Origin of the sequence: Herbidospora yilanensis (genome assembly GCF_001570565.1) — a bacterium.
Lineage (GTDB): Bacteria > Actinomycetota > Actinomycetes > Streptosporangiales > Streptosporangiaceae > Herbidospora > Herbidospora yilanensis.
Window position 1 is genome coordinate 1 of sequence record NZ_BBXE01000044.1, and the last position, 81,173, is coordinate 81,173.

Genomic DNA, 81,173 nt, shown 5'->3' on the forward strand with positions numbered 1-81,173 from the left:
ACCTCCTCGATGACGTGCGCGAGGGCGTCGGCCAGACGCCAGCAGTCGTGGTAGGTGCAGTAGAGGGGCACCGGCGCGGCCCGGACGATGTCGGGCTCCCGGGCGTCGGTGATGACGCCGAACTCGAAACGCAGCCGTTTGGCCAGCTCGTGGGCGCTGCCGCCGCTGATCCGCAGGGAGAGCTGGCTGCCCCTCCGCTCGGGGTCGCGCGGGGTGACCACGGTGACCGGGAGCTCGTCGAGCAGCGTCTCCAGGTAGCCGGTGAGGCGACGGCTCCGGGCGCGCAGGTCGGCCATGCCGACGCGGTCGAAGATCTCCAGCGAGGTGCGGACCGGGCCCATGGCGTAGATCGGCGGGTTGGAGATCTGCCACGCGTCGGCCGTGGCCGGGGGACGGGAGACCGGGGTCATCTCGAAGCGGGTGGCCGGTTCGGTGCTCCACCAGCCCTCGAACCGCCGCACGGCCGGGTCGCCGAGGTGCCGCTCGTGCACGAACACGCCGCCGAGCGCGCCCGGTCCGGCGTTCAGGTACTTGTAGGAGCACCAGGCCGCGAAGTCGGGGCCCCATTCGTGCAGCTCCAGTGGGACGTTCCCGGCGGCGTGCGCCAGATCCCAGCCGACGATCGCCCCGCACTCGTGACCCGCCCGCGTGACGGCGGGGATGTCCATGAGCTCGCCGGTGAGGTAGTTGACCCCGCCGAGCAGCACCAGCGCGACCTCGTGGCCCTCACGGGCGAGGTAGCCGAGTACGTCGGCGGGGTCGAGCCTGACCACCGTCGCGTCGGGGTCGAGGCCGTGGAAGCGGGCCTGGCTGCGGACCGCGTAGCTGTCGGAGGGGAAGGCGGTGTCCTCGATGACGATCTTCGTCCGGGTGCCGGCAGGCCGGTAGAAGGACACCATCAGCAGGTGCAGGTTGACCGTCAGCGAGTTCATCACCACGGTCTCCCGAGGCAGCGCGCCGACCAGCCGGGCCGCGGTGCCGGTCAGGAACTCGTGGTAGGGCAACCACGGGCGGGCCGCGTCGAGATGGCCCTCGACGCCGAGGCGCGCCCAGGCGTCCAGGTCGTCGAGCAGGTCGCCTCTGGTCGCCCTGGGCTGCAGCCCCAGCGAGTTGCCGGCCAGGTAGGCGGTCTCGGCGTACCTGCCGCCCTCCGCCGGGGGGACGTGGAAGAGGTCGCGGTGACCGGGGTCGGCCAGGTCGCGTTCGAGGGCGTCGGCCTCGGTGAACATCGTCGTCGTGCTCCGCTCAGACGAGGGTCCTGGCGGACCAGATTTCGGGGAAGACCACGCGGGCCATGCTGCGGCGCAGCCAGTTCGCCCCGGCCGAGCCGCCGCTGCCGGACTTCTCGCCCATGGTGCGCTGCACCGCCTTGAGGTGCTGCCAGCGCCAGTCGCCGAAGCCGTCGGCGAGTTCGGTGAGCGCCTCGCCGAGCGCCCAGAGGTGGTTGCCGGGGGTGTTCTCCCGGTAGATCTCCACCCAGGCGGCCTCGACGGCGGGGTGGCCCTCGTGCTCCACGGTCACGTCGCGGTCGAGCAGGTCGCGGGGGATGTCGAAGCCCTGCCGGGCGAGCGTCGCGACGACGTCGTCCCACAGGCTGGGCGCGCGCATGGTCTCCTGGAGGGCGGCGTACACGTCGGGCTGGCGGTGGAAGGGGCGCAGCAGGCTCGCGCTGCGCAGGCCCAGCAGGAACTCCAGTTGCCGGTACATGGCGGACTGGAAGCCCGACGCCTCGCCCAGCAGGTCGCGGAAGCGGTTGAAGTCGGCCGGGGTCATCCAGTCGAGCCCGCGCCAGGCCGCGTTGAGGCCCTGGATGTCCAGGGCGGCGCGCTTCAGCGGGGCGAGCGTGCCCCAGACGTCGTCGTCGCGCAGCAGCCGCTGGGCCTGGCGCAGTTCGAAGCAGGTCAGGCCGAAGTACAACTCCATGATCTGGCTGACCATGAGGAAGGACATCTCGCCGGGGTCTTTGCTGATGGTCTGCTGCAGCGAGTGCAGGGTCTCGGCGTGCACGTAGACCTCGTACGGCAGGCCGTCGGCGAACTCAAGAGTGGGGTTCCCGCCGTTGGCGGCGGCCCTGGCCGCGCGCGTGCTGTTCGTGCTCTCCACAAGACCTCATGCTCCACCAAACGGTCATATACCGAGAAGGAGCACTTAAAGGTACGATGCGCCCCTGGCCTGTTGTTTCACGGCCAAATCGCTCAACCGCTTAATGAATCGAAGGTCCCCATGGACGATATGGATTGGGCGCTCCTGCGCGAGTTGCAGGTCGACGCGCGGTTGTCCTTCAGCGAGTTGTCCCGCCGGGTGCACCTGTCGCCGCCCGCCGTGGCCGAGCGGGTGCGGCGGCTGGAGGAGACCGGCGTCATCTCCGGCTACCACGCCCGGGTCGACCTGACCCGGACCGGCTGGCCGGTGATGGCGATCATCCGGATGTCCTGCTACGGCCCCCGCTGCATGTTGCGCGACCCGTCGGTGGCCGAGTGGCCCGAGGTGCTGGAGATCCACCGCATCACCGGCGACGCCTGCTGCATCCTCAAGGTCGCCGCCGAGACGATGGACGCCTTCGAGCACGTCATCGACCGGCTCGCGCCCTACGGCCAGCCGTCGAGCACGATGGTGTTGTCGACCCCGCTCCCGTGGAACTCCGTCACCCCGCCGCGGATCCGGCCCGCCTAGGACCGGCGCAGCGACGGCAGCACCGCCGAGCCCAGGAGCTCCACGCCGCGCCGGTCGCTCAGCCCGTGGGGGGTGCCGAACTCGACCCGGCGCACCCCCGCGTCGATGAGCGCCTGCGCCTGGGCGGCGACCTGGTCGGGGGTGCCCGCGAACGCGAACAGGTCGAGCAGGTCGCCGGGGATGAGCCGGCCGGCCTCCTCGTGCCGGTCGGCGTCGACCAGTTCCTTCACCCGGGCGACCAGGTCGGCCGGGATCTCCAGGGTGGGGTCGAGCTCGGCCACGACCGCGAGGTACATGGCCACCTCGGCCCGCGCCCGCGCCCGCGCCGCCCTGCCGTCGGTGTCGACGACGGTGACCGCGCCGAGCACGATCCCGACGTCCTCGGCGTCGCGTCCGGCGGCCTCCGCGCCCGGCCGCAGCCGCTCGCGGATCACCTTCACCATCGCCGGGTTGGCGCTGCCGCCCACCTTGATCTCGTCGGCGATGCGCCCGGCCAGCGCCGCGCCCTTGGCGCCCCACGCGCCGAGCAGCAGCGGCGGATCGGGGCGGTGCACCGGGTAACGCAGCGTGGTGCCCGGGGCCAGCCGGAACACCCGGCCCTCGTAGCCGCCGGCGTCGCCGCGCAGCAGCCGGTAGACGACCTGCGCCGACTCCTCCAGGGTGGTCAGCGGGCGCGGCTGGTCGATGCCGACCGCGCCCAGCCAGGTGCCTCTGGCCAGGCCCAGGTAGGCCCGGCCGCGCGAGGCCAGGTCGAGCGCGGCGATCTGCCCCGCGATCTCGTAGGGGGCCAGGGAGTAGGGGTTGAGGCAGGCCACGCCCAGGCGCACCCGCTCGGTGGCGGCGGCCATCTCCAGCAGCGGGAAGACGGGCGGCTGGTACATGAGGTCGCCGAAGACGGTCAGCACGTCGAAGCCGTGCGCCTCGGCGCTGCGGGCCAGGGCCGCGTAGTCGCCCGCGCCCTTGTCGCTCTGGAGGCCGAGGCCGATCTCCACGGTCGTCACGTCAGGTCCGCCGAGTTCATCCGCCGCCGGCAGGTGCGGGAGACCTGCATGATCAGGCGTTCCTCCGGGTCGGGGCAGGCGAACTGGGTGTCCTGCGCCAGCCAGTCGCCCGCCGCCAGGTCGCGCTGCTTGGCCGCCAGGAAGGGCAACACGGAGGCGAGGGCGTACACGCAGAAGTGCTGACCGTCGGGCAGCTTCAGGTGGGCGCTGTTCGTCAGGTCGAAGTGGTCGCCGACGTTCATACCGCAGACCGACCGGCCTTCGATGCGTTCGACGGTGACCCGGAGGTCGTAGATCTCCATATCTGTTTCGTCCATCGGGCCGGTCTCCTTCAGGGGGACGGGGGGTTTATGGCCAGAACGATCTCCGTCTCGGTGTCGGAGGTGTTCAGGTAGCGGTGCGGGCGGTTGGAGTCGAGGGTCAGGCTCTCGCCCGCGGCGACGGTGTAGGACGACCGCTCGACCTGGACGGTCAGCGTGCCGGACACGACGTACACGCACTCCATCGACGGGTGGCTCCACAACTCGTCGCTGGAGACCTCGCCGGGTGCGAGCACCGCGTGCAGCACCTCGAGCTGCCCGTTGCCGGGGGTCAGCCGCTCGTAGCGGATCTGGCCGTTGGGCGCACCGAGGGTGGTGCGCTCACCGGGCCGGCTGATCCACACCGCGGGCGCGGCGGGGTCTTCGAACAACGAGGCGATGGACGCGCCGAACACCCCGGCCAGGCGGCGCAGGGTCGACAGGCTGGGCTCGGTGACGCCCCGCTCGATCTGGCTGAGCAACGTCGGGGAGACGCCGGCCTGCTCGGCGAGGGCGCGCAGGCTCATCCCCCGTTCGGTGCGCAGTTCGTGCAAGCGATCTCCGATCACCCGCGCCGTCCTTCCTACCATCGCACTGTCACGTGCAGGTTAACTACACGCGTGGGCAGCACCGTAGGGGTGCGGGCCTTGGCCGTCAACAGACAGTCGTGAGCAGGTGATCAGCGGTGACCCCTCTTGACGGGGTCCATGCCGACGGCCTAGCGTGCGCGGTCAACGTGCAGTAAGGCTGCACGTCGGGTCGCGGCCTCGTGCCGCTGCCGCACAGGAGAGTCATGACATCGCCCCATATGTCTGAGCGGGCCCCCGTAGCCCGGCCTTGGAGTCCCTCATGAAGATCCGCCGGTCTGCCGGTGCGCTCACCGCCGCTGTGGCGCTGAGCCTGCTCACCGCCTGCGGCGGTGGCAACGCCGCCGCTCCGTCCTCGCCCGGCGGGCAGGGCGGGAAGACCCTCGTCATCGACACCGCGTTCCAGCTCAAGACCACCGACCCGGCCCGCATGTTCGAGCCGACCGGTCTGCTGATCGACCAGGCGGTCTACGACACGCTGCTCACCTTCAAGGGTGGCGACGTGACCAAGCCGATCCCGGCGCTCGCCGAGTCGTTCACCGCCTCCGACGACGCCAAGACCTTCACGTTCAAGCTGCGCCCCGACGCGAAGTTCTCCGACGGCACTCCGGTCACCTCGGCCGACGTCGTCTTCTCGCTCAACCGCGTGAAGAACGTCAAGGGCAACCCGTCGTTCCTGATGGCGGGCCTGACGGTCACCGCGCCCGACCAGTCGACCGTCGTGGTCGCCAGCGAGGAGCCGAACACCGCCATCCCGTTCATCCTGCCCAACCCCGCCCTGGGCATCGTCAACTCGGCCGTGGCCAAGAAGAACGGGGCCAGCGACGCCGAGGACGCCGACAAGACCGACACCGCCGAGGCGTTCCTCAACAAGGAGTCGCAGGGCAGCGGCCCGTACGTCCTGGAGAGCTACAGCACCACCTCGCAGGTCGTGCTGAAGGTGAACGAGAAGTACTGGGGCGCCAAGCCCGCCTACTCCAGGGTCGTCGTGCGCAACACGCAGGCCAACGTGCAGCGGCTCAACGTCCAGAAGGGCGAGACGCAGATCGCGGTGGACCTGTCGCCCGAGCAGGCCAGGGGCATGGGCTCCCTCCAGGTCGTCAACGGCGCCTCGCCGAACGTGTTCTTCCTGTTCACCAACAACAACCCGGAGATCTCCAAGATCTCTTCCAACCCGAAGTTCCAGGAGGCGGTGCGCTACGGCATCGACTACCAGGGACTGGCCGACCTGGCCGGCGAGGGAGCCGTGCAGGCCCCCGGCATCGTGCCGTCGGTCTTCCTCGGCGCGCTCCCGGCCGCCGACGGCATCAAGCGCGACGTCGCCAAGGCGAAGGCCGCGCTGGCCGAGTCGGGCCTGCGGAACCCGACCGTCAAGCTGAACTACCCGAGCGACGTGCAGGTCAACGGGCTCAACTTCGGCGACCTCGCCGCCCGCGTGCAGGCCAACCTCAAGGAGGTCGGCATCAACGTCGAACTGGCCCCCGCGTCGGTGCAGACCGCGCTGGAGTCCTACCGGGGCGGCACCGAGGAACTGGGCCTGTGGCAGTGGGGCCCCGACTTCCCCGACCCCAGCAACTACCTCAACTTCCTGCCGGGCCAGCTCGTCGGCCTGCGCGCCGGATGGGCCGAGGGCGCCGCCCCCGACCTGGAGGAACTGGGCGCCAAGGCCCGCACCACCGTCGACGACGCCGCCCGCTCGGCGCTGTACGTCGACATCCAGCACAAGATGAACGAGGGCGGCCCGATCATGCCGCTGATCCAGCCGGCGCAGATCCTGGTCGCCGCCAAGTCGGTGACCAACCTGCAGTCGAACGCCCTCTGGCTGGTCAACGTCCGTGAGCTCGGCTAAGCCGAAAAGCGGTACCCCCGGGACGGGTCGCACGTCGGCCCGTCCCGGCGGGGTGCTGCTGCGGTTCCTGGCCCGGCGGCTGGCGGCCGCCCTGCTGCTGTGCGTCGGCATCACCCTCGTGGCCTTCACCCTGACCCAATTGGTCCCGGGCGATCCCGCCGCCGCCAACCTGGGGCAGCAGGCGATCGGCGACCCGGCCGCGGTGGCCGCGTTCCGCGCCAAGTACGGGCTCGACCAGCCCCTCCCGGTGCAGTACCTGACGTACATCGGCAACGTGTTCCAGGGGAACCTGGGCATGTCGCAGCAGAGCCACCGGCCGGTGGCCGAGGACCTGGCCGAGTTCGTGCCCGCCACGATCGAGCTGGCGCTGTTCGCGATCGTGTTGTCGCTGCTGGTCGGCGTCGCCCTCGGCGTCGTGGCGGCGGTCAACCGCGACCGCTGGCCCGACCAGGTGCTGCGGGTGGTGAGCCTGGGCGGGGTGTCCATGCCCACCTTCTGGGTCGCGCTCGTCGCCTTCTACCTGCTGTCGTTCAAGTTCGACCTGCTGCCGGGCACCGGGCGTCTCGATCCGGTGATGAGCCCGCCGCCGTACACGACGGGCTTCTACTCGGTGGACGCGGCGCTGGCCGGGCAGTGGGACGTGATGTGGTCGGCGCTCGGGCACCTGGTGCTGCCGTCGCTCGTGCTGGCCGTCTACACGGTCGGCATGCTGATGCGCTTCAGCCGGGCCTCGGTGCTGGAGATCCTCGGCAACGACTACGTGCGCGCGGCGAGGGCCAAGGGCCTGCCCGAGCGGGTGGTCATCGTGCGGCACGTGCTGCGCCCCGCGATGGTCGCGATCATCACCGTGGCCGGCGTCGCCTTCGGCAGCCTGCTGTCGGGCGCCGTGCTGGTGGAGAAGATCTTCTCCTGGCCCGGCGTCGGCCAGTACGCCTACCGCAGCGCGGTCAACCTCGACCTGCCCGGCATCATGGGCGTCAGCATCGTCGTCGCCGCCGTGTACATCCTCATCAACCTGCTCGTGGACCTGCTGTACGGGGTCATCGACCCGAGGATCAGGCTGACATGACGACTGGATCCCGCACCCCGTGGCGGCAGCCCCTCGCCCTGGTCGGCGCCGCCTTCGTCGTCCTGTGGGTGCTGGTGGCGGTGCTCGCGCCCGTGCTGGCCCCCTACGGCCCGCTCGACCAGATCGCCGACAAGCTGCTCGAACCCTCGGCCCAGCACCTGTTCGGCACCGACCAGCTCGGCCGCGACGTGCTCAGCCGCGTCATCTACGGCGCGCAGGTCTCGCTGCCGCTGGCGTTCCTGCTCGTCGCCCTCTCGGCCGTGATCGGGTCGGTCGTCGGCGCGGTGGCCGGGTTCTTCGGCGGCTGGGTCGACGGCACGCTCATGCGGCTGGCCGACCTGGTGTTCGCCTTCCCCGGCATCATCCTGGCCATGGCGGTCGCCGCCGCGCTCGGCCCCGAGCTGCGCAACGCCGTGCTGGCGGTCGTCGTGGTGTCGTGGCCGTCGTACGCGCGATTGGTGCGCGGCCTGGTCATGTCGGCCCGGAACTCCGAATACGTCGCGGCCGGGCGGCTGCTCGGCTCCTCGTCCGTCCGCACGATGATCGTGGACCTGCGGCCGAACGTCGCCGGGCCGGTGCTGGTCATGGCGGCGCTCGACGTGGGCAACGCCGTGCTGCTGCTGTCGGGCCTGTCGTTCCTCGGGCTGGGCGCGCAGCCGCCCATGGCCGAATGGGGCTCCATGGTGGTGTCCGGCATGGACTACTTCGACCTGTGGTGGTTGTGGCTGTATCCGGGCCTGTCCATCCTGACCGTCGTGCTCGCCTTCAACTTCGTCGGAGACACGCTGCGGGACGCGCTCGATCCGCGCACCGCGCGTGCGATCAGGGGATGACCGTGGGAACGCTACTGGAGGTCGAGGACCTCACCGTGTGGCTCGCCACCAGGAACGGCCCGCGCAAGGCCGTCGACGGCCTGTCGTTCCGGGTCGACGCCGGCGAGGTCTTCGGCATCGCGGGGGAGAGCGGCAGCGGCAAGACGATGACCGCGATGGCGCTGCTGGGCCTGCTCCCGCACGCCGCCCGCACCGGCGGCCGGGCCGTCTTCGAGGGCCGCGACCTGCTGGCCATGCGGCCCCGCGAGCTGCGCGACGTGCGCGGGCGCAGCATCGCGATGGTGTCGCAGGACCCGTCGACGAGCCTGCACCCGATGCTCAGCATCGAGACCCAGGTGACCGAGCACATGCGTCACCACCTGGGGATCGGCAGGTCGGAGGCGCGCGGCCGGGCGGTCGAGCTGCTGTCGACCGTGCGCATCCCCGATCCGGAGCGGGCGCTGAAGGCACATCCGGCGCAGTTCTCCGGCGGCATGCGCCAGCGCATCGCCATCGCCGTCGCGCTGGCCTGCGAGCCCCGGCTGCTGCTGGCCGACGAGCCGACGACCGCACTCGACGTCACCGTGCAGGCGGGCATCCTGCGGCTGCTGGACCGGCTGCGGCGGGAGCGCGACCTGGCCGTCGTGGTGATCACCCACGACCTGGGCGTGATGTCGGCCGTGGCCGACCGCATCTGCGTCATGTACGGCGGCCGCACCGCCGAGATCGGCCCGCGCGAGACCGTGCTGACCCACCCCCGCCACCCCTACACCCGGGGCCTGCTCGACGCGCTGCCGCACCCGGAGGGCGGGGCGGCGACGCTGCGGCCGATCCCGGGCAGCCCGCCCTCGCTCGGCGGGGTGCCCGAAGGATGCCCGTTCCATCCGCGGTGCGCGTTCGCCGTCGACTCCTGCCGGGCGGAGCGCCCCGACCCGGCGCCCGTCGGATCCGGTCACCGGGTGGCCTGCCCGCCCGACCCGCTGGGAGGAACCGCGTGAGCGTGTTGCTGGAGGCGACCGGGGTCGCCGTCGAATACCACCGGCAGGGCGCGGCGCCGCTGCGCGCCGTCGACCACGCCGACCTGACCCTGGCCCGGGGCGAGATCCTCGGGCTGGTCGGCGAGTCCGGGTGCGGCAAGTCGACGCTGGGCCGCGCCGTCGTCGGGCTCCAGCGCACCGCCGCCGGGGAGATCCGCTTCGACGGCCGCCCGGTCGCGCCGCTGGGGCTGCGCCGCCGCCCGGCCGGCATGCGCGGGCTGCAGATGGTCTTCCAGGATCCGTACGCCTCCCTCAACCCCCGCCGCCTGGTCGGCGACCAGGTCGGCGACGGGTACCTGCTCGGCGGCACGACCAAGGCGGAGGCCCGCCGCCGGGCCGGGGAGCTGCTCGAACGCGTCGGCCTCCCGGCGGACGCGGTCAGGCGTTACCCGCACGAGTTCAGCGGCGGCCAGCGCCAGCGCATCGCGATCGCCCGGACCCTCGCCGCCGAGCCGAGCTGCATCATCGCCGACGAGCCGATCAGCGCGCTCGACGCCTCGGCGCAGGCGTCGGTCGCCAACCTGCTGGTGGAACTGGTCCGCGAGCTCGACATGGGCATGGTGTTCATCTCGCACGACCTGTCGGTGGTGCGGCAGATCGCCGACCGCACGGCGGTCATGTACCTGGGGCGCGTCGTCGAGGTCGGCCCGACCCGGCAGGTGTGGTCGGAGCCCGCCCACCCGTACACGAAGGCGCTGATCTCGGCGGTGCCCCGGGCCGACGGCGGCGGCGTGTTGCCGGTCGAGCTGCCGGGAGACGTGCCCGACCCCTCGCGGCCCCCCGGCGGGTGCCGGTTCCATCCGCGCTGCCCGGTGGCCCTGCCGTCGTGCGCGGAGAACGACCCGCCGCTCACGATCCTGCGGGACGGCCGGTCGGCCGCCTGCGTCCTGGCGAAGTGACCAATGGAAGGACATCCCGTGCTCGCGGAGCTGACCGAGCGGTTCTGGGCCTGGCGGCTGGCCACCACCCCGCGTAGCCGCGACGACATCCCCCGGGTGGTCCGGCCCTCGGGGTGGCGTCCGGAGTGGGACGCCCTCACGGTCGAGGAGGACCGGCGGTTCCTGGCCGCGATCGAGAGCGACCTGGCGGCCGTCGCGCCGTCGGCCGATCCGGCGGTCGAGGTGCCGCGCCGGCTGCTCGGCTCGGCGACCGCGCGGGTGCGCTGGGAGCTCGACGTCGTCCAGAGCTGGCGGCGCGACCCCTGGTTCTACCTCGACCAGACGGTCGGCCACGTCTACGACGCGCTGCTCCCGCCGGGCCCCTTCGACGCGGCGCGCAGCGCCGACGTGGTCGAACGGCTGCGCTGGATCCCCGGCACCCTCGACACCGCCAGGGAGAACCTCGACGGCGCCGCGACCCGCGAGTTCGCCGAACTCGCCCTGGCCGACAGCGCCGACGTGCCCGACCAGCTCCGGACCGCGGTCGGCCTGCTGCTGCCGCACCTCGACCCGGCCGCGCGCGAGGCCGCCGTCGCGGCGGCGGCGGAGGCGGCGGACGCGCTGGCCGGCTGGCGGGCCTGGCTGACCGAGCGGCTGCCGGATCTCGCCCCGCACCGGCCGGTCGGCGCGGAGGCGTTCGGCTTCTTCCTGCACCGGGTCGCCCTGCTGCCCTGGTCGACCGCCGAGATCCTCGCCCTGGCCGCCCAGGAACGCGACCGGGCCGAGGCGTTCGAGCTGTTCGAGCGGGCCAGATCGGGCCCGCCCGAGTGGCCGCCGCCCCCGGCGAGCGCGGCGGAGCAGAGCGCCGCCGAACGGGCCGCCGAGCTGGAGGTGCGCGCCTTCTACGAGACGCGCGGCCTGCTGTCGCAGCCGCCGGAGCTGCGGCACTACCGGAACCTGCCCCGGCCCGACTACCTGGAGCCGCTGCGCTGGCTGGGCGTCAGCGACGACCTCACCGACGAGCACCGGCTCGACCAGGACGGCGTCAGCTACGTCCCGGCGCCGGGCCCGGACCTGCCCTACTTCTACCGGGCCAACGCCGCCGACCCCCGGGCCGGGATCATCCACGAGGGCGTGCACTACCAGCAGCTCGCGCTGACCTGGCGGCACCCCGATCCGGCCCACCGGCGCTTCTACGACTCCGTGCCCAACGAGGGCATCGCCTTCTACAACGAGGAGATGATGCTCCAGACCGGCCTCTTCGCGGACGCGCCGCTCTCCCGGGCCATCGTCTACAACTTCATGCGGCTGCGCGCGATCCGGGTCGAGGTGGACGTCCGCCTGGCGCTCGGTGAGATCGACATCGACGGCGCGGCCCGCATGCTGCACGAACTCGTGCCGGTCGACCTCCAAACCGCCCGGGAGGAGGCCGCCTTCTTCGCCGCGACCCCGGGGCAGGGCCTGTCGTACCAGGTCGGGAAGGTCCAGGTGACCCGCCTGCTGGCCGACGCCGCCCGGCGCGACCGCGACGGCTTCGACCTGCGCGCCTTCCACGACGCCCTCTGGTCCGACGGCAACATCCCGCTGGCGGTGCAGCGCCTGCAACTGCTGGGCGACGCGAGCGAACTGGAGCAGGCCGACGCCCTGGCGGGTGACGTGCGCGCCTTCGCGGCCGAGCTCCTCGACGCCATCACCTCCGGCGACGTCGCCCGGCTCGACCGCCTGTACGCCGACGACATCCGCGTCTGGCACAACTACGACGGCGTCGACCGGGACAAGGCCGAGAGCCTCGACGCGATCCGCCTCATCGACGCGGGCATCGAGGGCTTCCACGCCACCGACGTGCGCGTCGACCCGGTGCCGGGCGGCTACGTGCAGCGCTGCGTCTACCGGGGCCGCGACCGCGACGAGGGCGCCGAGATGGCGGTCGACGCGATGATGCGCGTCGAGGTGCGGAACGGCCGGGTGACCCGGATCGAGGAGTACACCGACCCGGCCCAGGGCTCGGTGCCCTCGGTCACCCGGTTCAAGGACGGCTCGGGCTGGGAGGAGCAGGCGGGCTACTCCCGCGCCGCCCGCGAGGGCGACCTCATCGCCGTGAGCGGCACGACGGCCGACGGCCCGGACGCCTACGTCCAGACCCTTGAGGCCCTGCGCCGCGGCGTGGCGGCGGTGGAGGCCCTGGGCGGTTCGCGCACCACCGTGTTCCGCACCCGCCTGCTGCTCACCCCCGCCGCCGACTGGGCGGAGGCGGCCCGCGCCCACGCCGAGGTGTTCGGCGACGTGGCCCCCGCCAACAGCACGTATGTGGTCGCCGGCCTCATCGGCGACGGTTTCCTGGTCGAAGTCGAGATCGACGCGAAGGCGGTCGGCACGTGACGTACTCCCTGCGGGTCAACAACGACCTCGACATCCCGACCCTGGTCGACCTGGCGCGACGGGCCGAGAAGCACGGCTTCGACCAGCTCTGGGTGTCCAACGACCTGTTCCTGCGCTCGGCCCCGGTGCTGCTCGGCGTGCTGGCCGCCAAGACCGAGCGCATCAAGCTCGGCGTCGGCATCATGAACCCCTACTCCGTGCACGTGTCGGAGATCGCGATGATGGCCGCCACCATGCGGGAGGCGACCGGCGGCCGGTTCCTGCTCGGGGTCGCCGCCGGGTCGGCCGAGTTCCTCGGCTGGGCCGGGATCGAACGTCCACGACCGCTGTCGAAGACCGCCGAGGCGGTCACGGTGCTGCGGGCCCTGCTCGGCGCGGAGGAGGTCGGGGGCGAGCTGCCCGCGTGGTTCGGCCCGCTGTCGGAGCTGCGCCTGCCGCCGGGCGATCCGGTGCCGGTGTACGTCGGCGCGATGAGCCCCAAGATGCTCCAGATGGCCGGGCGGCTGGCCGACGGCGTGTTGCCGCTGCTCTACCCGCCGGAACACTTCACCACCGCGCGGGCCGAGGTGGCGAAGGGGGCCGAGGAGGCCGGCCGGTCGGTCGGCGAGCTCGACATCCCGGCCTGCTTCTGGGTGTCGACCGGGGACGACGAGGAACGGGCCCGGCTCGCCATGGCCGCCAAGATCGCCTATTACGGGCCGTCGTTCGCGCCGTACCTGCTCGGCCGGGCCGGGCTCGTGGTCGAGGACTTCGCCCCGATCACGGCCGTGCTGGAGCGGGACGGGCTGGACGCCGCCGCGCGGCTGGTCGACGACCGCATGTTGTCGCTCGGCATCACCGGCGGCACGGCCGACGTGGTCGAGCGCTGCCGGTCGTTGCGGGCGGCGGGGGCCACCCATCTGTCGTTCGGGCCCCCGCTGGGCCCGGACCTGCGGGAGGCCGTGGAGAAGCTCGGCAGCGAGGTTCTGCCCGCAATTTCGCGTTAACTGAACAGCGGTGAACGCACTTCCGCAGGTCAGCGCTGACATGTTTACCCAGATGAAACAGCTTCCCCTCTTGTTCACCGAAGTTTCGCCTTGGTAGAACGGTGCTAGTGCGGGCGATCCCCAGCCCGCACACACCTGTTCGTGGAAGGCGAGCTATGGCTGGTTCACCCGCTTTCTCTCGTCGGTCGGTGCTCCAGCTCGGCGGCGGCGTCGCCCTGCTGCTGGCCACCGGCTGCGCCGCCGGCTCCAAGCCCCAGGGTGCGAACGCCCCTTCCGGCACCGCCCCCGCCGCCGCGTCGTCCCTGCGGATCGCCGTCTCCAGCTACCTCAGCAGCTGGGACCAGGACTTCGTCGGTTTCGACCTCACCGCGCTCATGCTCTACAAGAACGTCTATCCCTACCTGATCGACTACGGCGTGACCGACGTGGACGGGGCGCAGATCCTCGACACCACGAACATCACGCCCACCTTCGCCGAGTCCTTCACCCCGAGCGCCGACCAGAAGGTCTGGACGCTCAAGCTGCGCAAGGGCGTGAAGTTCGCCAGCGGCAACGAGATGAAGGCCGCCGACGTCAAGTGGTCGAAGGACCGCGCCTTCGCCGCCCAGGCCAACGTCGCCGGCGTCTACCGCGTCATCGGCCTCACCGAGCCCGACCAGGTCAAGGTCGTCGACGACTACACCGTCGAGTTCACCCAGGCCTTCCCGAGCGCGCTCACCCCGCAGATCCAGGCCATCTCCCTGTACGTCTTCGACTCCGTCGAGGCCAGGAAGCACGCCACCGACGCCGACCCGTGGGCCAAGGAGTGGTTCGCCAAGAACCCGCCCACCGGCGGCTACTTCAACGTCGAGAAGGCCACCCAGGGCCAGGAGATCGTGCTGGCCGCCAACACCGGCTACCCCGGCCCCGACCCGGCCAAGACCCCGACCATCCGGATCTCGGTCGTGCCCGCCGCCTCCAACCAGCGGCTCCAGCTCCAGAACGGCGACATCGACATCGCCCTCGGCGTGAGCAAGCGGGACATCGCCGACCTGAAGAAGGCCCCCGGCGTCAAGGTCATCTCCGCGCCGAGCAACCAGCAGGTCACCCTTCAGATGTCGGTGACCACCGCCCCGTTCGACGACGTAAACGTCCGCAAGGCGCTGGCGTACGCGGTGCCGTACGAGCAGATCATCGCCAACATCTACGGCGGCGACGCGCGCCCCGCCAAGAGCCCCGTGCCGCTCGACATGCCCGGCTACGACGAGCGCGGCTACCCCTACACCTACGACCTGGAGAAGGCCAAGGCGGCGCTGGCCGCCGCCGGCAAGACGTCGGTCACCTCCGAGCTGGTCTTCGAGGCCGACAACGAGGAACAGCAGCAACTCGCCGTGCTCGTGCAGAGCGAGGCCCGCAAGGCCGGCATCGAGCTCACGCTCGCCCCGCTCGACCCGGCCACGCTCGCCGAACGCCGCCAGAAGCGCAGCGTGCCGCTCCAGATCACCTCGGGCCAGCTCTGGGTCAACGACGTCGAGTACATGCTCGCCACCAGCCTGGTGAAGGGCGCGAACCTCAACTACTCCAACTACTCCAACCCGGAGATCGAGAAGATCTACGAGGAGTCGCACACCACGGTCGACGCCGCCGCGCGCGGCGAGTTGTGGGCGAAGGTGCAGGAGATCCTCGCCGCCGACGTGCCGTGGGTGGTCGTCTGCCAGCCCAACTTCAACCTGCCCGTGCGGGAGAACGTGGCCGGGTGGGTGCAGCCCATGGACGGCCTGGCCCGGCTCCGTCACCTCATGCCCTCGGCGTGACATGAGGATCGTCCGTTTCGTCGTCAGGCGGCTGCTCCAGCTCATCCCGGTGCTGCTCGGAGTGGTCGTCCTGACCTTCCTGCTGGTCCGGGTGCTGCCCGGTGACCCGATCCGGACCATCCTCGGCCCGAACGCCACCCCCGAGGACGCCGCCGCGGCGCGGGCCCGCTACGGCCTCGACCAGCCCATCGTGAAGCAGTTCCTCGACTACCTCGGCGGGTTGGTCACCGGCGACCTCGGCACCTCCATCCAGAGCGGCACCTCGGTCGGCGCGGAGATCGGGCTGCGCATCGGCCCCACCTTCGAACTGGTCGTGCTGGCGCTCGCGGTGGCGCTGGTGGTCGCCGTGCTGCTCGGCGTCTGGTCGGCGCGGCACGCCGACCGGGCCGGCGACCACGGGGTGCGGCTGACGGCCCTGGTCGGCAACTCGATGCCGGAGTTCTGGCTCGGGCTGGTGCTGATCCTCGTCGGCTACAGCGTGCTCGGCTGGTTCCCCGCGCCCAGCGGCCGGGTCGACCCGGACACGAACCTGACCCCGCTCACCGGGGCCGACCTGCTCGACGCCGCGCTGACGCTCAACGGCCCGGCGTTCGGGTCGGCGCTGGCGCACCTGATCCTGCCGGTGGCGACGTTGTCGATCGTGGTCGTCGCGCCGTTGCTGCGCAGCGTGCGGGCATCGGCGCTGGAGGTGCTGCACTCCGAGCCCTACGTCGCGGCCACCGCCCACGGCCTGCGCGGGCGCACGCTGCTGCGCGGCTACCTGCTGCGGGCCACGCTGGCCCGGCTGCCGTCCCTGGCCGCGCTGGTCTTCGGCACCTCGATCGGCTCGACCGTGCTGGTCGAGTACGTGTTCTCGTGGCAGGGCTTCGGCCAGTGGGCGCTGCGCGGGCTGCTCTACCGGGACTACCCGGTCGTCCAGGCGTCGGTGCTGGTGATCGCGTTCTGCTACGTCGTGGTGTTCCTCATCGCCGACGTGGCGCAGGCCGTCCTCGACCCGCGCGTGCAGATCTAGGAGCCGCGTCATGTCAGAAACCGTCGTCGTCGGCGCGGCCCGCGTGGGCCGGTTCGCCACCGTCCTCATCGTCACCGGCTCGGCGATCCTGGCCGTCGTCGCGCTGGCCGCGATCTTCGCCCCGCTGTTCACCGGCTGGGGACCGACCGAGATCGACCCTCTCGGCACGCTGGTGCCGCCCGGCCCCGGCCACCCGCTCGGCACCGACGCCAACGGCATGGACGTCTGGAGCAGGCTCCTGTACGCCGGCCGCCTCGACCTCGGCATCGCGGTCGCCGGGGTGGCCGTGGCCGTCGTCGCCGGCACCGCGCTCGGCCTGGTGGCCGGCTATCTCGGCGGCTGGGTCGACGACGTGCTGATGCGCGTGGTCGACATCTTCCAGGCGTTCCCCACCTTCATCCTGGCCCTGGCGGTGGCCGCGCTGGTCGGCAACGGCACCGGCAACCTGATCGCGGTGATCGCGGCGGTGAACGCGCCCGCGTACGCCCGGCTGGTCCGCGCCGAGGTGCGCACCGTGCGCGAGTCGGCGTTCGTGGCCGCGTCGGTCACCTCGGGCGCGTCCACGTCCGGGGTGTTGTGGCGGCACGTGCTGCCCAACAGCCTGACCCCCGTCCGGGTGATCGCGCCCCTGAACGCCGGGTGGGCGATGCTCACCCTGGCCGGGCTCTCGTTCCTCGGGCTGGGCGTGACCGTCCCGGCGGCCGAGTGGGGCGCGATGATCAGCCTCGGCAGCCCCGACGTGGTGGCCGGACGCTGGTGGACCTCGGTCCCGCCCGGCCTTGTCCTGCTCATTTGCGTGCTCGGCTTCAGCCTGCTCGGCGAGGGCCTCCAGGAGCGCGCCGAAGCGAAGCGGCGGTGAGCCCCGTGGACCCTGACCTGCTCTCGATCGAGCACCTGTCGGTCGTCATCCGGCGTCCCGGCCGCGAGGTGGCCGCGCTCAGCGACGTCTCGCTGCGGGTCGGCCGGGGCGAGGTGGTCGGCCTGGTGGGGGAGAGCGGCGGCGGCAAGAGCATGGTCGCCCGCTCGATCGTCGGGCTGCTCCCGGGCGGGTCGCACGCCACCGGCGCGGTCCGCTTCGAGGGGGACGACGTGCTGCGCATGGACGACGACGCGCTGCGCCGCCATCGGGGGCACGGCGCGGCCATCTGCTTCCAGAACCCGCGCGGCGCGCTGAGCCCGACCAGGACCGTGGGCCGCCAGCTCACCGACCGGCTGACCACCCACCAGCGGCTCACCGAGGCCGAGGCCAGGCGGGCCGCCGAGGAGCAGTTCGCGGCGGTCGGCATCCGCTCGCCGCGGCGGCGGCTGGGGGCCTACCCGCACGAGTTGTCGGGCGGCATGGCCCAGCGGGTGATGATCTCGCTGGCCACCGGCTGCGCCCCCGGCCTGCTCATCGCCGACGAGCCGACCACCGGCCTCGACGTGACCCTGACCAGGGAGATCCTGCGCCGCTTCCGGCACGCCGCCGACACCGACGGCCGGGGCGTGCTGCTCATCTCGCACGACCTCGCCTCCATCGCCGACGTGTGCGACCGCGTCGTGGTGCTCTACGCGGGCACCGTGGTGGAGAGCGGCCCGGCCGCACGGGTGCTGGGGCGGCCCGCCCACCCGTACACGCGGGCGTTGTTGCGGTCGGTCCCCGACGTCGACGGGCGCGCGGTCGTCGCCACGCCCGGCGCGATGCCCCTGCTGAAGGCGGCCCCGCACGACTGCCCGTTCGCGCCGCGCTGCGCGCACGCCACCGCCGAGTGCACGGCGGAGCGGCCACCGGTCTCCCGGGTGCCGGGCGCCGCCGACGACTGGACGCTGGCCTGTTTCCACCCCCGTACCGACGAGCTGGCCTTCGCCGAACCCGCCGAGACCCCCGGGCGTGCGACGGCGGCGGAGCGGGCCGTGCTGGAGGTCGACGACGCCCACGTGGTCTACCGCAGCCGGTTCGGCAAGGGCGGCCACGCCGCGCTGCGCGGGGTCAGCCTGCGGGTGGCGGCGGGCGAGACGCTCGGCGTGGTGGGGGAGAGCGGCTGCGGCAAGAGCACCCTCGCCAAGCTGCTGCTCGGACTGGTGTCTCCGGCGCGAGGCGACGTGCGGGTGGCCGGTTCGCGCATGTCGGACCTGCGTGGAGGTGAGCTGCGCCGGTTGCGCACCCGCGTCCAGATGGTGTTCCAGGATCCGATCGGGTCGCTCAGCCCGCGCCGCACCGTCGCCGACGCCATCGCCGAACCGCTCCGGGCGCTCGGCCTGCCGGCCGCGCGGCGGGCCGAGCGGGTCGAGGCCGTGGCCGACCGGCTGAAGATCGACCGCTCGATGCTGGCCCGCCGCCCCCACGAACTGTCCGGCGGGCAGGCGCAGCGGGTCTGCGTCGCCCGCGCGCTCGCCGGCGAACCCGACGTGCTCGTCTTCGACGAACCCACCTCGGCGCTCGACGTCACGGTGCAGGCGCAGATCCTCGAAGTGATCGCCGACGTGGTGCGCGACCCGGCCCGGGGCTCGGTCTTCATCTCCCACGACCTGGCCACCGTGCGCGGCTTCGCCGACCGGGTGATCGTGCTCTACCTCGGCCGGATCGTCGAGGAGGGCCCGGTCGACGAGGTCTTCGGCAACCCCCGCCACCCCTACACCCGGGCGTTGTTGTCGAGCGCGCCCAGCCTCGGCGACGGCTTCTCCGGCCCGAAGGTGACGCTCACCGAGGACCTGGACGACACCGACGCCGCCGCGCCGGGCTGCCCGCTGGCCGCGCGCTGCCCGTTCGCGGACGACCGCTGCCGCACCGAGGAGCAGGAGCTCCGGCCCTACGGGAACACCCGGGCGGCCTGCCGGCGGGTGCCCGAGATCCCCGATCTGCTGAAAGGTAGTGACATCCGTGTCTGAACGCACCATCCGGCTGGCCGTCGACATCGGGGGCACCTTCGTCGACGCGATGGAGCTGGACTCGCGCACCAACCGGGTCAGGTTCCGCAAGGCCTCCACGACGCCGGCCCGGCCGTGGGAGGGCGTGCTCAACGCGATCGAGGCCCTGGGCACCGACCTGTCCCGGGTGGAGCTGTTCATCCACGGCACCACCCTCGGCCTGAACGCCGTGCTGGAGCGCCGGGGCGGCCCGACCGGCATCATCACCAACGAGGGCTTCCGGGACGTCTTCCTCATCGGCCGCGGCAACGTGCCGCCCGACCACATGTACGACTTCCAGTACGAACGCCCCGAGAGCCTGGTCCGCCGCCGCCACACGGCGGGCGTGAAGGGGCGGCTCGACTACCGGGGCCGCGTGGTGGAGGACCTCGACCCCGACAGCGTGCGCGCGGCGGCCCGCACCCTCGTCGAGGAGCACGGCGTGCACGGCATCGCCGTCTGCTTCCTGCACTCCTACCTCGACCCGGCCCACGAGCGGGCCGCGGCGGCCATCATCCGCGAGGCGTACCCGCAGGTCAGCCTGTCGCTCTCCACCGACATCGTGCGCGAGTACCGCGAGTACGAACGCACCAGCACGACGGTGCTGGAGGCCTACATCCGGCCCATCTTCGAGAGCTACGTCGACGAACTGGAGGCCGGGCTGGCCGCGCGGGGCTTCGGCGGCCGGTTCCTCATCATGCGCTCGGGCGGCGGCTCGATGACCTCCTCGGTGGCCAAGACCTCGCCCACCCACACGGTGTTGTCCGGCCCGGCCGGCGGCATCGTCGGCGCCGCCTACCTGGCCGACGCGCTCAAGCGCGACTACCTGCTCACCTTCGACATCGGCGGCACCTCCCTGGACGCCTGCGTCATCGAGCGCGGCTCGGCGGTGGCCGCCTACGAGGCCCAGCTCGAACACTTCCCGCTGCTCATCCCGACGTACGACATCCGCACCATCGGCGCGGGCGGCGGCTCCATCGCCTGGCTCGACCGGGGCCTGCTCAAGGTCGGCCCGGAGAGCGCCGGAGCCGATCCGGGCCCGGTCTCCTACGGCCGGGGCGGCACCCGCCCCACGGTCACCGACGCCGCCGTCGTCCTCGGCTACGTCGACCCCGACCGGTTCCTCGGCGGCGAGATGGGCCTGCACGCCGGGGCCGCCCGCACCGCGCTGGAGGAGCAGATCGCCGGGCCGCTCGGGCTGCCCGTGGAGTCGGCCGCCGCCGGGGTGTTCGACGTGCTGCTGGCCAAGACGGTCGGCGCGGTCCGGCAGATCACGGTGGAGCGCGGCCACGACCCCCGGGTCTTCTCGCTGCTCGCCTTCGGCGGGGCCGGGCCGCTGCTGGCCCCGCTGCTGGCCAGGGAGATGGGCATCCGCGAGGTGGTCGTGCCGTTCGCGCCCTCGGGCTTCTCGGCCTGGGGCATGTTGTCGGCCGACATCGTCGGCGACTTCTCCCGGACCGTCATGGCCACCCTCGACGACATCGACCTCGCCGAACTCGACGAACGCTTCGGCGAGGTGGAGGCCGAGGCGGTGGCCTCGCTGAAGGAGCAGGGCGTGCCCGCCGACCTGGCGATCCTGGAGCGGCAGCTCGAACTGCGCTACCTGGGGCAGGAGCACACATTGACCGTCCCGGTCGGCCGTGAGCTCGACGCGGAGACCGTCCGGGTCACCTTCGAGGAGCTGCACCGCGCCCGCTACGGCCACGCCATGGACAACCGGCTCCAGATCCTCAACCTGCGGGTCCGCGGCATCGGCCGGGCCGACCGGCCGGAACTGGTGCGCCCGCCCCGCCGTGAGGGGGAGCTCGCGCCGAGACGCCGCCAGGCCTACGACTTCGGCGTCCGCGCGCTGACCTCCTTCGCGGTCTACGACCGGGCCGACCTCGCCCCCGGCGACGCCTTCGCCGGCCCCGCGCTGGTCGACGAGGGCACCTCCACCACCGTGGTGCCCAGCGGCCAGCGGGTCGAGGTCGACGAATTCGGCCACCTGCTGGTGACCCTCGACGAGGAGGCGTGATGACGGAGCTCGACGGCGCGACCGTGGAGGTCGTGCGCAGCTACCTGCTGTCGGCGGCCGAGGAGATGCGCGCCACGCTGGTGCGCACCTCGTTCAACCCGGTCATCTACGAGGTGCACGACTTCGGGATGTCGATGTACGACGCCGACCTGCGCCTGATCGCCGAGGCCACCGGCCTGACCTTCTTCCTCGGGGCCAACGACTTCGCCCTGCGCAAGGGGGTGGAGTACGTCGGGCGCGAGAACCTGCACCCGGGCGACGTGGTGCTGATGAACTATCCGTACTGGAACTCCGCCCACGCCTACGACGCGACCCTGTTCGCGCCGGTCTTCGAGGGCGCCGACCTGGTGGGCTTCCTGTGCGTGCGGGCCCACTGGATGGACCTGGGGGCCAAGGACCCGGGCTACGTGCTCGACTCGACCGACATGCACCAGGAAGGCCTCATCTTCCCCGGCACGAAGGTCGTCTCCCGGGGCGAACCCGTCAGGGAGATCCACGAGCTGATCCGCTTCAACTCGCGCATGCCGGGCGAGGTGCTCGGCGACCTGCACGCCCAGATCGCCGCCCTGCGCACGGGGGAACGCCGGTTCCTGGAGATCCTCGCCAAGTTCGGCCGCCCCACCGTCGAGGCCGCCGTCGAGCGCATCATCGCCGACGGCGAGGCGCGCACCCGCGCGGCCCTGGCCGCCCTGCCACAGGGCTCGTGGACGGCGGTCGACTGGGTCGACGACGACGGCATCACCGACGACCCGGTGAAGATGCAGGTCACGGTCACGATCGACGACGGCGGATTCACCGTCGACTTCGCCGGTTCGGCCCCGGCGACGGCCGGGCCGATCAACATGCCCTACGGCGCGACCGAGGCGATCTGCAAGGTCGTGCTCAAGTCGCTCACCTCGGCCGACCAGCCCTCCAACGAGGGCATCGTCGCGCCGCTGATGGTGAAGGCCGAGCCGGGCACGTTGTTCCACGCCGTCTACCCGCAACCGACCTTCACCCTGTGGACCGGCATCGTCGCGGTGGAGCTGATCCTCAAGGCCCTGGCCCAGGGCATGCCCGACCGGCTGGCGGCCTCGTCCGGCGGTGACGTGCCCGGCTTCATGATGGTCGGCGTCCACCCCGACACCGGGAAGTTGTTCGCGGTCAGCAACAACGACCCGGTCGGCTGGGGCGCGACCCCCCACCACGACGGCATGCACGCCGCCACGCACGTCTCCGGCAGCACCGGCCGCACCACCCCGATCGAGGTCCTGGAGGCCAAGACGGGCATGTTCTTCGAGCGGGTCGAGATCCGCACCGACTCGGGCGGCGCGGGGAGGCACCGGGGCGGCGCGGGCCTGCGGCGGGACATCCGGTTCGTCACCGAGGGCGAGTTCCTGTCGGTGATCAAGAAGACCCGGTCCCGCCCCTGGGCCCTCGACGGCGGCCACGAGCCCGAGGCCAACCAGGTCATCGTGTTCCCCGGCACCGACCGGGAGGAACGGGTCAGCACCCGTCGCACCGCCGTCACGCCGGGCGACCGCGTCACCCTGCTCACCGCGGGCGGCGGCGGCCACGGCGACCCCCGCGACCGCGACCCGGCGGCCGTCCGCGACGACGTCGCCGAGGGCTACGTCTCCCCGCAGGCGGCCCGCGACCAGTACGGAGTGGACGTCGATGACTGACGGCACCACCGTCGAGGTCGTGCGCAGCCACCTGGTCTCGGTGGCCGAGGAGATGCGGGCCACGCTGGTGCGCACCTCCTTCAACCCGGTCGTCTACGAGGTGCACGACTTCGGCATCTCGGTCTACGACCCCCGGCTGCGCCTGGTCGCCGAGTCGACCGGCCTGAGCCGGTTCCTGGGCGCCAACGACTACTCCATCCGCAAGGGCGTGGAGTACGTCGGCGTCGAGAACCTGCACCCCGGCGACGTGGTCCTGCTGAACTATCCGTACTGGAACGCCGCCCACTCCTACGACGCGACCCTGTTCGCCCCGGTCTTCGACGACGAGCTGATCGGCTTCGTCTGCGTGCGCGCCCACTGGATGGACCTGGGCGCGAAGGACCCGGGCTACGTGCTCGACTCGACCGACATGCACCAGGAAGGCGTCATCTTCCCCGGCACGAAGGTCGTCTCCCGGGGCGAGCCGGTGCACGAGATCCACGAGCTGATCCGCTTCAACTCGCGCATGCCCGATGAAGTGCTCGGCGACCTGCACGCCCAGATCGCCGCCCTGCGCACCGGGGAGCGCCGCCTGGTCGAACTGAGCAGGCGGTACGGCCGCGACACCGTCGCCGAGGTGATCGACACCGTGATCGCGGTGGCCGAGGCGTCCACCGCCGACGCGCTCGCGGCGTTGCCGCAGGGGTCGTGGACGGCCGAGGACTGGCTCGACGACGACGGGATCACCGACGACCCCGTGAAGATGCGGGTCACCGTCACCATCGCCGACGGGACCTGCGTCGTCGACTTCGCCGGTTCCTCGCCCGCCGTGGCCGGCCCGGTGAACCTGCCCCTCGGGGCGACCATCGCGACCGCGCGGGTCGCGTTCAAGGCGATCACCACGCCCGGCGAGGCGACCAACGCCGGGCACTTCACCGCCCTGACCGTCCGGGCCGAGCCCGGCACGCTCTTCCACGCCGTCTACCCGGCGGCGACCTTCACCCAGTGGACCGGCACGGTGGCGCTCGAACTCGTCTACAAGGCCCTCGCGCAGGGCATGCCGGATCGGCTGCCCGCCTCGTCCGGCGGTGACGTGCCGGGCTTCATGATGGTCGGCGTCCACCCCGACACCGGGAAGTTGTTCGCGGTCAGCAACAACGAGCCGGTCGGCTGGGGCGCGACCCCGCACCACGACGGCATCGGCCCGGCCAACCACCTGGCCCAGACCCAGGCCCGCATCACCCCGATCGAGGTCCTGGAGGCCAGGACCGGGATGTTCTTCGAGCGGCTGGAGATCCGCACCGACTCCGGCGGCGCGGGAAGGCACCGGGGCGGCCCCGGCCTCCGGCGGGACATCCGGTTCGTCTCCGGGGGCGAGTTCCTGTCGGTGATCAAGAAGACCCGGTCCCGCCCCTGGGCCCTCGACGGCGGCTGCGAACCCGAACCCAACCAGGTGATCGTCTTCCCCGGCACCGACCGCGAACACCGGGTCAGCACCCGTCGCACCGCCGTCGCGCCGGGCGACCGCGTCACTCTGCTCACGGCCGGCGGCGGCGGCCACGGCGACCCCCGCGACCGCGACCCGGCGGCCGTCCGCGACGACGTCGCCGAGGGCTACGTCTCCGCCGAGGCGGCCCGCTCCCGGTACGAAAGGAAGAACCCTTCATGAACTCGACCGTGCTGACCGGCTGCACGGTGGTCGACGCCCGCGTCCTCGACGGCGTCGGCCCCCTGCGCGACGCGGCGGTGTGGGTGCGCGGCGACCGCATCGCCGCCGTCGGCCCCGCCGACGAGGTCCTGGCCGAGGCCGGGCGAGACCACCGGCGCGTCGACCTGGGCGGCGCGTTCCTGACGCCCGGCCTGGCCAACATGCACACCCACCTGTCCCTGTCGCTGCCCGGCCAGGGCGGCGACACGGTCAAGGGCCTGAGCCCGCACGACCTGGCCTTCTACATGGCCGACGGCGCCCGCCGCACCCTGCTCTGCGGGGTCACCACCGTGCGCTGCGTCGCCGAGAAGGACCACGCCGACTTCGCGCTGCGCCGCGCCATCGCCTCCGGCCGCGCGACCGGCCCGCGCGTCTTCACGGCGGGCCGCGCCCTGGTCTCCACCGGCGGCCACGGACACGAGGGCACCGACACCCTGGAGTGCGACGGCGCCGACGGTTTCCGCCAGGGGGTGCGCAGCCAGGTCAAGGCCGGCGCCGACCTGATCAAGGTGATGATCTCCGGCGGCATCGCCGGCGAGCACGAGGACATCGACACCCGCCAGCTCTTCACCGACGAGCTGACCGCCGTCATCGAGACCGCGCACGCCTGGGGCCGCAAGGTCACCGCCCACGCGGGCCCCGCCCCGGTCATCGCCGAGGCGGTCGAACTCGGCCTCGACTGCGTCGAGCACGGCTACCAGCTCACCCCCGAGGTGGTCGGCGCGATGGCCGCCCGGGGCACCGCGCTGGTGCCGACCCTGCTGGTCACCCGCTGCAAGGCCTTCTTCGACGAACTCGGCGTCCCCGAGTGGATGCAGCAACGCTCACTGGGCGCGGGCCCCCGCCACCTGGAGAGCTACGCCCTGGCCCTGGAGGCGGGCGTGGAGGTGCTGCTCGGCAGCGACATGCCCCCGTTCTGGGACTTCGAGGGCACCAACGCCACCGTCCGCGAGCTGGAGCACATGTCGGAGGCCGGCCTCGGCCCCGCCCGCGCCCTCTACGCCGGCACCCTCGGCCCGATCCGCTGGCTCGGCGCGGACGCCGACCTCGGCACCGTCGAGACCGGCAAGTACGCCGACCTCGTCGCCATGGACGCCGACCCGCTGGAGTCGGCGTCGGCGTTCCGGGGCGTGCGCTGGGTGATGTCCGGCGGCCGGGTCGTCCGCGACGACCGGAACGGCCGGGCCGCCCTGTGACCGCCTTCGACCTCACCCGCGGCACCTCCGCCGCCGACGTGGCGGCCGCCATCGACGACATGTACGACGCCTTCCTGGCCGGCGACCGCACCCGCTTCGACAGCCACCTCCACCCCGAGGTGACCACCTGGGAGACCCACCTGCCCGGCCCGCTGCGCACCCGGGCCGAGCTCGACGCCTACCGCGCCCAGCGGGACGCCGCCGGGGCGCGGCCGTCGCTCGCCTCGCTGAGCGCCGCCGAGATGCGCGTCGACGTGTGGGGCGACACCGCCGTGGCCCGTTACGTGCTGGTCGCGGTCGCGCCGGGCGGGCAACCGGAGCACACCCGGGTCACCGACGTGCTGCGCCGTTCGGCGACGGGGGGCTGGGCGATCGTGCACCATCACGCGGAACTCGTCCGCGATGTTACGTGGGAGTGAACAGAGCCCTCGTCAGAACAGCCGGGGAGTGACCACGGACACCACCGTGGTCACTTCGTCGGTGTCGTTGTAGAGCCGGTGCGGCACGCTCGACCGCAGGTGCACACTGTCACCCGGCAGCAGCCGGTGTTCGACCCCGTCGACCTCGTAGAGCAACTCGCCGTGCACGACGTAGGCGAACTCCTCCCCCCGGTGGCCGTAGGACTCCTCCCGCCGGCCGCCCGGCGCGATGTGCACCAGCATCGGCTCCAGCACCAGGTCAGGCCCCCGGTCGGAGAGCATGCGGTAGGTGGTCTGCCCCGAGACGTACTGGGTCGCGCCGTCGTCGCGGCGGGTCAGCGTGAAGTGGAGGGGCGCGGCGGCGGGCTCGGAGCGCGGCTCGGGCTCGTCGGCGCTGAAGAACTCGGGCACCGGCCGGTCGAGCGCCTTGGCGAGGCTGTTGAGCGCGGTCAGCCCGATGGAGGAGACACCCCGCTCGACCTGGGAGAGGAACCCGATCGACAACCCCGACTGGGCGGACAGCCCGCGCAGGGTCAGACCCCGCTCGGTGCGGAACTGCCGCACCCGGGCGCCGACCAGCACCTGCTGGCCGTCGCCGTCGTCGGCACGCCGGTCACTCCTGGCCACCTGATCTCCCCATGACTCACGACGGATCTGTTCGATGGTATCGAACATCGGCGCGCACAACAGCAAGGAGGGGCATGTGATCAGGCCGTGACCTGGCATGGTGAGACTTTCCCAGGTGAAAAGAGTGATGGCCGTGACGATGGTGATCGCGAGCGCCCTGGTGGTGCCCGCGCAGCCGGCGGCGGCGGCGAAAGTCGATCCGATCAGGGCGCTGAAGGCGCAGTTCGTCGCCGGGACGGGCGTCAAGCTCAAGACGGTCCAGCAGGTGCGGGTGAAGGGCGGCAAGGGGAGCGTCACCCAGGAGATGGGAACGATCCAGTTCGGCCCGAAGGGGGCGACCGCCTCCGACCTCAACGAGAAGACGCGCTACGACAAGGGCTACTTCGCCGACGCGGACAAGGACGAACGCGACGTGCGCAAGAGCTTCGAGGCCCCCGGCCGGGTGATCTCCCTGCCGAAGGCGACGTACGTGCAGGGACCCCGCGCCGGGCAGGGGCTGCCGGAGGGCAAGTACTGGGTGCGCAAGCGCCCCCTTCCCCCGGTGCCCGGCGGGATCATCATCAACGTGTTCGAACCGAACACGGTCGAGACCCTGATCGCCAAGGCCGAGTCGGTCCGCGGCGGCGTGGTGAAGGGCTCGACCACCAGCGCGAAGATGGCGGCGCTCTCACCGGTGTTCCGCAAGCGGTTCGGCGCCGGCGGCAAGAGCGGGAGCGGGCAGATCTCCACGATCAAGTACACGTTCTCCCTCAACTCCGAAGGGCTGATCACCCGCCTCAGCGTCAAGATGCGCATGCCCGTCGGCGGCGGGAAGGTCGTCGACTACACCTCCGACACCCGTCTCTACAACTGGGGTGCCAAGGTCTCCGTCGTACCGCCCCGCGCCGAAGCGGTGATCGACGAGAAGGACCTCAAGTCCGGCGGAAGGTGACGATCGACTCGGAGTCCCCGTTGGCCACGTTGACCACCAGCCACAACTGACGGGTGCCGGGGATGCGCTCGATCTTCGCGGAGAGGCCCGCTCCCGCGTTCGGGGGCGACTCGCGGGTCCAGGTCCGGCCGTCCCAGTGCAGGACGGAGATCTCGCCCGGCCGGCTGGGATCGCGGCCCGAGAACCAGACGTCGTCGGGGCCGAACGCGGTCACGCCGGTCACCTCGCCGCTCGCCTGCGGGACGGCCGGTTGCCGCCACGACCGGCCGTCCCAGTGCAGCAGCAGCGGCCTCTCGCCGGTGCCGCCGACCGCCCAGACGTCGTCGGGGGCGATCTGGAGGATCCCGTTGAGGTGGCCCTTCGGCAGTGCGGGGGTCGCCTCGTATCGGCCGTCGTGTCCGTGCCAGACGACGGGCTGGTCCGGTTCCCGGGAGCCGGCGACCCAGGTGTGGCCGCCGCCGGTGTCCACCCGCGTGAGCCGGGTCCGCCCGCCGCCGAGCTTGGCTTCCGTGACGAAGGCGGCGCCGTTCCAGGTCAGCACCGCGTCGTCGATGACCACGGCCACCCGGCGGCCGTCCACCGCCACGTCCCGACCGAAGGTGGGGAGCGGGTGCCGCCGCCACGTCCTTCCGTCCCAGCGCTGGGCGAACGACTCGTCCTCGTGGAAGCCGCCGCCGAGCATCCAGGCGTTGCGCGGCCCGTCGGAGTCGACGCTCGCCAGGCCGCCCGTGGCGTCCTTCAGCGGCACCGCCCGCCACCGCGACCCGTTCCAGGTGCGCAGCGACGTGGCCACGCTGTCCTCCCAGCCGGTGTATCCGACCGCCCACGCGAGGCCGGGGCCGGCCGCGCTCACGTCGTCCAGGCCCCGCTCCCAGCCGTCGTCGGTGGGCAGGCCGGGAACACGCACCCACATCTGGGGGGCGGACGGGGCCGGCGTGGGCTTGGCGATAGGCTGCGCGGCGGGTTGCGCGGGGGACTGGTGGGTGCAGCCCGACACGATCAGGCAGGCGGCCAGCGCCGTCGTCCACGACCTCATGGCGATCACTCCGCGTAGGTGAACATGGCGTCGGAGAAGCCGTCGGCCGAGGTCCAGACGAGCTTCGCCCTGACATGGGTGGCGTTGCGGACGAAGGTGACCTTCCGCCCGTCGTCGGTGACGGTGGCCCGTGCCCAGCCGTCGAACTTTCTCGTGAGGTGGTGGTCCCACGCGTCGAGGGTCCCCGTGGCCACCGCCGCGATGGACTCGGTGGGCGGCTCGCCGTCCGCGCAGTAGCGGCCGAAGTTCGCGATGGCCGTGACCGTGCCGCTCCCGGCCTGAAGCTTGATGCTCTGGCAGGGGTCGGCCTTGGTGCCGTAGACGAGGCGCGGGTGCGACCACTCTCCGGCCTCCGGGTCGTAGTGGCGCTCGAAGAGTCCCCGGCCGCTCTCGTACCGCATCGCCACCCGGCGGCCGTCGGCGAGTGTCACTTCCTCCTGGAACGCGGTCGCTTCTTCGGTGCTCCGCGCCGACGGGGTCGCGGTGACGGGTGGCGGAGCGACCGCCTGCTCCGGGCCGCAGGCCGTCGTGGCCGCGAGCAGCGCCAGACAGGTCAGGGTGCTCGCTGCTCGCATCGCGTCTCCCGGTGTCCCGCCGAGCGGTATGTCCGGCCAGGCTAGCAATCCGCGGGCGACCGTGAATCTTTCAGCCGTGCCGCCGGACCGGTCCAGGTCATCGTGGACGCGAGATCGGCACGCTGGCCGGACGCCCGCCCGGGTGCGACTCTCGCGCCATGCGCAAACTGATGGTCTCCGCACTGCTCGCATTCGGCTTCGTGCTGTCCGTGGGCGCCGCGCCCGCGCAGGCGGCCACTCTCCGCAACGTCTACTACTACAACTGGGACTGCAACCGGGTGGGCAACCTCGGCATCACCGAGGGCTGGTGGACGTCCTACCAGTGCGTGCCCGAGCACGGCTTCTGGTTCCTCTACGCGTAGCCCGGAGGGGCGAGCCGGGCCGCGCACCCGCAGGTGCGTGGCCCCGGCCACACCGGCACGGTATTTTGTGGATCTTCGTCCCCTCCGAAGGTGCACATGTACCCCTCAACGCAACTCTGGCCGGTCCGCGGCCTGGCCAAGGCGACCGTCGGCTTCCTCGTCGCCAACCTGCTGGCCGAGACCCTGGCGGCCGTCGCGCACTACCAGCGCGTCACGCTGATCGACGCCGCGTTCGACATCGCCCTCGACGACCTGTCCGACCTGGAGGACATCGACTTCGAGGCGATCGCCGACAACGAGCTCCTGGTCCTGCTCGCCGACCTCGGCGTGAACGCGACGTTCGTGCTGGCGGGCGTCATGTTCGTGGTCTGGCTCTACCGGGTGCGGGACAACGCCGAGCAGATGTCCACCCTGCCGCAGCGGCGGGCGACGCCGTGGTTGTTCTTCGGCTGGTTCGTGCCGATCGTGTCGTTCTGGTTCCCCAAGCAGATCCTGGACGACATCTGGCGGGCCTCCTCTCCCGAGGGCCGCAGGCCCGGCGTGCTGATGATGATCTGGTGGATCCTCTGGCTCGTGACGGTCTTCCTCGGCAACACCGCCGCACGGATCGCGTCCTCCGACGAGGAGGACGCGATGGCGGTCCGCACCGGGTCGCTGCTGGACGTGGCGACGTATCCGCTGGTGGTGGTGTGCGGCGTGCTGGCGATCGTGATCGTGCGCCGGATCAGCGCACTCCAGGAGGCGGGCAAGGCCCTGCCGGTCGACCAGCCCGCCGACGTGTGAGAACCCCTGGCCCTCACCGCCGTCCGGCCAGGGCGGCTTCGAGACGTTCGAACGGGCCCGGGCCGTCATGGTGCTTCGGCGGGGCGCCGAGGTGCCGGACACGGAGCTCGTCCATGAGCTCCTCGACGAACGCCGGCCCCTCGTCGCGCATGAACCGCTGCCGGGCCCGCAACTCCTCGCTGCCCGGGAGCCAGTCGAGGCCCCAGTTGCCGAGGGCGTACATGACCGGAAGCGTCTGGATGCCCGCTTCGGTCAGGCTGTAGCGGGCACGCTGCCCCCGTGCGGCGGTGCCGCGGGTGAGCACGCCCGCCTCGACGAGCCGCACCAGGCGGTCGGCGAGGATGTTCGAGGCGATGCCCTCGATCGATCCGGTGAGCAGCGCCCGGAAGTGGCGGCGGTCGCCGAAGATGACGTCGCGCAGCACGAGCAGCGACCACCGGTCTCCGAGCACCTCGACGGCGGCGTTGATCGGACACCCTGACCGTGGTTCCACGATTCCCTCCTTGACAGGCATTTCGCTCTGCCGATAGTAGTTGCAAAATACAACCACTTGGAAGGAGGGGGCTGATGGGCCGCTTCGTCTACGCGATGCAGGTGTCCCTCGACCTGCGGATCGAGCAAGTTCCCGGAGACAACGGCGCCGGCGAGTGGCTGCGCCTCCACGAGAAGCTGCACCGCGAGTGCAACGAGCTGACCAGGGCACTCGACCTCCTGGTCCACGGCCGCGTCTACTACGAGGTCATGGAGGAATTCTGGCCGCACGCGTCCGGAGACCCGTCACTGCCCGACTACCTGCGTGAATACGGCGAGATCTGGACGTCCAAGCCCAAGGTCCTCGTCTCCCGCACCCGGAGCGACGCCGGCCACAACACCCGGATCATCGGCGGGGACGACACGATCGAGCGACTCGCCGGCCTGCGCGCCGAAACCGGCGGCGGCATCGGGGTGGGCGGGGCGGCGCTCGCGACCCAGCTCCTCCGGGCCGGGCTCCTCGACGAGCTGGTGCTCTTCACCCATCCCTCGATCCTCGGCTTCGGCCGGCCGCTGTTCGACGACTACGACCGGCCGATCGACCTCGACCTGATCGAGCGGCGATCGTTCGAGCAGGGTGTCACCATGCATCACTACGCCGTGCTCGGCGCGAAGGAGGCGGGCCCGTGCTGAGGCAGGTGGCCGACGGCGTGCTGGTCCACGAGAGCACGTTCGTGCAGAGCAACGCCGTCGTGGTGGAGGGCCGGGCCGGGGTGCTGCTCATCGACCCCGGGGTGACCGCCTCCGAGCTCGACTGCCTCGTGAACGACCTGGCGGACCTGGGGCGGACCGTGGTGGCGGGCTTCTCGACGCACCCGCACTGGGATCACGTGCTCTGGCACGCCGGGTTCGGCGAAGTTCCCCGCTACGGCACGGCACGCTGCGCGGCGGCCATCCGCGACGAGCTCTCCGACCCGCACGCGAAGACCCGCATCGCCGACCACCTGATCGAGACGGAGATCGCCGGACAGGTGCCGCTCGACCTCCTCGGTCTCATCACCGGCCTGCCCGCCGGCACCACGCGGGTTCCCTGGGACGGCCCCAAGGTCCGGATCATCGAGCACCAGGCACACGCCCCCGGCCACGCGGCGCTGCTGATCGAGGAACGCGGCGTGCTCGTCGCCGGGGACATGCTCTCCGACGTCCTGATCCCGATGCTCGAACACGACACCGCCGACCCGGTCGGCGACTACCTCGGCGCGCTGCGGCTGCTCGAAGACGTGGCGGGCGACGCCGGCGTCGTCGTCCCGGGCCACGGTTCGGTCGGCGGACCCGGCCGGGCGCGGGCCCGGATCGAGCTGGACCGGGCGTACCTGGACGCGGTGCGGAACGGCCGCGTGCCCGCCGACCCGCGGATCGGCCCCTCGGCCAAGCCCGGCTGGGAGTGGGTGAGCGACGTGCACGAAGGGCAGTTCCAGCAACTCGCCCGATGAGGCGCGGGTCAGTCGAGCACCTGCCCGTGCCGCGCCGGCACGTCTGACAGGGCGGTCTCGTCTTCGGTCTGGTGGACGCCGGCCGCGACCACCAGAGTGGCCGCCATCATGGCCACCGCCGCGACGAGGGCCGTCCGCAGGCGGCGTCGCGGCGGGGCGGGCACCGGTTCCGGTTCCCGCTCCGGCTCGGGTGGCAGGTTCAGGTCCAATCGGGTGCGGGCGGTGTTCCACGCCGTGGCCGCCTGTTCGTCCAGGCCGCAACCGAGGACGAACGCGGTGACCGCCTCCCGCCGGGGCAGCGTGCCGCGTTTGAGCATCCCGGCCGCGGTCGAGTAGGGCAGATGGTGGCCGGCCCGCTGCGCGTGGAGCTGGATGTCGCGGTAACTGCGTCCAGACCAGGCTTTGAGCCGCCGCAGCATGGCCACGAACTCGGCGTCGGAGCGGGCGTCGGCGGGGTCGGGACGGGCCGGCAGGCCTTCCGGGCTGATGCTCATAACCTGGCAGTACAACGGAGCCGCACGGATCCGCACAAGCCGGAACGGCACATTCCTTGCTCACGGGCCGGGGGAGCGGCCAGCGTCGATCACATGATCTCCACCTGGTTCCACGCCGCTCTGGCCGGCGTGCTGTTGTCCTCCGCCCCGGTCCATCCACGGATCGAGTCCTTCCTCGACCGGACGGTGCCGCCGGGGCCCGGCGGCACCGTGGCGGTGGCCCGCCACGGCGAGCTCGTCCACTGCGCCGGGTTCGGCCTGGCCGATCGGGAGAACGGGACCCCGGCCGGATGCGACACCGCCTACGACGTCATGTCGATCACCAAGCAGTTCACCGCGGCCGCGATCATGAAGCTGCAGATGACGGGCAGGCTGCGGACGACCGACCGGATCTCCGTCCACCTCGGACCGGTGCCGGCCGACAAACGCCGGATCACGGTACGCCACCTGCTGACGCACACCTCCGGGCTGGGCGACCTCGGCGACGACTACGAGCCGGTCTCCCGCGACACCATGACGCGGCGCGCGCTGGCGTCGCGGCTGCGGTCGGCGCCGGGGGCCGAGTTCCACTACTCCAACGTGGGCTACAGCCTGCTGGCCGCCGTCGTCGAGCGGGCGTCGGGCCGTTCGTACGAACGTTTCCTGGCCGAGCACCTGTTCGCCCCCGCCGGCATGACGAGCACCGGATACGTGCTGCCCCGCTGGGCGGCCGGCCAGATCGCGATCGAGTACGACCGGCGGGGCAACAGACGGGGACGGCCGACCGAGCACCCCTGGGCGGCGGACGGCCCCCACTGGTACCTGAGGGGGAACGGCGGCATGCTCTCCACCGCCCGCGACATGTACCGCTGGCACCGGGCGCTGGAGGGGAACCGGATCCTGTCCCGCCGGGCCAAGGCGGAGATGTTCGCCCCGCGTGTGCTCGTCGACCGGAAGGCGAAGCTCCACTACGGCTATGGCTGGGGCGTGTTCCCGCGCACCGAGTACGGCCGGGTCGTCGAACACGACGGCGGCAACGACTGGTCGTACGGCGACTTCGCCCGGTTCCTCGACAAGGGCGTGATGGTGTTCTGGATCACCAACCAGGCGTACCTGGAAGGGAAGTGGAACCTGGAGGACCTCAACGGCACGATCACGCCCGGACTCCTCCGCGCCCTGTGACGCCAGTGTGACGATCAGCCGACACCGATCATCTGGTGTTCTGGCTCGATCACGGCCACGACACGTTCCTGCTCCCGGCCGTAGGGCCGGCCGGTGTACTTCTCGGCCAGCCGATCGATGATCTCCCAGCCCGCGTCGCCGTCGATCCACTCGACGACCCGCCCCCGGATGACGACCGGCTCGAAGGGGTTGTCGGCGGGCGCGATCGACAACGCGACCCGGGGATCGCGGCGCAGGTTGCGCGCCTTGCGCGAGTGGGGGCCGGTGAAGAAGACGACGCGGTCGCCGTGGGCGCCGACGAAGAGGGGCACGTTGTGCGGCGCGCCGTCCGGCAGGACGGTGGCGAGGTGCGCGATCGAGGCGCCGTCGAGGACGCGGCGCACGCCGGGGTCGAGGGCGGTCATCGGGTCACCTCGTAACGCAGGTGGGTCACGCCGGGCGCCGGAACGGCTTCCAGCAGGTTCAGCCGTACGTGTTCCGGGAGTTCCCGGAAGAACCGGCGGCCGCCGCCGAGCAGGATCGGCACCTGGTGCAGGACCACCTCGTCGACCAGCCCCGCCTTCAGCGCCTCGGTCGCCGCGCCGCCGCCCATGACGAAGACGTCCTTTCCCGCGGCGGCCCGGCGGGCGGCGGCGACCGCGTCGTGGACGCCGGTGGTGACGAGGGTCTGCCGGTCGGTGATCTCCGGCGCGGCCCGGTGGCTCAGCAGGACCAGCGCGGCCGTCGGGTGGGGGCTGCCGCCGCCGAAGTGCTCGGAGTCCTCGTAGGTGTTGCGGCCCACCACGGCCGCGCCCACCCGCCCGGCGAGGGCGTCGAAGACGCGGGCGCTGGGCCCGCTGAGCTTGAAGCCGCCGAACACCCGGCTGGGCGTGTCGCCGTCGAAGTACCAGTCGAACAGCGACGTGCCGTCGCCCAGCCCGCGCCCGGCGCCCGGGTCGCGTCCGGTGATGTATCCGTCGACCGACACGGCGTGGGCCGTGATGACCTTGCTCATCTGGGGGGATCCTTTCGGGGTTCCTTGAGGAGACTCCATTACCGTAACACCTGAAGTTCCTTGAGGGAACCCCGAAGGCTAGAATGAGCCCATGCAACGCACCCAGTTCGGGGAGATGGCCTGCTCCATCGCGCGCACCCTCGACGTCATCGGAGAGCCCTGGTCGCCGCTGATCCTGCGCGACGTCTGGGTCGGCCTGAACCGCTTCGACCAGCTCCAGGCCGACCTCGGGATCTCCCGCAAAGTGCTGACAGAACGGCTCGGCCACCTCGTCGAACAGGGCGTGCTCGAACGCCACCCCTACGACAACCGGCCGCGCTACGAATACCGCCTCACGGCCAAGGGCGCCGAGCTGGTCGACCTGCTCATGGTCATGACCGCGTGGGGCGACAAGTGGCTGGCCGGCGAGGCGGGCCCGCCGGTGCTCTACCGCCATCACGCGTGCGGCGAGATCAGCGGCGTCGACCTGCGCTGCGCCCACTGCGGCGAGCCGATGCACGCCGGCGACGTCGACCTGCTGCCGGGGCCCGGCTCGGCCGCGTGAGCGGCCGTCACCGGCCCGGCGGCGCGGTGAACCGGCCGGCGGCCTCTCCTTCGAGGTGACCCGGGGGCAGGCGACGCCCGCAGACCACCAGCAGCAGGTCCTGGGCGCGGCCGGTGACCGGCGATCCGCTGCCGAGCGTCCAGTCGAGGTCGTCGGCCCGCAACCGGACGCCGGTGAGATCCGCGCCGAAGAAGGCGATGTTCCTCGGCGCCATCCCGGCGAAGACCATCGCGATCCGATCCGGCGGCACCACCCTGCCCAGCCCGAGGGCGACCGTGACGTCCAGGCCGTGGATGACGTCGTGCGACAACGCGCCGACCGCCCCGCCGCCGGGTGGCCGCCACGGATGCGCGACGTTGGCGCGCAGCACCGCCAGGAGCTCCGCGCCGCTCATCCGGCCCGCGTCGCGGCGGGCGAGCCGGTCGGCCATCCGGTTGACGTTCCCACCGGCTCTGACCAGTTCCACGACCGTCCGCCCGGCCGACCGCCGGAACGGCGCCGTCGTGTGGGCCACGACCTCCCGGACCCGCCACCCGTCGCAGAGCGTCGGCGCGTCCCACTGCTCGGGTGTGAGCCCGGCGAGCAGGTCGGCCAGCTCGCCGCGCTCCGCCCGCACCGCCGCCCGCGCGGCCTCGTCGGTCACTTCTCCGTACGTCACGTCGCCTCCGTATGTTGGGGTCTCCCACGACATACGGACCGGAGGCCGAGAACTCATCGGCCGGCCGTAAGGTCGAGGTCGTGGATCGTCTGGAACGGCACCGGACCGAGCTCACCGGCTACTGCTACCGGATGCTGGGTTCCGGCTTCGAGGCCGAGGACGCGGTGCAGGAGACGCTCGTCCGGGCCTGGCGGGCCTACGAGAGTTACGACGAACGGCGCGGAACGTTGCGCGTCTGGCTCTACCGCATCGCCACCAACGTCTGCGTCGACATGCTCCGCAGCGCCCAGCGCCGCGCCCTCGCCATCGACCTCGGCCCCGCCTCGCAGGCCGGCGCCGCTCTGGGCCCGCCGGTCGCCGACGAACGGTGGATCCACCCGATCGCCGACGCCCGCGCCCTGCCCGAAGACCTGGCCGTGCGGCGCGAGACGATCCGCCTGGCGTTCGTCGCCGCCCTCCAGCACCTCCCGGCCCGGCAGCGCGCGGCGCTGATCCTCCGCGACGTCCTGTGCTGGACGGCCAGGGAGACCGCCGACCTGCTCGACACCACCGTGGCCTCGGTCAACAGCGCGCTGCAGCGGGCCAGGGCGACGCTCAGGGCCAACGCCCCCGCCCTCGACGCGGGCCACCGGCCCGACGATGCCGCCCGGCGCGACCTGCTCGACCGCTACTGCGCGGCGTTCGAACGCCACGACATCGACACCCTGGTCTCCCTCCTGCACGAGGACGTCACGATGTCGATGCCGCCGTTCGCCTGGTGGCTGCGCGGCCGCGAGCAGATCCGCCTGGCCATGAGCGACCCGGCGGCGTCGTGCGCGGGGGCGCGGTTGTGGCCGGTCGCGGCGAACGGATCACCGGCCTTCTGGCAGACCCGCCCCGCCCACGACGGCGGCCACCACCCGTTCGCGCTGATCGTGCTCGACGTGGCCGACGGCGGGATCGCCGACATCGTCACCTTTCTGGGCGCGGAGCGGCTGGCCGGCCTCTTTCCGCCGATGACTTTCGACGTCCACGGAAAGAGCGCCTGATCGAGGCCCAGGTTCGGCGGTGTCGACGGTGAGGGTGAGGCCGGGTTCAGCAGGTGGGCAGGTTCGGCGTCGTCCAGCCGGAGGGCGCGGGCGAGGGCTCCATGACGGCGGGGGAGACGCCGGGGAGGTTTCCACGTTCGAGTTCGGCGTAGTACTCCACGCTCATGTCGCCCAAGGCGGCGACCTCCCTGCGGCGCAGTCCCGGCACCCGGCGCCGCGAAACTCCCCGGGGGTGATCTTCGTGCGCCGCGAGGTCGGGAACTCGACGCCACGTGCTCCGGTACACCCTTCGCCCGTGCCTGGTTACGTGCGCTGACCAGCGGTTACGTAGATGACGTGGCGGTCCGCCCCTTATCGAGTAAAGGAATCTCCTCATGCGCGGAGCAGTGATCCACGCCCCCGGCGACATCCGTTTCGAGACCCTGGACGATCCCAGGATCCTTCATCCCACCGACGCGATCATCCGCACCGCGGTGACCTGCGTGTGCGGCTCGGACCTGTGGCCCTACCGCGGCGCCGAGCCGACCGACGCGCCGCATCCGATGGGCCACGAGTACGTCGGCTTCGTGGAGGAGGTCGGATCGCAGGTGACCGCGGTGAAGCCGGGGCAGTTCGTCATCGGGTCGTTCGCCACCTCGGACAACACCTGCGCCAACTGCCGCAACGGCTTCCCGTCCAACTGCCTGAACCGCGAGTTCATGAGCACCTGCCAGGCCGATTACGTCCGCATCCCCAACGCCCAGGGCACGCTGGTGGCCACCGACGGCGTACCCGGTGAGGAGTTCTGGCCGGGGCTGCTGGCCGTCTCGGACGTGATGGGCACCGGCTGGTGGGCCGCCGACGCCGCCGAGGTCAAGCCCGGCTCCACCGCCGTGGTCGTCGGTGACGGCGCGGTCGGCCTGTGCGCGGTGATCGCGGCCAAGCAGATGGGCGCCGAGCGGATCATCGCCATGTCCCGGCACGAGCCGCGGCAGGCACTGGCCCGCGAGTTCGGCGCGACCGACATCGTCACCGAGCGCGGCGAGCAGGGCGCGGCCCAGATCAAGGAGCTGACCGCCGGGATCGGCGCCGACAGTGTGCTGGAGTGCGTCGGCACCCCCGAGGCGATGCGGCAGGCCCTGCGCTCGGCGCGGCCGGGCGGCAACGTCGGCTTCGTCGGCGTCCCGCACGACGTCGCTATCGACGGGCAGGAGCTGTTCTTCTCCCACGTCGGCCTGCGCGGCGGCCCCGCCCCCGTGCGCCGTTACCTTCCCGACCTGATCGAGCGGGTGCTGACCGGCGCCATCGACCCGGGCAAGGTCTTCGACCTCACCCTTCCCCTGGACCAGGTCGCCGAAGGCTACAAGGCCATGGACGAACGCCGCGCCATCAAGACCCTCCTGAAGCCCTGACCCGCGCACCCGACCGAAGGGATCGGCCTGTGCCAGCGCCGGGGCGGGCCGGTCGAGGTCATCCGGCCCGGAGACCGCGTCCTGTCCGAGGCCGACGAGGAGCACTGGCGCGGCGCCGCCCCCAACCGGCTGATGGTCCCCCTGGCCATCGACGAGAGCGACGCCGACCACGACGTCGTGCACTTGCCGAACGCCGACCACCTCGGTGGCGGGCCGCTGATCACAGCCAGATCGTCGCGAGCCAGATCTCGGCCGCCGCCAGCACGATCAACGTGATGTTCAGACCGGTCTCCCTGACCTCACCCCGCGACAGATGCAGCCCGGTGGCCAGCACCTGGAGCACCGCGAACCCCACCGCGGCGGCCAGCGCCAGGCCCGGCAGGATCCCGGTGACCGGGGGAAGGACGAGCCCGGCGGCCCCCAGCACCTCCAGGACGCCGATCATCCGGACCATCGGCATCGGCACGGTGTCCACCCAGCCCATCATGGGCTGGAGCCGCTCCTTACTCTGGACGATCTTCTTGCCGCCGGCATAGAGGTAGAACAGGCCCAGCAGTCCGGCGATGATCCAGTAGGCGACGGTCATGGCGTTCCTCTCAATGGTTGCGCCCGCCCATGATGGGGGACCGCCGGATGCCGTACAAAAGGAACATCAGTGTGCGTGGGTAACAGGAGTGGCCGTGTCGCAGAACGAGAAGACGTGTCTGATCAGGGGAGACGCCGGCAGGACGATCCGCGCGATTCTCGACCGCATCGGCAACAAGTGGACCCTGCTGATCGTCGCGACCCTCCACGGGAGCCGGATGCGCTTCACCGAGTTGCAGCAGCACATCCCCGGCATATCGCAACGCATGTTGTCGCTGAGCCTGCGCCACCTGGAACGCGACGGGCTCATCTCCCGCACCGCCCACGCCGAGGTGCCACCCCGGGTGGAGTACGAACTCACGCCGATGGGCCGGACCCTCATCGTCCCGGCGATCACCCTCGCCGAGTGGGCGGTGGAGCACAACCCGGACATCGAACGCAGCCAGACGGCGTACGACACCCGTGAAGACCGGAAATAGGGCAACCGGCCCATTCGTTTCGGCCACGGACCGGCGGGCAGCCGTGGCAGATGCCCATTCGACGGTTTCCCATCCTTGACGACACCCTGGCCATGCTGGCCGGGGGCTACGCCTGGTTGCCGGCCATGCTCCGCCGCGCGAGCGGCGCCCCGGCGCACACCCGGGTGATGGGGCGGCCCGCCGTCGCCCTCCGCGGCCCGGAGGCCGCGCGGTTCTTCTACGACGAACGCCACGTCAAGCGCGCCGGAGCCCTCCCGGAGCCGATCCGGGCCACGCTGACCGGCAAGGGCACCGTGCACAGCCTCGACGGCCCCGCCCATCGTGCCCGCAAGGCGATGTTCCTGTCGCTGCTGGCCGACCCCGGCCACGTCGCCGACCTGGTGCGGCAGGCGGCCGAGAGCTGGGACGAACGAGCCGCCGGCTGGCCGGCCCGACCACGTGTCGTGCTGTTCGACGAGGCGAGCCGCGCCCTCACGGCGGGTGTGTGCGCCTGGGCGGGGCTCCCCGTCAAGGAGGTCGACGACCTCGCCGCCGACATGGTGGCGCTGGTCGACGGGTTCGGCTCGGCCGGCGCCCGCCACTGGAAGGCCCGGCGGGTCCGTCTCCGTCGTGAGGCGTGGCTGGCCGATCTCCTGGCCCACGACGACGGCGCGTCGGCGGGTCTGCTCGCCCGCCACGTCACCGGCCATCGCGACGCCGACGGCGAGCCCTTGAACCCGAGGGCCGCCGCCGTCGAGATGCTCAACGTCATCCGCCCGACCGTCGCGGTCGCCTGGTACGTGACCTTCGCCGCGCACGCGCTGCACCGCTGGCCGGAGAACCGGGCCCGGCTGCGCGACGGCGACCCCGCGTTCGCCGAGGCGTTCGCGCAGGAGGTGCGGCGTTTCTACCCGTTCGCGCCCTACGTCGGCGGCCGGGCCGTGGGGGATCTGACCTGGCGCGGCGAGCCCATCCCGGAGGGCGCGATGATCCTCCTGGACGTCTACGGCCAGCATCACGACGAGGCCCGGTGGGAGCGCCCCTACTCCTTCCGCCCCGGCCGTTTCCTCGACGCGGGCGTCGGCCGCGACGACCTGATCCCCCAGGGAGGCGGCGACCCCCACACCGGCCACCGCTGCCCCGGGGAGGCGGTCACGGTCGGGCTGCTGCGCGAGTTGTCCGTCCGGCTGGCGCGGCTGCGCTACTCGGTGCCCCCGCAGGACCTCCGCATCCCCCTGCGCCGTATCCCGACCCTCCCGCGCAGCGGCTTCGTCATCACCGGCGTGCGCCCATCCGCCGTGGAGACTCCGGATGAAAGCGCCGCCCGGGTCGCGAACGGCAACCCAGGCATCGCCCTTGGCCACCTCGGATCTGCCGACGCCCAGCGGCACTAACGAACCCGAGAAGTGACCTCTGTGCGCCGTTTCCCGCCTCACTGAGGGAGAGGGAAAAAGAAACTTTTGCCGGGGAGTGGTCCTCGGGACAATAGTTTCAACGACTACCGGAACTCCCATTTTGGTCATGGTTTGAGGCGACTTTAGGGGCGCATGGTTGCCATCGTCCGCCGGGCGGTCGATACGTTTGAGCTAAGGTAGCGCTTTTTCCGTCGTGTATCTCATCACTTCGGAGCCATTCGCCAATCGCAGTCAACCGACCTGCGGGAGGATATTGTGACCGCGAACGCGACCATTCGGCAGATCTGGTGTCTGCGTCATGCCACCGGTACGGACTTCGGCGTCGTCGAGAGCCTGACCGGCCTGGTGCCGGAGAAGCTGCTGAGCGATCTGAACGGCGAAACGCTGGCGGGCTTCATCAAGGGCCTTCCAAATGTGGTGGCGGCCATCGACGGCGCCCGATCAGATCCCGACAACCTCTTCGTCACCACCTCCACTTCGGGTGATCTGAACGACTCCATCTGGCCGCCCGGAAATGAGACCGTGGACATGCAGGCCGATCAGACCCAGGCACCTGGAATCGTGGTGCCGGTGGACTTCTCGCAAAACATCTCGCTCTGGGATCACGACTTCTCCGACAACGACCTGCTGGGGTCGATCACCATCTTCGAATCAGAGCAGGGCACGGGAGACATCGCCAAACTCGCCAAGTCGGAAGTCGAAAGCTCCTATTACTACGTCACCTACTCGGTCGAATAATTCGACCGAGGGGAAAGGGGTGGTTCGATGGGCCTGCTTAACATCACCGTTCCAAACATTCGCGCTTACGATTTCGGCGTCGGGGTGGACCGGCTGTCGGGAGCACCGATGACCCGGGCAGTGACCGCGACGCAGACGCCGCCCGAAGCCTCGGCCGGCCGCACGATGTCTTTTGAGGTCACCCGGATCGAGTCGAGCGAGGAACTGGAAAGGAAGCTCGGGATCGATATCGAGGCGTCGGCCGGATGCGCTTCCTTCGGCGCGGGAGCGTCGGCACGCTTCAGTTTCATGAAGGACAGCAAGGTTCATTCATCCTGTCTTTTCATGACCATCACCAGCGTCGTCCGCTTGGCCGATCTGAGCATCGACCAGCCGACCCTCACCTCTGAGGCTGCCGCGGCGACAGCCCGCCCGGACGTGTTCCGCGCCCGATACGGCGATATGTTCTGCCGGGCCTGCGCCCGGGGCGGCATCTTCGTCGGGGTGTTGCGAATCGACACGCGGGACAGCTCCGAGGCGACAACGCTCTCAGCCGAGTTGTCAGGTTCGTACGGGCTGTTCTCCTCCGAAGCCAAGGTCAGCTTCAACGAGACCCTTGCCAAGCATCAGGCGCAGTCGTTCTACAGGCTCTACACCGAGGGAGGACCACAACTGAACATCCGCAATCCGTTCGACCCGGCCGAACTGCTGGAGTTGGCGAATCTCTGGCAGAAGGGCATGCAGGACGATCCGAACTGCAGTGTTCCCTATGAGTGGACGCTATCGGCGCTCACCATCGCGGAGGGCCCGATGCCCCTGAACGCGGCGCAACTCCAGCAGGCGCAAGATGTGCTGCAGTTCTGCGCGCGCGAGCGAACCGATCTGCTCGACAGGCTCAACGCGTGCGAGTGGGTGAACGATCACGCCGACCGGTACGACTGGACGGGCGGAATCACCCAGGACCAGTTGCGTCAAGTCTCTCAGGCCGCTCAGGTCGATCTCGACCTGGTGGCGCAGTGCGCAAGTGCGGCGATCGACGATCCCGGCGGGGCCACCATGCCGGCCGAGTTCGCCGCGAGCCGCTCGAAGGTCTATCCGTCGGCGGCAGTGGTGGCGCTGCCGCAGCCGAAGCCTGGGACTCCCCGGGAACGGCAGATCGAACTCCCCGACATGGTCGGTAAGTCGTTCGCCACGGCGCGCGCACTGCTCGCGCAAAGAGGGCTGCAGTCCCAATACTCGGCGCCGACCGAGATCACACAGAACGGTCAGGTTCTCGTCGGCAGCATCGTCGGCATGGATCCGCCGGCCAAGTCCATGGTCGCCGCGAGCACGGTGGTGACCCTCGAAATCGGCGACTACAGGGAGAAGACGCTCGTGAAGAGACTCGGCAAGTCCCCGTCCGGATGAATCAGATTCGACACGGTCCCGTCTCACGTCATCGTCAGGAGGCACAGTGCATACCAACGAATTGACCGGCGAACCTGCGCTGTGGGCCTCGCTCATCAGCAGCGGCCTGCAGCTCCTGGCCGCCTTCTGGTTGCCATTGACGGAGGCACAGGTGGCTGTCATCAACGCGGCTGTCCTTGCCGGTGCGGGCGTGTACGTGGCGTTGGCGACGAGGTCGACGGACAACGGAGGCTCCATTAAGGGAGCCATCCTCGGACTCACGCAGGCGGCGATCTCGCTGGCAGTGACGTTCGGCTGGCAGGTCGATCCCACCCAGACAGCGGCGCTGATGGCGTTCGTCGGCCTTGCGGTAGCCGTGCTGATCCGGCAGACGTCGGTGCCCAAGAGCGCTGCTGCGGCCACATACAGCGCGCCGACCTCCGCTCTGCCGGAGCCCACTCCACCAGGAGGTTGATGGATCCTCATCCACCCCATGAGCGAGGTGGATCTCGACGGGAACCGAACGGCCGATGGATCGAGAACATCGGCCGTTCTTTCAGCCGTGCCTCAGCCGTACAGTGATCGCGGTTTCTGGCGAACTCTTCGAATCCTTCTGCCTGTGCCGTTCAGCCGAGCAGAAAGGGGGGCGGTTGCTAGACGGTCGGGACATGCGTCTTCATCTGCGCCGGCCGGGGGACGTCTTGTGCTTCACCCGCGTGGCGGCCTGCTGCGTGACCTGCTTCATCGGCCGGTATTCACTGGGGCTGTGCCGGCGGTGGAAAGATCTACCGGATGATCGTCAGCTCTTCCCGATGGCCGCAGGGGCGCTCCGCAGTGGACATCTGGGCCGTCTGGGATCTCACGGACCCGAGCGGAGCTTGAAGACGACGGTGCGGGTCACGGGGCTACAGGCATACCCCCGCCCGAGGTCACCGCAAGCCGCCTGTCCGTGCCCGGGAAACCGGCTGGAGCAGACGATCCGCCCCAGCCGGCACCTTCTCAGGCTTCGCAGCCGCTTTCTGTCTCGGCGCTGCAGGTGTCGAACCCGCCCACCCCGTTGGCGACGTCCACCCCGCCGTTACCGATCAGGGTGTCGTTTCCGGTGCCGCCGTTGAGCCCGTCCCGGCCTGACCCCCCGTTCAGGGTGTCTCTCCCGGCGCCGCCCAGAACGGACGACTGCAACGATGTCTTGTTGGTGACCGTGTCATTGCCCCCGAGCATGGTCGCGTCGATGAACTGGACGTTCGTCGAGCACGAGGCCACGGTCGCCCCCTGGGGGATGCACCCGGCGCCCGGGGTGATCCCCGAGTCGGAGTCGACCGTGAGCAGCCCGAACTGGAACTCGATCCTGACGGTCTCTCCGGCGGACGTCCCGACGATGAACAGCGTTCTGCCGCTGACATGGACGGATGCGGCCGAAGCGGCGTTCGCCGGGGCCGCGGTCGCGAGCCCGGCGACGATGATCGCCAGCGCGGTGAGAAGACGTTGTACTACTGGCAGGCCGACCATGTCGGTGAACCCTTTCATAGGACATTGTGTACGGTTAAATAGCCTGGAGGTTGGCCGGACATGCTGTCAAGTCAATACGGAAGGCCGCCCCGCCGGCCGCGCTGAACCACGGGGCGTCCGCCGACGTCGGAGGCAAGGGTAAGGACCCCGATCGTGAACCCCGGCCCGGCTGTGTGCCATGCAGGGGATGCGGCACTTGTTCGCCGCCCCGGACTCGGGCAAGGACAAGATGAATGGGCACATCAGGAAGCGCAAGCGACGCGGCGAGTTAGTGCAGCCTGATCCGCCGCTACATCACCTGGCGCAACCGCGACACCGGCGACCCCCGCCTGCGAAAGATCGTCAACAGGGCAAACGTGGCCTGACGCGGCACTAGCTATCGCCCAAATTCGCTTGACAGTGCGTCTGGTGAAACTTGTACTCTTTTCACAGTACACAGTGTCTTTCGAAAAGGGGTCACCGACATGGCTCACCGCACCACCCGGTCGCACGACCACGACGTCGTGGTCGTTGGCGCCGGACCGGCCGGCCTGGTGGCCGCCGCGCAACTGGCCCGCTACGGCCTGGACGTGCTCGTACTGGACAAGCGGGCCGGGGTGTCCGCGCTGCCCCGGGCTGTGGGGGTGACCGTCCGGCAGATGGAGATCTTCCGCGGCTGGGGGTTGGAGGAGGAGTTGCGGGCCGGGACCGACGAGGTCGACTTCGCCCTGCTGCAGACCCGCACCGTCGCCGAGGCCGGGGACGGCACCCGGGTGCCGATCAACGTGCCCGACCTGGCGCAGAGCTCCGTGGTCAGCCCGACGGCCTCTGCCCGGGTGCCGCAGGACCACCTTGAGCAGGTGCTCGCCGACTACTTGGCCCGGGTGAGCGGACGTCCGGTCCGCCGGGGCGCTGAGGTCGTCGGGATCGGCCAGGACGAGGGGGGCGTGCGGCTCTCGGTCCGGGGCGCCGGCAGCCGCGGCAGCGAGGTGGTCGAAGAGCTCAGCGCGGCGTACGTCGTCGCGGCGGACGGCGCCCACAGCCCGACCCGCGAGCGTCTGGGCATCGAGTCCGTGGGGGCGGATGGGCTGATGCGCGGAATCAGCGCCGAGTTCCGTGCCCCGCTGTGGCCCGTCCTCGGCCCGCACCGCTACGCGCTCTACTCGATCAGCCTTCCGGAGGGCGCCGGCGTGCTCATCCCTTCCGGCGGCGGTACCCGGTGGCAGTTCGGCGTGGTCCTCGGGCCGGACGACGACGTGGAAGCGCTCGCGCAGCCCGAGGCCCTCGCGGGTCGGATCCGGCTCGCTTCGGGTGTGCCCGATCTGGCCGTCGAGATCGTGCGGCAAAGCGCCTTCACGGCCGACGCCAAGCTGTCGACGGCCTTCTCCTCCGGCCGCGTGTTCCTGGCCGGCGACGCCGCACACCGGGTCACGCCGCGGGGCGGCAACGGCCTGGCCATGGCGGTGCGCGACGGGATCGCGATCGGATGGCGCCTGGCGTGGGTTCTCCGAGGCTGGGCGCCGGCCCACTTCCTCGACACCTACGAGGCGGAGATGCGGCCGCTGGCGGCCCGCGACGTCGCCCGCGCCGCCGACCCGCAGGGACGCTGCCACGCCGTCCTCACCGAGCTCCTCCACGACCTCGGCGGGCGCCTCCAGCACGCCTGGGTCGCGCCGGGTGCGCCCGGCCGGTCACCGGTCTCGACGCTGGACCTGGTCGGCGACGGGCTGACCCTCTTCGCCGGCGACGACGACTCCGCCTGGCCGGCAGCCGCCGCCCGCCTCGAGCGCGGCGTGCCGGTCGACGTCGCGACGCTGCCCCCGGCCACCGCTCACGCGCTCGGCCTCCACGCCGGCGGCGCTCTGCTGGTGCGGCCGGACGCCGTCCCGATCGCCAGGTGGTACCGCGTGACCGACGTGCCTCGGGCGGTGGCCGAGCTCGAGCGCGCGATCGACGACGTCCTCGACGTCCTCGACCAGCGGGCCGCGACGGTGGCGGGTGCGGCATGACGACCCGTCCCGGCTCGCTCGACTCGCCGCGGTTCCCGCGCTCCTCGTGCTACCACCCCGACTGGATACGGTCGAACGTCAGCGGCGGAGCCCACTCGCTCTGGCTCACCGAGTGGCTGTCCGAGGTCGTCGACCTGCGGCCGGGCCTGCGGGTGCTCGACCTCGGCTGCGGGCGCGGCGCGTCTTCGGTGTTCCTCCGCCGCGAGTTCGGCGTCCAGGTGTGGTCGACCGACCTGTGGTTCAGCGTCGACGACCGCGCCCAGCGGATCCGGGACGCCGGCGTCGAGGACGGCGTCTTCCCGATCTACGCCGACGCGCGCGCCCTGCCGTTCGCCCGCGACTTCTTCGACGTCGTCGTCAGCGTCGACTCCTACGTCTACTACGGCACCGACGACCTCTACCTCGGCTACCTGGCCCGCCTGGTGAAGCCCGGCGGGCAGATCGGGATCGTCGGCGCCGGCGTGGTGCAGGAGACCCCGGTCGACCCGCCCCCGCACCTGCGGCGCTGGTGGGAGCCGAGCCTCGCCTGCCTGCACTCACCCCAGTGGTGGCACCACCACTGGTCGCGCAGCGGCATCGTCGACGTCGAGCGGGCCGACGCCATGGACGAGGGCTGGCGGCTCTGGCTGCAGTGGCAACACGCCGTGGCCCCCGGCAACGAGCCGGAGATCCAGGCGCTCGAGGCCGACCGGGGGCGCTACCTCGGCTACGTCCGCGTCATCGCGCGGCGACGCCACGACGTCGAGCTCGATGACCCCATCACCTCCGTCCCGGTCGTCTACCAGCGGCAGCCGTTGCTGGCCGGCGACTCGCCGACGGCGCGACGTCCCGTCACGCCCGTACCGGCTCCCGAGGAGAGAGCATGAGCAGCACCCCGTCGCCCACCACGGCCCTGGCAGGCGTCGCGATGCCGGCCCGGTAGCGGGTCGTGGACGCCTCGCGGAGCTCCCGGTGCGAGCTCTCCTCACCACCGGGCCGGTCATCGGCCCAGGCACGAACGGCGCCGCCGAACGTCGCGCTCGTGAAGTCGTTCGTCGCCGGCGGGGCTGAGCCGACAACCACTGAGAAAGGAACTGCGGTGAAACCACTGTTACGTCGCGTGGCTGCCGGCTGCGCGGCACTGCTCGGCCTGCTCGCTGCGGGCGCGCCCGCCGTGGCGGCGGGTCCCGAGCCGCCGGTTCCGGTGCTGCGCTGGATCGACTGCGGCGACGGTTTTCAATGCGCGGACGCTCGCGTGCCGCTGGACTACGACGACCCGCGCGGAGCGACGATCACCATCGCCCTGATCCGCAAGCCGGCCGCCGATCCCGCGCAGCGCGTCGGCTCGCTGTTCGAACTGCCCGGTGGTCCCGCACAGTCCGGTGTACGGGTGCTGCGCGACTCGCCGCCGCAACTGTTGGCGTTGTTGTCGCGCTTCGACGTGATCGGCTTCGACCAGCGGGGCACCGGCGCGAGCCGGCCCGCCGTCGACTGCGGTGCGACACCGCCGTCGTTCTTCGCCCGCCCTGACGCGGTCGACGCCGACGCGTATGCCGCCGCGGCCCGCGCCTACGGGCAGTCCTGCCTGCGCCACAACCCGGAAATTCTGCCGCACATGAGCACCGCGAACGTCGCCCGTGACGTCGATCTGCTGCGGCAGGCTGTCGGCGACCGCAAGCTCACCGCCATCGGCGCCTCGTACGGCACGGCCATCGGCGCCACATACGCCAGCATGTTTCCCGGCCGCGTCCGGGCGATGGTGCTCGCCAGCGCCGTCGACGTGCGAACCGGTCGCGACCATCCGGTCGACGACGGCGAGGAGCAGTCGGCGGCGTTCGAGGACGAACTCGACCGCTTCTTCGCCCGCTGCGCCGCCGCCGGAACCCGCTGCGGCTTCGGCGGCACCGATCCAGAGGACGCCTTCGACGAACTGCTGGCGCGGTTGGACCGCCGGCCGCTGCCCACCGGCGACCCGGCACACCCGCGGCTCACCGGGGACGACGTCCGCGAGGCGGCGCTGACCGCCATGTACAGCCCGCGGCGGTGGCGCGGCTTCGCCGCCGCACTCACCGCCACCACGGCCGGACAGCCGGCGACCATGCTCGACCTGCTGGCCGGCGGGGATGACTTCGGCTCCGACGACCAGCGGTTCGCGGTGCTCGCGGCCGACCAGCGATTCGCCCGCGGACCCGTGGCCGGCCACGTCCACGACAGCGTCCACGCGTACCGGATGTTCCCGCACTTCTGGTGGGTGAACGGGCTGGTCAACCTCAACCTCGCGCTATGGCCGGTCGAGGACGACGACACGTTCCGCGGCCGTTTCCACTATCCCGGCCAGGCCGCGCCGATCCTCGTCATCAGCAACACCCACGACCCGGCGACGCCGTACGCCGGCGCGCGGCAGCTCGTCGCCGACCTCGGCAACGCCCGGCTGCTCACCTACCAGGCCGACGGCCACGCGAGCCTCACGTCCGGCAACCCGTGCCTGGTCATCCCCGCCCTGGCCTACCTGACCGACGGCACGACCCTGCCACCCGTGGGCGCTACCTGCCGCGACGACACCGACCCGTTCGCGCCGTGACCGCACACGTCCAGCCCCGACCACCTGCCCACCCGCATACCGGCCGGCTACACCGGCCGCCGCAACAGAATCCGGAGATCCCGCTGTGATCGTCAAATGGATGGCGGCCTCGCCGGCCGCCGCCATACTCGCCCTTGCGCCCGCCGTACCGCCGCAGGCGTGGCCGTGGCAGTCCTCGGCCGCACCCCGCCGGGCTGCGGCCCGACCGGCGCCGTCAGTGGCCGCCGCTTCGACCATCCCGTTCATGCCGACCCTGATCCGAGCGATGCTCGGCCGCGGCGCTACCACCCAGCGCGATGCCGTGGCGCACCGGACCCTCGATGCGCATCCGCTCGACTGAGGGCCACAGACGCCTGGTTCATCGGGCGGGGACCACGGACGGCGACAGCACACCTGCCCCGCTGCCGTTCAGCCTTGTGGTGCTCTGCGGACCCCGGCCGACTGGATGTCAGGCGTCCGGCACACGGCGTGCTCGGCCATGTCCACCAGGATGTCGATCGCCTCGTCGACTGTGTGGCTGCGGCCGGTCACCAGCAGGTCGAGGCTCTCGAAGCTCGTCAGCACCCACAGTGCGTCGACCGCCTTGTCGACGGTGAGCCCTTCGCGCAGCTCACCCTCCCGTTCGAGGTGCTCGGCGAGGCTCTGCATGCCGGCCCGCCGGTCGGTCTCCATGTGGCGTACGGCGCCGCCGGCGGACTCGGGGTCCAGCCGGTCCATGGCGTGGAGCACGCGGTAGACCACCAGCTCCTGGCCCTTCATCCGGCTGGCCGCCCGGATGCCCTCACGCAGGTGGTCGCGCGCGTCGGCGGCGCTCACCGCCCCGCTGAGCTCGCCCAGACCGGTGCGCTCCCAGAGATCGACCACGAACGCGTCGAACAGGCCCGACCGTGAGCCGAAGTCGGTATAGATCGTCGACCTCGACACCTTGGCCAGTTCGGCCACCCGCCCCAGGCTGGGCTGCTCCGTCGGCGTCTCGCGCAGGCACTGGCCGACCGCGTCCAGGATCCGGCGCCTCGTCTCCTCCGCGGCCTCGGCGCGGAGGACCTGCTCGTACTTGCGGGGTGCCATTCCCCCATCATGTCATATTCATCCGACAAGCAGTCTACTCAACTCGCGTCTGGCGGGTCCGGGCGGTCGATACCCCCCAAGACCCGTCGGCATGGAGAGGAGGGATGGTGCGGGTTCACCGTCGACGCGGTCAGGTAGCGGCGGTCGTCGCGCGAGCTGTGGGCCTTGTCGGCCGGCACCCGGTCAGGCCGGCTACGGGGGCGGCCCCGCCCAGGTGTGGCACCCGGATGCCTTCCAAGACCGCCGCCGTGAACTGCGGGCTGTCACCCCGCTGCCCGGCCGTCAGCACGATCGACAGTGCTCTGCGGCTTGGTGCTCAGGCCGCCGCGGGAGCGCTCCAGTTCGTGATCGGCCGGCTCTTCCTGCGCACCGCCCGGCGACTCGATCTGCAGATCCCCCTTTTCCGCGCCCCGGGCGCGGGCGGCGTGCTGATGGGCCCGGCAGACGGTGGAGTCGACACGCACATCCCAGCCGATCAGCCCGTCCGCGTCCGCCCGAGCCCGCAGGGCGGTCAGGATCCGCTGCCGGATGCCGGCACGCCGCCAGCGCCGGAACACTTCTGAGACATGCCCTGACGCCCGTCATCGACGCCACTACCTGCTGTCACGGAGCCGTTACGCGCGAGATCAAGGCGGCGAGCGCGGCCGGCGCGGTGAGCGGCATCAGGTGGTCGGCGTTCTCGACGGTCTCGATGGTTGCCTGTGGCAGCAGCCCGGCGAGGTGCGCGACCAGCCGGTGCACCGGAGGCGGACTGTCCGCGCCCTGGACCAGCACGACCGGCTGGGCGACCGCGGGGTCGAACGTCCACGCGGCGAGCGCGGGAACCTCTCTGGTGAAGACCGGTCCGCTGCGGCTCGCCGCGTCGGCGACGACGTCCGCGCCCAGGACGTCCTCCATGATTTCGCGGTAGCGGGGCCCGCACACCAGGGGCATGAAGGCGTCGAACGCCGCCGCGTGGTCCCCGCGTGCGGTCGCGGCCATCGCCGCACCGATCGCGGGACCGAAGGCCGCGCGGAGATCGTCCACGTCAGACGGATCTGCCAGCGCGTCCACCAGCGGCGGTTCCAGCAGGCAGAGGGTACGCACGCAGGAAGGGGCGTCCACCGCGAGCTGGAGCGCGATCGCCGCGGCGGATGAGTGCGCCACCACGTGCGCGGGCGCACCGCCCAGCCGGTGCAGCAGTGTCGCCGCGTGCCGGGCGTGATCGGCGATGGTGAGGTCGTCCGGGACGGGGCCGCCGGTGTAGCCCGCGCGGACCAACCGCACTACGCGGTGGCCGCGCAGCTCGGAGGCCAGCGGTGTCATCCAGTCCGCGAGGAGGGCGCCGTGCATCAGCAGGAGCGGCTCACCGTCTCCGCCGGTGTCGGTGTATACGATCTCGGCGCCCTCGATCAGCGTCTTGGTCAGGGCGCTGCGAATGTCGGTCATGACGATTCCTTACGTTGCGGGGACTCTTGGAGCGTCGGCGAGCCGTCGCGGCGAAGCAGGCGGGCCCCGACCGCGGCGAAGCCGAGGCCCTGTGCAGCGGCGCCGGCGACCTCGAACCACTCGACACCGGAGGCGAGGCCGACGATGTGCGTCGGCGGCCAGATCATGATCGCGGCGGCGGCCCAGCGGGCGATCGACCGGGACCGCCATAGGGCGAGGCCGATCAGGAACGTTCCGACGAGGTTGCCGAGAACGAACAGCAGGAAAACCCAGATCCCGGCCGCATCCTCCTGGCGGGCGTCGATCACGCCGGCGAAGTCGGCCATCGGCCCGCCGACCCGCACCATCGCGATGGTGGTGAGATCGGTGAGCAGGACGGCGAGGTAGCAGGCGTATCCGGCGGCCCCCAGCGTGCCGCCGATGAACGACAGCTTCGCCGCACCCCGGCCGGCTACCCGGGCGGCGCCGAGCGTGGCGGGGATCATCAACAGCGCGCCGAGCATGCCGAACAAGACCACGTTGTGCAGCAGGGCGGGGTGCGCCGCGGCTGCGGCCAGCGCGTCGGCGCCGGTCTGGTCGCCGGCGCCGGCCGCCTGCGCCAGCGCCCATCCAGTGTTGCAGGCGACGATGAACCACGGAGCGAGGAATGCCGCCGCAGCGAGTCCGAACCGTCGCAGGCGGGTGTCATACCGGTCGTGCGGCGGGTACGTGGGCGGCGCGGGCAGAGATGTCCGGCCGACTGGCCGGGAGTCGCCGACGACGGCTTGCCCGTGCCCGCCCTCGCCGGGGGATGAGGCAGGAGTCATGATGAGTGTCCTATTTTCAGCGAACAGTCTGTCTGGTCAATTTATTCTGCATTTAGGACGACAGGGTGTCAATCGAAAATGTGATCAGGACGGGGCGCGTTGCTTGATCGACGCATGCTGTTCGCCGTGTCGCGGCAGGGCTTGTCACTCCCTCCTGGCCGGTGTCGTCGTCGGCGGCGTTCGTGCGGGGCCCGCCGCCTTGCGCCGGCCGCAGGACCATCACCACGCCGCCGGCGTGAAGGCGCCGCGCGTCCGCAGTGGGCACACCCGGCCCGCTCGCCGCCAGAGGAGACGGTCAGTCGTCGCCCAGGAGCGTGTGCATGCCGTCAAGCATGTCCTGAACCGGGATTGATGGAGATGTCGAAACCGGGGAGGAACACCAGCAATGCCCGCACCGAAGAAGTACGACGATGAGCCGCGTGAGCGTGCGACCCGGCCGGCCCCCCTATCCCGACCCTCTCGCGCAGCCGGACCGAGCCGGACGGGGCTCCGGCGTTCCCCGCCTGTAGCGCACTACAGGTCAAAGCTCGACAGGGGTCAGGAACAGACCGAGGAGGTGGGTGGGGGCCGAGGTGCTCACCGGCAGCCGCGACAGCACCTCCAGCAACTCCCGCTGCAGCACCTTCGCCTGCTGCGCGTCCAGCGCCAGGGGCGCCCAGTTGAACAGGACGGCCGGGGCGGCCTCGTTCAGCAACGTCGTCGGGTTCCAGTCGCCGTCGGCCGGCGTCATGTCGAGCCGCACCTGGTCACCCTCGCGGCGGCAGCGCACCACCCAGTCGAGCAGCCCGGCCCGCCCGGCCTGGCGGGCCAGCGCGGCCAGGAAGGCGGTCCGGGCGCCCTCGTCGACCAGGTCGAACAGGTGGTGGAGGTCGGCCTGGGGGAGCAGGCCCAGCGGGGCCCGGATCTCGGCCGCCGCGCGGTAGACGACGATCGCCCTGCCCTTGCGGGGCTGCCGGCCCACCGCCTCCAGCAGGCCCTTCGCCGACAGGGCGCGTACACGATAGGCCATCTGCTCCACCGTGACGCCCAGTTCGCGGGCCGCTTCGGCGGTGCCGCGCTCGCGGCCCATGAAGGGCTCCAGGAAGCGGCGTTCGTCGGGGCGCAGCAGGATGTGGGCGGCCGCGGCGGTGGTCAGGGTCTGCCGGGAGCTACTCGACGGCCCAGGTTCCATTTCGAGGAGGTTAGCAGCGAAGGTCCGCCCATGACCCGATTCCGCCTCCCCATGGCGATCTTCCTGCACCTGTTCCCCGGTGCTCTGCTCTTCGCCTTCGCCGCTCTGGCCGGTCCGCTGCTCGACCGTCCCGTGCGGGCGCTGCCGGCCGGTGTCCTGCTGATCGTGGTGCCCGTCGAGCTCGGTCTGGTTCTGTACGCCTTCCGCCGCGGCCTCCCCCGGATCCGCGCACCGCGCCAGGCCGGCCGGATCTTCGCGATCTCCCTCGCGGCCTCGCTCGTCGGGGGCGCGGCGGTGTCGTGGCTGGAGCCGCTCCTGCGCGAGACCGGCTTCGCATGGTCGCTCGCGGCGGCCCCCGGCCACCTCGACGCCGTCACCGTGGCGTTGTGGGTCGCGGGGCCGGTGCTGGCCGGGCCGATCGCGGAGGAGATCTACTTCCGCGGCTGGTTGCAGCCCCGCACGCCGGGCGGGCCGGTCGTCTCGTGCGCGCTGTTCGCGGTGTACCACCTCTGGCAGCCGTACGCGTGGCTGACCGTGTTCGTGGTGGCCCTGCCGCTCGCCTGGGCCCGGACCAGGGGCGGGGTCGTGGTGCCGATCCTGGTCCATTGCACGATGAACGCCCTCACCTTCGCCGCGCTCGCCTGGGGCGCCCTCCAGAGGTGATGATTCATAGCCGAATGTCCGTTTTCTGGCCCGTCAATCGGTAAGGACCGATAAGGGGAGGTGTCTGGTCACGGGGGTGATCAGCATGGGCTGGTGGCATCGCCGCTCGATCCGCATCCGCCTGGCCGCGGTGGCGGGTGCCGTCATGGCGCTGCTGTGCACCGCCATGGCCGCCTTCATCGTGGTCATGGTCCGGCAGACGGCGATCGACCACCGGACCGAACAGCTCTTCGCCAGCGCCGTGAACATCGGCGCCCAACTGCGCCGGCAGGTGCCCGACCTGAGCGAGAGGAACCCCGGGCAGCCGGTCCAGGTGTTCGACCCGCACGGAACCATGGTCGCGGCCACCCCCACGGTCGCGGACAACCCGCCGATGACGAGGCTGCACCCCGATCCCGACGCCTACGCCACCACCACCACCTGCGACACCAGGGTGTTCCCCGGCGGGTGCATGATCGTGCTCGCCTACCCCGTCCACCGGGAAGACGGCGTCTGGCAGCTCAACGTGGCCGCCCCCGCCCTCCCCTGGTACGTCGGCCCGCAGTTGATCATCCCGATCGCCGTCACCTGGATCCTGCTGCCCGCGGCCGCCGCCGTCGGCAGCTACCGGATCGTGGGCAAGACCCTGCAGCCGGTGAGCGCCATCACCGCCACCCTCGCCAAGATCACCTCAAGCGACCTGCGGCACCGGGTGCCCGTGCCGAAGTACCACGACGAACTGCGGGACCTGGCCGAGACCGCCAACCGCACCCTCGACCGCACCCAATCGGCGGTCGAGAAGCAACTCCGCTTCGCCTCCGACGCCTCCCACGACCTGCGCAGCCCCCTGACCGCCATCCAGACCCGGCTCGAAGAGGCCATGATGGACCCGCAGGAGGCCGACTGGGCCCAGACCGGCGAGGCGCTGCTCGACAGCGTCGACCGCATGCAGGCCCTGATCGGCGACCTCCTGCAGGTCGCCCGCCTGGACGCCGGCGTCTGCCGCCGCCGTGAGCCGATCGACCTGGCCGACCTGGTGACCGGCGAACTGAACCACCGCCAGGCCAAGACCGAGGTGTGCGCGTGCCTCGCGCCGGGCGTGACGGTGGAGGGCTCGCGGATCGAACTGGCCAGACTGCTCAACAACCTCCTGGACAACGCCGAACGCCACGCCACCTCCACCGTCACCCTCACGTTGACGCGGAACGACGACGAGGCGGTGCTGGAGGTGGCCGACGACGGCGAAGGCATCGCCCCCGAGCAGCGGGAGGCCGTCTTCCAGCGGTTCACCCGCCTGGAGGCCTCCCGCACCAGGGACCCCGGCGGCACCGGCCTCGGGTTGCCGATCGCCCGCCAGCTCGCCCAGTCCCACGGCGGCGCCCTGACCGTCGAAGACGGCGACCGCGGCGCGCGGTTCGTGTTGCGCCTGCCCGCCTCGCCACCCCCGGACTGAGCACGTCCGAAGGACGAAACGGTCTAGCTCCCGGTTCCCCGCCCCGTTCCTCCGGCCAGTACCCGCCGAGGATCCCGGATGACGGTCGCCGCCGCCCGGCCCAGCCGGCCGATCGACGTCGGCCTCGCGGCGGGGTGCGCCGCGCCGTCGATGACCTGGCGGGACACCTCGGGCGCGGGGGCGACCGCCGGGGCGCTCCCGAGATGGGGGAGACGCAGCACGAACCGCGCGCCCCGGTCGCTGTCCTCGACGGTCAGGGTGCCCTGGTGCGCGTGGGCGATCTCCCTGGCGATGGCCAGGCCCAGCCCGGTTCCTCCGGCGTCCCGGTCGCGGCCCGCCTCCAGGCGGGTGAAGCGCTCGAAGACCCGTTCACGATCCTCGGCGGCGATGCCCGCGCCGTCGTCCAGGACCTCCAGGACGGCAGTGCCCTCCTCGGCGCGGACGGTGACGGTGATCTGGGACGCCGTGTGCCGTTCGGCGTTGTCGAGCAGGTTGACCAGGACCCGGGAGATGCGCAGCCGGTCGATGTCGACGCAGACGCCCGGCTGGAGGCGCCGGACGATCTTCGCGCGATGAGGGCGCTGGTCGAGTTCGGCCTCGGCCAGTCTGCCCAGGTCGGTCGGCTCGCCGCTGAGGGGCGCGCCCGCGTCCAGCTTGGCCAGGGCCAGGAGGTCGGTCACGATCGCCTGGAGCCGGTCCACCCCCGTCAGCACGGTGGTGGCCACCGTCGGCCAGTCGACCTCGTCGGGGTAGGCCAGCGCCTCGTCCAGTTGCAGGCGCATGGAGGTGATCGGGCTGCGCAGGTCGTGGGAGGCGTCGGAGGTGAAGCGGCGCAGCCGCTCGTAGGCGCCCTCCAGGCGGTCGAGGGTGCCGTTCACCGTCTCGGCCAGGACCTGCACCTCTTCGTAGGTGTCGTAGGTGCCCGGCACCGGGACCCGGTGTTCGAGCTGGGCGGCGGTGATGTCGGCCAGTTGCCGCTGGATCGCGACGACCGGCTTCACGGCCTTGGTGATGTCCCGGAACACCCAGCCGGTGACCGCGATCGTCATCAGCAGGGACGTGCCGATCGCCAGGAACACCGCGGTGGAGCTGCCGTACCAGGGGATCGTGGGGGTCGCCACGAGCAGCGACCAGATCCCGTCCGGCTGGTAGACGTTGATCGACGTCACGGTCCGGCAATCCGCCAACCCGGCGGGCGGGCACAGGACCCGGGTGGTGCTCAGCTTGTTGTCGCTGGGGTGGAAGGTCGCCATGGGCGGTTGGCCGACCAGTTGACCGCTGGCCGAGACCACCTTGTCGTGGGCGTCCAAGACCTGGACCGCCTCACCGTTGGTGTCCGGCAGCACCGACGGCAACCGCCCCTGCTGGATCAGGGACTCGACGCTGTTCCAGGTCGACAGGCCATGTTGCAGCGCGTTGTCGCCTTCTTTGCCGCCGACGTACTTGAGGAAGAGGAAACTCAGCCCCAGGCACATGAGCACCATGAGCACACCGGTGGCGATTGTCCTGCGTGTCCGGAACGACGGCCGCCGCCTGCCCATGGAACCTCCCCTCGCCGGCAATTGTCTCTATGGGCAAGGAACCCCGATGACCAGCCAAAACTTCCCGCGAAAAGGCAAAGTTCCGCGTGGACGGATAAAGAGGGCATGGCCGTTGGTTCAAGCCGCCGGAGAGACGGGACCAACGCCCGGTGAAACGACGCCCCGCCTTCTCCCGTCAGAGCGGCGGATGGGCGTTCCGCACCAGATCCCGGAAATAGGACGGCCAGAAGACCCCGTAGCCCGGCGCACCCGGGGCCGCTCCGGACGGCCGCCACGACCCGATCGGAGGGGCGTAGGCGGGGTCGCACCAGCGGTTGGGGCCGTCGCTCGCCCCGTCCGACTCACCGGGAGGCCGGGCCCAGATGTAGGCGTCCACCCCCGGTCTGGGAGCGGCGGCCGGACGTTCGCCGATGCCCGCGTTGAGCTGGTTGCACCAGTTGAAGCGGTTGACGCGCCGGTCGAGCCTGGACTGGTCGACGTAGGTGTTGACGTCGGTGGAGACGCTGACGGCCGTCGGCCGGCCCGGCCCGCCCCAGCCGTTGCGCGAGGTGTCGATCAGCATGCCGATGTGCTCGGGGAAGCCGGCCTCGATGAGGGCGGCCCGGAGGAAGCGGGTGTAGTCGTCCTCGTCGATGTGGGGGTTCCAGTCGATCCACCGGCTCAGGTACAGCGGCGCTCCGGCGATCGTCTTGGTGGCGTCCGGGAGGAAGATCTCCTCCACCGGGACGTAGCCGGCGACGTTGGTGACGAACCCGTCCACGCCCCGGGTTCCTTCGACGACCTCCGCGAACAGGTCGATCAGGGGCGCGGACACCTCCGTCCAGCCGGCGACCGACGACCGGGCCGCGTCGAGGTAGACGTAGACGTTGGGAACCGCCCCGAGGGTCGCGACGGCGTGCCGGATGCCCTGGACATAAGCCCCTGACGTGCGCGCTTCCACGCATCGGGGCTCCTGGGTCGAGTTGACCATGCTGCCCAGCGTCTCCGGCTCGACGAGGGTGACGATCCTGAGCGGGGCGTAGCGGGGATCGGCGAGGATGGCCGCGACGGGCTCCACGAACCGGCTCCGGTACGCCGCCACCCCCTCGGCCGTCATGTCGAACTCCGCCGTGGACACCATCGACGAGCAGTCCTTGCCCGGCAGGTCGCTCAGCACGAGCGTCACGACGACGGGATCGGCGTTCCCCTGCGACAGGGCCTGCACGAGCGCCCGATCAAGGTGCTGCCGCAACCCGAGGCCGCCTCTCACGGAGCCGATCGAGGCCACGGAATCGAGCCACAGGGCGGTCGGCTGGAACGCCACCTTCCGCATCGCGGCCCCCACCTCACCGCCCGTGGCGGTGGCCGCGGCGTCGACCTGCGCGACGTAGTCGGGATTCAGGTAGCCGCGCGCCCCGAGATAGGGATTGTCCACCCGCCCAGGCGAGGGAGGCCCGCCGCAGGTGGCGCCGTTCAAGGTGAAGCCGCCGGGAGGGGGGTTGCCGCCGGTCCAGCGGCCGTTGAAGCCGATGGTCACCGTCGCGCCCGGCGCGAGCACCCGGTTGTACGGCTCGTTCACGGCCTGCACCCGCGCCCCGGACTGGCTCCACCGCGCCGACCAGCCATACGTGATCGTCTGCCCGGCGGTGAAGTCGAACCGCAGCGTCCAGCCGTCGACCCGATCGCCGGTGTTCTTGATGGCGACCGTCCCGGTGAACCCGCCCGGCCAGGAATCCGCCCCGTACGTCACCACGCATCCCGGAGCGGCCCAGGCCACCCCGGGCAGGACGACGAACACGAGCACAATCCCGACAAGCACACGCAGGAGCCTCATGGCACCCCCCCGGACGCGAGGACCGACCCTCGATCGTCACCCCGGAAGGCCCGATCCCGGCAACCCGGCACGGCAGAACCCCAGGTCAGCGGTGAACCTTTCACTCCGAACGCGGTACGCCGGGACATCAGGTGTAGGCCAGCAGCCTGCCTGCGATCGTGACTCCCGACCACGAGGTGAGGGAGATGACCGCGGCGATGCGGGCGGCGGCAGGCGTCGGCCTGTCCGTGTCCCAGGCGGTCACGTTGCGGTAGGTGCGCCGGTGGAAGATCAGGATGTTCAGCAAGGCGATCACGATGAGCCCGAGCTTCCACGGAGCGCTGCCGCGGTCGGCGATCAGGCTCGCGCCGGGCAGGAACATCAGGACGCCGGTGACCGCCGCGATCACGAACCCGAGGCGGGACAGAGGTAGGAGATGTTCGGCCGCGGTCATGACCCGCAGCTTCTGCCGCCCCAGCCCCAGCAGCCGGAGATCGAAGACCGCCGCGGGGCCGACAAGGAGGGCGATGCCGAGGATGTGGATGCTCTCGAGCACTGGATAGAGGTAGGGCGTGCCACGGATGGCCTCGGTGAGCGGGCCGCCCTGAAGCCAGGAGAGGAAGTCGTCCACGAAAGCACGCTCACACGTCTCGGCGTGACCGGGCTCGCAGGTAGACGGCCCCACCCGCGACGACAACGATCAGCCCGGCGGCGAGCACGATCCACACCACGATCGCAGACGTGCCCTCGGAATCCTCCGCGGCAGCCGGCGCATGATCTGGCGCGGCGCTGACGGGATACGGAACCGGCAGCGGCTTGGCCGGCAGTTCGCTGCCGAGCACCTGGTTGACCGGCTTCCCAGTTTCGAACCAGAACACGACCGGACGAAATTCGTCATCGTGACTCTTATTGATGTAGCCGACCAATTCGACCTGCTCACCGTCGGCGAGGGGACGGTCCAGACCCCACATTCCGGTGTAGGTCGGCGGCGCGATGACGACCTCCAGCGCCTCATGGGAGCCGCGGTAGGACGGGGCGACCTTGATCGGGCCGCTGTCTTCGGGGGCTTGCAACTGCTCAGGCAGAGCCAGTTCGGGCGTTTCACCGGGCAGATCGTTGTCCAGAGTCACCGTGAAGAAGGAGTGCGGTTCGCCCCAGCGAACCTCCGAGACGGTACCCGCGATGTAGTAGAGGCGATCGGTGTCGAAGTCGTCCCACCCGTGATGCGCGTGCGCGGCACGCACGGGGAACACCACGAGCACCATCGCGAAGGCGAGCGACGCGGTCGCCAGCCGCAGGAGACGGGCTCTCGCGCGGGTCAGGAGCGTGGTGCCGTCCAGGCTCGACATAGATAGATCCTTTCTGGGGCGTGGGGGCGGCGGGGTGGCATCGAGACCAGCAACGCCGACAGGGCGCTGGGGTCAGCGGGCGACGTAGCCGCCGTCGACGGGCAGGGCGACGCCGATCACGAAGCCGGCTCCCGGGCTGCACAACCACAGGACGGCCTGGGCGACCTCCTCGGCGGTGCCGAGGCGGTTGACGGGCTGGTTCGCCTCGGCTTCGGCGAGGTCGAGCTCGCCCTTGGCGATCATGTCGGTGACCATCGGGGTGTCGATGGTGCCGGGGCAGACGGCGTTGATGCGGACGCCGCGCGGCGCGTACTCCAAGGCGGCGCTGGTGGTGAGGCCGATGACGCCGTGCTTGGAGGCGTGGTAGGAGGCCCGCCCGGGGATGCCGACCAGGCCGCCGAGGGACGAGCAGTTGACGATGGCGCCGCTGCCCTGGGCGCGCATGTGCCGCAGTTCGTGCTTCATGCTCGCCCAGACGCCGCGCAGGTTGATGGCGTTGACCCGGTCGAACACCTCGACCGGCTCGTCGGCGGCGTCGCTGGGCGGGATCTGGATGCCCGCGTTGTTGTAGGCCATGTCGAGGCGGCCGAAGGTCGCGACCGTCCGGTCGACGGCGGCGGCGACCCCGTTCTCGTCGCTGACGTCGCACCCGATCGCGAGGACGTGATGACCGGCGTCCGCGAGGTCCTTGGCGGCGGCGTTCAGGGCGGTCTCGTCGATGTCGGTGAGAGCGACCGCGGCGCCGGACTCGGCGAAGGCGCGGGCGGTGGCCAGGCCCATCCCGGAGCCGGCTCCGGTGACGAAGGCGACCTGGCCGGTGAAGTCGTAGGTGGGGTTCATGAGAAGCTGCCTCCTTGATCACATACGGGTGCGGCGGCCGGGGGCCTGGCGGTGGCCCTTCAAAGGGTGAGCAGGGCCTTGACGGCGCGGCGTTCGTCCATGGCGCGGTAGGCCCCGGCCGCCTGATCGAGCGGGAGGGTGAGGTCGAAGACCTGGCCAGGGTCGATCTGCCGGTTCCAGATGAGGTCGATCAGCTCGGGCAGGTACTGGCGGACGGGGGCGGGGCCGCCGTGCAGGTGGGCCAGGGAGGAGAACAACTCGTCGCCGGGCAGGGAGACGTCGTGGGAGACGCCGACGAAGCCCATGTGCCCGCCGGGCCGGGTGGCACGGAGGGCCTGGGTCATGGACTCCTGGGTGCCGACCGCCTCGATGACGCCGTGCGCGCCGAGGCCGCCGGTGAGCTCTTTGACGCGGGCCACGCCCTCGTCGCCGCGCTCGGTGACGATGTCGGTGGCGCCGAAGCGGCGGGCCAGGTCCTGGCGTGCGGCGTGCCGGCTCATCGCGATGACGCGCTCGGCGCCGAGTCGCCTGGCGGCCAGCACCGCGCACAGGCCGACGGCTCCGTCGCCGACGACGGCGACGGTCTTGCCGGGTCCCGCCTGGGCGGCGATGGCGGCGAACCAGCCGGTGCCGAGCACGTCGGAGGCGGCCAGCAGGCTCGGGACCAGGGTGGCGTCCGGGATGCCGGGCGTCGCGACCAGGGTGCCGTCGGCCAGCGGGATCCGGGCGTACTCGGCCTGGGTGCCGATGGTGCCCATGAGGACACGGTCGACGCAGCCGCTCTGGTAACCCGACCGGCAGATCTCGCAGGTGTTGTCGGAGGCCCAGAACGAGCCGACCACGAACTGGCCCGGCTTGACGGTGCGGACCTCGCTGCCGACCCGCTCGACGATTCCGACGTACTCGTGGCCCATTGGGATGGGGCCGTCGGGCTTCTCGACGCCGCGGTAGGGCCACAGGTCCGAGCCGCACACGCACGCGGCGGTCACGCGGATGATCGCATCGGTGGGCTCCACGATCACCGGGTCGGGCCGCTGCTCGACGCGGACGTCGCCGGGGGCGTGCAGGACTACGCCACGCATAATGATCTCCTTCGTGGTTTCAGGTCTGGCCGGAGCGCGAACTGCGTGTCCACGCAGAAGACGGAGCGTCCCCGGACACCTCCCAGCCAACCGTCGTGTTCGCGCGGGTGGGAGGTCGCGCTTATCGGGGGGACGACCTCGACCCCCCTCACCGGCAGGCGGCTCCTTACAGTGGGGAAGGTGGACAACCGAGACGAGATCCGCGACTTCCTCGCCACCCGCCGCGCCAGGATCACGCCGCAGCAGGCCGGGCTCGCGCCCGGGGTGCGGCGCCGGGTGCCGGGGTTGCGCCGGGAGGAGGTCGCGGTGCTGGCCGGGGTGAGCACCGATTGGTACACCCGCCTGGAGAAGGGCCATATCAGCGGCGTGTCCGAGGACGTCCTGGACGCGGTCGCCCGCGCCCTGCAACTCGACGAGGCCGAACGGGCGCACCTGTTCGACCTGGCCCGCGCCGCGAGCTCCCGGCCGCGCACCGGCCGCCGGGTGGTGCAGGTCCGGCCCGGTCTGCAGCGGATGCTCGACGCGATGACCGACGCTCCGGCGCTCATCCGCAACGGCCGCATGGACCTGCTGGCCGTCAACCGGCTCGGCCGCGCCATGTACTGGCCCGTCTACCAGCGTCAGGGCACGAGCGGTCCGGTCAACATCGCGCGTTTCCAGTTCCTCGACCCGGCCGGACCCGCCTTCTACCCGAACTGGGACCTCGCCGCCGACACCACCGTCGCGCTACTGCGCACCGAGGCCGGACGCGACCCGTTCAACGCCGACCTCGCCCAGCTCATCGGCGAGTTGTCCACCCGCAGCGACGACTTCCGCACCCGCTGGGCCCGCCACGACGTCCGCCTGCACCACATGGGCAGCAAGACCTTCCACCACCCGGCCGTCGGCGACCTCACGCTCGACTACGAGTCGATGGACCTGCACGCCGACCCCGGCCTCAACCTCACCGTCTACACCGCCGCCCCGGACACCCCCGCGCACGACGCGTTGCGGCTGCTGGCCAGCTGGGCCGCCACCCTCGACGCCGCCGCGGACGCCACCGGGACCCGCTCCTCCCGCCTGCCGCACGAGGGGCCTGCCGGCCAAGGCTGACGAACGACCCGCCTCAGCGGACCGGCCGCACGCCGGCCGGGCGGCGGACCTTGTGGCTGTCTCGGGGCGTTGACTCATGGAAATATCGCAGCCACTATTGACTCAATGGAAATTGAGACAAATGAGCGACGAGGGCGGGCCGCCCTGCACCACGCCCTGGCCGACCCCGCCCGGCTGGCGATCGTGGACGCGTTGCTGGTCGGCGACCTGTCGCCCGGAGAACTGGGCGGCACCCTGGGCCTGCCTTCCAACCTGCTGGCCCACCACCTGCGCGTGCTGCAGGAAGCGGGCCTGGTCACCCGCACCCGCTCCCACGCTGATCGCCGCCGCGCCTACCTGCGGCTGATCCCCGCGACGCTTGAGGCTCTCAGCGTCACCACGACCATCGCGGCGCCCCGGGTGGTGTTCGTGTGCACCCGCAACGGCGCCCGCTCACCGCTGGCCGCCGCGCTCTGGGCGGCCCGGAGCCGGATCCCGGTCACCTCCGCCGGAACCCATCCCGGCCCCCGCCTCAACCCGCGGGCCGTCAGCACCGCCCGCCGCCACGGCCTGCACCTGGGCCGCTCTCACACCGTCCACATCCGCGACGTGGTCGAGCCCGCCGACCTGGTCGTCGCCGTCTGTGACAAGGCTTACGAGGAACTGGGCCCCGACCCCCGGCGCGTGCACTGGTCGGTTCCCGACCCCGGGCCGATCGACACCGACGAGATCTTCGACGACCTCCTGGACCAGCTCACCGACCGCATCGACCGGCTGGTACCGCTGACCCGCGCCCCCGCGCCGCCGCCCAGGGGGACCGACACTCCGCCGGTGACAGACCAGGCAGGCCGGCCCGTCCTTGCCCGCGCCACGGACCCGGAGGTCCAGTTGTGACAACACCACCCGACGAGCTCGCGAGCGTTCGCTACATCGTCGATGACGTGGCCGCCGCCGTCCACTTCTACACCACCCACCTCGGCTTCACCGTGCGCACCGGCCCCGCGCCCGCCTTCGCCGACGTGGTCCGTGGACCGCTGCGACTGCTGCTGTCGGGGCCGGCGAGTTCCGGCGCCCGGGCCACACCCGGCGACTCCACCGCGCCGGGCCGCAACCGTGTCCATCTCATCGTCGCCGACCTCGACTCCGAGATCGACCGGCTGCGCACCGCCGGGCTGTCCTTTTGCGGGGATGTCGTCGCCGGTCCCGGCGGACGCCAGATCCTGCTCACCGACCCGGCCGGCAACCTCGTCGAACTGTTCGAACCCGCTGCGCGCTGAGATCAACGAAAGCATCGGACCTTCATGACCGAGAACCTTGAGTGCCCCTACTGCCACCTGGAAGAGACCGACCGGGACCCGCTCGGCGGGTGGATTCACCGAGACGAGCACTGGCTGGTCGGCCAGGGGCCCGCGGACACCACCATGCCCGGAGCCTTGAAGATCACTTCACGGCGACACTTCATCGACTTCGCCGAGATGACCGCGGCCGAGTCGGCCTCCTTCGGCCCGCTGCTCACCCGGCTCGACACGGCAATGCGCGCCGGCACCGACGCCGAACGCGTCCACCTGGTCTCCACCCGCGACCGCGTCCAGCACTTTCACGCCTGGCTGTATCCGCGCCCCGCCTCCCATCTCCTGCGCGGGACCGCGTTCCTCAACGCCCCCCAGCGCAGCGACCCCGCCGACGCCGAACGCACCGCCCGCGCCATCCGCGACCACCTCCGTCGATGAAGCAATCCGACAACGACCACCCTCGCAAGCGCGGGACCCGGCCGGTGCACGCGCTCGGCGAGGTCATCGCAGTCTTCCTGGACGGCGTCAACGCCACCGCGCTGGCCCTGATGGCCGGCGTCACCCTGCGGCTTGCCGGCGAGGCCTTCGTCGACCCGCTCACCGTGGCACGGGCCGCGCTCGTGTTGCTGTCGCGTCCACCGCCATCGGGGCGGCGGAACCGTCGTGGTGATCGACAGAGGCCGATGCGGACAGCCCCTGAGCCTCGGGTGGGCCGTCCGGCCCACCCGAGGGGTCGGCTACGGGGCCGGGTAGTCGGTGATGTACACCGGCGAACCGACCCGCGTCATGTCGGCCGGGTCGCCCACGCCGTTGACGACGTGGTCGATGATGCCGGCGCTGAGGTTGACGGTCATGATGTGGTGCAGTTTCACGCCCGGCCGGTCCGGCACCTCGAAGCCGTTCTCGGTGTGGATCGACGGGTTGTTCTGGTTGAAGACGTAGACGCCGCCGCCGTACAGCTGGTGCTTCTGGACGCCGTTGCCGACCTTGTAGCCGGCGTAGCCCTCGACGTCGCCGTTCATCCAGTCGGCCTGGGTCGGCGGGTCGTAGGGCAGCTCGTTCTGGTAGAGGATCGTGGTGCCGTTCTCGCCGTTCCAGATCGTGTTGTAGCGCTGGAAGTGCTCGACGAACAGGCCGGTGGCGGTCACGTTGTCGCCGTTGATGATGGCGCCGTTGCGGCCGTCGTTGGTGTTCCACCGCTCGGTGTCGGTGAAGCCTTCGACGCCGTGGTCGGCGCGCCACACCCAGGTGTGGTCGATGAGCACGTTGTCGGTGTTGACCTCAAGCGCGGTGTTGGTCCTGCCGACGTGGGGTCCGCCCACGCGGAAGTAGATGTCGGACAGGGTCGTCGGGTTGTCCGCCGGGTTGTTGCTCCTCTTGTCCTTCTTGCCCACCTTCAGCAGGACCTGGGACTTCTTGAGTCCCGCGTCGATGGTCACGCCGGCGAAGATCACGCTGGGGACGTCGGCGATCTCGACCGGGGTGGCGGCGTCGACGGCGGTGAGGGTGGCGTGCCCGATGCCGAGGACGACCGTGTTGGCGCGCTTGATGTCGATGCTCCGCTCGACGTCGTACACGCCGGGCGTGAGCAGCAGGTGCTTGCCGCTCGCGAGCGCCTTGTTGATCTCCTTGACCGAATCCGACGGCTTCGCGATGAAGAAGTCGCTGAGCGGCAGGGTGTAACCCGGGGTCAGGCCGTCGGCCCAGGTGATGCCGCGGGAGCCCTTCTGGACGGCGGGCACGCGGACGTTGTACTCGCCCTGGGCGTCCACGAACAGGTAGGGCTTCTCCCGGCTGACGGGGTTGGTGTCGAGCGTGGTGTACGGCGGGCTCGGGAACGCGGCGTCGTCGGGCGCGCCGACGGTGCCCGCGAAGACCTGGTTCCACACGGCGTTCGACCAGCTCGCGACCTCGCTGTTGCGGGTCAGCCACTGCTGCTGCGATCCGTTGACGACGGCCGGCAGCTTGGAGTCGGCGATGAAGCCGCCGCTGGCGTACTGCGGGCCGGCGGTGCAGTAGTCCATCAGCGACAGGGTGCCGCCGCTGACGTTGAGGCGGCGCATGGACACCGCCTGGGAGACCGCCCAGAAGTTCGTTCCGGTACGGCAGCCTTCGGAGCCCTTGCCGGTGATGTTGATCGACAGGTTGGAGATGGTGCGCCAGAAGTTGGTCAGGGCGATGCAGTTGGTGGGGGTCAGGCAGCGGTTGTAGACCTCGACCTTGCCGTTGATGACGACGTCGGTGGGCGAGGCGCCCAGACCGGCGATCTCGGTGTAGTAGCCGACCTTGAAGTGCAGCGGCTGCTCGGCGGTCCCGTAGGTGCCCGGCTTGAAGAGGTAGGCGTGCCGGGTGGTGCCCATCTCGTTGTCGACCTGGGCGGCGTGCGCCGCGTCCAGGGTCGCCTGGATCGTGCTGAGGGGCATGCCGGGGTCGAAGACGGTGACGTTGGAGCCGAGGTCGGCCGCCGGCGCCGCCGCGGTGGCGGCCGGGCCCGTCGACACGACAGAGGCCGCCAGCAACAGCCCTAACGCGAACAGCCTGCCGAGGTACGGCCGGCGGGTGGTCGTCATGGTTCGTTCCTTCCATGGGGGGCACCACTGATCTTTGAGAGCGCTCTCCCGTAGGTCAAGAGGTTGGGCGAAACTAATGTCACGTCTTTTTTCATCTCGTGTGAGAACGACCCCGGCCTCTCGGGTAGGAACAGCTCATGGCACACCAACCGGTGATCGTGGTGGGCGCGGGCCTGGCCGGACTGGCCTGCGCGGTGCGGCTGCGCCGGTCGGGCGTGCCCGTCACGGTGCTGGAGGCCTCCGACGGGGTGGGCGGCAGGATGCGCACCGACGTGGTCGACGGCTTCCGGCTCGACCGCGGCTTCCAGGTGCTGAACACCGGCTATCCCGAGGTGCCGCGTGTGCTGGACGTCGCGGCGCTGCGGCTGCGCGCCTTCAACTCCGGCATGCTGGTCTTCCGCGCGGACGGCGGCCGGGAAAGGGTCATGCTGCCGTGGAAGCACCCGCGTCACGCCTTCACCGGCCTGACCGCCGATCTCGGCACACCGGTCGACAAGGCGGTCCTGGCCGCCCTGACCGCGCGCGACCTGGCCTTTCCCGCGAGGATGCTGCGTGCGGGCGCCGATCGCACCGTCCTCGACGAACTCCGCCACTGGGGCATGTCACCGGTGATGGTCGAGCGGCTGATACGCCCGTTCCTGGCCGGCGTACTGCTCGAACGGGAACTGGAGACCTCCAGCCGGGTCTTCCACCTGATCTGGCGCTCGTTCGCCCGCGGCACCATCGGCGTGCCAGCGCTCGGCATGGGCGAGGTCCCGGCGCAGCTCGCCGGCCATCTGCCCGCGGACGCCGTGCGCCTGCGGACCCCGGTCCGGGCGGTCAGCGGCACGGGAGTGATCCTGGACGACGGCGGGGAACCGCCGGCCGCCGCCGTGGTGGTGGCCACCGACCCCAGCGCCGCCGCGGCGTTGCTGCCCGGCCTGCGCGTCCCCGCCATGCGGGCCGTCACGACCTTCTACCACGCCGCGCCCGAGTCTCCGCTCGGAGAGGCCACCCAGGTGATCGACGCCGACGGCGTCATCGCCGACACCCTGGTCATGACCGACGCGGCGCCCGAATACAGCGCCACGGGCGAGGCGCTCATCTCCACTTCGGTGCTGGGCACGGCCGGTGACGACGACGAGCCGCGCGTACGCGACCGCCTGGAGGAGATCTACGGTTCGGGCGTGCGGGGATGGCGTCACCTCGCGACCTATACGATCACCGAGGCGTTGCCGTCGATGCCACCGCCCATGCCGCTGCGCCGTCGCGTCAGCCTGGGGGAGGGGCTTTACGTGTGTGGCGACCACCGGGACACGGGGTCCATTCAGGGGGCGCTGGTGTCGGGGCGGCGCGCGGCCGACGCGGTGCTGAACGACCTGAGCGCCGCGCCGCAAATGTGAATCTCAGGTCTGTCGTCATTTGGCCGACGAGGTCGGGAAAGCCGTGGCGAACGAGGCGCCGCGGTGGCTCCCGTCGTCGACAACCCCCCAGCCGGGCTCGACCCGGCCGTCGACTCTCAAGGAGATGGAGTTCGTGACCGGTGAGGGCGCGACGAAGCAGCGGTTTCTGATCTTGCATGACTACGGCATGGACGGTTCGTGGTGGTGGGTCCGCGCACGTTCGGCTCGCGAGGTGCTGGAAACCTTCGCGGCGATCGAGGTGATCGAGACCCCCGAAACGATCGAGCAGGCTGAGGGATGGAACCTGGAAGAGACCGATGTCGACGCCCAGTCCATGCCGGCGGGCTTGGACGTCCTGCGTGCGCAGCGGCTGGCGCACCGGCACCTGCCCGGCTTCGGGGCGCTGGCTGATCGAACCCTCGTCTACCTTCAGCGCCGCTGGGACGGAGACGACGGCGTCGAACCGGCCGACTACCTGATGGAGATCGGATCCGACGGACGCCGACTGAGGCAGGTGGAGCTGACCGACAACGGAGACGCCTTCAAGAGCGACCCAGATGACTGGCCGTTCAACCCGCCCGTCGTCGACCTCTTCGACCCGGAATTGAAGGACCTGGAGATCAGCAGAGAGGCATTCGAGGCGGCCTGGCATCGCGCCCGCAAGGACGACCGTGACCTCTGATCATCCGAGCGCCCCTCCGGAAGCGCGTCGGTACAGCGCGGCCGACATCACCGTGATCGAGTTCGACGGCGCTGTACTGCGGGGCAGGACTGGACGACCCAGGGCTGCCGGCCATGTTGTTGTCAGCTGTGGCTCGGCACGCACTGCACCCGGCGACGCGAGTCGCTGAAGAGCACTCGCTCATCTCGGAGGTCGTCGTCCTCGGCGACCTGTGTTTCAACGTGACGATCAACCAGCAGCACACTTGGTCGGACTCCCCGCCCTCCGGTTACTTCGACTCCCTGCTCGGCCCCGAGTAGTGGCTCCTGGCAGCGATCGCGACGCACTGCTCGACGACAACCGTCGAAATGTGGAGCGACGGCCGAGGCTTCAGCCAAGAACTCGCCAGCCTTCGTCCCATCGACCCTGTGCAGAGGTTCGATCCGCAGCCGGGAAGCGGGACTCGTCTCACCTTCACCATCGACGGCGACAACCTCCCGTCCAGCGCTGCCTTTCCCGCAGACCTCGGCAGCATCGATGCCCACGGCCCGTACTGCACCGCAACGAATGGGCCAGGCTACGTAGCGATCCGCGACCACAGGAGCGACGACCAGAGCAGCATCCGTCTGGCTTAGGTGCTCTCTGTTCGCTCCCTGTGTGGCGACCCTGACCGCGCCACCCACATCGGAACGACCGGCGGCTATCCGAGCCCTCAACCGGATCCTGATCGAGACGCGGCCGGGGGACGGCGTGGTGAAGGTCCGCGGCAGGTCGGCCTCAAGTCGCGGCGGAACCACCACCCCCCTCACAGCCTGAGTGTGTCGATTGTGACACATGTTCAAGCATCTAACAAAGAAGTCGCAGGACAATCCATTTGATGTGTCGATATTGACACACGGATGCCGGGACTGGCAGGGTCTGGACCCACGGGCGAGGGCCGCCCGCGAGGAGGTTGGAGTGACTACTGTCAACACCGCGTACGCGCACAGCCTGGACAACGAGGAACTGCGGGCCCGCTATGAGGCCGCCGGGTTCGCGGGACGCGTCGGATGGGGTGAGCGGCCGGCGATTCTCGTCATCGACATGGCGGGAGCCTGGGCCGACCCCGCTGAGCAGCTCGGCTCGGACCTGTCGGCGGTTTCCGGCAGCATCGTCCGCATCCTGGCGGAGGGGCGCCGGGCAGGCCTGCCGATCATCTTCACCACGATGGCATGGGACCCGAGCCTGGCAGAGATCGGCGAGGTGGTCCGCCGCAAGACACCGCACAGCGAGCAGATGCTGCACGGCACCGAGCGTGTCCGGCTCCGGCCGGAGATGGACCGCCGCCCGCACGAGCCCCTCGTGGTGAAGCCGCGCGCCTCGGCCTTCTTCGGCACCTACGTGGACGCCATGCTGATCTCCGCCAAGGCCGACACGGTGATCGTGGTGGGGTGCAGCACGAGCGGCTGCATCAGAGCCACTGCGGAAAGCGCGTTCAACCGGGGCTTCCACGTGATCGTCCCCCGCGAGGCGGTCGGCGACCGTTGCGCCTCCGCGCATGCCGCGAACCTCTTCGACATCGACGCCCGCTACGGTGACGTGCTGTCCGAGGCGGACGTGCTGACGCACCTGCGGTCGCTGCCGGCCGCGGAGGAATGACCGATGACCGATCGGCGGACTCCGGCGCTGCGGGCCAGTGGGCTCGCCAAGTCCTTCGGCCACGTCCAGGCGCTGCGCCAGGGGGAGCTCACCGTTCACGCCGGCGAGGTGGTCGCGCTCGTCGGGGACAACGGCGCGGGCAAGAGCACGCTGATCTCCTGCGTCTCCGGGGCCCTGCTGCCGGACGCCGGCGAGGTCAGCGTGGACGGCAGGCCGATGCCGCTCGGATCCATCAGAGCCGCGATGGAGCACGGCATCGCCACGGTGTACCAGGGCCTGGCGATGGCGCCCGACCTGTCGGTGGCCGAGAACCTGTTCCTCTCCTGCGAGCTGCGCCGCCCCGGCCTGCTGGGACGGCTCGGCCTGCTGGACAAGAAGGCGATGCGCGAGCGTGCCTGGCAGCTCATGGACGGTCTCGGCATCACCACACTCCAGGACGTGACGCTGCCCGTCGGCGACCTGTCCGGTGGACAGCGCCAGGTGGTCGCGGTCGCCCGCGCCGTTTCCCGCGCCGGACGCCTGGTGATCATGGATGAGCCGACGGCGGCGCTCGGCGCCCGGCAGTCGCAGATGGTGATCGAGACCATCAAGGCGACCCGCGATCGCGGTCTCGGCGTGGTGCTCATCTCGCACGACCTGCCCAGAGTGCTGGAGGTCGCCGACCGGATCGTGATCATGCGGCTGGGCCGCGTGGTGGCCGACCTCGCCGCGTCCGGACTGAAGATCGGGCAGATCGTCGCGCTGATGCTGGGCGAGCGGGACAACGACCGTGAGGAGGGCCTGCCGGCATGACCACGCTGCGGATTCCGGCCAGATCACGCCTCGGCGGGCTGGCGAGGTCCACTCCTGCCTACATCACGGTGGCGCTGGTGGCGCTCGTCGTGATCTTCTCGCTCATCTCACCCGAATGGCGCTTCCTGGACGCGACGAACCTGCAGGCGATCGGGCGCAACAGCGCGGGGCTCGTCCTGCTGGCCGTCGGCCTGACCTTCGTGCTCGGCGCCGGTCACATCGACCTCAGCGTCGGCGCCACCCTGGTCCTGTCGTCAGTGGTCGCGGGCACCGTGGCCGTACGACTGGCCGGAGAGCCGTCGGCGTCGGGAACGTTCCCGAACGCGGGCCTCGCCATCGTGATCGCGGCACTGGCGGCCGTCGTGGTGGGCGGCGTCGCGGGCCTGATCAACGGGGTTCTGGTGACCAGGTTGAAAGTCAACTCGTTCGTCGTCACCCTGGGCACGATGGGCGTGGCCACCGGCGCCGCGCAGGTCCTCACCAACGGCGCGAACGTCGCCGGGATCCCGCCCGCCGTTCAGACGTCCTTCGGTCTCAACACCGTCGCCGGGATCCCCCTCCCCTTGGTGCTGGCGGTTGTGGTCAGCCTGCTGGCCGGTGTCGTACTGACCCAGACCAGCGCGGGCAGGCACGCCCTCGCGATCGGTTCCTCCGCCGACGGAGCGATGCGCGCCGGAGTGAACGTCCAGCGCAGCACGATCGTGGTGTTCGTCATCGCGGGGCTCATGGCGGGCCTGGCCGGCTTCCTCGACATCTCCCGGTTCGGCACGACGGCCATCTCCGGGCACTCCACGACCATGCTGCAGGCGCTGTCCGCCGTGATCATCGGCGGCACGAGCCTGTTCGGCGGCCGGGCATCGGTGCCGGGGTCGGTCATCGCGACCTTCATCCCGACCGTGCTCCTGGCCGGGTTCGTCATGGTCGGCGTCTCGTCCTTCTACCAGAACATCGCCATCGGCGTCGTTCTGATCATCGCTGTCTGGCTCGACCAGATGCGCGGCAAGTAACACCCCCCGCTGGAACTCGGAGAAACACCATGAAAGTACGCACCAGAGCAGTGGCCGCCACGCTGGCGATGGTCACCCTGACCGCCCTCACGGCCTGCGGCTCCTCGGACACCCCCGCCTCCTCAGGCAGCAGCCCCGCCGGGCAGAACTCGGGTGCTCTGGAGATCTCGCTCCTCACCACGTACAACGGCCTGCCCTTCTACACCGCCATGCAGTGCGGCGCCCAGGACGCCGCCAAGGAACTCGGCGACATCACGGTGACCGCGGACGGGCCGGCCCGGGGCATGAACGCCGCCGACCAGACCCCCGTACTCGAAGGGGTGGTCAACCGGCGCCCCGATGGCATGATCTTCGTCCCCGCCGACCCCGCCGCCATGGTCGCCCCCATCAAGCTGGCCGTCGACGCCGGGATCAAGGTCGTCACCACGGACGCGACGCTGAACGAGCAGGTGGCCAAGGCGCAGTTCCGCGGCGACAACAACGCGGGCGGAGCGCTGGCCGCGCAGGAGATGGTCAAGCGTGCCCAGGGGCAGCGGGGCAAGGTACTGGTCCTGGACAACCGTCCCGGCCTGCCGGTGACCAACCAGCGCGCCGAGGGATTCATCAAGGCGCTCCAGGAGTCCGGCACCGGCCTGCAACTCCTGGACACCCAGTACTACGAGGACGACCCGACCAAGGCGGCGACCATCGTGCAGAGTTCGCTGGGCGCCAACCCGGACATCGTGGGGATCTTCGCGACCTCCGAGTCCGGCGCGATGGGCGCCGTCTCCGGGCTCCAGGGCGCCAAGGTCGACAACGACAAGATGACCGTCATCGCGTACGACGCGGGCCCGACGCTGGTCACCGCGCTGCGGGCCGGGACGCTGGACGCGCTGGTGGCGCAGGGCTCCTACACCCAGGGGTACGACGCGCTGACCCGGCTGGTCCAGGAGATCCGCGGTCAGGTGCCGCAGGGAGCCGCCTTCGACAACGTGGTGGCGAACACGATCGTCACCTCCGACAACGTCGATTCGCCGGAAACAAAGAAGCTGCTCTACCCGACAACCTGTTCGTGAGCGTGACATTCTCACCGACGAACATCATCAACCGAGGACGACGAGGGGATCGAGATGAGCGCCGACCTTGAGGGAAAGGTGGTGCTGGTGACGGGAGCGGCCTCCGGTCTGGGGGCCGCGACCGTCCATGACGTGCTGGCCTGCGGCGGGCGCGTGGTCGCCATGGACCTTTCGCGGGACGTCATGGCGCTGGCGGGGGAGCGGGTGATGCCCGTGGTCGGCGACGCCGCCGACGAGCGGCAGGTGCTGGCCGCCGTACGAGCGGGGGAGGACGGGTTCGCGCGGGTGAACGGGGCCGTCGCGGCCGCGGGGATCACCCGTGCCGGGACCGTCGACTCGATGGACATGGACACCTGGAACGAGGTGCTGCGGGTGAACCTGACCTCGGTCTTCCTGCTCGCCAAGGCGTGCCTCCCCGCGTTCCGCCGGGCGGGCGGCGGCGCCCTGGTCGCCGTCGCCTCCCAGGTGGGGCTGGTGGGCTATCCCGAGAACGTCGCCTACTGCGCGGCCAAGGCAGGGGTGATCAATCTGGTGCGTGCGATAGCGGTGGACGAACGCGGGAGCGGCGTCCGAGCGGTCGCGGTCTGCCCCGGACCCGTCGACACCCCGATGCTGCGCGAAGGGTTCGCCCAGACCGGGGAGAGCTACGAATTGGCGGCCTCACGGGTGCCGCTCGGCCGGGTCGCGAAGCCCGAGGAGATCAGCGGCACGATCTGCTTCCTCCTGTCGGACCAGGCCGCTTTCGTGACCGGCACGGCATGGACGGTAGACGGTGGCTACACGGCGCACTGACCCTCAGGTGAGCTCCGTGCACGCCTCGCTGGAGCCCCGGGCCCTGGAACTGTTGCAGGTGATCGCGAACTCACCGGAACCGCTCGGCGCGCGAGAGCTCGGCCGCCGCATCAAGGCGGGCGACCGGCCGCTGAGCGAGTCCACCGTGAACCGGCTGCTCCGGTGGCTGGACGAGCAGGGGCTGACCCGGTCGATGGACGGCAGGGGCAGGGTCGTGTCCGAGGCCGGCCGGGCGCTCGCCCAGCGCGCGGCTGCCGAGCACACCTGGCACCAGCAGCTCGGCGCCATGGAGATCAGGACCCTCCAGGACGTCCGCGACCTGCTGATCACCCGGCGAGGCGTGGAACGCGAGATCGTCAGGGAGGTGGCGGCATCGGTCTCGGAGGAGGACCTCGGACAGCTCCAGCTCGTCATCGAGGAGTACGAGCGATCCGTGCACGCCGACGAGCAGCGCCGGGACGTGTCCATCAACTTCCACAAGGCGCTCGCCTCGACGGTGGAGAACTCGATGCTCCGCGCCGTGGCCATGGTGGTCTTCGACCACCGGTTCGACATGCTGGAACACGTCCTCGACATGGTCACCGCCGGTCGCGGCACCACCATGCACTCCGTACACGAGCATGAGGAGATCATGCAGGCGATCCGGGCCGGCGACCCGGACGCGGCCGAAGCGGCAATGGTCCGCCACATCAACCGCCTGATCGACGACGCCAGTGCCGCAGTCACCCCTTCCGCGCGCCTGGCGATCGAACTGTTGCTGAACAACCACGGCCCCGTCATCGGCGGCACGTGAACTTGGAGAAATCTGTGACCCCCATCATTCCGATCATCACCGACGCGGCGGCGGCCCCGACCGCCTCCTACTCCCAGGGCCTCGTGGCCGGGCGGATCGTGGCGACGGCCGGGCAGGTCGGCCGCGATCCCCGTAACGGTGAGCTGGCGACGACGCTGGCCGGTCAGGTCGAACTGTCGATCGCCAACCTCAAGGCCGTGCTCGCGGCCGCGGGTCTCGACCTGTCGCACGTGGTGAAGACGACCTGCTTCCTCACCAGGATCGAGGACTTCGCGGAGTTCGACGCCGTCTACCGGCGCCACTTCGCCGATCCGTTCCCCGCCCGCAGCACGGTGGGCGTCGCTCTGGCGGGTGATCTGCTGTTCGAGATCGAGGCCTGGGCCGTCAAGCCCGAGGAAACGGCATGATGCCGGGCTTCGATGTGCTCATCCGGGGCGGCGAGGTCGTCAACGGGGACGGCAGGGCGGTGCTGGACGTCGGCGTGACCGGCGAACGGGTCACCGCGCTGCTCGCCCCCGGCTCGGCGGCCACCGCCGAACGGGAGATCGACGCCACCGGGCTGCTCGTCATGCCCGGCGGCATTGACACCCACACCCACGTCGCCTGGCCTTTCGACGGGACCGTCACGGTGGACGACTGGTACAGCGCGACCAGGGCCGCGGCGCTCGGCGGGACCACCACGATCATCGACTTCGTCCCGCCCGGGGGCGGCGGCCTGACCGATCGCTGCCGGGCCCGGGTCGAGGAGGCCGCCGCCGGCGCGACCGTCGACTTCGGGTTCCACCCGATCCTCACCCCGGCCGACGCCCGGGCCCTCGACGAGATCGGCCAGGTCGTCGCCGAGGGGTTCACGTCGTTCAAGATGTACACGACGTACGAGGACCGGCGCGTCGACGACGGCAACGCCTGGACGCTGATGCGGGCCATCGCCGCCCACGGTGGCCTGCCGGGCTTCCACGCGGAGAACCACGAGATCCTCGCCTGCGCCCTGGACGACCAGGTCCGCTCCGGCAGGCTGAGCCTCGCCGACTACCCGCACAGCCGTCCCGGGCTCGCCGAGGCCGAGACCATCCAGATGGTGTCGATGTACGCGCGGCGGCTGAACACGCCCGTCTACATCTTCCACGTGTCCGGGTCCGACGCCCTCGACGCCGTACGCGCCGCCCGCCGGGCCGGGACCGCGATCCACGCCGAGACCTGTACGCACTACCTCGCCCACGACGAGAGCGTGTTCCATGGTCAGGACGCGTGGCGCTTCGTCATCTCGCCGCCGATCCGCACCGCCGGGGACCAGCTCGATCTCTGGTCCGGGGTGTGCGAGGGCACGGTAGTCTCCGTCGGCTCCGACCACTGCGCGTACGACACCGCGCTGAAACAGGCATGGGAGCACGACCACCGCAGGATCCCCGCAGGGGCCCCCGGTATCGAAGCCCGCACGCCGGTGCTGTGGAACCAGGCCGTCGGCGTACGCGGACTCGACCCCTGCCTGTTCGTCCAGGTCTCGGCGGAACGCGCCGCCAGAACGCTCGGACTGTACCCGCGCAAGGGCCGCATCGCGGTGGGCGCCGACGCCGACCTCGTCCTGTGGGACCCCGCCCACCCGTGGACCGGCGACGACCTGCGGCCCGTCTCGCCCGCGACCTTCTCCCTGTACGACCGGGCCCACGGCACCGGCCTTCCCCGCCACGTCATCGCCGCAGGCCGCACTGTCGTCGAGGACAGGCGCTTCACCGGAGAGAAGGGCGCGGGACGCTTCCTCGCCCGGGAACCACGGCCATGAGCGCACCCGACGTCGTGACCTACGGCGAGATCATGGGCAACTTCGTGGCAACCACAGCAGGGCCGCTGGAGAAGGCCGAACTGTTCCGGCGGCGGCTGGCCGGAGCCGAACTGAATGTCGCGGTCGCGCTCTCCCGCCTCGGTCACCGTGTCGGTTTCGTCGGCCGCGTCGGCGGCGATCCGCTGGGGGAGGCCGCCCGCGCCCGCCTGCGCGAGGAGGGCATCGACGGTACGCACGTGCAGGTCGAGGAACACGAGGTCACCGGTATCCAGCTGAAGGAGCGGGCAGTCACGGAAGACCCCCGTTACGTGTACTACCGGCGCGGCAGCGCCGGTTCGCTGCTCACGCCCTCTTCGGAGGCGCTCGGCTACGTGGCGTCGGCCAGGCACCTGCACGCGACCGGCATCCCGCCCGCGCTGTCGGACACGGCGCGGCGGTTCGCGGTCGAGGCCGTCGAAGCGGCCAGGGACGCCGGCGTCGGCGTGTCCTTCGACCCGAACCTGCGTCCCACCCTGTGGCCGGACCAGGACGAAATGGTACGGGTGGTGGGCGAACTGGCCGTCCGCGCGGACTGGGTGCTGCCGGGAATCGCGGAAGGCGAGACGCTGACCGGAAGGCGCGAGCCGCAGGCCATCGCCGACTACTACCTGTCGCGGGGTGCGCGCGGGGTCGCCGTCAAACTGGGCGCCCGCGGCGCCTGCCTGTTCACACCGGACGCGTCGTGGACGCAACCGCCCTTCCCGGTGCGGACCGTCGACACCATCGGGGCGGGTGACGGATTCGCGGCGGGGTTCATCAGCGCTCTGCTCGACGGTCTCGGCGACCGGCAGCGCCTTGAGCGCGCCTGCGCGGTGGGCGCCCTGGCCACCGGCAACGAAGGCGACTGCGACGGCATGCCCAGCCGCTCGGAACTGGACGCACTCCTCGCGGACGGATGAATGGAACTGCAAGTAGCCCTTGACCGGATGACCCTCGACCGTGCCGTGGACCTGGCCGGGCTCGTCGCCCCGTACGCCGACTGGATCGAGGTGGGCACCTCCCTGATCAAGCGATACGGCACGGCGGCGATCAGCGCGGTCGTGGACGCGGCCGGTCACGTCCCCGTGGTCGCCGACACCAAGACCGCCGACGACGCCGCGACCGAACTCGGCATGTGCTTCACCGCGGGCGCCCAGGCCGTGACGGTACTCGGCATGACCACGGACGCCACCATAGAAGCCTGTGTCGCGATCACGGCGGACCAGGACGCCGAACTCCTCATCGACCTCCTGGCCGTGCCGCCACCGCGGCGCACGCACCTCCTCGCCGTGATCGAACAGGCTCATCACGTACTCTGGACGCCGCACGTGGGCAGGGACGCCCGCCAGGAGATCGCGGCAACCCGGATGGCCGAGGCCCTCGGCCCCTGGGCGAGTGGTCTGCGGATCGCCGTCGCCGGCGGGCTCACCGCGGCCGACGTGGCGGCCCTGACCCCCGAATGGCCACGCCTGCGGTTCGTCGTGGGCGGGGCGATCACCTCTGCGCCGGATCCGCTTGCCGCCGTCGCCCAGATGAAGGCCGCCATGCGGCCCGCGGAAGGAAAGCCATGAGCTCCGACCACCTTCTCGACGTGGTCCTGTCCGAGATCGCCGGTGTGCTGGCCCGGATCGACCCCTCCTCGCTCGGGGCGGCCGTGGACCTGCTGGACGGCACGCCACGGATCTTCGTGGCCGGGGAAGGCAGATCGGGGTACATGGCCAGAGCATTCGCCATGCGCCTGGTGCATCTGGGCCGCACGGCCTTCTTCGTCGGCGACACCTGCACACCGTCCACCGGCCGTGGCGATCTCCTCGTCGCCGTCTCCGGGTCCGGAACCACGTCGTCCGTCGTGCGCGCCGCGCAAGCGGTGACCGAAGGCGGCGGCACCGTACTCGCGGTCACCACCGCGGCCACCTCACCCCTCGCCTCCACCGCCCGCCACGTCCTGCCCATCCCCGCGGCCACCAAACACCGCCGCCCCGGAGAGGCGGCCACGATCCAGCCACTGTCCAGCCTCTTCGACCAGTGCACACACGTCGTACTCGACCGCCTTTGCCTGGAACTGGCTCGCCGCCACGACATCACGGACGACCAGGCCCGCCGGGCCCATGCGAACACGGAGTGAAGCCGCAGGACCGCGCCCGCCACGAGCCCGACACGTTCCTCCAGCGGCTCGACGAAACTCCGCGCGGGGAGTCGCTGGTCGTCGGTCCGGGGAGGAGCAGTCGGCGATCACATCCCACTCGATGGTCAATTAGTTGAATAGGTATGGTGTTGAGCATGTCTCTGCGCCACGCCGTCATGGCCGCCCTGCTGGAGGGCGAGGCCAGCGGTTACGACCTGGCCAAGGGCTTCGACGCCTCGGTCGCCAACTTCTGGATGGCCACCCCCCAGCAGCTCTACCGAGAGCTCGACCGCATGCACGAAGAGGGCCTCGTCCACGCCCGTCTGGTGCACCAGGACCGTCGCCCCAGCAAACGCCTGTTCTCCCTCACCGACGAGGGCCGCCGCGACCTCCACGCCTTCACCAGGGAACCGACCCGTCCCGGCGCGATCAGGGAGGATCTGTTCGTGCAGGTCCAGGCCGTCGACGCGGGCGACGCCGCCGCCGTGCGCGCGGCGATCGAGGAGCGCCTCTCCTGGGCGGAAGCCAAGATCGCCCGGTACGACCGCCTCCGGACCCGCATCCTCGACGGCCGCACCGAGGAGGAGTTCCTCGACCACGCCGACCGCATCGGCCCCTACCTCACGGTCACCCGCGGACTGGCCTTCGAACGCGAGAACCGTCACTGGTGCCAGTGGGCGCTGACGGCGCTCGACCGGAGGATCACCACCCGAACGAGGCCGGAGGCGGCCGGATGACCTACCTGCGTTACGTCGCCATCGGCGACAGCCAGACCGAGGGGCTCAACGACGGCGACGAGTCGTCCGGTTATCGGGGCTGGGCCGACCGCCTGGCCGAGCACCTGGCGGCGGGCAGTCCCGACGTGCTCTACGCCAATCTGGCGGTCAGGGGCCGTCTCGCCGCCCGGATCCGCGCCGAGCAGGTGGGACCCGCGCTGGCGCTCAAGCCCGACCTGGTGTCGGTGATGGCCGGCATGAACGACATCCCGCGGCCGGGGAGCGATCCGGCCGTCGTCGCCGGGGAGGTGGAGGAGATGGTCCGCGCCTTCACCGCGACCGGCGCGACGGTGCTGACCTTCACGTTCCCGAACATCGCCGAGATCGCCCCGATCGCCCGGCGGTTCCTGCCCAAGGTCCTCGACTTCAACGACCGGCTCCGTGAGGCCTCCCGCCGGCACGGCGCCGTCCTGGTGGACACCTTCCCCTACCCCGTCTCCACCGACGCCAGGTTGTGGAGCCGCGATCGCCTCCACGCCGCCCCCTTGGGCCACGAACGCATCGCCGCCGCGGCCGCCCACGCCCTGGGCCTGCCCGGCAGCGACCTCACCTGGACCGGCGAACTGCGGCCGATCCGCCGCCCGAACACCCTGCTCCGCACCGGCGCCGAGGTGCGCTGGGCCGCCGCCTTCCTCGGCCCGTGGGTGATCCGCCGCATCCGGGGCCGATCGAGTGGCGACGGCCGGACGGCCAAACGCCCGGCCCTGCTCCCGGTCATCCCACGAGCGTGACGACCGGGACGCCGAGGCGGCCGGCCGCTACTTGAGGACCGGGTACTTTCGGACGAGGGGCAGGCGGGCCCACCGGCGGCCCAGGCCCCAGGTGTCGCCGGCCGCGGT

Annotated in this window: 85 protein-coding genes; 57 read left to right on the forward strand and 28 right to left on the reverse strand. The window is 71.1% G+C overall.

The window, feature by feature from the left end:
- Positions 1-1,229: kynureninase (gene kynU, locus AW273_RS32140; RefSeq protein ID WP_062356605.1), on the reverse strand; the 1,229-nt coding region annotated here is incomplete at its 3' end.
- A 16-nt stretch (positions 1,230-1,245) separates the two neighbouring features.
- On the reverse strand, positions 1,246-2,103 hold the full coding sequence (locus tag AW273_RS32145; RefSeq protein WP_062356608.1) for a tryptophan 2,3-dioxygenase: 858 nt from the start codon (positions 2,101-2,103) through the stop codon (positions 1,246-1,248).
- A gap of 120 nt (positions 2,104-2,223) precedes the next feature.
- On the opposite strand from AW273_RS32145, the gene AW273_RS32150 reads away from it, so the two are divergent.
- Complete coding sequence (locus tag AW273_RS32150; protein WP_062356610.1) at positions 2,224-2,673, forward strand: Lrp/AsnC family transcriptional regulator; 450 nt, start codon at positions 2,224-2,226, stop codon at positions 2,671-2,673.
- Here the strand turns inward: AW273_RS32150 and AW273_RS32155 are convergent.
- The 3 genes from AW273_RS32155 to AW273_RS32165 are packed head-to-tail and all read right to left on the reverse strand — an operon-like array spanning position 2,670 to position 4,542.
- Complete coding sequence (locus AW273_RS32155; RefSeq protein ID WP_062356613.1) at positions 2,670-3,674, reverse strand: LLM class flavin-dependent oxidoreductase; 1,005 nt, start codon at positions 3,672-3,674, stop codon at positions 2,670-2,672. The genes AW273_RS32150 and AW273_RS32155 overlap by 4 nt on opposite strands.
- Entirely contained in the window at positions 3,671-3,991 is a 321-nt protein-coding gene (locus tag AW273_RS32160) for a TIGR04076 family protein (protein ID WP_062356616.1), read from the reverse strand. Before AW273_RS32160 ends, AW273_RS32155 begins: the two co-directional genes overlap by 4 nt.
- A 14-nt stretch (positions 3,992-4,005) precedes the next feature.
- A complete protein-coding gene (locus AW273_RS32165) occupies positions 4,006-4,542 on the reverse strand; it encodes a helix-turn-helix domain-containing protein (RefSeq protein ID WP_062356618.1) in 537 nt (178 codons plus the stop codon).
- A 280-nt stretch (positions 4,543-4,822) separates the two neighbouring features.
- Between AW273_RS32165 and AW273_RS32170 the strand changes: the two genes are divergently transcribed.
- The 16 genes from AW273_RS32170 to AW273_RS32250 all read left to right on the forward strand — a co-directional run bounded on the left by AW273_RS32170 (position 4,823) and on the right by AW273_RS32250 (position 26,244).
- Complete coding sequence (locus AW273_RS32170; RefSeq protein ID WP_062356621.1) at positions 4,823-6,409, forward strand: ABC transporter substrate-binding protein; 1,587 nt, start codon at positions 4,823-4,825, stop codon at positions 6,407-6,409.
- Positions 6,410-6,461: 52 nt separating this feature from the next.
- Complete coding sequence (locus AW273_RS32175) at positions 6,462-7,478, forward strand: ABC transporter permease (protein WP_232327704.1); 1,017 nt, start codon at positions 6,462-6,464, stop codon at positions 7,476-7,478.
- Positions 7,475-8,311 (forward strand): ABC transporter permease, encoded by an 837-nt coding sequence (locus AW273_RS32180; protein WP_062356627.1) that lies wholly within the window; start codon positions 7,475-7,477, stop codon positions 8,309-8,311. The genes AW273_RS32175 and AW273_RS32180 overlap by 4 nt, the downstream gene beginning before the upstream one ends.
- A 2-nt stretch (positions 8,312-8,313) precedes the next feature.
- On the forward strand, positions 8,314-9,288 hold the full coding sequence (locus AW273_RS32185) for an ABC transporter ATP-binding protein (RefSeq protein ID WP_232327705.1): 975 nt from the start codon (positions 8,314-8,316) through the stop codon (positions 9,286-9,288).
- Positions 9,285-10,226, forward strand: a complete 942-nt coding sequence (locus tag AW273_RS32190; RefSeq protein WP_062356632.1) for an ABC transporter ATP-binding protein — start codon at positions 9,285-9,287, stop codon at positions 10,224-10,226. Before AW273_RS32185 ends, AW273_RS32190 begins: the two co-directional genes overlap by 4 nt.
- 18 nt (positions 10,227-10,244) lie before the next feature.
- Positions 10,245-12,584, forward strand: a complete 2,340-nt coding sequence (locus tag AW273_RS36725; protein WP_198168468.1) for a DUF885 family protein — start codon at positions 10,245-10,247, stop codon at positions 12,582-12,584.
- Complete coding sequence (locus tag AW273_RS32205) at positions 12,581-13,570, forward strand: LLM class flavin-dependent oxidoreductase (RefSeq protein ID WP_062356635.1); 990 nt, start codon at positions 12,581-12,583, stop codon at positions 13,568-13,570. The genes AW273_RS36725 and AW273_RS32205 overlap by 4 nt, the downstream gene beginning before the upstream one ends.
- 188 nt (positions 13,571-13,758) lie before the next feature.
- Positions 13,759-15,363 carry an ABC transporter substrate-binding protein gene (locus AW273_RS32210; protein ID WP_198168469.1) on the forward strand — a complete coding sequence of 535 codons (1,605 nt, stop codon included), beginning with the start codon at positions 13,759-13,761 and terminating at the stop codon, positions 15,361-15,363.
- Position 15,364: 1 nt separating this feature from the next.
- The gene (locus tag AW273_RS32215) at positions 15,365-16,375 is read left to right on the forward strand and encodes an ABC transporter permease (protein ID WP_062356641.1); all 1,011 of its coding nucleotides are present in this window, start codon (positions 15,365-15,367) and stop codon (positions 16,373-16,375) included.
- Between the two features lie 10 nt (positions 16,376-16,385).
- The gene (locus tag AW273_RS32220) at positions 16,386-17,234 is read left to right on the forward strand and encodes an ABC transporter permease (RefSeq protein ID WP_062356646.1); all 849 of its coding nucleotides are present in this window, start codon (positions 16,386-16,388) and stop codon (positions 17,232-17,234) included.
- 5 nt (positions 17,235-17,239) lie between these two features.
- The gene (locus AW273_RS32225; RefSeq protein WP_198168470.1) at positions 17,240-19,243 is read left to right on the forward strand and encodes an ABC transporter ATP-binding protein; all 2,004 of its coding nucleotides are present in this window, start codon (positions 17,240-17,242) and stop codon (positions 19,241-19,243) included.
- Complete coding sequence (locus AW273_RS32230) at positions 19,236-21,278, forward strand: hydantoinase/oxoprolinase family protein (RefSeq protein WP_062356649.1); 2,043 nt, start codon at positions 19,236-19,238, stop codon at positions 21,276-21,278. The genes AW273_RS32225 and AW273_RS32230 overlap by 8 nt, the downstream gene beginning before the upstream one ends.
- On the forward strand, positions 21,278-22,942 hold the full coding sequence (locus AW273_RS32235; protein WP_062356652.1) for a hydantoinase B/oxoprolinase family protein: 1,665 nt from the start codon (positions 21,278-21,280) through the stop codon (positions 22,940-22,942). The genes AW273_RS32230 and AW273_RS32235 overlap by 1 nt, the downstream gene beginning before the upstream one ends.
- Positions 22,935-24,590 carry a hydantoinase B/oxoprolinase family protein gene (locus AW273_RS32240; RefSeq protein WP_062356655.1) on the forward strand — a complete coding sequence of 552 codons (1,656 nt, stop codon included), beginning with the start codon at positions 22,935-22,937 and terminating at the stop codon, positions 24,588-24,590. The genes AW273_RS32235 and AW273_RS32240 overlap by 8 nt, the downstream gene beginning before the upstream one ends.
- Positions 24,587-25,825, forward strand: coding sequence for an amidohydrolase family protein (locus tag AW273_RS32245; protein WP_062356658.1), 1,239 nt, complete (start codon positions 24,587-24,589; stop codon positions 25,823-25,825). The genes AW273_RS32240 and AW273_RS32245 overlap by 4 nt, the downstream gene beginning before the upstream one ends.
- Positions 25,822-26,244 carry a YybH family protein gene (locus tag AW273_RS32250; RefSeq protein WP_198168471.1) on the forward strand — a complete coding sequence of 141 codons (423 nt, stop codon included), beginning with the start codon at positions 25,822-25,824 and terminating at the stop codon, positions 26,242-26,244. Before AW273_RS32245 ends, AW273_RS32250 begins: the two co-directional genes overlap by 4 nt.
- Positions 26,245-26,256: 12 nt before the next feature.
- Here AW273_RS32250 and AW273_RS32255 read toward each other — a convergent pair whose 3' ends face one another.
- Positions 26,257-26,871: a helix-turn-helix domain-containing protein gene (locus tag AW273_RS32255; protein ID WP_198168472.1), complete on the reverse strand. Its 615-nt coding sequence runs from the start codon at positions 26,869-26,871 to the stop codon at positions 26,257-26,259.
- Positions 26,872-26,986: 115 nt separating this feature from the next.
- On the opposite strand from AW273_RS32255, the gene AW273_RS32260 reads away from it, so the two are divergent.
- Positions 26,987-27,802 carry a hypothetical protein gene (locus AW273_RS32260; RefSeq protein WP_157556388.1) on the forward strand — a complete coding sequence of 272 codons (816 nt, stop codon included), beginning with the start codon at positions 26,987-26,989 and terminating at the stop codon, positions 27,800-27,802.
- On the opposite strand, the gene AW273_RS32265 is transcribed toward AW273_RS32260, so the two are convergent.
- A complete protein-coding gene (locus AW273_RS32265) occupies positions 27,783-28,838 on the reverse strand; it encodes a hypothetical protein (protein WP_157556390.1) in 1,056 nt (351 codons plus the stop codon). The two genes, AW273_RS32260 and AW273_RS32265, sit on opposite strands and share 20 nt — an antisense overlap.
- A gap of 5 nt (positions 28,839-28,843) precedes the next feature.
- A complete protein-coding gene (locus AW273_RS38245; RefSeq protein ID WP_198168473.1) occupies positions 28,844-29,413 on the reverse strand; it encodes a hypothetical protein in 570 nt (189 codons plus the stop codon).
- A gap of 158 nt (positions 29,414-29,571) precedes the next feature.
- On the opposite strand from AW273_RS38245, the gene AW273_RS32275 reads away from it, so the two are divergent.
- On the forward strand, positions 29,572-29,775 hold the full coding sequence (locus AW273_RS32275) for a hypothetical protein (RefSeq protein ID WP_061293267.1): 204 nt from the start codon (positions 29,572-29,574) through the stop codon (positions 29,773-29,775).
- A 96-nt stretch (positions 29,776-29,871) separates the two neighbouring features.
- Positions 29,872-30,558 carry a DUF4328 domain-containing protein gene (locus AW273_RS32280; protein ID WP_062356669.1) on the forward strand — a complete coding sequence of 229 codons (687 nt, stop codon included), beginning with the start codon at positions 29,872-29,874 and terminating at the stop codon, positions 30,556-30,558.
- Positions 30,559-30,571: 13 nt separating this feature from the next.
- Here AW273_RS32280 and AW273_RS32285 read toward each other — a convergent pair whose 3' ends face one another.
- Positions 30,572-31,051 carry a winged helix-turn-helix transcriptional regulator gene (locus AW273_RS32285; protein ID WP_232327706.1) on the reverse strand — a complete coding sequence of 160 codons (480 nt, stop codon included), beginning with the start codon at positions 31,049-31,051 and terminating at the stop codon, positions 30,572-30,574.
- A gap of 74 nt (positions 31,052-31,125) precedes the next feature.
- On the opposite strand from AW273_RS32285, the gene AW273_RS32290 reads away from it, so the two are divergent.
- Entirely contained in the window at positions 31,126-31,722 is a 597-nt protein-coding gene (locus AW273_RS32290) for a dihydrofolate reductase family protein (RefSeq protein ID WP_062356675.1), read from the forward strand.
- Positions 31,716-32,522 (forward strand): MBL fold metallo-hydrolase, encoded by an 807-nt coding sequence (locus tag AW273_RS32295; protein ID WP_062356678.1) that lies wholly within the window; start codon positions 31,716-31,718, stop codon positions 32,520-32,522. The genes AW273_RS32290 and AW273_RS32295 overlap by 7 nt, the downstream gene beginning before the upstream one ends.
- A gap of 8 nt (positions 32,523-32,530) precedes the next feature.
- Here the strand turns inward: AW273_RS32295 and AW273_RS32300 are convergent, their stop codons facing one another.
- Entirely contained in the window at positions 32,531-33,016 is a 486-nt protein-coding gene (locus AW273_RS32300) for a hypothetical protein (protein ID WP_062356680.1), read from the reverse strand.
- A 93-nt stretch (positions 33,017-33,109) separates the two neighbouring features.
- On the opposite strand from AW273_RS32300, the gene AW273_RS32305 reads away from it, so the two are divergent.
- Positions 33,110-34,177, forward strand: coding sequence for a serine hydrolase domain-containing protein (locus tag AW273_RS32305; protein WP_062356683.1), 1,068 nt, complete (start codon positions 33,110-33,112; stop codon positions 34,175-34,177).
- Between the two features lie 14 nt (positions 34,178-34,191).
- On the opposite strand, the gene AW273_RS32310 is transcribed toward AW273_RS32305, so the two are convergent.
- Both AW273_RS32310 and AW273_RS32315 read right to left on the reverse strand, forming a co-directional pair.
- Positions 34,192-34,581, reverse strand: a complete 390-nt coding sequence (locus AW273_RS32310; RefSeq protein WP_062356686.1) for a PPOX class F420-dependent oxidoreductase — start codon at positions 34,579-34,581, stop codon at positions 34,192-34,194.
- Positions 34,578-35,171, reverse strand: a complete 594-nt coding sequence (locus tag AW273_RS32315; RefSeq protein ID WP_062356689.1) for a dihydrofolate reductase family protein — start codon at positions 35,169-35,171, stop codon at positions 34,578-34,580. The genes AW273_RS32310 and AW273_RS32315 overlap by 4 nt, the downstream gene beginning before the upstream one ends.
- A gap of 91 nt (positions 35,172-35,262) precedes the next feature.
- On the opposite strand from AW273_RS32315, the gene AW273_RS32320 reads away from it, so the two are divergent.
- Positions 35,263-35,715, forward strand: coding sequence for a winged helix-turn-helix transcriptional regulator (locus AW273_RS32320; protein ID WP_062356692.1), 453 nt, complete (start codon positions 35,263-35,265; stop codon positions 35,713-35,715).
- Positions 35,716-35,722: 7 nt separating this feature from the next.
- Here the strand turns inward: AW273_RS32320 and AW273_RS32325 are convergent, their stop codons facing one another.
- Positions 35,723-36,373, reverse strand: coding sequence for a maleylpyruvate isomerase family mycothiol-dependent enzyme (locus tag AW273_RS32325; RefSeq protein ID WP_232327707.1), 651 nt, complete (start codon positions 36,371-36,373; stop codon positions 35,723-35,725).
- Positions 36,374-36,384: 11 nt separating this feature from the next.
- Here AW273_RS32325 and AW273_RS32330 point away from each other — a divergent pair, with 11 nt between their 5' ends.
- The gene (locus AW273_RS32330; RefSeq protein WP_083950219.1) at positions 36,385-37,401 is read left to right on the forward strand and encodes a sigma-70 family RNA polymerase sigma factor; all 1,017 of its coding nucleotides are present in this window, start codon (positions 36,385-36,387) and stop codon (positions 37,399-37,401) included.
- A gap of 46 nt (positions 37,402-37,447) precedes the next feature.
- Here the strand turns inward: AW273_RS32330 and AW273_RS36730 are convergent, their stop codons facing one another.
- The gene (locus tag AW273_RS36730; protein WP_232327708.1) at positions 37,448-37,609 is read right to left on the reverse strand and encodes a helix-turn-helix domain-containing protein; all 162 of its coding nucleotides are present in this window, start codon (positions 37,607-37,609) and stop codon (positions 37,448-37,450) included.
- 166 nt (positions 37,610-37,775) lie between these two features.
- On the opposite strand from AW273_RS36730, the gene AW273_RS32335 reads away from it, so the two are divergent.
- Positions 37,776-38,792: a zinc-dependent alcohol dehydrogenase family protein gene (locus AW273_RS32335; protein WP_062356705.1), complete on the forward strand. Its 1,017-nt coding sequence runs from the start codon at positions 37,776-37,778 to the stop codon at positions 38,790-38,792.
- Positions 38,793-39,012: 220 nt separating this feature from the next.
- On the opposite strand, the gene AW273_RS32340 is transcribed toward AW273_RS32335, so the two are convergent.
- Positions 39,013-39,378 carry a DoxX family protein gene (locus tag AW273_RS32340; RefSeq protein ID WP_062356708.1) on the reverse strand — a complete coding sequence of 122 codons (366 nt, stop codon included), beginning with the start codon at positions 39,376-39,378 and terminating at the stop codon, positions 39,013-39,015.
- 94 nt (positions 39,379-39,472) lie between these two features.
- Here AW273_RS32340 and AW273_RS32345 point away from each other — a divergent pair, with 94 nt between their 5' ends.
- From AW273_RS32345 to AW273_RS32365, 5 genes are all read left to right on the forward strand, one after another.
- The gene (locus AW273_RS32345) at positions 39,473-39,856 is read left to right on the forward strand and encodes a winged helix-turn-helix transcriptional regulator (RefSeq protein WP_062356829.1); all 384 of its coding nucleotides are present in this window, start codon (positions 39,473-39,475) and stop codon (positions 39,854-39,856) included.
- 50 nt (positions 39,857-39,906) lie between these two features.
- Positions 39,907-41,229, forward strand: a complete 1,323-nt coding sequence (locus tag AW273_RS32350; RefSeq protein WP_083950211.1) for a cytochrome P450 — start codon at positions 39,907-39,909, stop codon at positions 41,227-41,229.
- Between the two features lie 276 nt (positions 41,230-41,505).
- Positions 41,506-41,988 (forward strand): hypothetical protein, encoded by a 483-nt coding sequence (locus AW273_RS32355; protein WP_062356711.1) that lies wholly within the window; start codon positions 41,506-41,508, stop codon positions 41,986-41,988.
- Positions 41,989-42,015: 27 nt separating this feature from the next.
- On the forward strand, positions 42,016-43,374 hold the full coding sequence (locus tag AW273_RS32360; RefSeq protein ID WP_062356714.1) for a PASTA domain-containing protein: 1,359 nt from the start codon (positions 42,016-42,018) through the stop codon (positions 43,372-43,374).
- A gap of 46 nt (positions 43,375-43,420) precedes the next feature.
- Positions 43,421-43,828, forward strand: a complete 408-nt coding sequence (locus tag AW273_RS32365; protein WP_062356716.1) for a hypothetical protein — start codon at positions 43,421-43,423, stop codon at positions 43,826-43,828.
- 524 nt (positions 43,829-44,352) lie between these two features.
- Here the strand turns inward: AW273_RS32365 and AW273_RS38250 are convergent.
- Entirely contained in the window at positions 44,353-44,880 is a 528-nt protein-coding gene (locus tag AW273_RS38250) for a calcium-binding protein (RefSeq protein ID WP_198168474.1), read from the reverse strand.
- Positions 44,881-45,326: 446 nt separating this feature from the next.
- Here AW273_RS38250 and AW273_RS32375 point away from each other — a divergent pair, with 446 nt between their 5' ends.
- Together AW273_RS32375 and AW273_RS32380 are read left to right on the forward strand one after the other, a co-directional pair.
- The gene (locus AW273_RS32375; protein ID WP_062356721.1) at positions 45,327-46,850 is read left to right on the forward strand and encodes an FAD-dependent monooxygenase; all 1,524 of its coding nucleotides are present in this window, start codon (positions 45,327-45,329) and stop codon (positions 46,848-46,850) included.
- The gene (locus AW273_RS32380; protein WP_063910186.1) at positions 46,847-47,716 is read left to right on the forward strand and encodes an SAM-dependent methyltransferase; all 870 of its coding nucleotides are present in this window, start codon (positions 46,847-46,849) and stop codon (positions 47,714-47,716) included. Before AW273_RS32375 ends, AW273_RS32380 begins: the two co-directional genes overlap by 4 nt.
- On the opposite strand, the gene AW273_RS38255 is transcribed toward AW273_RS32380, so the two are convergent.
- Positions 47,682-47,912 carry a hypothetical protein gene (locus AW273_RS38255; RefSeq protein WP_062356724.1) on the reverse strand — a complete coding sequence of 77 codons (231 nt, stop codon included), beginning with the start codon at positions 47,910-47,912 and terminating at the stop codon, positions 47,682-47,684. The genes AW273_RS32380 and AW273_RS38255 overlap by 35 nt on opposite strands.
- Before the next feature lie 37 nt (positions 47,913-47,949).
- Here AW273_RS38255 and AW273_RS32390 point away from each other — a divergent pair, with 37 nt between their 5' ends.
- Complete coding sequence (locus AW273_RS32390) at positions 47,950-49,410, forward strand: alpha/beta hydrolase (RefSeq protein WP_198168475.1); 1,461 nt, start codon at positions 47,950-47,952, stop codon at positions 49,408-49,410.
- Positions 49,411-49,818: 408 nt separating this feature from the next.
- On the opposite strand, the gene AW273_RS32400 is transcribed toward AW273_RS32390, so the two are convergent.
- Positions 49,819-50,478 carry a TetR/AcrR family transcriptional regulator gene (locus AW273_RS32400; RefSeq protein ID WP_062356732.1) on the reverse strand — a complete coding sequence of 220 codons (660 nt, stop codon included), beginning with the start codon at positions 50,476-50,478 and terminating at the stop codon, positions 49,819-49,821.
- A 227-nt stretch (positions 50,479-50,705) separates the two neighbouring features.
- On the opposite strand from AW273_RS32400, the gene AW273_RS39520 reads away from it, so the two are divergent.
- On the forward strand, positions 50,706-51,041 hold the full coding sequence (locus tag AW273_RS39520; protein WP_157556392.1) for a hypothetical protein: 336 nt from the start codon (positions 50,706-50,708) through the stop codon (positions 51,039-51,041).
- A gap of 40 nt (positions 51,042-51,081) precedes the next feature.
- Here the strand turns inward: AW273_RS39520 and AW273_RS32410 are convergent, their stop codons facing one another.
- From AW273_RS32410 to AW273_RS32420, 3 genes are all read right to left on the reverse strand, one after another.
- Positions 51,082-51,906, reverse strand: coding sequence for an alpha/beta fold hydrolase (locus AW273_RS32410; RefSeq protein ID WP_062356737.1), 825 nt, complete (start codon positions 51,904-51,906; stop codon positions 51,082-51,084).
- Positions 51,903-52,712 (reverse strand): hypothetical protein, encoded by an 810-nt coding sequence (locus tag AW273_RS32415; RefSeq protein ID WP_062356740.1) that lies wholly within the window; start codon positions 52,710-52,712, stop codon positions 51,903-51,905. The genes AW273_RS32410 and AW273_RS32415 overlap by 4 nt, the downstream gene beginning before the upstream one ends.
- Before the next feature lie 520 nt (positions 52,713-53,232).
- Positions 53,233-53,883, reverse strand: coding sequence for a hypothetical protein (locus AW273_RS32420; RefSeq protein ID WP_062356742.1), 651 nt, complete (start codon positions 53,881-53,883; stop codon positions 53,233-53,235).
- Positions 53,884-53,913: 30 nt separating this feature from the next.
- On the opposite strand from AW273_RS32420, the gene AW273_RS32425 reads away from it, so the two are divergent.
- Complete coding sequence (locus AW273_RS32425) at positions 53,914-54,546, forward strand: CPBP family intramembrane glutamic endopeptidase (RefSeq protein ID WP_062356745.1); 633 nt, start codon at positions 53,914-53,916, stop codon at positions 54,544-54,546.
- Positions 54,547-54,631: 85 nt separating this feature from the next.
- Positions 54,632-55,978, forward strand: coding sequence for a HAMP domain-containing sensor histidine kinase (locus AW273_RS32430; protein WP_063910191.1), 1,347 nt, complete (start codon positions 54,632-54,634; stop codon positions 55,976-55,978).
- A gap of 23 nt (positions 55,979-56,001) precedes the next feature.
- On the opposite strand, the gene AW273_RS32435 is transcribed toward AW273_RS32430, so the two are convergent.
- The 6 genes from AW273_RS32435 to AW273_RS32460 all read right to left on the reverse strand — a co-directional run bounded on the left by AW273_RS32435 (position 56,002) and on the right by AW273_RS32460 (position 62,582).
- Positions 56,002-57,519, reverse strand: a complete 1,518-nt coding sequence (locus AW273_RS32435) for a sensor histidine kinase (protein ID WP_083950213.1) — start codon at positions 57,517-57,519, stop codon at positions 56,002-56,004.
- Positions 57,520-57,694: 175 nt separating this feature from the next.
- Positions 57,695-59,317: a glycoside hydrolase family 6 protein gene (locus AW273_RS32440; RefSeq protein ID WP_198168476.1), complete on the reverse strand. Its 1,623-nt coding sequence runs from the start codon at positions 59,315-59,317 to the stop codon at positions 57,695-57,697.
- A gap of 142 nt (positions 59,318-59,459) precedes the next feature.
- On the reverse strand, positions 59,460-59,942 hold the full coding sequence (locus tag AW273_RS32445; protein ID WP_062356757.1) for a hypothetical protein: 483 nt from the start codon (positions 59,940-59,942) through the stop codon (positions 59,460-59,462).
- Between the two features lie 10 nt (positions 59,943-59,952).
- Entirely contained in the window at positions 59,953-60,660 is a 708-nt protein-coding gene (locus tag AW273_RS32450) for a DUF6152 family protein (protein ID WP_063910188.1), read from the reverse strand.
- A gap of 72 nt (positions 60,661-60,732) precedes the next feature.
- Positions 60,733-61,500 (reverse strand): SDR family NAD(P)-dependent oxidoreductase, encoded by a 768-nt coding sequence (locus tag AW273_RS32455; protein WP_062356759.1) that lies wholly within the window; start codon positions 61,498-61,500, stop codon positions 60,733-60,735.
- A 59-nt stretch (positions 61,501-61,559) separates the two neighbouring features.
- A complete protein-coding gene (locus AW273_RS32460) occupies positions 61,560-62,582 on the reverse strand; it encodes a zinc-dependent alcohol dehydrogenase family protein (protein ID WP_062356762.1) in 1,023 nt (340 codons plus the stop codon).
- 180 nt (positions 62,583-62,762) lie between these two features.
- Between AW273_RS32460 and AW273_RS32465 the strand changes: the two genes are divergently transcribed.
- The 4 genes from AW273_RS32465 (at position 62,763) to AW273_RS32480 (ending at position 65,383) form a co-directional block, all read left to right on the forward strand.
- Positions 62,763-63,674 carry a helix-turn-helix transcriptional regulator gene (locus tag AW273_RS32465; RefSeq protein ID WP_062356831.1) on the forward strand — a complete coding sequence of 304 codons (912 nt, stop codon included), beginning with the start codon at positions 62,763-62,765 and terminating at the stop codon, positions 63,672-63,674.
- Between the two features lie 105 nt (positions 63,675-63,779).
- Positions 63,780-64,547, forward strand: coding sequence for an arsenate reductase/protein-tyrosine-phosphatase family protein (locus tag AW273_RS32470; protein WP_063910189.1), 768 nt, complete (start codon positions 63,780-63,782; stop codon positions 64,545-64,547).
- On the forward strand, positions 64,544-64,930 hold the full coding sequence (locus tag AW273_RS32475) for a VOC family protein (RefSeq protein ID WP_062356765.1): 387 nt from the start codon (positions 64,544-64,546) through the stop codon (positions 64,928-64,930). The genes AW273_RS32470 and AW273_RS32475 overlap by 4 nt, the downstream gene beginning before the upstream one ends.
- A gap of 24 nt (positions 64,931-64,954) precedes the next feature.
- Positions 64,955-65,383, forward strand: a complete 429-nt coding sequence (locus AW273_RS32480) for an HIT family protein (RefSeq protein WP_062356768.1) — start codon at positions 64,955-64,957, stop codon at positions 65,381-65,383.
- A 299-nt stretch (positions 65,384-65,682) separates the two neighbouring features.
- Here the strand turns inward: AW273_RS32480 and AW273_RS32485 are convergent, their stop codons facing one another.
- Positions 65,683-67,515, reverse strand: coding sequence for a pectate lyase-like domain-containing protein (locus AW273_RS32485; RefSeq protein WP_062356771.1), 1,833 nt, complete (start codon positions 67,513-67,515; stop codon positions 65,683-65,685).
- Positions 67,516-67,652: 137 nt separating this feature from the next.
- Here AW273_RS32485 and AW273_RS32490 point away from each other — a divergent pair, with 137 nt between their 5' ends.
- From AW273_RS32490 to AW273_RS32570, 16 genes are all read left to right on the forward strand, one after another.
- Positions 67,653-68,897 carry an NAD(P)/FAD-dependent oxidoreductase gene (locus AW273_RS32490; protein ID WP_062356773.1) on the forward strand — a complete coding sequence of 415 codons (1,245 nt, stop codon included), beginning with the start codon at positions 67,653-67,655 and terminating at the stop codon, positions 68,895-68,897.
- Between the two features lie 124 nt (positions 68,898-69,021).
- A complete protein-coding gene (locus AW273_RS32495; RefSeq protein ID WP_198168477.1) occupies positions 69,022-69,579 on the forward strand; it encodes a hypothetical protein in 558 nt (185 codons plus the stop codon).
- Between the two features lie 128 nt (positions 69,580-69,707).
- Positions 69,708-69,878: a hypothetical protein gene (locus tag AW273_RS32500; RefSeq protein ID WP_157556396.1), complete on the forward strand. Its 171-nt coding sequence runs from the start codon at positions 69,708-69,710 to the stop codon at positions 69,876-69,878.
- Positions 69,879-70,515: 637 nt separating this feature from the next.
- Positions 70,516-71,196 carry an isochorismatase family protein gene (locus AW273_RS32510; RefSeq protein ID WP_062356782.1) on the forward strand — a complete coding sequence of 227 codons (681 nt, stop codon included), beginning with the start codon at positions 70,516-70,518 and terminating at the stop codon, positions 71,194-71,196.
- A 3-nt stretch (positions 71,197-71,199) separates the two neighbouring features.
- Complete coding sequence (locus AW273_RS32515) at positions 71,200-71,988, forward strand: ATP-binding cassette domain-containing protein (protein WP_062356785.1); 789 nt, start codon at positions 71,200-71,202, stop codon at positions 71,986-71,988.
- A complete protein-coding gene (locus AW273_RS32520; protein WP_062356788.1) occupies positions 71,985-72,995 on the forward strand; it encodes an ABC transporter permease in 1,011 nt (336 codons plus the stop codon). The genes AW273_RS32515 and AW273_RS32520 overlap by 4 nt, the downstream gene beginning before the upstream one ends.
- Before the next feature lie 29 nt (positions 72,996-73,024).
- Entirely contained in the window at positions 73,025-74,050 is a 1,026-nt protein-coding gene (locus AW273_RS32525) for an ABC transporter substrate-binding protein (protein WP_083950215.1), read from the forward strand.
- Positions 74,051-74,104: 54 nt separating this feature from the next.
- Positions 74,105-74,842, forward strand: a complete 738-nt coding sequence (locus AW273_RS32530; protein ID WP_062356794.1) for an SDR family NAD(P)-dependent oxidoreductase — start codon at positions 74,105-74,107, stop codon at positions 74,840-74,842.
- Positions 74,843-74,849: 7 nt separating this feature from the next.
- Positions 74,850-75,635 (forward strand): FadR/GntR family transcriptional regulator, encoded by a 786-nt coding sequence (locus AW273_RS32535; protein ID WP_062356797.1) that lies wholly within the window; start codon positions 74,850-74,852, stop codon positions 75,633-75,635.
- A 14-nt stretch (positions 75,636-75,649) separates the two neighbouring features.
- Positions 75,650-76,042 (forward strand): RidA family protein, encoded by a 393-nt coding sequence (locus tag AW273_RS32540; protein WP_232327709.1) that lies wholly within the window; start codon positions 75,650-75,652, stop codon positions 76,040-76,042.
- On the forward strand, positions 76,039-77,415 hold the full coding sequence (locus AW273_RS32545) for an amidohydrolase family protein (RefSeq protein WP_062356801.1): 1,377 nt from the start codon (positions 76,039-76,041) through the stop codon (positions 77,413-77,415). Before AW273_RS32540 ends, AW273_RS32545 begins: the two co-directional genes overlap by 4 nt.
- A complete protein-coding gene (locus tag AW273_RS32550; protein ID WP_062356804.1) occupies positions 77,412-78,353 on the forward strand; it encodes a sugar kinase in 942 nt (313 codons plus the stop codon). The genes AW273_RS32545 and AW273_RS32550 overlap by 4 nt, the downstream gene beginning before the upstream one ends.
- A complete protein-coding gene (locus AW273_RS32555) occupies positions 78,354-79,004 on the forward strand; it encodes an orotidine 5'-phosphate decarboxylase / HUMPS family protein (protein WP_083950217.1) in 651 nt (216 codons plus the stop codon).
- Positions 79,001-79,558 (forward strand): 6-phospho-3-hexuloisomerase, encoded by a 558-nt coding sequence (gene hxlB, locus AW273_RS32560; protein ID WP_062356809.1) that lies wholly within the window; start codon positions 79,001-79,003, stop codon positions 79,556-79,558. Before AW273_RS32555 ends, hxlB begins: the two co-directional genes overlap by 4 nt.
- 155 nt (positions 79,559-79,713) lie before the next feature.
- Positions 79,714-80,295 carry a PadR family transcriptional regulator gene (locus tag AW273_RS32565; RefSeq protein WP_062356841.1) on the forward strand — a complete coding sequence of 194 codons (582 nt, stop codon included), beginning with the start codon at positions 79,714-79,716 and terminating at the stop codon, positions 80,293-80,295.
- On the forward strand, positions 80,292-81,065 hold the full coding sequence (locus AW273_RS32570; RefSeq protein WP_062356813.1) for an SGNH/GDSL hydrolase family protein: 774 nt from the start codon (positions 80,292-80,294) through the stop codon (positions 81,063-81,065). Before AW273_RS32565 ends, AW273_RS32570 begins: the two co-directional genes overlap by 4 nt.
- Positions 81,066-81,173 lie beyond the last annotated feature (108 nt).

What these genes read in the sequence shown, in the direction of transcription:
- AW273_RS32425 (WP_062356745.1), top strand. Translation starts at nt 53,914, where the DNA reads ATGACCCGATTCCGCCTCCCCATGGCGATCTTCCTGCACCTGTTCCCC.
- AW273_RS32305 (WP_062356683.1), top strand. Translation starts at nt 33,110, where the DNA reads ATGATCTCCACCTGGTTCCACGCCGCTCTGGCCGGCGTGCTGTTGTCC.
- AW273_RS32275 (WP_061293267.1), top strand. Translation starts at nt 29,572, where the DNA reads ATGCGCAAACTGATGGTCTCCGCACTGCTCGCATTCGGCTTCGTGCTG.
- AW273_RS32470 (WP_063910189.1), top strand. Translation starts at nt 63,780, where the DNA reads ATGGAAATTGAGACAAATGAGCGACGAGGGCGGGCCGCCCTGCACCAC.
- AW273_RS32335 (WP_062356705.1), top strand. Translation starts at nt 37,776, where the DNA reads ATGCGCGGAGCAGTGATCCACGCCCCCGGCGACATCCGTTTCGAGACC.
- AW273_RS32430 (WP_063910191.1), top strand. Translation starts at nt 54,632, where the DNA reads ATGGGCTGGTGGCATCGCCGCTCGATCCGCATCCGCCTGGCCGCGGTG.
- hxlB (WP_062356809.1), top strand. Translation starts at nt 79,001, where the DNA reads ATGAGCTCCGACCACCTTCTCGACGTGGTCCTGTCCGAGATCGCCGGT.
- AW273_RS32265 (WP_157556390.1), bottom strand. Translation starts at nt 28,838, where the DNA reads ATGAGGTCGTGGACGACGGCGCTGGCCGCCTGCCTGATCGTGTCGGGC.
- AW273_RS32375 (WP_062356721.1), top strand. Translation starts at nt 45,327, where the DNA reads ATGGCTCACCGCACCACCCGGTCGCACGACCACGACGTCGTGGTCGTT.
- AW273_RS32380 (WP_063910186.1), top strand. Translation starts at nt 46,847, where the DNA reads ATGACGACCCGTCCCGGCTCGCTCGACTCGCCGCGGTTCCCGCGCTCC.
- AW273_RS32410 (WP_062356737.1), bottom strand. Translation starts at nt 51,906, where the DNA reads ATGACCGACATTCGCAGCGCCCTGACCAAGACGCTGATCGAGGGCGCC.
- AW273_RS32415 (WP_062356740.1), bottom strand. Translation starts at nt 52,712, where the DNA reads ATGACTCCTGCCTCATCCCCCGGCGAGGGCGGGCACGGGCAAGCCGTC.
- AW273_RS32525 (WP_083950215.1), top strand. Translation starts at nt 73,025, where the DNA reads ATGAAAGTACGCACCAGAGCAGTGGCCGCCACGCTGGCGATGGTCACC.
- AW273_RS38250 (WP_198168474.1), bottom strand. Translation starts at nt 44,880, where the DNA reads ATGAAAGGGTTCACCGACATGGTCGGCCTGCCAGTAGTACAACGTCTT.
- AW273_RS32495 (WP_198168477.1), top strand. Translation starts at nt 69,022, where the DNA reads ATGGAGTTCGTGACCGGTGAGGGCGCGACGAAGCAGCGGTTTCTGATC.
- AW273_RS32310 (WP_062356686.1), bottom strand. Translation starts at nt 34,581, where the DNA reads ATGACCGCCCTCGACCCCGGCGTGCGCCGCGTCCTCGACGGCGCCTCG.
- AW273_RS32235 (WP_062356652.1), top strand. Translation starts at nt 21,278, where the DNA reads ATGACGGAGCTCGACGGCGCGACCGTGGAGGTCGTGCGCAGCTACCTG.
- AW273_RS32300 (WP_062356680.1), bottom strand. Translation starts at nt 33,016, where the DNA reads ATGAGCATCAGCCCGGAAGGCCTGCCGGCCCGTCCCGACCCCGCCGAC.
- AW273_RS32160 (WP_062356616.1), bottom strand. Translation starts at nt 3,991, where the DNA reads ATGGACGAAACAGATATGGAGATCTACGACCTCCGGGTCACCGTCGAA.
- AW273_RS32170 (WP_062356621.1), top strand. Translation starts at nt 4,823, where the DNA reads ATGAAGATCCGCCGGTCTGCCGGTGCGCTCACCGCCGCTGTGGCGCTG.
- AW273_RS32315 (WP_062356689.1), bottom strand. Translation starts at nt 35,171, where the DNA reads ATGAGCAAGGTCATCACGGCCCACGCCGTGTCGGTCGACGGATACATC.
- AW273_RS32450 (WP_063910188.1), bottom strand. Translation starts at nt 60,660, where the DNA reads ATGTCGAGCCTGGACGGCACCACGCTCCTGACCCGCGCGAGAGCCCGT.
- AW273_RS32520 (WP_062356788.1), top strand. Translation starts at nt 71,985, where the DNA reads ATGACCACGCTGCGGATTCCGGCCAGATCACGCCTCGGCGGGCTGGCG.
- AW273_RS32555 (WP_083950217.1), top strand. Translation starts at nt 78,354, where the DNA reads ATGGAACTGCAAGTAGCCCTTGACCGGATGACCCTCGACCGTGCCGTG.
- AW273_RS32490 (WP_062356773.1), top strand. Translation starts at nt 67,653, where the DNA reads ATGGCACACCAACCGGTGATCGTGGTGGGCGCGGGCCTGGCCGGACTG.
- AW273_RS32530 (WP_062356794.1), top strand. Translation starts at nt 74,105, where the DNA reads ATGAGCGCCGACCTTGAGGGAAAGGTGGTGCTGGTGACGGGAGCGGCC.
- AW273_RS32435 (WP_083950213.1), bottom strand. Translation starts at nt 57,519, where the DNA reads ATGGGCAGGCGGCGGCCGTCGTTCCGGACACGCAGGACAATCGCCACC.
- AW273_RS32330 (WP_083950219.1), top strand. Translation starts at nt 36,385, where the DNA reads ATGTTGGGGTCTCCCACGACATACGGACCGGAGGCCGAGAACTCATCG.
- AW273_RS32280 (WP_062356669.1), top strand. Translation starts at nt 29,872, where the DNA reads ATGTACCCCTCAACGCAACTCTGGCCGGTCCGCGGCCTGGCCAAGGCG.
- AW273_RS32400 (WP_062356732.1), bottom strand. Translation starts at nt 50,478, where the DNA reads ATGGCACCCCGCAAGTACGAGCAGGTCCTCCGCGCCGAGGCCGCGGAG.
- AW273_RS32550 (WP_062356804.1), top strand. Translation starts at nt 77,412, where the DNA reads ATGAGCGCACCCGACGTCGTGACCTACGGCGAGATCATGGGCAACTTC.
- AW273_RS32570 (WP_062356813.1), top strand. Translation starts at nt 80,292, where the DNA reads ATGACCTACCTGCGTTACGTCGCCATCGGCGACAGCCAGACCGAGGGG.
- AW273_RS32150 (WP_062356610.1), top strand. Translation starts at nt 2,224, where the DNA reads ATGGACGATATGGATTGGGCGCTCCTGCGCGAGTTGCAGGTCGACGCG.
- AW273_RS32340 (WP_062356708.1), bottom strand. Translation starts at nt 39,378, where the DNA reads ATGACCGTCGCCTACTGGATCATCGCCGGACTGCTGGGCCTGTTCTAC.
- AW273_RS32245 (WP_062356658.1), top strand. Translation starts at nt 24,587, where the DNA reads ATGAACTCGACCGTGCTGACCGGCTGCACGGTGGTCGACGCCCGCGTC.
- AW273_RS32545 (WP_062356801.1), top strand. Translation starts at nt 76,039, where the DNA reads ATGATGCCGGGCTTCGATGTGCTCATCCGGGGCGGCGAGGTCGTCAAC.
- AW273_RS32215 (WP_062356641.1), top strand. Translation starts at nt 15,365, where the DNA reads ATGAGGATCGTCCGTTTCGTCGTCAGGCGGCTGCTCCAGCTCATCCCG.
- AW273_RS32240 (WP_062356655.1), top strand. Translation starts at nt 22,935, where the DNA reads ATGACTGACGGCACCACCGTCGAGGTCGTGCGCAGCCACCTGGTCTCG.
- AW273_RS32360 (WP_062356714.1), top strand. Translation starts at nt 42,016, where the DNA reads ATGGGCCTGCTTAACATCACCGTTCCAAACATTCGCGCTTACGATTTC.
- AW273_RS38245 (WP_198168473.1), bottom strand. Translation starts at nt 29,413, where the DNA reads ATGCGAGCAGCGAGCACCCTGACCTGTCTGGCGCTGCTCGCGGCCACG.
- AW273_RS32480 (WP_062356768.1), top strand. Translation starts at nt 64,955, where the DNA reads ATGACCGAGAACCTTGAGTGCCCCTACTGCCACCTGGAAGAGACCGAC.
- AW273_RS32420 (WP_062356742.1), bottom strand. Translation starts at nt 53,883, where the DNA reads ATGGAACCTGGGCCGTCGAGTAGCTCCCGGCAGACCCTGACCACCGCC.
- AW273_RS39520 (WP_157556392.1), top strand. Translation starts at nt 50,706, where the DNA reads ATGCCTTCCAAGACCGCCGCCGTGAACTGCGGGCTGTCACCCCGCTGC.
- AW273_RS32320 (WP_062356692.1), top strand. Translation starts at nt 35,263, where the DNA reads ATGCAACGCACCCAGTTCGGGGAGATGGCCTGCTCCATCGCGCGCACC.
- AW273_RS32565 (WP_062356841.1), top strand. Translation starts at nt 79,714, where the DNA reads ATGTCTCTGCGCCACGCCGTCATGGCCGCCCTGCTGGAGGGCGAGGCC.
- AW273_RS32515 (WP_062356785.1), top strand. Translation starts at nt 71,200, where the DNA reads ATGACCGATCGGCGGACTCCGGCGCTGCGGGCCAGTGGGCTCGCCAAG.
- AW273_RS32290 (WP_062356675.1), top strand. Translation starts at nt 31,126, where the DNA reads ATGGGCCGCTTCGTCTACGCGATGCAGGTGTCCCTCGACCTGCGGATC.
- AW273_RS32460 (WP_062356762.1), bottom strand. Translation starts at nt 62,582, where the DNA reads ATGCGTGGCGTAGTCCTGCACGCCCCCGGCGACGTCCGCGTCGAGCAG.
- AW273_RS32350 (WP_083950211.1), top strand. Translation starts at nt 39,907, where the DNA reads ATGCCCATTCGACGGTTTCCCATCCTTGACGACACCCTGGCCATGCTG.
- AW273_RS32455 (WP_062356759.1), bottom strand. Translation starts at nt 61,500, where the DNA reads ATGAACCCCACCTACGACTTCACCGGCCAGGTCGCCTTCGTCACCGGA.
- AW273_RS32485 (WP_062356771.1), bottom strand. Translation starts at nt 67,515, where the DNA reads ATGACGACCACCCGCCGGCCGTACCTCGGCAGGCTGTTCGCGTTAGGG.
- AW273_RS32180 (WP_062356627.1), top strand. Translation starts at nt 7,475, where the DNA reads ATGACGACTGGATCCCGCACCCCGTGGCGGCAGCCCCTCGCCCTGGTC.
- AW273_RS32220 (WP_062356646.1), top strand. Translation starts at nt 16,386, where the DNA reads ATGTCAGAAACCGTCGTCGTCGGCGCGGCCCGCGTGGGCCGGTTCGCC.